General features: G+C 70.1%; 105 protein-coding genes, 4 tRNA genes, 3 pseudogenes and 1 riboswitch (2 of these 113 cut by a window edge). Of the genes and pseudogenes, 60 read left to right on the forward strand and 52 right to left on the reverse strand.

What is annotated here, in order from left to right; genetic code table 11:
• The 5 genes from ACZ4VI_RS28330 to ACZ4VI_RS28350 all read left to right on the forward strand — a co-directional run.
• A protein-coding gene (locus tag ACZ4VI_RS28330) for an amino acid permease (RefSeq protein ID WP_468003726.1) crosses the window boundary here: on the forward strand, positions 1-176 show its 3' end. The gene continues 1276 nt to the left of window position 1, outside the view; 176 of the gene's 1452 nt are visible here — the last part of the coding sequence; its start codon lies off the left edge, out of view; it ends in the stop codon at positions 174-176.
• Positions 177-253: 77 nt separating this feature from the next.
• Positions 254-679, forward strand: a complete 426-nt coding sequence (locus ACZ4VI_RS28335) for a M67 family metallopeptidase (RefSeq protein ID WP_468003728.1) — start codon at positions 254-256, stop codon at positions 677-679.
• 120 nt (positions 680-799) lie between these two features.
• Entirely contained in the window at positions 800-898 is a 99-nt protein-coding gene (locus ACZ4VI_RS28340; RefSeq protein ID WP_374214509.1) for a putative leader peptide, read from the forward strand.
• A gap of 91 nt (positions 899-989) precedes the next feature.
• On the forward strand, positions 990-1277 hold the full coding sequence (locus ACZ4VI_RS28345) for a MoaD/ThiS family protein (RefSeq protein WP_468003730.1): 288 nt from the start codon (positions 990-992) through the stop codon (positions 1275-1277).
• 5 nt (positions 1278-1282) lie between these two features.
• Positions 1283-2233, forward strand: coding sequence for a PLP-dependent cysteine synthase family protein (locus ACZ4VI_RS28350; RefSeq protein WP_468003732.1), 951 nt, complete (start codon positions 1283-1285; stop codon positions 2231-2233).
• A 175-nt stretch (positions 2234-2408) separates the two neighbouring features.
• Here ACZ4VI_RS28350 and ACZ4VI_RS28355 read toward each other — a convergent pair whose 3' ends face one another.
• Positions 2409-2879, reverse strand: coding sequence for a type II toxin-antitoxin system PemK/MazF family toxin (locus ACZ4VI_RS28355; RefSeq protein WP_468003734.1), 471 nt, complete (start codon positions 2877-2879; stop codon positions 2409-2411).
• A 188-nt stretch (positions 2880-3067) separates the two neighbouring features.
• Here ACZ4VI_RS28355 and ACZ4VI_RS28360 point away from each other — a divergent pair, with 188 nt between their 5' ends.
• Positions 3068-3820, forward strand: a complete 753-nt coding sequence (locus ACZ4VI_RS28360) for an MBL fold metallo-hydrolase (protein ID WP_468003736.1) — start codon at positions 3068-3070, stop codon at positions 3818-3820.
• Positions 3821-3880: 60 nt separating this feature from the next.
• Here ACZ4VI_RS28360 and ACZ4VI_RS28365 read toward each other — a convergent pair whose 3' ends face one another.
• Positions 3881-5146, reverse strand: coding sequence for a PTS transporter subunit EIIC (locus ACZ4VI_RS28365; RefSeq protein WP_468003738.1), 1266 nt, complete (start codon positions 5144-5146; stop codon positions 3881-3883).
• Between the two features lie 238 nt (positions 5147-5384).
• Positions 5385-6689: a PTS transporter subunit EIIC gene (locus ACZ4VI_RS28370; RefSeq protein ID WP_468003739.1), complete on the reverse strand. Its 1305-nt coding sequence runs from the start codon at positions 6687-6689 to the stop codon at positions 5385-5387.
• 206 nt (positions 6690-6895) lie between these two features.
• Between ACZ4VI_RS28370 and ACZ4VI_RS28375 the strand changes: the two genes are divergently transcribed.
• The 4 genes from ACZ4VI_RS28375 (at position 6896) to rdgB (ending at position 9040) form a co-directional block, all read left to right on the forward strand.
• Positions 6896-7129, forward strand: a complete 234-nt coding sequence (locus ACZ4VI_RS28375) for a PTS sugar transporter subunit IIB (RefSeq protein ID WP_468003741.1) — start codon at positions 6896-6898, stop codon at positions 7127-7129.
• A gap of 75 nt (positions 7130-7204) precedes the next feature.
• Positions 7205-7936, forward strand: a complete 732-nt coding sequence (gene rph, locus ACZ4VI_RS28380; protein WP_468003743.1) for a ribonuclease PH — start codon at positions 7205-7207, stop codon at positions 7934-7936.
• An 86-nt stretch (positions 7937-8022) separates the two neighbouring features.
• Positions 8023-8406 (forward strand): hypothetical protein, encoded by a 384-nt coding sequence (locus ACZ4VI_RS28385; protein ID WP_468003745.1) that lies wholly within the window; start codon positions 8023-8025, stop codon positions 8404-8406.
• 31 nt (positions 8407-8437) lie between these two features.
• Positions 8438-9040 (forward strand): RdgB/HAM1 family non-canonical purine NTP pyrophosphatase, encoded by a 603-nt coding sequence (gene rdgB, locus ACZ4VI_RS28390; protein WP_468003746.1) that lies wholly within the window; start codon positions 8438-8440, stop codon positions 9038-9040.
• Positions 9041-9094: 54 nt separating this feature from the next.
• On the opposite strand, the gene ACZ4VI_RS28395 is transcribed toward rdgB, so the two are convergent.
• The 4 genes from ACZ4VI_RS28395 to bcp form a co-directional block, all read right to left on the reverse strand.
• Positions 9095-9178 (reverse strand) — tRNA-Leu (locus ACZ4VI_RS28395).
• On the reverse strand, positions 9144-9836 hold the full coding sequence (locus ACZ4VI_RS28400; protein WP_468003748.1) for an HNH endonuclease signature motif containing protein: 693 nt from the start codon (positions 9834-9836) through the stop codon (positions 9144-9146). The genes ACZ4VI_RS28395 and ACZ4VI_RS28400 overlap by 35 nt, the downstream gene beginning before the upstream one ends.
• On the reverse strand, positions 9833-10483 hold the full coding sequence (locus tag ACZ4VI_RS28405; protein ID WP_468003749.1) for an HNH endonuclease: 651 nt from the start codon (positions 10481-10483) through the stop codon (positions 9833-9835). The genes ACZ4VI_RS28400 and ACZ4VI_RS28405 overlap by 4 nt, the downstream gene beginning before the upstream one ends.
• A gap of 135 nt (positions 10484-10618) precedes the next feature.
• Entirely contained in the window at positions 10619-11086 is a 468-nt protein-coding gene (gene bcp / locus ACZ4VI_RS28410; protein WP_468003750.1) for a thioredoxin-dependent thiol peroxidase, read from the reverse strand.
• 121 nt (positions 11087-11207) lie between these two features.
• On the opposite strand from bcp, the gene ACZ4VI_RS28415 reads away from it, so the two are divergent.
• The 3 genes from ACZ4VI_RS28415 (at position 11208) to ACZ4VI_RS28425 (ending at position 12403) form a co-directional block, all read left to right on the forward strand.
• Positions 11208-11528, forward strand: coding sequence for a DUF3618 domain-containing protein (locus ACZ4VI_RS28415; RefSeq protein WP_468003945.1), 321 nt, complete (start codon positions 11208-11210; stop codon positions 11526-11528).
• A 46-nt stretch (positions 11529-11574) separates the two neighbouring features.
• Entirely contained in the window at positions 11575-11913 is a 339-nt protein-coding gene (locus ACZ4VI_RS28420; RefSeq protein WP_468003752.1) for a GroES family chaperonin, read from the forward strand.
• 53 nt (positions 11914-11966) lie between these two features.
• Positions 11967-12047, forward strand: a riboswitch (guanidine-III (ykkC-III) riboswitch).
• 35 nt (positions 12048-12082) lie between these two features.
• Positions 12083-12403 carry a DMT family transporter gene (locus ACZ4VI_RS28425; RefSeq protein ID WP_389170861.1) on the forward strand — a complete coding sequence of 107 codons (321 nt, stop codon included), beginning with the start codon at positions 12083-12085 and terminating at the stop codon, positions 12401-12403.
• On the opposite strand, the gene ACZ4VI_RS28430 is transcribed toward ACZ4VI_RS28425, so the two are convergent.
• Positions 12400-14559 carry a transglycosylase domain-containing protein gene (locus ACZ4VI_RS28430; RefSeq protein ID WP_468003754.1) on the reverse strand — a complete coding sequence of 720 codons (2160 nt, stop codon included), beginning with the start codon at positions 14557-14559 and terminating at the stop codon, positions 12400-12402. The two genes, ACZ4VI_RS28425 and ACZ4VI_RS28430, sit on opposite strands and share 4 nt — an antisense overlap.
• 179 nt (positions 14560-14738) lie before the next feature.
• Here ACZ4VI_RS28430 and ACZ4VI_RS28435 point away from each other — a divergent pair, with 179 nt between their 5' ends.
• The 4 genes from ACZ4VI_RS28435 to ACZ4VI_RS28450 are packed head-to-tail and all read left to right on the forward strand — an operon-like array spanning position 14739 to position 18659.
• The gene (locus ACZ4VI_RS28435; RefSeq protein ID WP_468003947.1) at positions 14739-15539 is read left to right on the forward strand and encodes an ABC transporter permease; all 801 of its coding nucleotides are present in this window, start codon (positions 14739-14741) and stop codon (positions 15537-15539) included.
• A gap of 19 nt (positions 15540-15558) precedes the next feature.
• A complete protein-coding gene (locus ACZ4VI_RS28440) occupies positions 15559-16335 on the forward strand; it encodes an ABC transporter permease (RefSeq protein WP_468003949.1) in 777 nt (258 codons plus the stop codon).
• 3 nt (positions 16336-16338) lie between these two features.
• Positions 16339-17328, forward strand: coding sequence for an ABC transporter ATP-binding protein (locus tag ACZ4VI_RS28445; protein ID WP_468003756.1), 990 nt, complete (start codon positions 16339-16341; stop codon positions 17326-17328).
• A gap of 17 nt (positions 17329-17345) precedes the next feature.
• On the forward strand, positions 17346-18659 hold the full coding sequence (locus tag ACZ4VI_RS28450) for a DUF445 domain-containing protein (RefSeq protein WP_468003757.1): 1314 nt from the start codon (positions 17346-17348) through the stop codon (positions 18657-18659).
• 73 nt (positions 18660-18732) lie between these two features.
• On the opposite strand, the gene ACZ4VI_RS28455 is transcribed toward ACZ4VI_RS28450, so the two are convergent.
• Complete coding sequence (locus ACZ4VI_RS28455) at positions 18733-19065, reverse strand: hypothetical protein (RefSeq protein WP_468003759.1); 333 nt, start codon at positions 19063-19065, stop codon at positions 18733-18735.
• A 361-nt stretch (positions 19066-19426) separates the two neighbouring features.
• Here ACZ4VI_RS28455 and ACZ4VI_RS28460 point away from each other — a divergent pair, with 361 nt between their 5' ends.
• From ACZ4VI_RS28460 to ACZ4VI_RS28470, 3 genes and pseudogenes are all read left to right on the forward strand, one after another.
• The gene (locus tag ACZ4VI_RS28460) at positions 19427-20101 is read left to right on the forward strand and encodes an Lsr2 family DNA-binding protein (protein ID WP_468003760.1); all 675 of its coding nucleotides are present in this window, start codon (positions 19427-19429) and stop codon (positions 20099-20101) included.
• A 59-nt stretch (positions 20102-20160) separates the two neighbouring features.
• A pseudogene (locus ACZ4VI_RS28465) lies at positions 20161-20274 on the forward strand (hypothetical protein); the annotation flags it as partial.
• Positions 20275-20648: 374 nt separating this feature from the next.
• Positions 20649-21077 (forward strand): VOC family protein, encoded by a 429-nt coding sequence (locus ACZ4VI_RS28470; protein ID WP_468003762.1) that lies wholly within the window; start codon positions 20649-20651, stop codon positions 21075-21077.
• A 119-nt stretch (positions 21078-21196) separates the two neighbouring features.
• On the opposite strand, the gene ACZ4VI_RS28475 is transcribed toward ACZ4VI_RS28470, so the two are convergent.
• Both ACZ4VI_RS28475 and ACZ4VI_RS28480 read right to left on the reverse strand, forming a co-directional pair.
• Positions 21197-21610, reverse strand: coding sequence for an NUDIX hydrolase (locus tag ACZ4VI_RS28475; protein WP_468003764.1), 414 nt, complete (start codon positions 21608-21610; stop codon positions 21197-21199).
• Positions 21611-21922: 312 nt separating this feature from the next.
• Positions 21923-22762, reverse strand: coding sequence for a hypothetical protein (locus ACZ4VI_RS28480; RefSeq protein WP_468003766.1), 840 nt, complete (start codon positions 22760-22762; stop codon positions 21923-21925).
• A gap of 432 nt (positions 22763-23194) precedes the next feature.
• Here ACZ4VI_RS28480 and ACZ4VI_RS28485 point away from each other — a divergent pair, with 432 nt between their 5' ends.
• Together ACZ4VI_RS28485 and ACZ4VI_RS28490 are read left to right on the forward strand one after the other, a co-directional pair.
• The gene (locus tag ACZ4VI_RS28485) at positions 23195-23458 is read left to right on the forward strand and encodes an Imm32 family immunity protein (RefSeq protein ID WP_468003767.1); all 264 of its coding nucleotides are present in this window, start codon (positions 23195-23197) and stop codon (positions 23456-23458) included.
• A 79-nt stretch (positions 23459-23537) separates the two neighbouring features.
• Entirely contained in the window at positions 23538-23699 is a 162-nt protein-coding gene (locus ACZ4VI_RS28490) for a hypothetical protein (protein ID WP_468003769.1), read from the forward strand.
• A 34-nt stretch (positions 23700-23733) separates the two neighbouring features.
• Here ACZ4VI_RS28490 and ACZ4VI_RS28495 read toward each other — a convergent pair whose 3' ends face one another.
• Positions 23734-25683 carry a hypothetical protein gene (locus tag ACZ4VI_RS28495; RefSeq protein ID WP_468003771.1) on the reverse strand — a complete coding sequence of 650 codons (1950 nt, stop codon included), beginning with the start codon at positions 25681-25683 and terminating at the stop codon, positions 23734-23736.
• 35 nt (positions 25684-25718) lie between these two features.
• Positions 25719-26192, reverse strand: a complete 474-nt coding sequence (locus ACZ4VI_RS28500) for a hypothetical protein (RefSeq protein WP_468003773.1) — start codon at positions 26190-26192, stop codon at positions 25719-25721.
• 310 nt (positions 26193-26502) lie between these two features.
• Between ACZ4VI_RS28500 and ACZ4VI_RS28505 the strand changes: the two genes are divergently transcribed.
• Positions 26503-26793 carry an Imm32 family immunity protein gene (locus ACZ4VI_RS28505; RefSeq protein WP_468003774.1) on the forward strand — a complete coding sequence of 97 codons (291 nt, stop codon included), beginning with the start codon at positions 26503-26505 and terminating at the stop codon, positions 26791-26793.
• Positions 26794-27410: 617 nt separating this feature from the next.
• On the forward strand, positions 27411-28466 hold the full coding sequence (locus tag ACZ4VI_RS28510; protein ID WP_468003776.1) for an HNH endonuclease: 1056 nt from the start codon (positions 27411-27413) through the stop codon (positions 28464-28466).
• 70 nt (positions 28467-28536) lie between these two features.
• Here ACZ4VI_RS28510 and ACZ4VI_RS28515 read toward each other — a convergent pair whose 3' ends face one another.
• From ACZ4VI_RS28515 to ACZ4VI_RS28555, 9 genes are all read right to left on the reverse strand, one after another.
• Complete coding sequence (locus ACZ4VI_RS28515; RefSeq protein ID WP_468003778.1) at positions 28537-29004, reverse strand: NUDIX hydrolase; 468 nt, start codon at positions 29002-29004, stop codon at positions 28537-28539.
• Entirely contained in the window at positions 28991-29482 is a 492-nt protein-coding gene (locus tag ACZ4VI_RS28520) for a CYTH domain-containing protein (protein ID WP_468003780.1), read from the reverse strand. Before ACZ4VI_RS28520 ends, ACZ4VI_RS28515 begins: the two co-directional genes overlap by 14 nt.
• Positions 29479-30093, reverse strand: coding sequence for a hypothetical protein (locus tag ACZ4VI_RS28525; RefSeq protein ID WP_468003781.1), 615 nt, complete (start codon positions 30091-30093; stop codon positions 29479-29481). Before ACZ4VI_RS28525 ends, ACZ4VI_RS28520 begins: the two co-directional genes overlap by 4 nt.
• 425 nt (positions 30094-30518) lie before the next feature.
• A complete protein-coding gene (locus ACZ4VI_RS28530; protein WP_468003783.1) occupies positions 30519-31541 on the reverse strand; it encodes a glycosyltransferase in 1023 nt (340 codons plus the stop codon).
• A gap of 1 nt (position 31542) precedes the next feature.
• Positions 31543-32835 (reverse strand): serine--tRNA ligase, encoded by a 1293-nt coding sequence (gene serS, locus ACZ4VI_RS28535; protein WP_468003785.1) that lies wholly within the window; start codon positions 32833-32835, stop codon positions 31543-31545.
• A complete protein-coding gene (locus ACZ4VI_RS28540) occupies positions 32828-33541 on the reverse strand; it encodes a histidine phosphatase family protein (RefSeq protein WP_468003787.1) in 714 nt (237 codons plus the stop codon). The genes serS and ACZ4VI_RS28540 overlap by 8 nt, the downstream gene beginning before the upstream one ends.
• Positions 33538-34464 carry an aminoglycoside phosphotransferase family protein gene (locus ACZ4VI_RS28545; protein WP_468003788.1) on the reverse strand — a complete coding sequence of 309 codons (927 nt, stop codon included), beginning with the start codon at positions 34462-34464 and terminating at the stop codon, positions 33538-33540. The genes ACZ4VI_RS28540 and ACZ4VI_RS28545 overlap by 4 nt, the downstream gene beginning before the upstream one ends.
• Complete coding sequence (locus ACZ4VI_RS28550; protein ID WP_468003790.1) at positions 34464-35714, reverse strand: methionine adenosyltransferase; 1251 nt, start codon at positions 35712-35714, stop codon at positions 34464-34466. Before ACZ4VI_RS28550 ends, ACZ4VI_RS28545 begins: the two co-directional genes overlap by 1 nt.
• Before the next feature lie 50 nt (positions 35715-35764).
• On the reverse strand, positions 35765-36658 hold the full coding sequence (locus ACZ4VI_RS28555) for a phosphotransferase family protein (RefSeq protein WP_468003792.1): 894 nt from the start codon (positions 36656-36658) through the stop codon (positions 35765-35767).
• Between the two features lie 208 nt (positions 36659-36866).
• On the opposite strand from ACZ4VI_RS28555, the gene ACZ4VI_RS28560 reads away from it, so the two are divergent.
• Both ACZ4VI_RS28560 and ACZ4VI_RS28565 read left to right on the forward strand, forming a co-directional pair.
• A complete protein-coding gene (locus ACZ4VI_RS28560; RefSeq protein WP_468003794.1) occupies positions 36867-38072 on the forward strand; it encodes a helix-turn-helix domain-containing protein in 1206 nt (401 codons plus the stop codon).
• A gap of 17 nt (positions 38073-38089) precedes the next feature.
• Positions 38090-38803 carry a creatininase family protein gene (locus tag ACZ4VI_RS28565; protein WP_468003795.1) on the forward strand — a complete coding sequence of 238 codons (714 nt, stop codon included), beginning with the start codon at positions 38090-38092 and terminating at the stop codon, positions 38801-38803.
• Between the two features lie 120 nt (positions 38804-38923).
• On the opposite strand, the gene ACZ4VI_RS28570 is transcribed toward ACZ4VI_RS28565, so the two are convergent.
• Both ACZ4VI_RS28570 and ACZ4VI_RS28575 read right to left on the reverse strand, forming a co-directional pair.
• Positions 38924-39121, reverse strand: coding sequence for a DUF397 domain-containing protein (locus ACZ4VI_RS28570; protein WP_468003797.1), 198 nt, complete (start codon positions 39119-39121; stop codon positions 38924-38926).
• Positions 39121-39966: a helix-turn-helix domain-containing protein gene (locus tag ACZ4VI_RS28575; RefSeq protein ID WP_468003799.1), complete on the reverse strand. Its 846-nt coding sequence runs from the start codon at positions 39964-39966 to the stop codon at positions 39121-39123. The genes ACZ4VI_RS28570 and ACZ4VI_RS28575 overlap by 1 nt, the downstream gene beginning before the upstream one ends.
• Positions 39967-40167: 201 nt before the next feature.
• On the opposite strand from ACZ4VI_RS28575, the gene ACZ4VI_RS28580 reads away from it, so the two are divergent.
• A complete protein-coding gene (locus tag ACZ4VI_RS28580) occupies positions 40168-40827 on the forward strand; it encodes an ATP-binding protein (RefSeq protein ID WP_468003801.1) in 660 nt (219 codons plus the stop codon).
• A gap of 138 nt (positions 40828-40965) precedes the next feature.
• Here the strand turns inward: ACZ4VI_RS28580 and drmB are convergent, their stop codons facing one another.
• The 5 genes from drmB to ACZ4VI_RS28605 form a co-directional block, all read right to left on the reverse strand.
• A complete protein-coding gene (gene drmB, locus ACZ4VI_RS28585) occupies positions 40966-42828 on the reverse strand; it encodes a DrmB family protein (protein ID WP_468003803.1) in 1863 nt (620 codons plus the stop codon).
• Entirely contained in the window at positions 42825-46079 is a 3255-nt protein-coding gene (locus ACZ4VI_RS28590) for a helicase-related protein (protein WP_468003805.1), read from the reverse strand. Before ACZ4VI_RS28590 ends, drmB begins: the two co-directional genes overlap by 4 nt.
• Positions 46076-47980, reverse strand: a complete 1905-nt coding sequence (locus tag ACZ4VI_RS28595) for a UvrD-helicase domain-containing protein (RefSeq protein ID WP_468003807.1) — start codon at positions 47978-47980, stop codon at positions 46076-46078. Before ACZ4VI_RS28595 ends, ACZ4VI_RS28590 begins: the two co-directional genes overlap by 4 nt.
• Entirely contained in the window at positions 47977-52749 is a 4773-nt protein-coding gene (locus ACZ4VI_RS28600) for a DEAD/DEAH box helicase (protein WP_468003809.1), read from the reverse strand. The genes ACZ4VI_RS28595 and ACZ4VI_RS28600 overlap by 4 nt, the downstream gene beginning before the upstream one ends.
• A gap of 119 nt (positions 52750-52868) precedes the next feature.
• Entirely contained in the window at positions 52869-53075 is a 207-nt protein-coding gene (locus ACZ4VI_RS28605) for a hypothetical protein (protein ID WP_468003811.1), read from the reverse strand.
• Positions 53076-53568: 493 nt separating this feature from the next.
• Between ACZ4VI_RS28605 and ACZ4VI_RS28610 the strand changes: the two genes are divergently transcribed.
• From ACZ4VI_RS28610 to ACZ4VI_RS28620, 3 genes are read left to right on the forward strand one after another with little or no spacing between them, the layout of a single operon-like run.
• A complete protein-coding gene (locus ACZ4VI_RS28610) occupies positions 53569-55716 on the forward strand; it encodes a helix-turn-helix domain-containing protein (RefSeq protein WP_468003813.1) in 2148 nt (715 codons plus the stop codon).
• 3 nt (positions 55717-55719) lie between these two features.
• Positions 55720-56715 (forward strand): hypothetical protein, encoded by a 996-nt coding sequence (locus tag ACZ4VI_RS28615; RefSeq protein ID WP_468003815.1) that lies wholly within the window; start codon positions 55720-55722, stop codon positions 56713-56715.
• Positions 56712-57590 (forward strand): DUF6339 family protein, encoded by an 879-nt coding sequence (locus ACZ4VI_RS28620; protein WP_468003816.1) that lies wholly within the window; start codon positions 56712-56714, stop codon positions 57588-57590. The genes ACZ4VI_RS28615 and ACZ4VI_RS28620 overlap by 4 nt, the downstream gene beginning before the upstream one ends.
• 16 nt (positions 57591-57606) lie before the next feature.
• Here ACZ4VI_RS28620 and ACZ4VI_RS28625 read toward each other — a convergent pair whose 3' ends face one another.
• The 4 genes from ACZ4VI_RS28625 to ACZ4VI_RS28640 form a co-directional block, all read right to left on the reverse strand.
• Positions 57607-58968, reverse strand: coding sequence for a DNA cytosine methyltransferase (locus ACZ4VI_RS28625; RefSeq protein WP_468003818.1), 1362 nt, complete (start codon positions 58966-58968; stop codon positions 57607-57609).
• A gap of 11 nt (positions 58969-58979) precedes the next feature.
• Positions 58980-59975 carry a DNA cytosine methyltransferase gene (locus tag ACZ4VI_RS28630; RefSeq protein WP_468003820.1) on the reverse strand — a complete coding sequence of 332 codons (996 nt, stop codon included), beginning with the start codon at positions 59973-59975 and terminating at the stop codon, positions 58980-58982.
• A complete protein-coding gene (locus ACZ4VI_RS28635) occupies positions 59972-60373 on the reverse strand; it encodes a very short patch repair endonuclease (protein WP_468003951.1) in 402 nt (133 codons plus the stop codon). The genes ACZ4VI_RS28630 and ACZ4VI_RS28635 overlap by 4 nt, the downstream gene beginning before the upstream one ends.
• Positions 60374-60620: 247 nt before the next feature.
• A complete protein-coding gene (locus ACZ4VI_RS28640; RefSeq protein WP_468003822.1) occupies positions 60621-61634 on the reverse strand; it encodes an SEC-C domain-containing protein in 1014 nt (337 codons plus the stop codon).
• A 63-nt stretch (positions 61635-61697) separates the two neighbouring features.
• Between ACZ4VI_RS28640 and ACZ4VI_RS28645 the strand changes: the two genes are divergently transcribed.
• The 4 genes from ACZ4VI_RS28645 (at position 61698) to ACZ4VI_RS28660 (ending at position 64550) form a co-directional block, all read left to right on the forward strand.
• On the forward strand, positions 61698-62468 hold the full coding sequence (locus ACZ4VI_RS28645; protein ID WP_468003824.1) for a class E sortase: 771 nt from the start codon (positions 61698-61700) through the stop codon (positions 62466-62468).
• A 36-nt stretch (positions 62469-62504) separates the two neighbouring features.
• Positions 62505-62795: a DUF6412 domain-containing protein gene (locus ACZ4VI_RS28650; protein ID WP_468003826.1), complete on the forward strand. Its 291-nt coding sequence runs from the start codon at positions 62505-62507 to the stop codon at positions 62793-62795.
• A gap of 78 nt (positions 62796-62873) precedes the next feature.
• A complete protein-coding gene (locus ACZ4VI_RS28655; protein WP_468003827.1) occupies positions 62874-63533 on the forward strand; it encodes a YidC/Oxa1 family membrane protein insertase in 660 nt (219 codons plus the stop codon).
• Positions 63534-63692: 159 nt separating this feature from the next.
• A complete protein-coding gene (locus ACZ4VI_RS28660; protein ID WP_468003828.1) occupies positions 63693-64550 on the forward strand; it encodes a fumarylacetoacetate hydrolase family protein in 858 nt (285 codons plus the stop codon).
• Here ACZ4VI_RS28660 and ACZ4VI_RS28665 read toward each other — a convergent pair.
• Both ACZ4VI_RS28665 and ACZ4VI_RS28670 read right to left on the reverse strand, forming a co-directional pair.
• Positions 64537-64726, reverse strand: a pseudogene (locus ACZ4VI_RS28665) (heme-binding protein); the annotation flags it as partial. The gene ACZ4VI_RS28660 and the pseudogene ACZ4VI_RS28665 sit on opposite strands and share 14 nt — an antisense overlap.
• Positions 64727-64794: 68 nt before the next feature.
• Positions 64795-65877: a Gfo/Idh/MocA family oxidoreductase gene (locus ACZ4VI_RS28670; RefSeq protein ID WP_468003830.1), complete on the reverse strand. Its 1083-nt coding sequence runs from the start codon at positions 65875-65877 to the stop codon at positions 64795-64797.
• Positions 65878-65930: 53 nt separating this feature from the next.
• Here ACZ4VI_RS28670 and ACZ4VI_RS28675 point away from each other — a divergent pair, with 53 nt between their 5' ends.
• The 13 genes from ACZ4VI_RS28675 (at position 65931) to ACZ4VI_RS28735 (ending at position 78906) form a co-directional block, all read left to right on the forward strand.
• Positions 65931-67190: an ROK family transcriptional regulator gene (locus ACZ4VI_RS28675; protein WP_468003832.1), complete on the forward strand. Its 1260-nt coding sequence runs from the start codon at positions 65931-65933 to the stop codon at positions 67188-67190.
• Positions 67191-67315: 125 nt separating this feature from the next.
• Positions 67316-68137: a hypothetical protein gene (locus tag ACZ4VI_RS28680; RefSeq protein WP_468003834.1), complete on the forward strand. Its 822-nt coding sequence runs from the start codon at positions 67316-67318 to the stop codon at positions 68135-68137.
• Between the two features lie 116 nt (positions 68138-68253).
• The gene (locus ACZ4VI_RS28685) at positions 68254-69018 is read left to right on the forward strand and encodes a GntR family transcriptional regulator (RefSeq protein WP_468003836.1); all 765 of its coding nucleotides are present in this window, start codon (positions 68254-68256) and stop codon (positions 69016-69018) included.
• A gap of 125 nt (positions 69019-69143) precedes the next feature.
• Positions 69144-70280, forward strand: a complete 1137-nt coding sequence (locus ACZ4VI_RS28690) for a TIGR03364 family FAD-dependent oxidoreductase (RefSeq protein ID WP_468003838.1) — start codon at positions 69144-69146, stop codon at positions 70278-70280.
• A 5-nt stretch (positions 70281-70285) separates the two neighbouring features.
• Positions 70286-70969 (forward strand): phosphonatase-like hydrolase, encoded by a 684-nt coding sequence (locus tag ACZ4VI_RS28695; RefSeq protein ID WP_468003840.1) that lies wholly within the window; start codon positions 70286-70288, stop codon positions 70967-70969.
• Entirely contained in the window at positions 70966-72192 is a 1227-nt protein-coding gene (locus ACZ4VI_RS28700; RefSeq protein ID WP_468003842.1) for an ABC transporter ATP-binding protein, read from the forward strand. Before ACZ4VI_RS28695 ends, ACZ4VI_RS28700 begins: the two co-directional genes overlap by 4 nt.
• Positions 72193-72208: 16 nt before the next feature.
• Complete coding sequence (locus ACZ4VI_RS28705) at positions 72209-73117, forward strand: 2-aminoethylphosphonate ABC transporter permease subunit (RefSeq protein WP_468003844.1); 909 nt, start codon at positions 72209-72211, stop codon at positions 73115-73117.
• Positions 73104-73901, forward strand: coding sequence for an ABC transporter permease (locus ACZ4VI_RS28710; RefSeq protein ID WP_468003846.1), 798 nt, complete (start codon positions 73104-73106; stop codon positions 73899-73901). Before ACZ4VI_RS28705 ends, ACZ4VI_RS28710 begins: the two co-directional genes overlap by 14 nt.
• A gap of 23 nt (positions 73902-73924) precedes the next feature.
• Positions 73925-74983 carry a 2-aminoethylphosphonate ABC transporter substrate-binding protein gene (locus tag ACZ4VI_RS28715; protein ID WP_468003848.1) on the forward strand — a complete coding sequence of 353 codons (1059 nt, stop codon included), beginning with the start codon at positions 73925-73927 and terminating at the stop codon, positions 74981-74983.
• A gap of 136 nt (positions 74984-75119) precedes the next feature.
• Positions 75120-76667 (forward strand): alkaline phosphatase family protein, encoded by a 1548-nt coding sequence (locus ACZ4VI_RS28720; protein WP_468003849.1) that lies wholly within the window; start codon positions 75120-75122, stop codon positions 76665-76667.
• Positions 76668-76748: 81 nt separating this feature from the next.
• Entirely contained in the window at positions 76749-77528 is a 780-nt protein-coding gene (locus ACZ4VI_RS28725) for an HAD-IIA family hydrolase (RefSeq protein WP_468003851.1), read from the forward strand.
• A gap of 72 nt (positions 77529-77600) precedes the next feature.
• Complete coding sequence (locus ACZ4VI_RS28730) at positions 77601-78245, forward strand: hypothetical protein (RefSeq protein ID WP_468003853.1); 645 nt, start codon at positions 77601-77603, stop codon at positions 78243-78245.
• Between the two features lie 28 nt (positions 78246-78273).
• Positions 78274-78906, forward strand: a complete 633-nt coding sequence (locus tag ACZ4VI_RS28735; RefSeq protein WP_468003953.1) for a class F sortase — start codon at positions 78274-78276, stop codon at positions 78904-78906.
• Between the two features lie 256 nt (positions 78907-79162).
• Here the strand turns inward: ACZ4VI_RS28735 and ACZ4VI_RS28740 are convergent.
• A tRNA-Lys gene (locus ACZ4VI_RS28740) sits at positions 79163-79236 on the reverse strand.
• A 184-nt stretch (positions 79237-79420) separates the two neighbouring features.
• Between ACZ4VI_RS28740 and ACZ4VI_RS28745 the strand changes: the two genes are divergently transcribed.
• The 4 genes and pseudogenes from ACZ4VI_RS28745 (at position 79421) to ACZ4VI_RS28760 (ending at position 85856) form a co-directional block, all read left to right on the forward strand.
• On the forward strand, positions 79421-80803 hold the full coding sequence (locus tag ACZ4VI_RS28745; RefSeq protein ID WP_468003855.1) for a peptidoglycan-binding protein: 1383 nt from the start codon (positions 79421-79423) through the stop codon (positions 80801-80803).
• Between the two features lie 1311 nt (positions 80804-82114).
• A pseudogene (locus ACZ4VI_RS28750) lies at positions 82115-83452 on the forward strand (SPFH domain-containing protein); the annotation flags it as partial.
• A 138-nt stretch (positions 83453-83590) separates the two neighbouring features.
• On the forward strand, positions 83591-84181 hold the full coding sequence (locus tag ACZ4VI_RS28755) for a lytic polysaccharide monooxygenase auxiliary activity family 9 protein (protein ID WP_468003857.1): 591 nt from the start codon (positions 83591-83593) through the stop codon (positions 84179-84181).
• Between the two features lie 25 nt (positions 84182-84206).
• Positions 84207-85856, forward strand: a complete 1650-nt coding sequence (locus ACZ4VI_RS28760) for an AMP-binding protein (protein WP_468003859.1) — start codon at positions 84207-84209, stop codon at positions 85854-85856.
• Positions 85857-85872: 16 nt separating this feature from the next.
• On the opposite strand, the gene ACZ4VI_RS28765 is transcribed toward ACZ4VI_RS28760, so the two are convergent.
• On the reverse strand, positions 85873-87486 hold the full coding sequence (locus tag ACZ4VI_RS28765; protein WP_468003861.1) for a TROVE domain-containing protein: 1614 nt from the start codon (positions 87484-87486) through the stop codon (positions 85873-85875).
• A 347-nt stretch (positions 87487-87833) separates the two neighbouring features.
• Between ACZ4VI_RS28765 and ACZ4VI_RS28770 the strand changes: the two genes are divergently transcribed.
• Both ACZ4VI_RS28770 and ACZ4VI_RS28775 read left to right on the forward strand, forming a co-directional pair.
• On the forward strand, positions 87834-89132 hold the full coding sequence (locus tag ACZ4VI_RS28770; protein ID WP_468003863.1) for a sensor histidine kinase: 1299 nt from the start codon (positions 87834-87836) through the stop codon (positions 89130-89132).
• On the forward strand, positions 89063-89725 hold the full coding sequence (locus tag ACZ4VI_RS28775) for a response regulator (RefSeq protein ID WP_468003865.1): 663 nt from the start codon (positions 89063-89065) through the stop codon (positions 89723-89725). Before ACZ4VI_RS28770 ends, ACZ4VI_RS28775 begins: the two co-directional genes overlap by 70 nt.
• A gap of 61 nt (positions 89726-89786) precedes the next feature.
• On the opposite strand, the gene ACZ4VI_RS28780 is transcribed toward ACZ4VI_RS28775, so the two are convergent.
• The 6 genes from ACZ4VI_RS28780 to ehuB all read right to left on the reverse strand — a co-directional run bounded on the left by ACZ4VI_RS28780 (position 89787) and on the right by ehuB (position 93775).
• A tRNA-Lys gene (locus tag ACZ4VI_RS28780) sits at positions 89787-89860 on the reverse strand.
• Between the two features lie 86 nt (positions 89861-89946).
• Positions 89947-90705 carry an IclR family transcriptional regulator gene (locus ACZ4VI_RS28785; protein ID WP_385146207.1) on the reverse strand — a complete coding sequence of 253 codons (759 nt, stop codon included), beginning with the start codon at positions 90703-90705 and terminating at the stop codon, positions 89947-89949.
• A gap of 167 nt (positions 90706-90872) precedes the next feature.
• Positions 90873-91616, reverse strand: coding sequence for an ectoine/hydroxyectoine ABC transporter ATP-binding protein EhuA (ehuA, locus tag ACZ4VI_RS28790; protein ID WP_468003867.1), 744 nt, complete (start codon positions 91614-91616; stop codon positions 90873-90875).
• Positions 91606-92256 (reverse strand): ectoine/hydroxyectoine ABC transporter permease subunit EhuD, encoded by a 651-nt coding sequence (gene ehuD / locus ACZ4VI_RS28795; RefSeq protein WP_468003869.1) that lies wholly within the window; start codon positions 92254-92256, stop codon positions 91606-91608. Before ehuD ends, ehuA begins: the two co-directional genes overlap by 11 nt.
• Entirely contained in the window at positions 92253-92912 is a 660-nt protein-coding gene (gene ehuC / locus ACZ4VI_RS28800) for an ectoine/hydroxyectoine ABC transporter permease subunit EhuC (protein WP_468003871.1), read from the reverse strand. Before ehuC ends, ehuD begins: the two co-directional genes overlap by 4 nt.
• A complete protein-coding gene (gene ehuB / locus ACZ4VI_RS28805) occupies positions 92909-93775 on the reverse strand; it encodes an ectoine/hydroxyectoine ABC transporter substrate-binding protein EhuB (RefSeq protein WP_468003873.1) in 867 nt (288 codons plus the stop codon). The genes ehuC and ehuB overlap by 4 nt, the downstream gene beginning before the upstream one ends.
• Before the next feature lie 119 nt (positions 93776-93894).
• On the opposite strand from ehuB, the gene ACZ4VI_RS28810 reads away from it, so the two are divergent.
• Together ACZ4VI_RS28810 and ACZ4VI_RS28815 are read left to right on the forward strand one after the other, a co-directional pair.
• Positions 93895-95001 (forward strand): LLM class flavin-dependent oxidoreductase, encoded by a 1107-nt coding sequence (locus ACZ4VI_RS28810; protein WP_468003875.1) that lies wholly within the window; start codon positions 93895-93897, stop codon positions 94999-95001.
• A gap of 247 nt (positions 95002-95248) precedes the next feature.
• Positions 95249-96946, forward strand: a complete 1698-nt coding sequence (locus ACZ4VI_RS28815; RefSeq protein WP_468003877.1) for a glycosyl hydrolase family 18 protein — start codon at positions 95249-95251, stop codon at positions 96944-96946.
• A gap of 87 nt (positions 96947-97033) precedes the next feature.
• Here the strand turns inward: ACZ4VI_RS28815 and ACZ4VI_RS28820 are convergent, their stop codons facing one another.
• Positions 97034-99001 (reverse strand): putative bifunctional diguanylate cyclase/phosphodiesterase, encoded by a 1968-nt coding sequence (locus ACZ4VI_RS28820; RefSeq protein WP_468003879.1) that lies wholly within the window; start codon positions 98999-99001, stop codon positions 97034-97036.
• A gap of 326 nt (positions 99002-99327) precedes the next feature.
• Here ACZ4VI_RS28820 and ACZ4VI_RS28825 point away from each other — a divergent pair, with 326 nt between their 5' ends.
• Positions 99328-100605: a M6 family metalloprotease domain-containing protein gene (locus tag ACZ4VI_RS28825; protein WP_468003881.1), complete on the forward strand. Its 1278-nt coding sequence runs from the start codon at positions 99328-99330 to the stop codon at positions 100603-100605.
• 104 nt (positions 100606-100709) lie between these two features.
• Here the strand turns inward: ACZ4VI_RS28825 and ACZ4VI_RS28830 are convergent.
• The 4 genes from ACZ4VI_RS28830 to ACZ4VI_RS28845 all read right to left on the reverse strand — a co-directional run bounded on the left by ACZ4VI_RS28830 (position 100710) and on the right by ACZ4VI_RS28845 (position 102979).
• Positions 100710-100783 (reverse strand) — tRNA-Lys (locus tag ACZ4VI_RS28830).
• On the reverse strand, positions 100774-101397 hold the full coding sequence (locus ACZ4VI_RS28835; protein ID WP_468003883.1) for a bifunctional DNA primase/polymerase: 624 nt from the start codon (positions 101395-101397) through the stop codon (positions 100774-100776). Before ACZ4VI_RS28835 ends, ACZ4VI_RS28830 begins: the two co-directional genes overlap by 10 nt.
• A 517-nt stretch (positions 101398-101914) precedes the next feature.
• On the reverse strand, positions 101915-102274 hold the full coding sequence (locus ACZ4VI_RS28840; RefSeq protein WP_468003885.1) for a hypothetical protein: 360 nt from the start codon (positions 102272-102274) through the stop codon (positions 101915-101917).
• Positions 102275-102361: 87 nt separating this feature from the next.
• Positions 102362-102979, reverse strand: a complete 618-nt coding sequence (locus ACZ4VI_RS28845; RefSeq protein ID WP_468003887.1) for a TetR/AcrR family transcriptional regulator — start codon at positions 102977-102979, stop codon at positions 102362-102364.
• Between the two features lie 69 nt (positions 102980-103048).
• Between ACZ4VI_RS28845 and ACZ4VI_RS28850 the strand changes: the two genes are divergently transcribed.
• A complete protein-coding gene (locus ACZ4VI_RS28850) occupies positions 103049-103639 on the forward strand; it encodes a peroxiredoxin-like family protein (protein ID WP_468003889.1) in 591 nt (196 codons plus the stop codon).
• 3 nt (positions 103640-103642) lie between these two features.
• Here the strand turns inward: ACZ4VI_RS28850 and ACZ4VI_RS28855 are convergent, their stop codons facing one another.
• From ACZ4VI_RS28855 to ACZ4VI_RS28865, 3 genes are all read right to left on the reverse strand, one after another.
• A complete protein-coding gene (locus ACZ4VI_RS28855; protein WP_468003891.1) occupies positions 103643-104971 on the reverse strand; it encodes an AAA domain-containing protein in 1329 nt (442 codons plus the stop codon).
• Positions 104968-106557, reverse strand: a complete 1590-nt coding sequence (locus ACZ4VI_RS28860) for a hypothetical protein (protein ID WP_468003893.1) — start codon at positions 106555-106557, stop codon at positions 104968-104970. Before ACZ4VI_RS28860 ends, ACZ4VI_RS28855 begins: the two co-directional genes overlap by 4 nt.
• Positions 106558-106777: 220 nt before the next feature.
• Positions 106778-107938: a hypothetical protein gene (locus ACZ4VI_RS28865; protein ID WP_468003895.1), complete on the reverse strand. Its 1161-nt coding sequence runs from the start codon at positions 107936-107938 to the stop codon at positions 106778-106780.
• 155 nt (positions 107939-108093) lie between these two features.
• Here ACZ4VI_RS28865 and ACZ4VI_RS28870 point away from each other — a divergent pair, with 155 nt between their 5' ends.
• Positions 108094-108687, forward strand: coding sequence for a histidine phosphatase family protein (locus ACZ4VI_RS28870; RefSeq protein ID WP_468003897.1), 594 nt, complete (start codon positions 108094-108096; stop codon positions 108685-108687).
• Positions 108688-108711: 24 nt separating this feature from the next.
• Here ACZ4VI_RS28870 and ACZ4VI_RS28875 read toward each other — a convergent pair whose 3' ends face one another.
• Positions 108712-110001, reverse strand: coding sequence for a tetratricopeptide repeat protein (locus ACZ4VI_RS28875; RefSeq protein ID WP_468003898.1), 1290 nt, complete (start codon positions 109999-110001; stop codon positions 108712-108714).
• 223 nt (positions 110002-110224) lie between these two features.
• Between ACZ4VI_RS28875 and ACZ4VI_RS28880 the strand changes: the two genes are divergently transcribed.
• Together ACZ4VI_RS28880 and ACZ4VI_RS28885 are read left to right on the forward strand one after the other, a co-directional pair.
• Positions 110225-110647 (forward strand): hypothetical protein, encoded by a 423-nt coding sequence (locus ACZ4VI_RS28880; protein WP_468003900.1) that lies wholly within the window; start codon positions 110225-110227, stop codon positions 110645-110647.
• Between the two features lie 71 nt (positions 110648-110718).
• Positions 110719-111165 carry the 5' portion of a spermidine synthase gene (locus ACZ4VI_RS28885; RefSeq protein WP_468003902.1) on the forward strand. 429 nt of this gene lie beyond the right edge of the window, so the window shows 447 of its 876 coding nt (coding positions 1-447); its start codon is at positions 110719-110721; its stop codon lies off the right edge, out of view.

Genomic DNA, 111165 nt, shown 5'->3' on the forward strand with positions numbered 1-111165 from the left:
GGTTCAGCCTCTTCTCGCTCGCCTTCATCGGCATGGTCATCGTGATGATGGGCATCGACAAGGACGCCCGGATCTCGCTGTACTGCGCGCCGCTGTGGGCCCTGATCCTCGGTGTCGCGTACCTGGTCCTGAAGGCACGCAACCCGGAGGGCGCGGCCTTCGCCAAGCGCTCCTGACCTCGGGTATCTCGGCATTCGGGCCGTCCCGTACCACTCCTCGGTACGGGACGGCCCGTCTGCTTATCCTGTCGGACATGCTGACCATCACCCGGGCCCTGTACGACCAGATCGTGGCGCACTCCCGCGCGGACCACCCCGACGAGGCCTGCGGCGTGGTCGCGGGTCCCGCCGGCAGCGGCCGCCCCGAGCGGTTCATCCCGATGCTGAACGCCGCCCGCTCGCCCACGTTCTACGAGTTCGACTCGGCCGACCTGCTGAAGCTCTACCGCGAGATGGACGACCGGAACGAGGAGCCCGTGGTCATCTACCACTCGCACACCGCCACCGAGGCCTACCCGTCCCGTACCGACCTCTCGTACGCGAACGAGCCCGGCGCGCACTACGTCCTGGTCTCCACCGCCGACACCGACGGCGCCGGCCCCTTCCAGTTCCGCTCGTTCAGGATCGTCGAGGGCGTCGTGACCGAGGAGGACGTGCAGGTCGTCGAGGAGTACGTGTGACGGCCTCCTCGGCCCGCATCCGTCCCCGCATCCGCCCCCGCGTCCGGCAGGCGAGCACGATGTGTCCGTCATCTGAGATCACATTCCGGAACCCGGACCGGGAATCGATACGATGACCGCATGGTTCCCCACGACGTGAGCGAAGTGACGACGCCGGGCAGCGCGCTGCTCGTGGCGCGGCTGCACGTCGACCTGTGCCGTCTCGCCAGCGCGATGTGAGCGGGGGCGTACGAGCGCCCCAGGAGCACCACCCCGCGCGGGGGCCCAGAGCCGCGCGCCCTTCACGCCACTCCCGACAGGAGCCCACGCCATGGCCATCGAGGTCCGCATCCCGACCATCCTCCGCACCTACACCGACGGCCAGAAGGCCGTCCAGGGCAGCGGTGAGACGCTCGCCGAGCTCTTCGCCGACCTCGAGACCCGCCACGCGGGCATCCAGGCCCGGCTCATCGACGAGGCCAAGGGCGGCGAGCTGCGCCGCTTCGTCAACGTCTACCTGAACGACGAGGACGTCCGCTTCCTCGACGGCATCAACACCAAGCTGGCCGACGGCGACAGCGTCACGATCCTGCCGGCCGTGGCCGGCGGCATGGTCTGATCCACATGCGCTACGACTCCCCGCTCGCGGCGGTCGGCAACACGCCCCTGGTCCGCCTGCCCCGGCTCTCCCCGTCGGACGACGTCCGCATCTGGGCCAAGCTGGAGGACCGCAACCCCACCGGCTCGGTCAAGGACCGCCCCGCGCTCCACATGATCGAGCAGGCCGAGAAGGACGGCCGGCTCACCCCCGGCTGCACCATCCTCGAGCCGACCAGCGGCAACACCGGTATCTCGCTGGCGATGGCGGCGAAGCTCAAGGGCTACCGCATCGTCTGCGTCATGCCGGAGAACACCAGCGAGGAGCGGCGCCAGCTGCTCGCCATGTGGGGCGCCGAGATCGTCTCGTCCCCGGCGGCGGGCGGGTCGAACACGGCGGTACGGGTCGCCAAGGAGATCGCGGCCGAGAACCCCTCGTGGGTGATGCTCTACCAGTACGGAAACCCGGACAACGCGGGCGCCCACTACGCCACCACGGGCCCGGAGATCCTGACGGACCTCCCCTCCATCACCCACTTCGTGGCGGGCCTGGGCACCACCGGCACCCTGATGGGCGTCGGCCGCTACCTGCGCGAGCACAAGCCCGACGTCAAGATCGTCGCCGCCGAACCGCGGTACGACGACCTGGTGTACGGGCTGCGGAACCTGGACGAGGGCTTCGTCCCCGAGCTGTACGACGCCTCGGTCCTCACCACCCGCTTCTCGGTCGGCTCCGCCGACGCGGTCACCCGCACCCGGGAACTCCTCCAGCAGGAGGGCATCTTCGCCGGCGTCTCGACGGGCGCGGCGCTCCACGCGGCGATCGGCGTCGGGAACAAGGCCGTGAAGGCGGGCGAGAGCGCGGACATCGTCTTCGTGGTGGCGGACGGCGGCTGGAAGTACCTGTCGACGGGCCTGTACACGGCAAAGACGACGGAAGAAGCAATCGAAACGGTGCAAGGCCAGCTCTGGGCGTAGGCCCACGTCGTGGGCTTACGTTCCGCCCACCCACCCCCGTGTGGGCAATCGTCCCGCAGGGCGGGACGGGTGGGCACACGGGACGGCGCCCATGCGGGCGCTTCCGCCCCGTGGACCCCGCCGCCACGGGGCCGCCGCCCGAGCAGGGGCCCGCACCCCGGCCCCACAACGGCCGTCAGGCCAGGTGGCGGACCTGGTCCCATACGACCGGGTCCGCCGTCCCCACACGGCGCCGGAACTCCCACACCGGCACCTCCCGCAGCTCATCCGTCTCCAGGAAGCTAGGCCGCCCCCGCGCGTCCCCCACCGCCCCCGGCGGCAGCGCGATCACACCCGGCCGCTCGTCGTGGTACTTGCTGGTGATCTTCGCGACCAGCGCGCTGTCGCCCCGCAGCACGAGGACCAGGCACGGCCGGTCCTTCGACCCCGGCCCGTCCTCGTAGGGCACATCCGCCCACCAGATCTCGCCCGGCCGGGGGAGCCTCGTCGGGAGCCGCTGCGGCATCCGCCCCGGCGCGTAGGGCCGTGCCGGCGGCCGCGTCCGGCCCCCTGGGCGCCGGCCCGCGCGCTTCATGCCGTCCGCCAGCGCCACGACCAGCGCGATCACCACGACCGCGGCGAGCGCCGGCCACCAGGACGTGTCCATACCCGAAGACGTTACCGGCCGCCCGCCCCTCCCGCTCTCCCGCCCCAGGTCCATCCGAACCGGTGACAGAGCCCGTGAGTTCGCCCACAACGAGCCGCCACGGAGGAGCGACGGACGGGGTGGCGCCTTACGCTCGACGCATCGCACGACCTCCCCCGCCGCTCTCCGCCCTCGGAGGTTCACGCTCCATGAAGCTCACCGTCGTCGGCTGCTCCGGGTCGTTCCCGTCCGCGGACTCGGCCTGTTCGAGCTACCTCGTAGAGGCCGACGGCTTCCGGCTGCTCCTCGACATGGGCAATGGCGCCCTCGGCGAGCTGCAGCGCCACATCGGTCTGTACGACCTCGACGCCATCTTCCTCAGCCACCTCCACGCCGACCACTGCATCGACATGTGCGGATACTTCGTCGCCCGCTACTACCGGCACGAGGGCGGCCGCTGCGACGCGCTCCCGGTCTACGCCCCGGAGGGCGCCGAGCAGCGCCTGACCACGGCGTACGCCGACACCCCCTCGGAGAGGTCGATGAGCGAGGTCTTCGACTTCCGCACCCTGAAGTCCGGCTCCTTCGAGCTCGGCCCGTTCTCCGTCCGTACGGAGAAGGTGTGCCACCCGGTGGAGGCGTACGGCATCAGGATCGAGCACGGCGGCCGTTCGCTCACGTACTCCGGCGACACGGGAGCCTGCGACGCCCTGCACGAACTCGCGGCCGGCACGGACCTGTTCCTCTGCGAGGCGTCCTTCACGCACGGCAAGGAGGACATCCCGGCGCTCCACCTCAACGGCCGCGAGGCGGGCGCGGAGGCGGCCCGCTCCTCGGTGGGCCGGCTGGTGCTGACCCACATCCCGCCGTGGACGGACGGCGAGCGGAACCTGGCGGACGCGCGGGCGCTGTACGACGGGCCGTCGGAGCTGGCGTACGCGGGCGCGGTGTACGAGATCTGAGTACGGGAAAGGCCCCGGAACCGTACGGTTCCGGGGCCTCTCCGTTGTCCAGGGTGAGGCTCACGCCTTGGTGAGGTCCTCGAGCTCCTCCTCGGGCTCGCGGCCCGGGGTCATGATGTTGAACTTGGTGATCGCGAAGCGGAAGACCACGTAGTAGACCGCCGCGAAGGCCAGGCCGATCGGGATGATCATCCAGGGCTTGGTGGCGTAGGTCCAGTTCAGGAAGTAGTCCAGCGCACCGGCGGAGAAGGTGAAGCCGTGGTGCACGCCGAGGGCCGAGGTGATGACCATCGAGGCGGCGGTGAGCACCGCGTGGATCACGTACAGCAGCGGTGCCAGGAACATGAAGGCGAACTCGATGGGCTCTGTGATACCCGTGACGAACGAGGTCAGGGCGAGCGAGAACATCATGCCGCCGACGACCTTGCGGCGCTCGGGGCGGGCGGCGTGGGTGATCGCCAGGGCGACGGCCGGCAGGGCGAACATCATGATCGGGAAGAAGCCGGACATGAACTGACCGGCGGTCGGGTCACCGTGGAAGAAGCGCGGCAGGTCGCCGTGCCAGACGGCGCCGGACGAGTCGGTGAAGGAGCCGATCTCCTGCCAGGCGACGGTGTTCACGAACTGGTGCATGCCGACCGGGAGCAGACCACGGTTGATGGCGCCGAAGACGCCGGAGCCGACGGCGCCGAGGCCGGTCATCCAGTTGCCGAAGTCGGTGATCAGGCCGCCGATGGGCTCCCAGAGCAGACCGAACAGGACACCCATCACGGTGCCGACGAAGGCCATGATGATCGGGACGAGACGGCGGCCGTTGAAGAAGCCGAGCCAGTCGACGAGCTTGGTGCGGTGGTACCGCTGCCATATGACGGCGGCGAGCAGACCCATGACGATGCCGCCGAAGACCTTGGGGTCGTTGTACGTCGCGGCGACGTCGACACCCTTGTTCTTGGTCGTGTTGATGACGGCCTCGGTGACCGGGAACGCCTTCAGGACGTTCTGGTAGACGAGGAAGCCGACGAGGGCGGCGAGAGCGGTGGAGCCGTCGGCCTTCTTGGCGAAGCCGATCGCGATGCCGACGCAGAACAGCAGGGGCATGTTTGCGAAGACGGCGTCGCCGGCGGAGGCGAAGACCGTGGCGACCTTGCCCCAGCCGAGGCCCTCGGCCCCGAACACGTCGGGCTGGCCGAGACGGAGCAAGATACCCGCGGCCGGCAGCACGGCGATCGGCAGCTGCAGGCTGCGACCGACCTTCTGCAGGCCCTGGAACAGGCCGGATCCGCGCTTCTTCGCGGGAGCGGCGGCCTGGGCGGTGGCCGTACTCATCAACTTCCTCCAAGAAGGCAAGGCGCCGCCAGAGGACAGTGAAAAGGGGTGACGGCGGCGTCTCATGAAACGCGGTGGTCTGGACCGCGTGGTCTACACCAATGAGTGGTGTAGACCAGTTTTAGCACGTGAGACTTAGATAAGGAACCTGCAATTCTCTGTTCACCGGCCATCGCTGGGAGTGAACGACGAAAGGCCCCCGGACCATGAGGTCCGAGGGCCTTCCGTGACCGTGCGGCTAGGGCTTGGTCACGTCCTTCTCCATCTGCTCCGCCACTTCCTCCGGCTCGCGGCCCGGCGTCGGGAGGTCGAACTTGGTGATCGCGATCCGGAAGATCACGTAGTAGACGACCGCGAAACAGAGACCGATCGGAATGATCAGCCACGGTTTCGTCGCCAGGTTCCAGTTGATTACGTAGTCGATCAGTCCCGCCGAGAAGCTGAAGCCGTCCTTCACCCCGAGCGCCCACGTCACCGCCATCGAGACGCCCGTGAGGACCGCGTGGATCGCGTACAGGACCGGCGCGATGAAGAGGAACGAGTACTCGATCGGCTCGGTGATGCCGGTGACGAACGAGGTCAGGGCGACCGAGAGCATCAGGCCGCCGACCTCCTTGCGGCGGTTCGGCCGCGCGCAGTGGGTGATCGCCAGGGCCGCCGCCGGGAGGGCGAACATCATGATCGGGAAGAAGCCGGTGAGGAACTGACCCGCCTCCGGGTCGCCCGCGAGGAACATGGTGATGTCGCCGTGGACCACCTTGCCCTCAGGTGTGGTGTACGTGCCGAACTGGAACCAGATCGGCACGTTCAGGAACTGGTGCAGGCCGATGACCAGCAGCGCGCGGTTCGCGACGCCGAAGATGCCTGAGCCCCAGGCGCCGAGCCCCACGAGCCAGTCGCTGAAGTTCTCCAGGCCGTCGCCGATCGGCGGCCAGACCCACAGGCAGAGCGCGGCGAAGGCGATCGCCACGAACGACATGATGATCGGGACCAGGCGCCGGCCGTTGAAGAAGCCCAGCCAGTCGACCAGTTTCACGCGGTGATAGCGCTGCCAGAACCAGGCGGTGAGCAGACCGATGACGATGCCGCCGAAGACGCCGGGGTTCTGGTACGTGTACTCGGCGAAGGCGTTCTCGGCGCCGAGGCAGCCGCCGTCGATGTCCACCGTGCCCTGTGGGCAGTCCTCGGGGAACTGGCGCAGCACGTTGTAGTAGACGAGGAAGCCGACCGTGGCGGCCAGTGCCGTCGAGCCGTCCGCCTTCTTCGCCATGCCGATGGCGACACCGATGCAGAACAGCAGGGGCAGTCCGAGGTTGCCGTCGAGCAGCGCGCCACCCGCGCCGTTCATCACCTTGGCGACGTTGTCCCAGCCCAGGCCGTCGGCGCCGAAGACGTCGGCCTGACCGAGACGGTTGAGGATGCCGGCCGCCGGCAGTACGGCGATGGGCAGCTGGAGGCTGCGGCCCATCTTCTGGAGCCCCTGGAAGAGGCCGCTCCACATCGACCTCTTCGGTGCGGCGGCCCCGGCGCTCTCCGTACTCATCGGCGTCCTCCCTGACACACTGGTGTAGACCAGTTGCGATAGGCTTCCCGAGACCCCCCGCGGGCAGGGCGCCGGTGATCGTCATCCTTCGATAGAACGAGGGCAATCGCTCGCGAAGTTGGGCCAACCGTGGGTTACCGTGACAAAGCGGACCATCGGTGCGCCGAGACTCACGTTTCCTGAATGGAACGGACAGGGAGAAACACATGGCCAGCAAGGCTGAGAAGATCGTCGCCGGGCTCGGCGGCATCGACAACATCGAAGAGGTCGAGGGCTGCATCACCCGCCTCCGCACCGAGGTCCTCGACCCGAGTCTCGTCGACGAGGCCGCCCTCAAGGCCGCCGGCGCCCACGGCGTCGTGAAGATGGGCACCGCGATCCAGGTCGTCATCGGCACCGACGCCGACCCCATCGCCGCCGACATCGAAGACATGATGTGAGCCACTCCCGCACCTGAAAGAGGGCCCGTTCCGACAGGGGAACGGGCCCTCCTTCCGTACGGCTACGCTCGAGGCATGTCTCGTATCGACGGCCGTACCCCCGAACAGCTCCGCCCCGTCACCATCGAACGCGGATGGAGCAAGCACGCCGAGGGCTCCGTCCTCATCTCCTTCGGCGACACCAAGGTCTTCTGCACCGCCTCCGTCACCGAAGGCGTCCCGCGCTGGCGCAAGGGCAGCGGCGAAGGCTGGGTCACCGGCGAGTACTCCATGCTCCCGCGCGCCACCAACACCCGCGGTGACCGCGAATCCGTCCGCGGCAAGATCGGCGGCCGCACGCACGAGATCTCCCGCCTCATCGGCCGCTCCCTGCGCGCCGTCATCGACTACAAGGCCCTCGGCGAGAACACCATCGTCCTCGACTGCGACGTCCTCCAAGCCGACGGCGGCACCCGCACCGCCGCCATCACCGGCGCGTACGTCGCCCTCGCCGACGCAGTCTCCTGGGCGCAGGGCAAGAAGCTGATCAAGGCGGGCAGGAAGCCCCTGACGGGAACCGTGGCCGCGGTGTCGGTCGGCATCGTCGACGGCACCCCGCTCCTCGACCTCTGCTACGAGGAGGACGTCCGCGCCGAGACCGACATGAACGTCGTCTGCACCGGCGACGGCCGCTTCGTCGAGGTCCAGGGCACAGCAGAGGCCGAGCCCTTCGACCGCAAGGAGCTCAACGCCCTCCTCGACCTCGCGTCGGGAGGCTGCGAGGAACTCGCGGAGATCCAGCGCAAGGCGCTCGAAGGAACTCTGTAAGGCGCCACGGCGTCTCCAAGAACACGGGCGTACGGCGGAAGATCCGTACGCCCGTCATCCATACACATACCTGGGGAGGACCAGTCATGGCCTTGAAGCGTCGCCTCGCACTCGCCGTGGCCTCGGCAGCCGTACTCACGACCACCCTGGTCGGCTGCGGAGCACTCGACAAGGCAATGGACTGCGTGGCGACCGCCGACGCGATAGCCACCAGCGTCGACAAGCTCTCGCAGGCCGCCTCCAACGCCTCCAACGACCCGACGCAGCTCAACGAGTCCCTCAACGAGATCTCCACGGAGCTCGACAAGCTCAAGGACACGACCGACAACGCGGACCTGTCCAAGGCCGTCGACGACCTCGCCAAGGGCGTCGAATCCGTGAAGACCGCCGTCAACAACGGCGACACCACCCCGGACATCAAGCCGATCACCGACGCGGCGACGGAGATCGGCAAGGTCTGCACCCCCTAGCCACCCCATAGCCCCGTAGATACTGGGGGGCATGACCCGCCTGATCCTCGCCACCCGCAACGCCGGAAAGATCACCGAACTCCACGCGATCCTCGCCGACGCAGGCCTCACCCACGAGCTCGTCGGCGCGGACGCGTACCCCGAGGTCCCGGACACCAAGGAGACCGGCGTCACCTTCGCCGAGAACGCCCTCCTCAAGGCCCACGCCCTCGCCCAGGCCACCGGCCTCCCGGCCATCGCCGACGACTCCGGCCTCTGCGTCGACGTCCTGAACGGCGCCCCCGGCATCTTCTCGGCCCGCTGGTCCGGCACCCACGGCAACGACCGCGCCAACCTGGACCTCCTCCTGGCCCAACTCGCCGACATCGACGACGCCCACAGAGGCGCCCACTTCGCCTGCGCGGCGGCCCTCGCCCTCCCGGACGGCACGGAGCGGGTAGTCGAAGGCCAACTCCGAGGCACCCTGCGCCACGCCCCGATCGGCACGAACGGCTTCGGCTACGACCCGATCCTCCAGCCGGAGGGCTACGAGGTGACGTGCGCGCAGCTCACGGCGGAGGAGAAGAACGCGATCAGCCACCGGGGCAAGGCCTTCAGGGCGCTGGTACCGGTGGTGCGGGAGCTGCTGGGCTGAGGGCTCGCATGTGAACGGCCTGCGATCGAACCTTCGATTCGCAGGCCGTATGGGTGCGGCGGAAGGGATTCGAACCCTCAAGCCGTTTCACGGGCCACAGATCCTAAGTCTGCTGCGTCGCCGTTGCGCCACCGCCGCTCAATTGTCTGCCATCGTACCGGGTGCCGCCCCGGCACCAGGTGGCGGTGGTCGCATGACAGTTGGGGCACAGTAGGCGCAGATTCTCGCGCCGGTCGTCGCGCCAGTCGCCGTTGATGTGGTCGATCTCCAGGGTCATCGGCCTGCCGAGCCACTCGGGACCGACGCCGCACTCTGCGCACTGCTCCGGCACACCGACCTCATTCAGCGCGCGGCGCAGCCTCTTCGTGGTCGTCCGATGCCTGCTGTCGTGCCGCACCAGAACGTCCTCTGGACGCTTCGCGGTTGGGCTCCGCTTGCCCCGTTGGTGGCCCTGGCCGAGGAAGTGTGCAGTCGACAAGCCCTCCTCGGCGACCCACCGCCGTAGATTCGCGCGCTGCGCCCCGTTGTCCGTCCGGCCCAGACGGCGCAGGGCCTCCCTGACAGAGAACGACCTGGTGACCGCCTCCCGCAGTTCGCGCCCGCTCGGCCGGATGCCCCTGCCGAAGGGCGGGAAATGTGAGACGTCGATGCCGAAGTGGGCGAACCGCCTCATCAGGTAGCGCGGCAGGTTGCCGTACCGCTCGGCGCCAAGGAAGGCGACGACCTCGTCGATGTCGGAACAGCGGGACGCTGCCTCGGCCAGCCGCTCCCGCGTGTATCGCGTGCCGGTCGTCATCGGGCGCGCCCTTTCCCGCGCCCGCGATAGGTGTCCGTCGTCGAGTGGCAGTTCGGGCAGAGCAGCCGCAGGTTCTCGATCCGGTTGTCTCGCCAGTCGCCGTCGATGTGATCGACCTCCAGCGGCAGAGGTCGACCGCGCCATTCCGCCCCGATATCGCATAGCGCGCACCGCTCCTCGACTCCGGCCTCCAGCATCGCGCTCTTGAGCCGGCGGCTCCGGATGCGGCGGGGATGGGGAGACGTGTCCTCGACGAGGACCTCCTCCGAGGGCCGACGGCGCTGGTTGTGCCTCATGCGCTCGGTCCACGTCGGCGGTGGGAAGTGCGAGGTGTCGATGCCGTAGGCCTTGACGCGGCGGCTGATGTGCGTGTGCTGCCCGCCGACGAGTTCGACTCCGAGTCGGCGCAGAACATCCCACATGCTCGTGGACTCGGCCACCGCCTCCGCCAGTACCTCCCGCGTCCACCGCACCCCCTCTCGCTCGAAGTGCGAGGTGTCGATCCCGAGCTTCCGCATCCTTGAGGACACATACGCCCGCGTCGAGCTCCTCGGATCCACCCCCAGCCTCTCCAGCGCCTCCGTCAGCGTCCGCGCCCCGCGTGCTGCAGCTTCGAGGCGGTCCCTCGTGTACGTGCTCGTGCCCATCGAGCCCCCCTTCTGGTCTCGTACGGGCTAACGAACCGAATATCGGACGGTCACGTCATATCGCGTACCGGATGCGGAACGGCCCGCGCCGCTTCCGGGAAGCAGTGCGGGCCGTTCATGCCCGGGAACCGGGTCTCAGATACCCAGGTCCTTGATGATCTTGGCGACATGCCCCGTCGCCTTCACGTTGTACAGGGCCCGCTCGACCTTGCCCTCCTCGTCCACGACGACCGTCGAGCGGATCACGCCCGTCACCGTCTTGCCGTACAGCTTCTTCTCGCCGAACGCGCCGTACGCCGCCAGCGTCTCCTTCGACGGGTCACCGACCAGCGTGACCTTCAGGGACTCCTTGTCGCGGAACTTCGCCAGCTTCTCCGGCTTGTCCGGCGACACGCCGATCACGTCGTAGCCCGCGCCCGCCAGCACGTCCAGGTTGTCCGTGAAGTCGCAGGCCTGCTTGGTGCAGCCGGGGGTGAGCGCCGCCGGGTAGAAGTAGACGATGACCTTGCGGCCCTTGTGGTCCGCGAGCGAGATCTCGTTCCCGTCCGCGTCCGGCAGGGTGAAGGCGGGGGCGGTGTCGCCGGGCTGAAGTCGCTCGCTCATGGCTCTCCTCGGAGTGTGTACGCGTACACGGTCGAGCCTAATGGGGGCCTGAGACAGCCCTCGGGCCGCGAAGCTGAGAGACTGTCCGTCAATGACCGATTACGACTACGGAGGCAGCGCGGTGTCGGACGCCAGGACCCCTGCGCAGATCGAGGCGGACATCGTCCGCCGGCGCGAGCAGCTCGCCGTCACTCTCGACGAGATCGGCATTCGGGTGCACCCGAAGACCATCATCGGCGACGCGAAGGCGAGGGTGGCCTCCACGGTCGACCACACCGCCGGGCGCGCGTTCGCCGCCGTCAACCGGACCGTGTCCGACGTGAAGGCCCGCTTCACGCACGAGGACGGCGCGCCGCGCCTCGAGCGGGTGGTTCCGGTGGCGCTGGTCGCCGTGGCCGTCGTCGGGCTGCTCGCGGTCTCCACGCGCAAGCGCCGGGGATGACCCCTCCCGAGTACGGTCGACACGCCCGGGCAGGTAGGTTCGAGTCGTGAGCGAGAACACCCACGACAAGCTGCCCATCCGGATGCTCCACGACCGTGTGCTGGTCCGGACCGACACTCCAGAGGGGGAGCGGCGCTCGGGCGGCGGCATCCTGATTCCGGCGACAGCCGCGGTCGGCCGCCGGCTGGCCTGGGCCGAGGTCGTCGCGGTCGGCCAGAACGTCCGTACGGTCGAGACCGGTGACCGGGTTCTGTACGACCCCGAGGACCGCGCCGAGGTGGAGGTGCGGGGCGTCGCGTACGTCCTGATGCGCGAGCGCGACCTGCACGCGGTGGCCGCGGACCGTTTCGAGGGGACCAAGGACAACACCGGGCTCTACCTTTAAGCAGCCTGTAAGCAGCGCCCATGAGGCCTGGTGACCATCGTCACCAGGCCTTTTGCCTGCCCCTTGCTACCCTGGACACACCCGACGAGACGCGCCGTACCGGGCTTACGCACCACAGGCAAAGACGACGCACCCCCTGTTGATCCGTCTCGCGGAGGTGTTCGTCGTCATGGCCTGGGTTCTTCTCATCGTCGCCGGTCTGCTCGAGGTCGGCTGGTCGATCGGTATGAAATACACCGACGGCTTCACCCGTCTCTGGCCGAGCGTCTTCACCGGCGCCGGGATCGTCGCCTCCATGATGTTGCTGTCGCACGCCGCCAAGACGCTGCCGATCGGTACGGCGTACGGCGTCTGGGTCGGCATCGGCGCCGCCGGTGCGGCGGTGCTCGGCATGGTGGTGCTCGGTGAGCCGGCGACCGCCGCGCGGATCTTCTTCGTCTGTCTGCTGCTCGTGGCCGTGGTGGGGTTGAAGGCGACCTCGGGTCACTAGCGCCACGGCGATGGTGGCGGCTGACGCTGCGGGCCCTCCCAGCCCTCCCAGTGCTCCCAGTGCTCCCAGCCGTCCTCCTCCTCCGGTACGTCCGGGTGCGGCGGCTCCGGCGGCTCCGGCGGGTCCATGAGCTCCTCCGTCCCTTCCGGCAGCTGGAGTTCGAACTCCCGCGCCTCCGTCCCCGCCAGCGCCTCCCGCGTGAACTGGGCCCAGATCTCCGCCGGCTCCCCGCCCCCGTTGATCCGGGACTGCCCCAGCGCGCCGTAGAGCGGCTTCTGCTCGCCCGTCTCCGGGTCCTGGCCCATGATCGCGACGACCGTCGTGAGGTCCGGGGTGTAGCCCGCGAACCAGGCGGCCTTGTCGTCCTCGGCCGTGCCCGTCTTGCCGGCCGCCGGGCGCCCCGCCGACAGCGCCGCCGTTCCCGTACCGCTCTCCACGACGCTCCGCAGCACCGCGGTCGTCGTGTCGGCGGCCTCCCTGCTCACCGCCTGCCTGCCGCCGGACGTCGGCAGGTTCGGCAGGCGCACGTCCTGGCCGTCCTTGGTGATCCGGTCGACGAGCGTGTACGTGCCGTGGCGGCCGTGGTTGGCGAGGGTGGCGTACGCCTCGGCCATGTCGAGGACGCTCGCGGTGGCGGTCCCCAGGGCGATGGAGGGGGAGGCGTTGAGGTCGGGGGTGCCGGCGGGCAGGCCGAGGGCGACGGCGGTCTCCTTGACCTTCGCGGGCCCGACGTCCACGGCCATCTGCGCGTACACGGTATTGACCGAGTTGTCGGTGGCGGTACGGACGGTGATGTCGCCGTACGAGGCGTCGTCCTCGTTGCCGGGGGCGTAGGTGGCGCCGTTCCAGCCCTGGACGGGGCGCCGGTCGGTGCCGTCGTAGTACGTGTTCGGGGTGATCGGCTCGCCGTCCTGGGTGAGGGAGGCGTTCTCGAGCGCGGCGGCGAGGACGAAGGGCTTGAAGGTGGAGCCGACCTGGTAGTCGTGGCGGGTGGCGTTGTTGACGTACTGCTTGGTGTAGTCGATGCCGCCGTACATCGCGAGGACGCGGCCGGTCGCCGGGTCGATGGCCGCGCCGCCGACCCGTACGTAGCGGTCGGTGGGGTTCCGTGCCGGGTCGAGCCGGGAGATGACCTGGTCGTCGACGGCGGTGACGAGGGCGGATTGCTTGTCCTGCTCCAGGGTGGTGGTGATGCGGTAGCCGCCGCGGGCGAGGGTCTTCTCGTCGACGACGCCGTGGTCGGTGAGGTACTCCTCGACGGCCTGGACGATGTAGCCGCGCTGGCCGGAGAGGCCGGTGGCGGGGCGGGCGGTCTGGGGGGTGGGGAAGGCGGCGGCGGCCCGTTCGGCGCGGGAGAGCCACTTCTCCTTGACCATGCCGTCGAGGACGTACTTCCAGCGGGCGATCGCCTTGGGCCGGTTCTCGGGGTGGGTGGCGACGTCGTAGGCGTTGGGGGCCTTGAGGAGGGAGGCGAGGTACGCGCCTTCGGCGGTGTCGAGGTCGACGGCGTCCTTGCCGTAGTAGGCGCGGGCGGCGGCCTGGATGCCGTAGGCGTTGCGGCCGAAGTAACTGGTGTTCAGGTAGCCCTCGAGGATCTCGTCCTTGCTCTTCTCGCGGTTGAGTTTGATCGCGATGAAGAACTCCTTCACCTTGCGGGTGACGGTCTGTTCCTGGCCCAGGTAGTAGTTCTTGACGTACTGCTGGGTGATGGTGGAGCCGGACTGCCGGCCCTTGCCGGTGAGGGTGTTCCAGGCGGCGCGGAGCATGGCCTTGGGGTCGACGGCGCGCGAGGAGGAGAAGTCGCGGTCCTCGGCGGCGAGTACGGCGTGCTGGACGGTGAGGGGGATGTACGCGAGGCGTACGTTCTCGCGGTTGATCTCGCCGTCGCGGGCGATCTGGGTGCCGTCCCGGTAGAGGTACACGTTGGACTGGGCGGTCGCGGTGGCGTTGGCGGGCGGGATGTCGACGAGCAGGTAGCCGGCGAGGAAGCCGCCGATGAGCAGCAGGGCGCAGAAGAGGAACGTGCCGAGGAGTGCCCGCAGGATGCGCCGGGGGCGGGAGCGCCGCGGGCGCTTGGGGGGAGTCGGGGGGACGGTGGGGTCTCTCGGCGCCCAGCCGGGCCGGTGTGGACGATCTGGCTGGACGTCGTCGCTCATGTCTGGGGCTCCCGTACCGGATGAAGGAGGCATGGCCTCCCCATAGTGCACGTATCGGGACAGAACCTGAGGAATGCGACTCGAAATCCCCTCGCGGTGGCGGCATGCGGACCGCTAACGTCGTGCGCTTTGGTGCGGACAGGCCGGCAGGCCGACAGGGAGGCGGGAGGCGGGTCATGCTGCGGCTCTACGCGACGGTGGCCGCGGGTGGCTTCCGGCGCCATGCCACGTACCGGATGGCGACGGCGGCGGGGGTGTTCACCAACACCGTCTTCGGCTTCATCCTGTCGTACACCTACATCGCCCTGTGGGACGAACGGCCGCTGCTGGGTGGCTACGACATGGCGGACGCGCTCGCGTATGTGTGGATCGGCCAGGGGCTGATCGCGGTGTGCGGGCTGATGGGCGGCGGGTTCGAGGACGAGCTGATCGAGCGGATCCGTACGGGTGACATCGCCGTCGACCTCTACCGGCCGGCGGACCTCCAGGCCTGGTGGTTCTCGGCCAACGCGGGCCGGTGCGCGTACCAGTTGCTCGGTCGCGGGGTGGTGCCGATGGCGGTGGGGGCGCTGGTCTTCGACTTCCGGCTGCCGTCGCGGCCGTCGACCTGGCTCGCGTTCCTGCTCGCGATCGCGCTCGGGGCGACGGTCAGTTTCGCGATCTGGTACCTGGTCGCGATGGCCGCGTTCTGGCTGATGGACGGTCAGGGTGTGGTGCAGGTGGCGTGGCTGGGCGGGCTGTTCTTCTCGGGGATGCTGCTGCCGCTGAACGTCTTCCCGGGCGCGCTGGGGGAGGTGGCGCGGGTGCTGCCGTGGGCGTCGATGCTGCAGATCCCGGCGGATGTGTATCTGGAGAAGTACGAGGGGTGGGGGCTGCTCGGCGCGTACGCGTTCCAGCTCGGCTGGGCGGCGGTGCTGCTGACGGCGGGGCGGCTGGCGCAGGCGCTGGCGACGCGGAAGGTGGTGGTGCAGGGTGGGTGAGTCGTTTCGTACGTACCGGATGGTGGCCGGGATGTGGATCCGGTCGACGATGACGTACCGGACGTCCTTCGCGCTGACGCTTCTGACGAGTTTCACCGTCACGTTCTTCGACTTCGTCGTGATCCTGCTGATGTTCGGTCAGGTGCGGGGGCTGGGCGGCTTCTCGTTCGCCGAGGTCGCGTTCCTGTACGGGACGACGAGTGCGTCCTTCGGCCTGGCGGATCTGACGATGGGCTCGCTCCAGCGGATGGGCCGGCGGGTGCGGGACGGCTCGCTGGACATGTTCCTGATGCGGCCGGCGCCGGTGCTCGCGCAGGTGGCGGCGGACAAGTTCGCGCTGCGGCGGCTGGGGCGGGTGGCGCAGGGCGTGTTCGTCCTGGTCTGGGCGCTGATCCTGCTCGACGTGGAGTGGACGGTGGTGAAGGTGCTGCTCCTGCCGGTGATGGTGGTGTGCGGCGCGCTGATCTTCGCGGCGGTGATGGTGGTGGGCGCGTCGGCGCTGTTCTGGGCGCAGGACGCGGCGGAGGTGACGAGCTCGTTCACGTACGGCGGGAACACGCTGCTCCAGTACCCGCCGTCGATCTTTGCGCAGGACCTGGTGCGGGGCGTCGTGTATGTCGTACCGCTGGCGTTCGTGAACTGGCTGCCGGCGCTGTACGTGCTGGGGCGGCCCGCTCCGGCTGGGGTGCCGTCCTGGTTGGCGTTCGGGTCGCAGGTGGTCGCGGCGGTGTGCTGCGGTCTGGCCGGTCTTGCGTGGCGGGTGGGACTTCGTTCGTACCGGAGTACAGGGAGCTGAGGCATGACCTTCATTGAGCTGGACGGTGTCGAGAAGGTCTTCTCGGTGCGCCGGAAGACGGGACTGGTGCGCCGGGAGCGTCGTGAGGTGCGGGCGGTCGACGGGATCAGCTTCGGTGTGGCGCGGGGCGAGATGGTCGGCTACATCGGCCCGAACGGCGCGGGGAAGTCGACGACGATCAAGATGCTGACGGGCATTCTGACGCCGAGCGGGGGCCGGCTGCGGGTCGCGGGGATCGATCCGTCGCGGGAGCGGAGGCGGCTCGCGCAGCGGATCGGGGTGGTGTTCGGGCAGCGGACGACGCTGTGGTGGGACCTGCCGCTGAGGGACTCGTACCGTCTGATGCACCGGATGTACCGCATCCCGGACGACCGTTACGCGGAGAATCTCGCCCGGTGCGTGGAGCTGCTGGAACTGGCCGACCTGCTGGAGGTCCCGGTCCGGCAGCTGTCGCTGGGTCAGCGGATGCGGGGCGACATCGCGGCGGCGCTGCTGCACGATCCGGAGGTGCTGTACCTGGACGAGCCGACGATCGGGCTCGATGTGGTGTCGAAGGCGCGGGTACGGGAGTTCCTGCGCGAGCTCAACGCCTCGCGGGGCACGACCGTGCTGCTGACCACGCACGATCTGACGGACATCGAGCAGCTGTGCCGGCGGGTGATGGTGATCGACCACGGGCGGCTGATGTACGACGGCGAGCTGGCGGGCCTGCACGAGGCGGGGGACAGCGAGCGCATTCTCGTGGTGGACCTGGAACGGGAAATGGCGCCGATCGACCTGCCGGGGGCGCGTTTCGTCCGCTCGGAGGGCCCGCGGCAGTGGCTGGCGTTCCCCGCGTCCTCGTCGGCGGCACCGTTGGTGGCGGCGGTGGCGGAGCGGTACCCGCTGGTGGACCTGTCGGTGCGGGAGCCGGACATCGAGGCGGTGATCGCGAAGATGTACGGGGAACGAGGCGGGGAACGGGAACTCGGGGTGCGCGCGGAGAGTCCCTGAGGTAGGGAGGTCAGGTGATGAGCGACACGAGGAGCGAGGCGCCGGGCGAAGCGCGACGCCCGTTGGTGGCGTTCTCGTACACGGCGGCGGACGCGGAGCGGCACCGCGGGGTACGCCGTATGAAGACGCTCGCCACGGGCCTGCTGGCTGCCGTCGCTGTCGTGTACGCCCTGGCCACATGGGCGGAGAACGCGGGGTGGGGGGCGTGGGCCGGCTATGTGGCGGCCGCGGCGGAGGCCGGCATGGTGGGCGCGCTGGCGGACTGGTTCGCGGTGACCGCGCTGTTCCGGCGCCCGCTGGGCCTGCCGATCCCGCACACGGCGATCATCCCGACGAAGAAGGACCAGCTGGGGGCCACGCTCGGGTCGTTCGTCGGCGAGAACTTCCTGTCGGCGGATGTCGTACGGGGAAGGCTGCACGCGCTGGGCATCGCGGGCCGCCTGGGGTCGTGGCTGGCGGAGCCGGACCACGCGGACCGGGTGACGCGCGAACTGTCGACCGCTCTCCGGGGCGCCCTGACGGTCCTGCGGGACGCGGACGTCCAGGCGGTGGTCGGCGAGGCGATCACGCGGCGGGCGGAGGCGGCGGAGGTCGCGCCGGGCATCGGAAAGGCGCTGGAGCGGATCGTCGCGGACGGGGCGCACCACCGTGCGGTGGACCTGGTGTGCGCGAAGGCGCACGACTGGCTGGTCTTCCACGCGGACTCGGTGATGGACGCGGTCCAGGGCGGGGCACCGGGCTGGACCCCGCGCTTCGTGGACCGCAAGGTGGGCGAGCGCGTCTACAAGGAGCTCCTGCGCTTCGTCACGGAGATGCGGGACATGCCGGGACACCCGGCGCGCGGCGCGATCGACCGCTTCCTGACGGACTTCGCGGCGGACCTCCAGGCGGACACGGAGACCCGGACGCGGGTGGAACGCCTGAAGGCGGACCTGCTGGCGCGCCCGGAGGTCCAGGACATCATCGCCTCGGCGTGGGCGGCGGTCCGGGGCATGCTCATCGCGGCGGCGGAGGACGACCGCAGCCAGCTCCGCCTGCGGGCGCGGGCGTCCCTGATCTCGCTCGGCGGCCGGCTGGTGACGGACGGGCGCCTGCAGTCGAAGGTCGAGGGCTGGGTGGAGGACGCGGCGGCGTACGTGGTGACGACGTACCGCGCGGAGATCACGTCGCTGATCAGCGACACGGTGGCGGGCTGGGACGCGGACCAGACGTCGAGGAAGATCGAGGCGAACATCGGCCGCGACCTCCAGTTCATCCGCATCAACGGCACGGTGGTGGGCGCGCTGGCGGGCCTGATCATCTACACGGTGAGCCACGCGCTGGGCGGGTAGGGGGTAGGGGGTTCCACCCGCCCAGCGCTCATGGGGAGGGCACTGGGTAGTACGTACGGGAGGGGCGGGGCGTTCAGCCCTTGTTCCGGGTGACGGCGTTCCGGGTGACGGCGTCTCGGGTGACGGCCCAGGAGGTCCCGGCCATGGCCCCGGCGACGGAGAACACGGCGGGCCAGGCCCCGACCTTCTTGGCAAGCGGATGCGCCCCGGCAAAGGCGGCAAGGTACGCAGCACCGAGCCCAGCGGCCACCTTGGGCCCAGCGACCTGCTGCCACTCCCGAGCAGCAACGACCCCGGCCCCGGCCAGGACGACACCCCCGAGGGGCCGCTTCTTGGTCCACCGAGCAATGGCATACCCACCGACAAGCCCGGCAGCGGCGACGGCGGGTGCGGGGATACGGGGCATGGGGGGCGCCTTTCGTCGGGGGCGGTTCTTGAGCCGAGCGTAACGCGGGCACTCGGCCTGCCCGCCGCTCGAGGGCTTCTGGCTCGGCCGGCCGGGGGCGTGGCCACACATACAGGCCGGGCTGCTCGGCGCTTGCGGGGTGGTGCGCGGCAGTGGCATGGGGCGTCCGGGACGGGTTCAGCGGCTGACGGCCGTCGTGCGACGGGGCTTCATGTCCCGCAGGTCACTGCCCGGTGGCGGTGACGCCCCCCGGTCGCCCCACCCGCCCGATGGCGACCATAACCCCGCCACACTCGCGGGAACTCGGCGCGCAGCTACTGCGCACAGCGAACAATTCCCAGAGACGCCGCCAAGGACTTCTGTGACCATCCTCGAGGACCTCACACGACTCGCGCCGCCGCCGGCCACCCCACCTCCGACAGACTGGCGCGCGGTCGAAAACACCCTGGGCATGCCCCTGCCCAGCGACTACAAGCAGCTGGCCGATACCTACGGCCCCGGCGCCTTCTGCGATTTCATCCGCATCTACCACCCCCATGGCGCGACCGAATGGGTCGACCTGACAGGGCCGATGCCCTCCCGGCTCCGTCGCCGGCTGCAGAAGGATCGCGACAGCGGCATGTACCCCATGCCTCACAACCCCGAGGACCTGTTCGCCATCGGAGTGACCGACAACGGCAACAACCTCTTCTGGATCACCGATCCCACAGCAGACCCAGACGCCTGGCGCATCACGGCCAACGAACCGGACGGCCACGACTGGTACACCTACGACGGCAACCTCACCCAGTTCCTCGTCTCAGTGCTGAACGGCCGCGTACAGGTGCCGGTCTTCCCCGACGGGCTCCTCGGCAGCGGCGTGTTCTTCACCGCGTCACAGACAGCCCGCCAGGACCGCCGGCCCGACCCACGCCCCACCGGCGCGAGCATCAGCAGGCAAGCCGTCAGAGAATGGGCCCGCGCCCATGCCTACGACGTACCCGAGCGCGGCCGCATCCCAGCCGACATCATCCGGGCATGGCAGCAAGCCCAATGACGCCGCTGCAGGACTGACCATCACCGACGGATGACGCCCTCTCTGGATGGGTCGCCAAGGTGACCCAGCTGCCCGTCTACACCGACCAGACCCTCGAGGCCTTCACGCCGTACTTCTACCAACTGGGCACCCAGCTCGGGTACGCACAGTTCACCACCCCCCACCTGGAGGGACTGCTGCGCTACCCAGGCATCCAGGAGATCCGCACCTACGTGCCGCGAGACATTCCTTCCGCCCGGGCAAAGGCACCTCCGACTCCTACCTCTTCAACGTGCCCGGCGCCAACCACCACATCTCCATCACCGGCCTGCGTCCGAACGGCGCCGAACAGGGGGCCGCCGCGCTGCGCCGCTGGGCCGGACAGACGGGGACAGGGGTCCGCTAGTGCCATGCGCTGCTCGCCCCGGATCGTGCCGACGGCGAGCAGCGTTCCCACCCCCCCTGCGACCGCACGACACAGCAGCCGTTGGCAGGGACCGTCCTCCCAACAACGTGCGTATCCCTAAAGGGAGATGAGCAACGAAGGCCCCCCTGCTATGGTGCGCCGATGTCATCGATCAAGCAGTTCCAAGTCACCTTCGACTGTGCGGAACCTGAGCGTCTCGCTCGCTTCTGGTGCGAGGTGTTGGGGTACGTCGTACCGCCGCCACCGGCGGGCTTCGCCACTTGGGACGATTTCAACCGCTCCCAGGCTCCCGAGGATCAGGGTTCTTGGTTCGCCTGCAGTGATCCCTCAGGCGTGGGCCCGCGACTGTACTTTCAGCGCGTCCCCGAAGGCAAGGTCGCCAAGAACCGGCTGCATCTCGACGTGAGGGTCGGCACCGGACTCGTGGGCGAAGAGCGCCTGGCCGCGCTCGAGGCCGAATGCGCACGACTGCTCCCGCTCGGCGCGGTACGCGTGCGGCTCCTGTATGACGGCCATGATGCGTGCATCGTGATGCAGGACATCGAGGGCAACGAGTTCTGTCTCGACTGACGATCCTCCGAGCTGCGAGGTGGGGAGCCTCAGGTTCCGCGGTCAGTCCTTGCGTACCGGGTTCGCACCCTCGCGCCGCATCGCGGTAACCGTTACGGGACAACCCTCAGCGCGGCTTCTCATCGGGCCATCGAGAAGTCCAAGTACTGCTGCACCGGCTCGAACAGCCCGTACGGCACGTACTGCGGGATCTCGCCGTGGGCGACCCAAGCGAGCTCGGCCAGCTCCTCGGTGTCCGCGACGTGGGCGGTACCGCCCACTACTTCGCAGGCCGTGTACGACATCAGCCGGCCCGTCTTCGGGTGAACCCGCTCGCCGAGCGGCTTCACAGCAGCCACCTCCAGGCCGGTCTCCTCCTGGGTCTCGCGCAGGGCGGCATCTTCGCGATCCTCGCCGGGCTCGACCTCGCCGGCCGGGAACTGCCACGAGAGCTGTCCCTCGCTGACCCGCCGGCGCACCATCAGGACGCGCCCCTCATGGACCACGATGGCTGCGGCGATGCCCGGTCGCTCCTCCGCGTTCTGCTGCGTCACGTCTGCTCCTCCAAGACGGCCGCGGGGGGCACCACCAGATCCAACGCCTCTGGCCCGCCCCGAGTCCCGTTCCTCACGCACGGGTCATCCGACTCCTACCTCTTCAAGGTGCCCGGCGCCAACCACCGCATCTCCATCACCGGCCTGCGTCGGAACGACGCCGAACAGGCGGCCGCCGCGCTGCGCCGCTGGGCCCGGACAAACAGGGACAGGGGTCCGCTAGTGCCATGCGCGGCTCTCTCCGGATTGCGCCGACGGCGAGCAGCGTTCCCACTTGGTGAGGCCCGCAGGGAGGCATCTGGCCGCAGACTGTCACGCAGCCTCGTTGCTTCGAGGCAGCCGGCGGGTCCGCAACCAATACGAGCGGGCCGCCACAACCAACGCGCACCCGTACACGGCGAATGCGGCCATGCCGATCCAGCCGACGAGGAGTGCGTCGTCCGGAGAGTGGAAATCGCCGCTCCGCATCGTCACCACGTCCATCGTGGCCAGAGCCGTGTAGCCGAGGCCGAGCACGCCGTACGGGGCGAGCGTGGCGGCACCGATCAGGGCCGGGGCCAGAGGGAGCCAGCACGGGACGCGACGACCACGCAGGAACAGCGTCCAGCGTGGGAAGACCTGACCCCAGGGCCGGACGAGGCCCCACAGCAGGAAGACGCCGAGTGCGGCCAGCAGCATGGTGCCGTCCAAGCCCCAGGACTCCAAGGTGAGCCAGATCCCCGAGGCGCCGTTGCGCTCGGAGATCGCGCGCATCTCCGCGCCGGACACGCCGGCGAAGGTGCCGCCGAAGGCCCAGACCTGCTTCATCGCCGCATACGGGAGGAAGGCCACCGTGCCGGCCCAGGCGGTGAGCTGAACCGGCCGGCGTGCGGCAGAGGGCTCCGGGGCGGCGGCCGCGACAGGCACGGGCCGACCAGAGCGGACGGTGGCTGCGAGCAAGAGCGCCCCGGCCGCCGCCAGCGCGTGGTTCGCAGCAGAGGCCCAACTCTCCACGCCCTGGCCGAACATCAGCGTGATCACATCCATGAGCAGGCTGAACGCGGCGAGGCCGGCCAGGCCGCACACCGTCCACAGCAACGCTCGCAGTGCACGCGGCAGCCCGTATCGCAACACCGCCGCACAGGTCAGCGCCGCCAGTGCCCCCACCGCCATGACTGCCCAACCTGATGCGGAAGGCCCCATGTTGCCGCCGGAGCGGAACAGAGGAGTCCCCGTCAACGCACAGACAAGGCCGAACCCGGCGTACGCCATCGCCCAGAACAACGCCGCCCAGCCCAACCGTCGGGGTCCCTGCGGCCCCCGCGTGCGCCAGGATGCCTTCATCAGCCGTGGATCAGTGGTCATGCTCCGAACATCGCATCGGCGGCGTCGGCCTGGCATCGACCGCTTGAACGACCTCCCTCCCTCTACCGGGGGAGCACCGTGAAGACCCAGGTATGCCTCACAGAGCGTGACACCTCAGCTGTCCGTACGTGGGGAACCTGAAGTGGCCGCTGTCATCCACCCCACCGGCCCGCGAGCGCTGAGCAGAGCCCGACCGTGATCCATGCTGCCGCGCCTGGCCCCCACCCCGGGCCCCCTCCCGTGATCGAGGCCAATGCCGCCGGCCTCAAGACGCTCGCCGGGCATCTGCTCGCGCTTGCCGGGGACGGCGTTCCCGATGGAAGTCACCTGCACCTCGAAGGCGGCAACGGTTTGGAGGTCGGGTCCGTCGGCTTGGTCCTGAAAGTAGGACCTCGTGCCTCAGGCACACGTCGATCATGGCGAAGCGGCAGCCACAACAGAGTTCGAGATTCGAATTGGACCGCTAGCCCAACTGTCGGCCAGGCCTCAGATTCCCCGAACTGAAGCCCGCGAGATGCTAAGAGCCCTCGTTGTCGTATGCCTGACATGCTGCGGCATTGGTGGCCCTGTACTCACGCTGTGGATGGCTACCACGATTGGCTTGCCGGTGGCTGGGACGATCGGCATTGCCTTCGCCGAGATGGGACTGGCGGCGTTCATCTGCTGGAAAGTGCTGGCCAACTCCCGCGTTCACACCGGGCCGTTTCTGGGCCGTCCGAGGTCGCTCGGCAGCGGCCAACGATGACGCGCCGGCCGCAGCGTCACACGGTTTCGCCACATCATGTGTGGGCGCGCGGACCAAACCGAGCACCGCCCCTAGTGTGCATTCGTTGTTCTACGTTGACAAGGCCGAGAAGCGCGGCCGAGAGCGCTGTCGGTGTGACCAAATCTTGGACATCATGCCCACCGATGAACTGGGGCTCCCCCTCTTCGGTCTTAGTCAGAGGCACGCCGTTCAGCCGTTGGGCGTGGACTACGTGCGCTACAGCCTCCTCGCCGTAAACCTCTTGAACGAGCTCCTGGACCTTAGTGGCGTCAGCCTTCGGCCAGAGATTAGCCCAATAGGAGAACTCCTGACGGAATACCGGATGCCTCAGGTTGAGGTAGACAACACCGCGATATTCCACGCCATGGTCCTTGAGCCTGTCTTTCTGCTCGTATCGTGCGAGATATTTGTCCTCTTCGGCGTCGAAGGGCTTCCAGATATAGGCGGGATAGCCGCCGCGGACGGGAGTGGATGTGCCAGGGATGCTGCCGCTGGTCGCGGGCGCGAGGACGTGACGGGGCCCTGCCGTACCACCAAGACCTCCATGCGTTCCGCTACCGACACGGGGCCTGCCTCCCCCGGTCCCCGGAGCGCCTGCGGAGGAACCGGCTGGCTCTCCCATGACCTTTCCTACTGTTGAACTGAGTACGCGTGGTGCCTTGAACCTAGGGTTCAGGCGGTCAAGGATTCTGGACAGGTTCTTAGCAAACGAGCCAGTTGGGGAGGATTCCTTCGCCCGGGCAGCATCCAGCGCTTTCTGTAGTTCCTCGGGAAAATGATCGAAGAACGCCTGACTCCACTGCTCCCAGGGCAGTTCGAGGCCGCCCTTGGCGATGAGTATGTGCCGGGATGCCTGGGTGAGCACACCCCACTCCGTCGGATGGGCATCGCTGAAGACCGGAGGGCGAACGATCAGCCAGGTGCGCCGCATGATCTCGTCAGTGATGCCGAACTGGCGGTATCGACTCTTGCCCCTGTCGGCGTGGTAGGCCTCTCCTTGGTAGTCAACGACGACCACCGGACTTTGTTCGATGTAATCCGAGGTAAAGCCCACCGGCGCATCGGGCTCCGGCACGTAGAACCACTCCACCTGGGTCCCATGGTCGTCCACAGTCACGGTGCCGTGCACTGCCCCATCGGGAATGAAGTGCCGGAGGCCGTGGATGCGCCGTGGACGCCACACCCTTGCATCGCCGTCCGGCAGGGTCACTGTCTTGTCCTTTGTCTCCCGCCGGTCACTAGCTCGCTTGCTATAAGAATCGATGACAGTGGTCTCTATCGGCTTGCCGTTACGCTTAGGTATCTCGATCAGCCGGCTGTTGAGGTAGCGGACGAGGCCGTCCACGGTCTCTCGTCTGGAGGGGTCCTGGTCGCCCATCCATGTGTCGTTGCGCGACCCCGACCCGAGCAGGACGATGATGGTTCCCGTCGTCATCCAGTCTGGTCGGATCGTGCTCCAGTCACAGCCGTGTGCATCGTCCTGGAATGGCTGGACCACGTCCCGTATACCCGCAAATTCTCCGTTCTCATTCTCGCTCGCCCACTCTTTCAGAGCGTAATTACCCTTCGCGTCCTGATAGATCCACAACATGTTGCCGTGCGGGTACTCCTTCGTGTAACTGATCACGACGACGCCGTATGGATTCCAGTGCAGAACCGAGGATTTGAACCCTTGTCCGAAGTTCCCGTCGACGCCGATGGGCTTGCCACCTCCTCCGAATGCGGTGAGGAACACTGGCAGATCCTCCTCGCTCATTCCCTTCCCGTTGTCCATGATCGTGCGCCGAAGGACACCCAAGCACTCTGCGGCCTGCTCCTCGATCCCAAACTGAATGATCGTGGCTTCGCTTTCCTCTGAGTTCTTCCATGCCTCCCGGGCCCACTGGTACGGACCGCCAGCCTCGTATGCCTGGCGGATAAGGTGGAGCACCGCCTCAGTAGGCACGTGAACATACGTTGGCATCTGATGTCCTCCTTCCCATCCCTTTCGCGGGACACCTAGCCCGCGACCTTGTGGATATGGCCGTGCACGTACACCGAGACCACGTTAGTCAGCAACTCCGCCTCCACCTCTGACAACTCGGGTGGTATCACCAACTGGGCGTTGCGCCCCGTTGGTAGAGGGATCGGGATCGTGATCATCGGATTTTTTTCTTGAGCATCCAGCGGAGTTCGCCGTCTCGACTGAACCTGCTCGGGGGGAGGTGGAGGCGTCGCAGATCTCCGTGACCTGTTGGGAGGACTCCAGGATGCCGGGTCATCCACATACTCCAGAAACGATGCGACGGCTCGTCGGAAGACCTTTTCGTACGCCTGTCGCGTCGATTCCCTGAGCCCTTCGGCGTCGTTAAGGAACCTACGTACAACATCATCAACGTCGAGATCACGGACGTCTACGCCTTCCGGAGGGCCGAGAGGGGCCAGGAGTCGCCGACACACCACGGCGTACTGGCTGGACGTGGCCTTTGTCATGTGACCGGCTTGACCTGCCCACGACCAAAGTCGAAACAGCGCATCTGCACTTGTCGAACGTGTATTCATACACCTGAGTATGCATATAGCCCATACTGGACACAAGGATTATTTGTGAATAATTCATGGCATCTGATGAGCATGAGGGCATGGAGCCGCTGGCAGCTCGCAATCGAGAGGAAGGCCGGTCCGTGGACTATTCGCGGACGACCGGAGCGTTGGGAGCAAGGCCGGAGCCTCTGACCAGGCAGAAGGGTCACGAGCACAACGGCCTCCGGAGCCGTGTGCGAAGAGCGGCATCATGGTCTCCATGACCTCCGAATACAGCAGCGCTCCCGTTGAGAGCACCCAAGTTACGGCCATGACCGACGGTGTAGCCCAGGTCTTCAAGTGGGAGGCGGACGCACGGATCGAGGTGCGAGACCTCGGGGGAGAGGTCGTCATTGAGGCGAACGCCGCGGGCCTCAGGACGCTCGCTGGGCATCTCCTCGTGTTGGCCGGCGATGGAGTTCCCGATGGAAGTCACCTGCACCTCGAGGACAGCAACGGTCTGGAGGACGGGTCCGTCGACTTGGTCCTGGAGCGCAGCGACGACGAGTGAGAGGGCCCGGCGGCCGTCGTGAGACTGGGTGAGGGGCTGACATCCACGGCTGACATCAACGGCGGTGGATAGCAGCAGTCATGCCCGTCCCCTCACGGCGCGTTCTGCCGTGGCTGCTCAAGCCAGTACAAGTCTCCGGGCGAACTTACAAAGCAGAGTCGGCGGTTCGAAACCGTCCGCGCCCACCAGTAGGAAGCACGACGAAGGCTCAGGTCACCGGCAATGAACCGGGAGCCTGGGCCTTGTTCGTTCCTCAGCCGCGACGGCGTGTCAGTTACGTGTCAGATGCCTCGCCGGGCTCCGCCGGCCGGGCCTTCCTGATCTGCTCGTCGAGGTGGGCGGCGATCGCGTGGTCACGACCGTTCACCAGGTGTTGATAGATCAGCGCGGCCCGCATCCGACGAGTGCCCCATCCGCTGCATCAGCTCACGCGTCTTGGCGCCGCCGGTTCCTCGCCTCCAGGTCGTTCGTACAGTGATGCGCTCCACCTAGACGCAGGGACCATGCCGCTTCACAGTGTGTGGTTCGACGGCAAGCGGGATGGGAGCTGGAGAGGATGGTGGGCTGAGGAGGTGGGCATCTAACAGGCTGTCAGTGGCGACCCTTACTCTTCCATCATGCGTAAAGGTGCGATCAGCCCACAGGATGTCCTCAAAGCCATTGCGGAGTACGACGAGTTAGGCCGTGACCAGTTCTTGTCCAAGTACGGGTACAAGCCAGCGACCGGGTACCTCCTCATTCACGAGAACCGGACATACGACTCGAAGGCCATCGCTGGAGTGGCCCACAAGTTCGGTCAAGGCCGGGCCCTGAGGCCCGATGAGTTGAGTGGAGGGAGATCTCACGCTGCGAGGTGGCTCGCCCAACAGGGGTTCCTAATCCGTGCCACTCGGAGCCCCGACTGGACGCGTGACGAAATCATCCTGGCCTGCGACCTGGCGATGGCCAATGGTTGGAAGCGTCTGGAGTTCGACGACCCACGCGTGGTTGAGTTGTCCGCGCTGCTGCAGGCCATGCCGATCCATCCTGTGGAGCAGCGAAACGAGCTGTTCCGGAACCCCAATGGCGTAGCTCGTAAAACGGTTGACATCACGTGCCGGCACCCGGACTACCCAGGGAAGCCCACGAATGGCAACGCGCTCGATTTCGAAGTCATGAAGGACTTCCTTGCCCGGCCAACTGAGATGGCTGCGGTAGCCGAGCGCATCCGACGCGGCCTCACCACCGGCGAATTCCAGGACCTGCCCTCAGAGGTCGAGGAGGAGGACGACTACAGCGCCCCCGAGGGTCGGCTCCTTCTGCGCCGGCACCGGGCCCGGGAGCGGAACAAGAGCCTGCGCAAGAAGAAGATCGTTTCCGTGCTCCAGCGCGGCGGGCGACTGGCGTGCGAAGCGTGCGGGTTCGACTTCGAGGAGGTCTACGGCGACCGCGGTGCCGGGTACATCGAGTGTCATCACGTGGTGCCGCTGCACGAAACGGGCGAGGGGCGGACCAAGCTCAGCGATCTTGCACTCATCTGCGCCAACTGTCATCGCATGATCCACCGGAAGGCCCCATGGCCCACCCCGGCGGAGCTGCGAGCCTCGATCGAGCAGCTTCGGGGGGCGCCAGGAGGGCCGGCTACGGTCGTGCGTCAGCGTGGCGCGGCAGGCGGTCAGGTCGCGAGGGCCTGATCTGTGGCCATTCTCTCGGCGGCTGTGACGCCCGCTGCGGCCGCGGGACGCTCGCGTACGCCGCCGCCGCTCAGCCGAGATAGGGGTAGGTGCCGGCGAGGTAGTCGCCGATCTGCTGGCGCATGCTGGCGTGGATGTCGTACTGGTCGAGGTCAGCCGGCTGGACGAAGCGGACGCCGTCGGCCTCATCGTTGATCGTGGGCTCGCCGCCGACGGGGCGTCCGATGTAGGTGTTCTCGTACTGCTGGCGGATCTCGCCGTCGGTGTAGGCCACGATGTGCCGGGGGTTGGTGTAGACGCCGAGGAAGCCGGTGATCTCGGCGACGATCCCCGTCTCCTCCAGGCATTCGCGTACCGCGCACTCGGCGGCGGTCTCGCCGATGTCCTGAGCGCCGCTGGGCAGCGCCCACTGGCCGGTGTCACGGCGGCGCTGGAGCAGTATGGCGCCGCTGTCGTCGACGACCAGCAGGTTGCTGGCCGGGATGAGGGTGTTGGCCTTGGGGGCGTCGGGGTCGTTGTAGTACTCAGTCCTGCCCATGTGCGGCGGTCCCCTCCTGGTCGGGTGTCCACGGCCGTGCGTCGGCCCAGACGGCGTCGAAGCTCTGAGCGTAGTTGTCGAACCAGCCGCCTTCGGTGGGAAGGTCGGGCCATGTGTCGAAGTCGAAGGCGCCCTCGCCCAGCCGCCACTCCTCGCGGTAGTTCTCCTGGTAGCGGACCTCGGTGAGGCCGAGGCGGCTGGGGATGTCGGCCATTGCGTGAAGGTCGGTGACCTCGGTCTCGATCTCGGTCGTGCCGTCGATCGTGGTGGCGTCGGTGACCTGCTTGAGCGTGAGCGTCGAGCGAGTGCCCTCGTCCCGCAGGCGGAGCCATGCGCCGCCGTCGAGGACTGCGTTCTCGAAGATCTTGCGGGTAAGGAGGGTACGCGGGAACGCCTGGACGGCGCCGAGGGTGGTGAGCTTGGCCTGAAGGCCGACGACGTCGACGGCCAGGAACTTCGCCTCGTACTCGTGCTTCATGAGTCCTTCTTTCCGTACTGGTGGGGGAGCGACGTACGAGCTGCCAACTCTTCCTCGATCGCCATGACGGCGGAGGGCCACGGCACAGCTGGCTCACTGAACAGCCGCCAATAGTCGTACGACGAACGGACCAACGAGCTGACTCCCAGACTCACCGAGTCGAAGTCCATCGTTCCTATCACCCTGCGGGTGATCCCGCCCGCCCCGCGCGCGGCGGGAGGAATGCCGTGTGAGAGCAGGAGGGCGGCGGTACGGACGGCATCCAATGTTCGAAGGGGCGCCAGAGACGCGAACCTGCCGAAGACAAGCTCATGCCAGTTCGTCCGAGCGCGCGCCCAAGCCAGCCGTTCCAGCCCCGTTCCCAGGTCGACAGCTATACGCGTTGGGTTGTCTGCGTTCCACAGCAGAACGATGTCGCCGAGTGGCAGGTCGATGTGGTCGAAGCGGAGAGTGATGCCTCGGACCTGGCGCCGACTCCATGTCGTCAGCTGGCCGTGAATGCTGAAGTGCCGGGCGTGGAAGCCCAGTCCTGACAGGACATCGAGCCAGCCGTCGAGGATCTCGCCGTACTCGTCGATGTGCCGGATCGGCTCGATACGAGAGATGTTCACGAATGACGTCAGGGAGCCGTCTCGGAGGTTTCCTGCCTCATCGCGCTGCCCGGTGAAGCGTACGACTGGCTGCGGTAGAAAACCCCTGCGGTAAGTCAGTACGCGCCCATCCTTGAGAAGAGGGTCCAGCGCTTGGACGGCTGAGATCGTCAGTTCTGTCTCGCGGCCCCATCGGAGCGGCAGGCAGGCGGCTCGCTCTACACCCTGCGCGGCGAAGCCTGCCTGGAGTCGGTCCAGAAGTTCTGCCCAGTCCGGGGCTTTACGCGGAGGACGGTAAGGGGATCCGCGGTGCGCATGCTCGATCGCGATGCGCCCGCCGGCGATGGTGAATTCCCATCGCGGCCCGAGTGTCTGGCGGAGAACGTCTGCTAAGCAACGAGCTGTCTCCATGGACTGCGTCGCGGAGTGAAGCGCTGTCCGGCCCGTCAGCACGGTCGGGTCGCCATCGCCTTGAAGTGGCGTGAGGGATCGAAGCGTTCCATCCCGATTGCTTGAACCTGCCGGTAATCGAGGCTTTCCGCCTGCTCGATCGCCTCGGCGAGCTTCCGTGCCGCAGTCTCGTCGTCCGCTCCCGGGGCGATGACGGAGACCGTGCCTGTCTCGTCGCACAAGGCCGCCTGGGCGCATGTCCCCTCCCGCCATGTCAGTGCGGCCATGGGGGTCCCAGCGCGGAGAGACTCGCCGAAGACTGCGGCGCCGGCCTCCACGTACGTGCGGGCGTAGGTGTAGACGAAGACCGAGGCGTCGCTGATGGCAGAGGTTTTGGCGGTGCCGCCGATTTCGCCGATCCACTTCACGTGATCGGCGCTGAAGAGGCGTTCGTAGCGTCGCACGTACTCCTCGTCGAAGACAGGGCCGACGATCCGGATCTGACGACCGAGGATCTGTGCCGCGCGTACGGCGATGTGCGGGGCCTTCTCCTCGTCGATACGGCCGAGCCAGACGAGGTCGGTACCTGCGGTGGCCGGAGGTTCCTCCTCGTGGAGGCCGAGGTGGACCGCAAGCTCGGGGATCGGCCGGTGGTCCGCGTACCGCTCGATCATCTCGGGCGAGTAGCAGTAGAGCCGTGATCGCCGGCCGTCGAAGGTTGCGGTGCTGTGCTGGAAGACCGGCGAGTGCTGGAACGTGGCGACGTCGCAGTCCAGTTCGTTCCAAGTGCGCTTCCAGGCCGGAAGCGCGGGGTACTCGTGGCCGACGACCAGGAGGTCGTAACCCGTGTCACGCAGCTCGCGCTCGGCAAGCGATCCGGTGGAGATGTCCTCCAGGCGGACCGGCTTGCGGACCCAGTCGTGTTCCAGGTCCGTGAGCCAGCCCGGCCCGAGGAGGTGTACGTCGGCGCCTGCGGCACGGGCGCCTACGGCGACCGCCCACAGCCATCGTTCGATCCCGCCGTATCCGGCGGGTGGAAAGGCGTAGCTACCAGGGAAGTCGCAGACGCCGACGAGCACGTTATGCCTCCGGTGTTCCGTCCGCCGAGATACGGCGGAAGCCGAGATACGGGAAGAGTGATTCGGGCAGGATGATCGAGCCGTCCTGCTGCTGGCACTGCTCAAGGAGCGCGGCCAGGGTGCGGCCGACAGGCAGACCGGAGCCGTTGAGGGTGGCGACGAGCTTGGGCTTGCCGTCCTCGCCGCGGGTCCGGATGTTCGCCCGGCGGGCCTGGAAGGTTCCGAAGTTGGAGACCGAGGAGATCTCGCGGTACGTGTTCTGGCTCGGGATCCAGACCTCGAGGTCGTACGTGAGCTGGGCGGAGAAGCCTGTGTCGCCGGCGGGCAGCTTGATGACCCGGTAGGCGAGGCCGAGCTCCTTGAGGCACGCCTCGGCGTGGCCGACCATCTCCTCCAGCTCGGCGTCCGCTGTCTCCGGATCGACGATCTTGACCATCTCGACCTTGGCGAACTGGTGCTGGCGGATCAGACCGCGGGTGTCGCGGCCGTACGAGCCGGCCTCGGACCGGAAGCACGGAGTGTGCGCCGTGAACGCGAGCGGCAGCTCCGCGGGCGGGATGATCTCGTCCGCGTAGAGGTTGGTCAGCGGAACCTCGGCCGTCGGGATGAGGAAGAGCTCGCGATCGGCGACACCGGTCTTGAACAGGTCCTCCTCGAACTTCGGGAGCTGGCCGGTGCCGGTCATGGTCTTGCGGGTGACCAGGTAGGGGACCGCGTACTCGGTGTACCCGTGTCGGCGGGTGTGGATGTCGAGGAAGAGCGTGGCCAGGGCCCGCTCCAGAGCGGCGCCGGCGCCGCGGGAGACCGCGAAGCGCGGACCGGACAGCTTCGTCGCGCGGCCGAAGTCGAGGATGCCCGTGGCCTCTCCGAGATCGACGTGATCCTTCGGCTCGAACGAAAACGCGGGAGGCGTGCCGACGCGCCGGATCTCGATGGCGAACTCCTCGGAGTCGCCGTCAGGCGCGGAGTCGTCCGGCAGGTTCGGGATGCTCAGGAGCAGATCACGGAGCTGGGCCTCGATCTCTTCCTGCCCTGCTTCGATGTCGCGGACCTGCTCCTTGATCTCGCGGGCGCGCTCCTTCAGCTTGCTGATGTCGCCGCCCTGCTTGGCCGTCTGCTGAACCTCACTCGCCACCCGCTTGGACTCGGCCCGCAGCTCATCGGCCGAGCGGATGTTCTGGTTGCGACGAGACTGGAGGGACTCCAGCTCGGACAGGTCCAGGGAGTAACCGCGACGAGCGAGCCGACGAACAGCTTCGGCACCCATTTCAATCAGGGCGCGGGCATCATGCATGAGGAAGATCCTTCTGATCCGGCGAGTGGTGGGATACGGGATCGACGGTAGCAACCGCGGCCCCTTCGCCGATCCGCATTACCTCCCTGCCACCTGAGCCGACCGCGTGATCGAGAACGCCAGTTTCAAGATCGTTCATCAGGGCCCCGATGAATTCCGGCAACTCGTCATCGGGGATGGCGACGGGCTCGATGTACGGGGCTTCCGGGAAGAAGAGGGGCATGGCCACGCCAGGAGTCCGTTCGCGGTGCCACAGAAGCACGGAGACCAGCAGGCCGTGGGCCACCAGGACGCGGGGGCCGGGGTGCTCCAGGGCCGCGTGCACCCCGGTGAGCATCCTCCGGATGCCCTCGCGCTGCGACTCGCTGCCGCCGGGCGGCCGCTCGTGGGCGCCGTGCCCGTCGAGCCAGACGGCGTATTCCAGGAACGGGCTTCCCTCGAATTCCCCGTAGCCGAGTTCGTTCAGCCGCGGATCGGTGATCAGTTCCGGTCCAGGAACTCCCATCAGCAGGTTGGCGGTCTGCTGGGCACGGGGAAAATCGCTGGCCAGCCACGTCTTCACGCTGTGGAGGGGAACGCTGCTCCAGCCCTTGCTCAGCGACCGACGGCCGTCCTCGCTCAAGCGGATGGGCTTCGTCGGGTCGCCGTTGACCAGGTAGCGCCGGCTGTAATTCGTCTGTCCGTGACGAAGGACGTAGGTCGTCATGATCGGTTCCTTGGGGTCGGCGCCAACAGCCACGCAAGGACTTCGGCCATCGTCGCTCCGCGCGGATCGCCGGTTTCGAGGTAGAAGAGAAGGCCGTCCAGTGCCAGGGCTCGACACCACGGCGCCAGGACGGGCACAGGGATACGGGAGATCCGGGCGGCAGCGGTCAGGCGGGCATCCGTGCCGTGTCCAAGCTCGTAGTACACGGTCCAGAAGGCCCAGTCGAAGGCCGCATCGCCCACCATCGGGAGGGGGTCGATCAGGCGAGGGTGGCCCAGCCAGTCGAAGAGCACGTTCTCGCGGTAGAGATCCGCGTGCAGGACCGTCGCCCGACCGCCGTCCTCCTCCAGGGTCACGAGGGCCGGGAGAGCCGCGTCGACATGCTCCTGCCACTGGCCGGCATCGACCGATTCCAGACGGCGGCGCACCCTCGGACGTACCTCCTGATGCAGGTACGAGGTCAGGGAAGGAAGCTCACGCGGTCGGCGCTGGCGCCGGCCGATGGTGTGGAGGACCTGGAGGGCGGCGGCCACGGTCTGCAGCTCCCGAGGCGGCCGCTCGTCGCCACCGGGGCGGCCCCCGATCATCTCCAGGGCCGCCACGGCCAGGTCGTCCGCCGCCTCGACGACGCCTGTGGTCGGCCCGCCCGCCCACAGGCGTAAGGCGGTGACCTCGTTGCGGAACCGCGTGGGATCGGCCCACGCCTTGAGGAGCAGCGGACGACCTTCGAGGGTTCCAGCCATGACGACCACGGAGGCATGCCCGGCGTCGTGGTAGCCATCGAGGGTGAGCTTCCAACGATCCGCAGCCTCCTCCAGCAGGGTGGGCACCGCATCGAGCCATCCGGAGACTTCGGGGCCGTAGTGAGTGACCAGCCGACGCCGGCATTCCGGGGAGACCTCGCCGAGCATCCGCTTCTTCATCAGCTCAGCACGATCCCGTCGGAGACCAGCTCGTCGGTGAGCGCCGGAAACTCGCCCAGCGCCTCCGCCACCAGCGCCTGCACCTTGTCCACCTCGGCGTCCGGGGACGACAGACGGACGAGGACACGCCACGGCTGGTCGAGGCGCTGCCCGGTGGTGCTCACCAGGTGGACCTCGGCGTGCCCTACCGTCGCCTCGTGGAGCCGCTGGGCGAGCCGTCGTGCGGCGATGTTGTAGAGCTTGCCCACGTGGTAGACGGGATTCTTCCCGTTGGCGCCCTCCAGGTTCATCGGCCGCAGGGGCGTGATGAGGCCGTTGACGCGGTTGCCGCGGCCGACGACGCCCTCGTCGCCGGACTCGATCGAGCTCCCGGTGTAGGTGAGGTACAGCTCATCCTTCTCCGGCACGTCGCGCGCGTTGAGCCGGAAGCTCGCCTCCGCGCCGGGCAGGTGGAGGCCGGCGAGCCGGTAGCACTCGGCCAGGACGCTCTCGGTGTTCTGCACGTACTCCGCACGGCTCGCGACGAGCCGCGACTTCTGCGGCACACAGAGCACGACATCCGCCCGCTCCCCGTCCCAGTAGCCCATGAGCTTCACGTCCGACCCACACCAGGCGTGGGAGAGGGTGAAGTCGCTCTCCCCGGAGAAGTGGTCGACCAGATCCCGCGCAAAGGACTCGAAGACGTTCTCCGGCGCCCAACCGGTGCCCAGCGACGTGTCGTTGGAGAGCCGCACGCGCCGCTCCCGCAAGTCGTCGATCGACCGCGGGTTGAACCATCGCGTCCGGTCGGGCACCTCGTCGCCCGTGAGGACCGCACCGGGGCTGGAGTTGCTGGTGATGTTGAAGGTGATGTCCAGGTGCTCGGAGACCTCGGGGAGCCGGCGGGCGAAGAACGCCCCCACCTCGGCCTCCACGATCTCCTCGACGGGGATCCGCTCACCGCCGCACATGGGCGCGGCACGGCCGTTGACGAGCACCCGGACCGGGGCGGTCATGCGGCCGGCGCCGTACCGGACCTCACTCGCTCCGCCCAAGAGGGCGAGCTTGTCGAAGTTGTGGTGCAGCACCGCGCCGAAGTGCTGCACGGTGTAGCGGCTGTACGCGCGGGACAGCCGCTCGGCGAGGTGGTCGGCGAGGGTGTCGGGGTGGCCGAGGCCCTTGCGCTCGACGATGGTCGTGGCCGGCGGGTGGGCCACTCCGATGTCGACCACGAGGTGGGTGTTGCCGAGGATCGTGCTCGTTCGGGACATCAGGATCCCTCGTTTCGGGTCGGAAGATGACGGAGCACTGCGGCGGCGTGTCAGCGAGGCACGCCTCGGGCGCGGAGAGACGAGATGGTCTGGGCGAGAAGCGCCCAGGTGGCGACGGGACGGTTCGGCGCCGCGAGCTGACGAATGAGGCCAGGAGGGACCAGCGTGATGTCCTCCGGACGGCGCCGGTCGAGCCAGAGGAGCAGGCGCCACGCCAGGACCGAACCGCTCAGAACGAGTCGGCGAACGATGTCCTCCGGCAGCCGCCGGTAAGGCAGATCCCCATAGATCAGGTCGCGGGCCAAATGGAACGCGACATCGGCGTGATCGGCGACAGCAGGGCCGCGCCCGCTCGCCTCCCAGTCGACGACGTGGAGCCGGTCTCCGTCGACCAGGAGGTGCTCGGGCTTGAGGTCCCCGTGCAGACGGACGACAGGATGGGAGTCGATCGGCGCGAGGAGCTCCGCCAGATCCGCCCACCACGGCAGCAGCCGGCATCGGGGAGACATCTGCCGGAGCAGGAACCCTCGGTGCGTGAACGGATCCCTGTGGTGAGGCACCCAACCCGAACCGGGAGCGAGACCGGGAACCGGCCGGTGCAGCTGGTCGGACAGGGCCAGGATCCGGTCGAGATACTCCCGGACCGCCGGGACGGTCTCGATCGCGCATGAGCGTCCGGGCAGCATCTGGAACACGGTCCACGCAGACGCACCCTCAATGCCGGTGCCCAGGACTGTCGGCACCGACAGCCCCTGGCGACCGCCACCTCGGATCGCTTTCACCTCGCGACGGCGCCGCTCAGCCGGGTCGATACCGACGTAGACCTTGAGCAGTGACCGGCCGTCCAGTGCCTGGAAAACCCGGGAGTACGGCTTGACCGAAGTCCGGCGGAAGGGACCGTGCCGAGACTCGATTGCTCGCAGTACCACAGGGGAGCTCAGCACCTCGTCACCTCCAGCCGTCGATTCCGCATGGGAAGCGCTGCCGGAGGAGGTGGCCCACCACCGCGGCGCTGAGGCAAGTAAGCCGGAGTCGCGGCCAGCGGTCAGTGGACAGGGTTAACGGATTGCGCCGTTAACTGTTAACTCCCCACGTGGGACGGGCTCTTGGCCCATCATTGAGCGGGGCACTGCGAGGGACATCGGGGGAACGATGGGGGCGAAGAGCAGACTCCAGCAGGCCAGGCTGGACAGGGGCTGGACGCAGGGCGAGTTGATCGACGCCTTGATGGCCGCCGCCCAGCGCCTGGGAGCGCCGACGCCGGCATCGACGAGTTGGAAGACGCTCATCTCGATGTACGAGAACGGCCGGCGCCCCGTGAGCCCAGACCACCGGCCGCTCTTCCGGGAGGTGTACGAGGCGACGGACGAGGAGCTGGGCTTCGCATCCGCCACGACGAGCGTGGCCGTCGCCGCAGGGAGAATGCTGCTGCCAACACCGACGCCTGCGGTGAGCCGCACCCCGATGCCGGTGAACCCGGAGATGCTGGGCTACCTCACCTCGGTGCTCCAGCAGCACGCACAGGCCGAACCTTTCGTCGGCCCACAGTTCCTCCTGGCCCCGGTGGGCAGCCAGATGCCCCTCATCGAGCAGATGTGTCGGGAGGCATACGGTCCGCTGCGGCAGGAGGTCCTGCGCGTCGGGGCACGGTACGCAGAGTTCCTCGGATGGCTTCACCAGGACACCGGCCGCACCGACGACGCCATGCGCTGGACCAGGCTGGCGATGGAGTACGCCCAAGAGCTGGGCGATCCGATGGTGATCGCGTACATGCTCCAGCGCCGCAGCAACATCGCCACGGAAGCGGGCCACGCCGGCCACGGCGCCGGCCTCGCTCTCGCTGCCCTCCGGTACGCCTCCGACCTCTCGCCTCGCGTCCACGCCGTCGTTCTCCGCCAGCTCGCGAACAGCAAGGCGAGCCTCGGAGAGGCCGTCGAGTCCGAGCGGGCCATCGAACAGGCCCTCGCCGCGGCAGACAGAGGCGACGATGACGACCTGGCCTTCTACTGCACGGTCTCGTACATCGAGATGGAGGCGGCCAACTGCCAGGTACGCCTGGAGCGCCCCGAGCAAGCCGTCGTCACGTACGAGAAGAGCCTGCGGCACTGGCCTGCCGTGCAGGAGCGGGACCGAGGGCTGTGTCTCGCCCGGCTCGCCACAGCCAACGCGATCCTGGAAGACGTGGAAGGCGCCCACCGGGCCGCAGAACAGGCCCTCGGCATCGCCCACCGGACAGGCTCCACGCGGATCCTCGGCGAGTTGTACCGGCTTCAACCGCGTCTTGCGCGCTGGCACAAACTGGTGGAAGTTTCGGAACTCAACAGGGAGTTAGACCTGGCGAAGCAGGTCACCCCCTAGCCGACCGAGGGAGAGCCGTGAACTTGCTGCCGACCGCCACGAGCACCGATGTCCAGGAGCTGCGGCCCCGCGTCGCCGTGCTCCCAGTCGGCTCCTTCGAGCAGCACGGCAAGTACCTCCCGCTGATCACCGACACAGCGATCGCCTGCATCATCGCCCAGGAGATCGCCGATGCCTACCCCGTGCACCTGCTCCCGCCCATCACCATGTCGTGCAGCCACGAGCACGCGGCATTCCCTGGCACGGTCAGCATCAGCGCCAGGACCTTGTACGCGATGATCGACGACATCCGCGCCTCCCTCGCCCGCTCCGGCATCCACAAACTGGTGATCGTCAACGGCCACGGTGGGAACTACGTCCTGTCGAACGTGGTCCAGGAAGCCAACGTCGACGGACCAGCGGTCTCCCTCTTCCCCCTCGGCCCCGACTGGGACCGTGCCCGCGAGTACGGCGGCCTGGAATCCGACAGGCACGCGGACATGCATGCCGGCGAGATCGAAACGTCGATCCTGCTCCACGCCGCTCCCGAGCTTGTCCGCGAGGGATATGACGACGCGGACCACGACAGCAGGCAGCGGCCATTCCTCCTGGTCCAGGGAATGACCGAGTACACCAAGTCGGGAGTGATCGGCTTTCCCTCGCTCGCCACCGCCGAGAAGGGGAAGGCCATCGTGGAAAGCCTGCGATCGAGTTTCTCAGCGCATTTCGACGTGCTCTGCCGACTGGGCTGATCTGGCAGGCGCAGCGCACGCCCTGCAGCATGGTGGTCTGAGCTGCCCGAGTTCGCTGGAGTCCGGCGGAGTGCCCCAGGGGAGACCACGGAGGTCAGCACGCGACGTGCCGCAACACGGTCACCTGACCAGACGCCCAATACGAACAGCGCCGAGGAACTCCCCCCAAGCGCCGGCGGAGAACGACAGCCGTGCCCGGTACGGATGCTTGCTGTCCCGGACGGCGGCGCCGGCCATCAGTTGCGCCGCCTCCACGCACTCGGTACCGCTGCCCCCGCTGTATGAGGACTTGAACCACTGGAGGTCGTCGCGATCCATCACAGCTCCTTGCAGGCCCGGTTGATGAGCGCGATCGACGAGGGCATGTCCAACGCCTGTGCGCGCAAGTAGTCGAACGCCAACTTATAGCGCTCCAGTTCCTCGGGCTTCTCCATGAACAGGCCCCCGCCGATGATGTCCACGTACACGACATCGAGTTCAGGTGAAGGACCGCCGAGCACGACAAAGCTGCCTACAGCCGCCGCATGCGCGCCAGTTGCAAAGGGAAGAATCTGAACGGTGACGTTGGGTGAGTCCGAGAGGGCGACGAGCGTCGTCAACTGCTCCCGCATCGTGTCCCGTCCGCCGACCACACGCCTGATCACCGCCTCGTCGACGACGGCCCAGATGTGGGGCGGGTCCTCGCGGGTGAGCAGCTCCTGTCGCTTCATGCGAATGTCGACCATGTGCGTGATCTCCGACTCGCCGCACCTCATCTCGGAAGCCCGATGCACGGCCTCGGCGTACGCGCGTGTCTGCAGCAATCCGGGGACGTACATGCAGGCGTAGTGATCCTCCCGTACGACCTCGTCCTCAAGGGTCAGCATGAGGTTCATGGACTCGGGGATCGGGTCTGCGAGGGATCGCCACCAGCCCTGGATCTTTGCGCCTTTGGCGAGCCCGACGAGTGTCAGCCGCTCCTCGTCGGTGGCCCCGTACTCGCGGCACAGGGCGTCCACGGCAGGCCACTTGACCGTGCCTTCCTTCCGCTCGTAGCGGCTGAGCGTTGCCTTCGAGATGCCGACTCGCGCTCCGGCCTCCTCAAGGGTCAGCCCAGTGCGCTCCCGCAGACGTCGAAGGTCCGCCCCCAATTGCCGCCTGCGGGTGGTCGGTCCAACTGTCATGGTCAAGCCTCCGTGTCGGTCTGTGAGAGAGCTTGCATGTGACGCGACATGCCGGACAACCCGGCGTGCGCCCCAGGCGCGCGGACGATCCCCATGCTCCCAGTGGAGCCTTCTGAGAGTTCCATTTTGAGAGTTTCACTGTCACTCTCGGTGTCGAGGCGACTACGGATGAAGTGGTCGCACGTCTCATCAGGAGGCTTCATGAGCAAAGGTGCGTGCCGAGTGGAAGTGATGCGCAAGCCGTGGGAACTCCCGTTCCTGGCTGAAGCGGCTGAAGTGGCGAGACTCCGCAGGGTCCTGCAACACCGCTTGAACCTGTGGGGCCTCCCGAGCGTCGTCGAGACGGCACAGCTCTGTGTGTCGGAGTTGGTCGCCAATGTGATCCGCCACGTCGGCGACGGAACCCCGACCACGCTCGCGGTGTCCATGAGCGGTCCTCGCCTGCGCATCGAGCTGTGTGATCCCGACAGCCGGGCGCTTCCTACCCTGCTCCGTGCCCAGGAGCACGACGAGTCGGGCCGCGGCATGGCTCTGGTGGACGCGATGGCCGAGCGATGGGGTGTCGTTCTCCGAGGCGACTCGAAAGTCACCTGGTGTGAACTGGAGACCGGCCTCGCGTCGACCGACGGGCACCTCGGTGGTGACAGTGTGGAGCGGGCCGAGGTCCTGCTCGGGCTCTGCGGCCTCACCCGCGGTCTGCACGGCTGCGCCGGTGGCCGGCTCGGTGTGGCGTCAGCCGAGGAGGTCGCGATCGACGTGATCGCCGACCTCCTGCTGTGGCTGCGTGCGCACGGGTGCGATCCGGACGAGGCTCTCGACCGGGCGCAGATGCACTTCGAGGCGGAGGCGTACGCGGCCTAGATGCATTGCCCGGTGAAACTGGCCGCCGAAGCGACGGGGCTGGAGACGAAGCGTCAGCTGACGTGCCAGTCCCCGCCGCCGGCGCATCGGTGGTGTCGGTCTGGCGATCGTTGCTGGTGTCCGACCACCAACCGGATCTCAGCGAGCCAGAATGCCCGAGAAGAAGCCCAGGTGGGGATCTTCCGGGGTGCCCACGAGCAACGCGCGGTCGAGCAGGATGTTGTTGTGCTCGCAGCTCGTCTCCGGGAGCATCACGCAGGCGTGACAGGCGGCGAGGTTGGTTCCGCCGGTGCCGGACGCCTCGGACTCGACGCAGAGCGGGTCGGAGGAGCACCACTCGGCACGGTGGATCGCCGAACGGATCGCTGTGTCGAGGCGATCCGGTTCGCCTTGGGCGACGAGCCCTCCGAGGCTGCCCGCCGAATCGCTCGTAGCGGTGTAGACGAGTACACCCGCCATGTCGTCCGCGGCGTACAGACGCTCACGCAGAGCGGCGGCCGGATACCCGGCTTCCAGGCTCCATTCGCTGATGAGGACGTGGGCCAGCGTGTGCAGCAGCACCATGCGGGGGGTGGCGGGGGAAGGAGCGACCCGACTCGGATCCGTCGCCCGCTGCTCCAGCGCCCTCTGGTGAGCGGTGCGCATCCTCTCGACCCGAGCCGCTACAGCGGGGGCTTTCTCCCAGGACCCGAGTCGGTTCTCGTCCAGGCGGAGGAAGACCCCCTCGCCGCGGACTTCCATGGCGGGGAGCCACTGAGGATCGGAGTCGGAGAGCGGGACCTCATGGGGCTCGGTCGTCGAGTCGGGGTCGGCGAGGCGGGTGAACGCCTTGAGGGCGCGTACCTCGCGGAGCTTCTTCACCAGCATCGGGTCCGTGACCCCGAGCGGGCGGAGCACGCTGGCGTCGCCCAGCGGGGTCTCGCAGATGAACTGCTCCTCGCGAGAGCGCTCGCGCTCGTCGTTGCCCGAGCGGAGCCGCTCGTACTCCTTGTTGCGCAGAGCGCGATAGCGATGGTCGAAGATGGGGGCGTCCTCGCCGTTCGGGTCCTCCTCGCGTTCTGCGTCGAGGAGCGCCATCACCTCGTCGACCGGGACCGGACTCTCACCCTTGAAAGCGAACTTGAGGCACATCTCGACCTCCGTCCGGCCATTCAACTTGCGGAGTTCTTCCCAGTGCTCGGCGAGCGGATCGGCACGGCCGTCGCTCCACGGCGGGATGGAGAGCGCCGACTTCAACACCGGCTGCCACACGGCCGACGAACCGCGCTGGAGGGTTCGCGGAGTCAGGCCGCAGGTCTGGGCAGGGGCGGACGTGCCGAGCCACGGGCGGGTGCCACGGCAGCGAAGGCCCAGATCCTTGAGGGCGCTCCTGCGGAAGGAGCCCTCCATCGAGACCTCGGGCACCCCGCAGGTACAGGAGACGACGATCGAGCGGAGCGAGGAACTGCGCCCGGAGGTACGCAGTTTGAGGGTTCCACCGCACTGACCGGCGGTCGTGGCTCCGCGGCCGGTGGCGCGATGGACCCATTGCCAGTACGGGAACTCATCGAGGTGTCCGGCCTCGCAGGCGATCACGAAACGGGAGGGGACGAGGTCGGCTTCACACGTGCCGCAGATGCTGCGGCCGGGAGGCGGGGTGAAGTCACGGTGCCGGCGCAGGTCGTTGCACTCCGGGCAGGAGTGCATGAGGGGGAAACGTCGGACCCGGAGGCCGTCCTTGCTGGTGTCGTCTGACGCGGGCGGCAGCCGGAAGTGCTGGACGCCCAGGATGCGGGCGAGGCGCCGCTCGTGGATCCGTGGAGCCTCGTCGCTGTTCCAGTGCTCGTCGGCGCCGTCCAGTCCGGAGACGATGAAGGACTCGTGGTCGACGGCCACGAGCGAGCCGACACCGTACGTGGTGATCGCCTGGGCACGACGAACCGCACCACGACGGAGCAGATTGCGGGCGGGCGCGGCGCTGTCCGTGCCGGTCCGGCGGCGGCGTGCGGGGGGCGGGGTCATCGGGATGCCTCCATGAACAGGGCGGACTCGGCGTCGACATCGCGCAGGCTCCACAGTGTGGGCCATGCCTCGGCGTCCTCGGACTCGTCGTCGTACGACTTCAGGAGCGAGGGGATACGGCTGCCCCTCTGGGGTTCGAAGAGCAGCCCGCCGTGCGTGTCGGCCTCGTCGCACCACCAGTCGACGAACTCGTCGAAGGCTCGGGCCACCGCGTCGGCCTCCTCGGGAGTGACCTCCTGGACGCGTTTCAGTAGATCGCGCTTGATGTCTTCCCGGAGCAGGTGCTCGTAGGAGTCCACGCGGCCGGCCGCGTCGTTGGGGCGGGCCGCCGGAATGAGGATGCGCGCCAGGGCGACGATCACCGCGTGCAGGCCCCGCTCCCGGGCACGGGCGGAGAAGGGGGTGACGGAGGTTGACTCGACCTCTCGATAGAGGGCGGAGTGGAAGTGCAGGAAGTTCTCGTAGTGGGAGCGGTCGCGGGAGCGGGTCGCGTTGAGCATGACGGCGACCAGTCCGGGGTGGGCGCGGCCGACACGGCTGGTGGCCTGGATGTATTCGGCGGTGGTCTGCGGCTGGCCCATCACGGCCATCAGACCGAGACGGTCCACGTCGACGCCCACGGCGATCATGTTGGTGGCGAGGAGGACGTCCACGGTGTCGTCGTCCGGGTGCTTCTTCTCGATGCGCTTGAGGCGGGTGGGGATCTCGCTGGCGTCGATCCGGCTCGTCAGCTCCGAGTAGTTGGGGATGTCGCGGACAGCCACACCCTCACGCTCGGCGAGCAGTTCCAGGTAGGCCACGACGTCGTCGTGGACCTGGAGTTCCGCGGCGGACAGCAGCCGGAGGCTGTTGAAGTAGCCGACGAGGCTCCAGTACGCGTCGCGCACCTCGGCCTCGGTCCCTGCGTGCTTGGCCCGGTGCAGCAAGGTCGCGTACGTACGGATCAACAGGGTGGACTGGCTGGTACCGGGAGCGAGGAGGCCGACGTATCGGCGGCTCGCCTTCTCCTCGCGGGGGGTCTCCACCGCGAACCACGAGTCGCGGGAGTCCAGGCCGGCGGGTGGGAACTGGCGTACTTCGCGGGCGAAGAGGTGGCGGCCCTGGTCGGCGGCGCGACGGATCGTCGCCGTGGACGCGATCACCTTGGGGCGATCGGCGAGTGCGTCCACAGCGGTCTCGTAGAGGCCGGTGAGCGTCCCCAACGGGCCGGAGATCAAGTGGAGTTCGTCCTGGACGATCAGCTCCGGAGGCGGGGTACCGTCGCTCGGGTCGTCGCGGTTGAAGAGGGCGGCGGTGGCCGGACGCCACGGCATCGAGGCGAACTTGTCGACCGTGGCGATCACCAATGTCGGGCGAGCGTCGTAGACCGCCTCGTCGATCAGGTGGACCGGCAGGCCGTCGGCGAAGGCGCAGTCGGTCCCGGGGCAACGGACGTACATCCGCTTGGCGTCCTCGTCGACCTCATAGGCGCGGGCATCGAGGCGGGTGCCGCACCAGGGGCAGGCATGCAGCTGAACGGGGTTCTCGGTGGCGAGACGCTTGTCGAGGTCGCCGCGGAGCTCGGTGAGCCTCCCGGCAGCTTCCTTCAGGGTGTTGGGTGTGGCCGAACGCCCCACCCACATGCCGATGGAGAACTCCTCGTCGCCCAACTCGGGCTGGCCTCGGCGCATGTGTTCCATGGCGCAGAGCAGGATCGCGGCACGCTCGAACTGCTGGAGCGTGAGCAGCCGCAGCGTGTACCGCATGAGCACCGTGACGCCGCCCCCGTCCGCGCCCCTCCGGATGCGACGCAGGAACGAGGTGAGGGCGATCAGACCGAGGTACGCCTCGGTCTTGCCACCACCGGTGGGGAACCACAGCAGGTCGGAGACGGCGCGGTCGCGGTGCTTGGGGTCGTCGACGCCGGCCAGGCAGAGCAGTACGAACGCGATCTGGAACGGACGCCAGCGGCCCGCGGCCAGGTCGGGCGAACCCTCTCGGCCGCCCTTCACCCACGCGCTGCGAGCACGCTGCTCGGCCATGGCCTGGTTGGCGAGCTGGAACGCCCGCATCAAGTCGGGCTTGGATCCCAGCAGTTCGATGCCCTCGCGAATGCGGCCGAGCGCCTCACGGCAGGCCTCCACCTGATCCCGCGCGGGCTTCTCGTACGTGCCACCGGCCAGGGCTTCGGTCTCGATCTCCTTGCGATCGATCCAGCGCTCGTAGCCTGTGGCAAGCTCCTTCAGAGCGCCCAGGACCTCGGCGTCGGAGCTCTTCGCCAGGCCGAGCATGGACAGAGCGGAGCTGTCGATCTCAGGATTGGAGTCTGTGAGCAGCACCTCGACGCTGGGGACGAACTCGCTCCGTACTTCGGTGACAGCGGCCCGGACGGTGTCGGTCATGCCGATCGGCGGTGGCGTCCAGTCCCATTCGGCGGCACAGCCGTGACCGACGGCGAACGTCGGGGCGTGGCGGTGCAGCAGCCGGCTGGTGGCGACCTCGGGGTCATGAGCGGCAGCCGGGGCGGGGCGCTCGACGAAGGCGGTGGAGCCGTTGGCGGCGCGGATCGTGAGACCGCACTGGAACAGGGAAAACGCGTCCTGGAGTTCCCGCTCGCCGACCCGGTGGGTGTTGACCAGGGTGACCGTGATCGTGACCGTACCGGTGGTCGGGTCGGAGCGGCGGACGTTGACGCGCAGCGCCGCCCCGGCACCGAGGTCGACCTTCTTGTCGGGGTCGGGTGCGGTCACGTCCACCAGGGTGTCCGGAAGCTCGAGCTCCTTGCGCCGCCACTGTTCCCGTTGGTCGGAAGTGGTGCGAGCTTCGGCACGGCGGGCCGGGATCGGGTTGCCCTCCGCATCGGTGGGCTCGTAGACGGCGGCACGCGCCGAGACAACGATCTCATCGCTTATACCCGGGTCGATCGCGAAGGTCAGACCCATCGAGGAGGGACGGCGGGACCCCGCAGCGCCGACCTCCTGCGCGGTGCCTGATTCCTCGATGTTGTCACGGGTGCGCAGCGGAGCGCTGTCCAAACCCTCCTGCTCGGCGTCGTCCTCAAGGATCCGTTCCTCCGCAGCAGCGTTCGCCGACCTCGGGTAGAGGACGCCCGCCAGGTAGCGGTCGATCGGAGCGTCCTGGGTGAGGACTTCGTCCCGATCCTCCGACGCGGCGTCCGGAGCCGGGCCGTGGAGCTCGCGGCGGAGTCCCACCAGGAGTTCTTCGTCCCTGACCCGATAGTGCTCGGAGTGCCGACCTGCCACGTCCGTCATGCGCGCTGCTCCTCGCTATTGTCAGCCCGTCGATACTTTCCGATGCCGGTGATCCGGGGGACTATCCACACGCCTCGGTCGCCGAGGCCGACGTTGGCGCCGGCGGCGGTGCTGCCCGTCACGGTCTCCAGCGTGTCGATGCGCATGCCGTGGATCTCGTCGGGCCACCAGGGGTCCCAGGTCCTGTTCACTTTCTGCACCTGGAACAGCTCTTCGCGGAACCGCTCCGACGCCTCGCCGATCTGCCGCCCGTCGTGCACCAGGGCGTACGGCGGGCTCTGGTACTCGCCCATCGGAAGGTCGTGGCGCTTGCACAGCACCACTCCATGCCCCGGGCCCACGTGCTTCACGAGATACGCCTGAGTCGCCACGGCGTCGGTCTCGTGGCCGGGCGGATTGTCCTGGCAGACGTCGCCCGCCTCGGCGACGATCCCGAACCTGTCGTACGACCGCCACCCGCCGACGTACCGGCGGCCGTTCCTCCGCCCCCCTGCTCTCTTGATGATCGGCAACTCGGGGGGCTGTACGTGGTAGAGGTCCTGGCGGACGCGGGTCATCGCCACGTACAGGGCTCGGGCCTCGGCGGGCAGGTCCAGATCGTCCTTGTACTGCTTGTGGAGCTCTGCGACGGTCGGCGGGGTCAGGACGATCACCCGGTCGAACTCTAGGCCCTTCGCCCTGTGCACGGTGGAGACGACGATCCGTGTGGTCTCTCGGTCGGCCGCCTCGTCGGGGAACCTGCCGTCGGCGACCAGGCGGCGCAGTCGCTCCAGATCGAGCACATTGCGCCCGGCCGTGCGCGTGGCCCGACGCAGCACCGTCCACAGAGCAGCCGCATTCGGCTCGTACGGCAGAGGGATCTCCGCGAGGAGCGAGCGGAACCGGTCCTCGTTGACGCCGGTCGCCTCGGTACTGCGCAACAACTCGGCCACCCAGTACGGCACCGGCCGCTCCTCGAGGGGGCGCCGCAGCCGGTGCTCGACGCCATGCTCGTGGAGCAGGCCGGACATCACCAGGGCCTGGCGGTTGTCGCGGGTGAGGATCGCACAGGTGTCGGAGAGATTCCGTAGCCCGTCCACGGTGAATTGATCGGTGAGGTCGCCCATCCCGTTCGCCGGATCCAGGAGCAGATCGCGCAGTTCGTCGTAGAGCGTCGCTGCCTCGTCCGTGTCGCTCACTTCCTGGAGCCGGGGACCGTGCGCGAGCGCGACCCGGGCCTCGGGAGTGACAGCCCGGAAGTTCTCAGTGAGGCGCAGCTCCACCAGATCGTCGGGGTACGAACAACGCAGCCACTCGAAGAACCGGCCGGTCTCGTCGGCGCGTTCGGCCAGGTTCTCGATCTGGAAGCCGTAGACGGACTGGGCGGCGTCGCCGACCACGGTGAACCCACAGCTGTCCTGGTAGCGGTCGAGGAGAGCCTCCACCAGTTCCCGGCGGTCGGCCAACAGGTCCTGCACCTCGTCGATCACCACATGGGAGGGCGGGACGGCGTCGCCGGCCTCCAGCGCGCCCTTCTCGATCGCCCCGACCGCGGCCTTGATCCGCTCGTCGAAGGAGGCCGCACCCCACTCCCGGTCCGGGAACGCCTGGAGGAGCACCCCGTACGCCCAGGCGTCGAAGGTCTGGGCGCGCACCCGGCGGGCCTGATCCCCGTGCCGGGCGATGCGCTCGCGCAACTCGCGAGCGGCGGCTCGGGAGAAGGCGAGCACCAGGATCTCGGCGGCCTCCAGCGCTTCGTCCGGGTCCTCATGACCGCACAGCGCATCGAGCCGGCGCACCAACGTGTGTGTCTTGCCCGCCCCGGCACCGGCGGTGACGAGGACTCGCGCGTCCCAGGGCTGCTCGACCACGGCCCGCTGCTCGGCGGTGAGCGGAGGGCTGTCGAGGTAGGCGTCGGTCACTTACGGCTCCACAGGTGCTCGAACTGGGTGAACGCAAGCTGGGTGTCGAAGTTGGCGATGTTGTCGCTGACGTTGAGGATCAGGCAGGTGTCCTTGCCGCCGTTCCTGGGGCCGCGCAGACCACGACCGATCATCTGCTGGTAGACGTTGGTGCTGTACACCGGCCTGGCCACGACCACGGCACGGGTGGCCGGCGCGTCGAAGCCTTGGGTGAGGACACCGTAATTGGTGAGCACCCGGATGCGGCCGTTTCGGAAGTTCTCGACGCGAGTACGACGATCCTGCGCACTCGTCGTCGAGTCCACGGCGGCGGACGGGATGCCTTGGTCGTTGAACATGGCAGCCAGGTACTTGGCGTGGTCGACAGAGGTGGCGAAGAGCAACGTCGGCCAGTCGTCCGGCAGTTCGGCCACCGAGTCGACGATGCGTCGACTGCGTGCATGGTCGTCGGCGAGCCGCTGCTCCGCGGCACGGGAGAGCATCGCCATGCGATCGGCGTGCGTCTTCTCCTCCTGGCTCAGCTCGAGCCGGCCGCCCTCGAGCGTGCGGTGCTCGACCTGGGCGAGCATGCCCCAGTCCTGGAGGTCGCGATACGGGTCGCCCGATGGGAAGATCCCTTGGTCGAGACGCCTGTTGCCGAAGCGGTTGATCAGGCGGCGGGTCTCGTCCTCGTTGGTGTTGCGGAACGGGGTGGCGGTCAGACCGAGCAGATGCCGGCCGGTCTCGTACTGGGTGAGCCCCAACCGGCCCAGGATCTCGGTGTACCGCTTGGAGATGGCGGTGTGCGCCTCGTCCACGATCACAAGCGCGGCCTGGCGCAGCCACGTGTACTGATCGGTGCCCAGACAGCGCTCCAGCTTGGCGTCGATGGCGACCACCAGATGCGGGTGGTCGACGACATCCCCGACCTCGTTGCTGCCCCAGAGTCGGCTGATGGTGAGCGGGCGTTCCGCACCCACCTTGCTCCAGACGAACTTCCAGCTCTGAACGGCCTGTTCGCACAGCTCTTCGGTCTGAGCGACCCACAGCAGAGGGCCCTTGAGATCGCCGACCCGCTTGACCCAGCGGATCACGGCCTCGGCGGTGACCCGGGTCTTGCCGGCGCCGGTGGGCAGCGAGAGCATGCCGCGCTGGGGGGCCAGCCGGTCGAGCATGGTGGAGATGTTACGGACCAGGTCCTCCTGGTAGTCGTGGAGGCTCGGGAAGTCCCGAGGGCCCTCGACGGTTTCGAACGGAGGCGGTGACGGAGTCCTTGAACCGGCGAAAGATACTGGCAGTTTCAGGTCCGAGACGAAGGCGACGGCGGCCGACGAACCCGTGTAACCGACCGGCGCGTCGGGGAACCGTGCCTGGATGTCGCGGGCGTGCTGCTGGAGCACCCCGTCACCGTGCGCGTTGAACGCCATCTGCGCGATCCGGCGCCCTATCGGCTCCGCGCCGTCGGCCGCCTGCACCTCGGCCTCCATCAGCCCTTCGGGAAGCCCGGCGCGGAGCGCCTCCGCACCCACCAGCAGCTCGATCTTGGCTACCACGTCCTCGGCATCGCGTACGGCCTTCTTCGCAGCCTGCATCGCGCTGTCCCGTGCCATGCGGTCCTGTTGCTCCAGCACGGCCCGGCAGCCGGCCGCACCGAGCCCGAGCCCCAGCTCGAGATCGATCAGGCGCAACATAGGCTCAGGATCCAGCGGAATACGGACCTTGACCGTGCCGTCCTGACGGACGGCCTTCAGAGGATAGGCATGCGTTCCGTTGGGGGTCCGCATGACCTCCTCGAGCTCGGTGCACCGCTGCACCATGCTGTTCCGGTTGGTGCTGCTCAGGCGTTGACGCAGGGCGGGGTACAGCTCGACCAGCGGAACAGGGTCGCCCTCCGGAACCTCACGGGTCTCCTTGCTGATCACGTCGGAGTAGCGGAGCATGCCCCACTTCTCGACCATCAGCTCGGCGTCCTCGGCGGTCGGCACGAGCAGCGCGGGCAGCTGTTCGGCACGGAGCGCCCGGTACTCGGCGGCACCGACGGCGAGGGTGATCTCGTCGTCGGCACGGGTCCCCCAGGTGTCGCCGATGCGGCAGCGCGTCAGCGAGTCCTCTGGGAAGTCCGCGCCGAACCGCGTCAGCATCACGTAGGTGGCGCCGACGAAGGAATCGTCCTCGCTTCGCGACACCTTGTCGAGGAGCGTGTCCCAATGGTCGGAGGGCACGTCGTCGACCGTGGTCGGGAGGCGCAGCTTGCGGGCCTTCTCGGGGGAGAGATCGGCGACCGGCAGTACGTCACGATAGGCGGCGAGCTGCGGTCCGACGGCCTCCTTCAGCGGCTTGATCCCCTGGGAAGTGGCGACCGTCCCGTACTTCCGCAGCATCCAGCGGATCGGAGAGGGAACGGCCTGCCGGATGCCGGTCTGCGCGCCGACCTGACGGGTCCAGTTGTCCACCACGGCGTCGTCCGGCAGTGCATTCAGGAAGGCGGCGCGGGACTCCTCGGAGAGTGCGCGGAAGAGGTGGAGCGGGCCACCGATCGCGGCTCCCTCGACCTTCATGCGATTCAGCGTGGGACGGGGGGCACGGCTGTCCAGACTGCGCAGGTAGGCGCCGTGGACGGCCTCACGGTATTCCTCGAACCAGGCCTCCTCCGTCGTGGGCTGTACGCCGGTGGTCGGCCGTTCCCGCAGGCCGACCTGGGAGAAGAAGAGCTTGTCGTCGGAGTGGAACGCCATGTCGACTGCGACACTCGGGTCGCGCTTGGCGTCGACCACGACGCCCGGCAGCATGCAGTCCTCGATCGGCCGGAATCTCCCGTCGGCGGTTCGTGCACGCAGAGTCGAGCGCGGAGTGGGCACCCGCTCCAGGACCTTGTGAGCCAGTCGTCCCACCCCGGCCTGGCGGAAGAGCTCCCAGAACCGCTGCCAGTCGGACTCGCTGTAGTGCTCGAAGCCCTGGTCGAGAACGCTGGTGAACCGGCCCTCGACGTCGGCCTCCCGGATACCCAGGGCGTTGAGCGCGTGTGCCAGCGACGGTTCCTGGGCGATCTTGTCGGCCACGTACACCAGGGACTCGCGCAGTCCGCCCTGGTCGGCGCGGCGGAACACCTTGCCGTGCACGGGGGCGACGAGACCGTGCTCCTCGGTGAGGACGATGTGGGCTTTGCGGGCCTCCTCGGCGAACGGGGATTTGGCCTCGATCATGTCGGCGAGGATGCGGATCGCCGTCGCGGACGCTTCAGCGGTGCCGCTCTCCACGAGGGCCTCCAGCCATTCGCGGACGCTCGATCGCTGGTGCTTGGCTGCGCTGAGGATGTGTTCGACCTTGCCGGAGCGCAGAGAGTCGACCTCGACGCTCGGGTGCAGCCAGTCCGACGGGCGGTCCGGGCACTCGTGCCACATCCGCAGCCAACGGGCGAGGGCCTTCAGTTCCTTCTTGGGGTCCTTGGGACGAGGATGTACCCGCAGGTCGGTCGGCACACGCAGCACGCCGTTCTGGTCAGGTAGCGACGGATGGAGTGCGGCGCGAATCCAGATCTCGTCGGTCAGGAACTCGTCCGCCCAACTGATTGCCTCCTTGACGCGCCCGGGTAGCAGCGGGAGGTAGGCGGCAGGGTCCTCGGCGGGCGCCAGGGCGGGGAGCGAGTCGACGACCAGTTGCGCCGCCACCCGGATCATCTCCTGGTTGAAGGGGGAGGAGTCGAGAAGATTCTGCCGGTCCTCGTTCGTCTTCCAGGCGCCGTTGAGGATGCCGCTCAGCGACATCTCGTACTTGGTCGGGAAGAAGGACCAGAACCTGCCGCGACCGCGCGACCGCGGGCTGACGTACAGACCGCTCTCCTGGTCCTTCTCCAGGGTGGGGACGCCCCAGGCAAGGTCGAGCGTGAGCCTGTCGTGCAGCTCTCCGGCGTCCGCGCGGGCCGCGGATCCCGGTGCGTGGGTGGTGGTGAACACTCGCCACCGCTCGCCGGCGACGGCCTTCCCGGTCCGCTCCTCGACCACGGTGTGCAGGCCGTCGGCCTGCTGGGTGGTCAGCGTCCGACGGGCCACAGGCCGGTGCCGGCGGTCCTCCAGTACGACCTTCGCAACGTGCGGCGAGAAGAGCTGGAAGCCGACCGGGAACTCCTCGCGGGGCTCGCCGTGGTCCTTGGCGCGACCGCCGTGCATGTCTCGGCCCAGCCGGTCGTCCGCCTTCGGGAGCAGAGGGAGGCGGACGACGGTGGTCGCCCAGGTCAACAGCTCGTTCAGGACGGGGTCGGCAGCGCGCTCGGCCTGCACGTCGAGCGGACGGGCCATCCGCAGGACGGGGGCGTCGAACTCCGGGCCGTAGCGCGCCGTTACGCCGGGAACGGCCTTGATCTGCTCGTACGACCAGGCGCGGTCGAATCCGAAGCTTCCCGTACGGCTGAAGAATTCCGGTGCGTCCGTCACCACGAGCACCGATTTCACGCCGACCCCGAATCGACCGATCTGCCCTCCGCGCTTCCTCGACATACTCATGCGAAGAATTGTTTCCGCGCCTTCCGGGGTCACCGGATTTCCCTCGTTCGCGCAGTACAAATGGTTCTCTGTGAGGACGACATGGATTCGTCCACCCGGCTCTTCGGCGATTTCGTCGGCCGCGTTCTGGACGAGCTCAAAAAGCTGACGGTCGCCATATCCACCCTGAGTGATACGGCGCTCACCATTGGCGTGTTCGGCAACGAGGCCGGGGTCCACGGCGTAAGTCTGCAGGACACGAGAGGACTGTTCGAGAACGGTTTGAACCACCGAAGGGGATGAAGACGGCAATGCTCTGCACTCCTGAGGTGTCAAGGTCCGGGCGAAAGCGTGAATGACGGGCCGACCGCCGGCCCGTGTGATGGCATGCGTGTTCTGGGAAGGACCTGAGGTCCGCGGCGTGCTGCGAGTCAGGCCGAGGGGGAGGTCTCGTCCGGCAGTTCCTGAACGGCCTTCGCCAAGTCGGGGAATCTGTGGGCGAAATTCTCTTCGGACAGGTTGTGCTGGTGCAGAATTTCTGCCACCTCGATCTTGCTTTGCGCTGTCTGGATCCTCAATTCAAATGAGTCTAATTCCCGGAGCGAGTCCAGGAAGTCGCCGCAATCCATTTCATCCATGGAGTGGTCCGCCCCTGTTGCGTCGTGTCTTGTAGTCGCACAGGGGTGTATTCAGATACACGCCCCCCGTGAAACGGATGGGTATTTCTTGGGTGAGATACTTCTTCCCACCGATCACGCTAGCGGGTGAATGTCTTGCGCCGCCACCCCTTTCGGGAAGGTTTCTCTCCGCACGGTGCTCAGGTGCGGATTCGGGCGCACTTCTCCCCTAGCCGCCCGTTCTCCCTAATTTCGGGTTCCCCTGAGCGGGATGGCTTTTCCATCGTCACCGAAGCTAGCGGCAGTCACTCGATCGTGCAAGCTCAACTTCCTTTGTATTGCCGTGAGTTGACTACTCCGCTTACAGAAATGCTCATAGAGTGACAAGTTCCGGCAAGTTGGGCATCTGTGTCGAGTGGCGAGGTGATCGGTTTGTGGTCAACTGCTGATTGACGTCGCGGTAGTTGTCAAATTAGCCTGCTCGGACGACTCCGAGGAAAGAGACAGGTGGCGCGTGGAGACAGGTGAGGAGTTCGGGCCGTGGCTGGCCCGTCAGCTCAAGCTCTCGGGGAGGACGCAGGCCGAACTGGCCGAGGAGCTCGGACTGACTCGAGCCGCGGTCTCCGCCTGGATCACCGGAAGGTCGACTCCCCGTCCGACCGTCATGCAGGACATCGCCAAGGCACTCGGCACGGACCTCGGTACCGTGCACACCCGCACCACCGACACACAGGCCGGCCTCCCGCTCTCCTGGTACCACCGCCCTGGATACCTCGACGGTGGTCGGGACCTGGGCAATGCCGCCGCCTTCGCGTTCGATGCCGATGTGCAGGTCCTCGCGCGCGAGACGTGCCAGAACAGCCTCGACGAGCGGCTGACGGAGAACGGACGCCCGGTCCGCGTTCGCTACACCCTCCACGAGCTGACCGGCGAAGCCCTGGACGCCTTCCGCGAGGCGATTCTCTGGAACGACCTCTTCCCGCACTACTCAGCCGTCTCGGAGATCGCCGGCAACCAGAAAGTCGGGCGGGTCGTGGACGCCGGGGTTCGCGACATGTACGAGAAGGGCCGCCTGGTCCTGCTACGGGTCGACGACTACAACGCTTCCGGGCTCACCGGCGACGACTACGCGGACGGCAAGTTCGCCGCCGTGGTCAGGCGCCAGCTGGAGAGCCTCAAGTCCGGCCCGGGCGCAGGTGGTTCGTACGGCCTGGGCAAGGCGACGTTGTGGGCCACCAGTGCTCTGGGGCTCGTGTTCATCAACTCCACTCTGTCCGAGCCTCATGAGGGGCGTACCGAGCGACGGGTCATCGGCCGTCTCGAACTGCCCTGGCGTGAGGTCCACGGCAAACCGTGCGCGGGCCCCGCCTGGTTCGGGCGCCCCGATCCCGATTCGCCGGGTGCCGAGGTCGCCCGTTCCTGGTGGGCGGACGAGGAGACCGTGTCCCGTCTGCACCTGAGCCGGGACAGCGACGAACCCGGTACTTCCTTCCTCATCGTCGGCGCGCACGACGTGGCCAGTCTCGAAGGGAGTTCGTCCGACCTCGAGGACGACACCCTCGACGAGGAGGGCAGCGAGGACACGCGCGACATCCGCAGGATGCACCGCCGTTTGGTCGAGGCGCTGGGGCGGGACTTCTGGGCCGCGATGACCGGCGGGGGCGGCAGACTTCCTCTCCTGGAGGTTTCTGTCCGTGCCCTGCGCAACAACGGCGAGGTCGTCGTACCGGAAACGCAGGTGGACCCGTCGGCCCTGCAGCCCTCCCGGACCCGCGCGCTGCGGGCACACTACGAGGGCACCACAGTGGATCGGCTCACCGAAGCCGGGCAGGTGGCGGCACGGAGTATTCCGCTGAAGCTGCCGCTGTCAGGAGTCGTCCCCGGGACGCTCGGGACGCACCAGGCGGTCCTGTTGGTCACCGAAGCCGCCAATGACGCGGACACACCGAAGAACCAGGTGCATTCGCTGCGCGGCAACCGCATGACCGTCAAGAAGGCCGGGGTCCCGAACCTGCCTCTGGGGACCAACCCGTTCCAGGCTGTTCTCCTGGTGGGAGAGGCCGCGGGGGAGTCGGCGCCCTTCGCGAAGGAAGCCGAGGAGTTCCTGCGCGCGGCGGAACCCCCTGAGCACGACCGCTGGGGGCAGACGGAGGAGCTGACCCTGCGCTGGTCGCCCTCCGCGTACCGGCGGATCAACAAGCTGACCACAGAGGTCAACAGCGCGGTCAGGGAAATCGTCGCGAGGCCGAAGCGCGGCAGCAGCGAAGGCGGCGAGGCCCTGCGCAAGGCGCTGACCGTGAGGAACCGGCCCAAGGCCAAGGTGCCCACCGGTCCTGTGGTCCCGGTGCTGGACGGGCTGGAGGCGACGATCGGCGATGAAGGGGAGTGGCGGATCACCGCGGAAGTGAGCATCCCGCGCGGCGACGAGATCGTCCCGATGGTGCCGGTCGCCCAGCTGGACGTGCGCTCCGGGGGCCGCCCGAAGCTGGACTGGGCAGAACTCGTGGCCGTCGAGGGCTGTGAGGTCGAGGACGGGACCCTGCGCTTCACGCCCGGCGTGCGTCGCGCGAAGTTCCGAGGAGCCACTGATGTCACCAGCCACCCGGTCAGGACCACGCTCACCCGCCTCGTCGTCGAACTGCGTGCCGGCAAGGGGGAGTGACGCGTGAAGATCTACCCGTACAAGCGACTCAACCGGCCGATCACGCTGAGGGTGACGTCGGTCTCCCTCAAGCTCTCCGACGGCACCCGCGACCAACTGGAGACCAGCGCGTACTCGACTCAGCACCAAGCCGTCGCACTCGGCATCGCCGGCCACACCGACTGGGTGAGCGCCACGATCGGCCTCTCGGCGACGCTGCCGCCCGGGGCGAATGCGCCGGACGCGGCGTGGTCCGACCTGTGCGTTCTCGCCGTGCTGACGGACGGCGAGACCAATGTCCGCACCTCGACGGACCTCACGCGTGACGCGGAGGACAGCCGTGACTGGTCGGGCTCCCTGGAGGTGCTCCGCGACGACCACTTGGGGCGGGCCTCGCTCGCCGTGCACGCCGTCGGGACGGTCGACGAAGTGCAGGGACGGTCGATCGCCGAGACCGACCGGAGCTGGATCGTCGACACGGTCTCCGACGAGCCCGTCAGCGGGCTCCAACTGGAGGTCCAGAAAGCCTCGTTCGGCAAGAGCTCCAGGGAGCGGCTGCGGGCCTACGCCGACGCGCCCTGGATCGTGGACACCTCGGCCAGGGTCCCCACCGTGTTCGTGAACACCGACGTCGAGGGGATCGTCGGGCTGCTGGACAGCAGCGGCTCCGGTGTGGACAGCAAGGTGCGTGACCTCCTCGTCGCCCAGATGGCCACGGACGTCTGGACCGCGGTGTTCCACGGTGCCATCGGCGATCTGGAGGTGGAACCCGGCGGCGGCCCGGTCTTTCCGACCGACTGGCAGGGCGAGGTGCTGCGGGAGATGCTCCCGGACGTCGTACCCGGCGTGCATGTCGAGGAGGCTCTGCGGCAAGTCCACCGCCGGCGCACCGGCGACTCGGGCTGGGTGGAGCTCCAGACCCGCATCCACTACGCGGCGGTCCGGCGTGCCGATGCCGCCAAGGCGCTGGCCTATGCCATCCGCAGTCTGGAACAGACGAACCGGGAGAGCGAGACGTGATCACCCAGCCCAACCACGTACCGGAGCGCCTGGCCCTGCTCGCCGCCTCGGCCGTCGACACGTTCCTCACCGAGGAGCTGCTCAAGGGCGAACAGGTCCACGGTGGCATCGACCTCGCCAAGGTCGTCGAGCCGCTTCCCGAGGACGACGCCAGGTGGTCGGTCGAGCCGATTCGCAGCCTGGTGGAAGACGCCATGTTCGAGTTCCGCGAGGACCGTACCCGGGCCGACGCCTGGCTCGCGCCACGGCTTCATGCCACGCTGCGCCTGACGCGGCGAGAGGCGGCGGACAAGCGTTTGTGGAACCACCTCGCCCTGGCTGTGGCACCTGACTACGTGGCCTGGCGTCACCTGTCGGAGCCGACGGCGGCGAGGCCGGAGAGGCGCATCGCCGCGGAGCGTTTCCGGGGCCCCGCGGATCGTCAGTGCTTCTCCCGCCTGTGGTGGGCGGCCGAGCTCTTCCGGAACGGGCCTGACTATGAGCCGGCCGCGGTCGCTTGTGGCAACCAGGACCTCATCCACACGGTTCTCCGGATGGAACTGATCGATCACCGCCCCACCGCCCAGGCCCTGGTCCGCCTGCTGAAGAGCGGACAGGTCACCACTGGGCGGGAGATCTTCGGTCTCAGCGTTGCGATCAATGCGGCCGGAGCGACTTTGACCTATGACGTCCTCGCATCGGACGAGCCCAGGGATCCCGCCCGATTGCGAGACTGGATCGCGGAGGCGGGATCGGCACCTCCTGTCGGGCGGTACGAACTCCCGAAGGGGCCCGACGAGGATCCCGTTCCGGAGGAGTCCGTGGCCACGCTCACCGACTACTTCGCGGAGCTGTTCGAGACGGCGCCCGTCAGAGGCAGGAAGAGCGGGGACTGATCCGTTGGCCCCGGAGCTACTGCGCCGATGCCTTCTTGTTCTTGCGCGGGCGCGAGGTCGAGCGGGGCGGCGCCTGATCCTCGGGGCGCGGGCACTGGGCGGTGCAGGCGTCCGGGGCCCCGCAGCCATGGCTCCGCAGCTTGGCCCGCTGTTCCTCCGTGGCAGCCGTCCACGGCTCCCTCAAGGTCTCCGGGTCCGGCGCGGGAAGACCGAGCGCGGCGCTCAGGAGATGCGCACCGAACAGGGGCGGCACGGCATTGCCCACCTGCTGGGCCTGCGCCGTACCGGACCACGGATAGTCCGGCGGGAAACTCTGCAGCATCCCTGCCTCGTTCATGCTGAACCGCCGGCCCTCGTAGACGATGTTCTCGTCGAGGTGCTCGAAGACCACGAAGCGGGAGATGCGACCGGTGACAGTGGCGGCGGGCTGTCGGTCGGTCCGTACTCCGCGTCGCCCCGGGATTCCGGAGCTGCCGTAGTTCGAGCGGACGAGGAAGGGAGTCTTGCGCCCTGGATGCGTGCCCACCGCCCTGGCCAGGACCTTGCCCATCGACGTCCAGTGCTCCAGATCGTCGCCCTTGTCCCGGCGCTCCTCCGGCTCCGGAGCGTTCGACTCGTCGAGGGTCGGCTGATGGACCTGGGCCGAGGCCTTGTCGCTCCTGCGATTCCATTCCTTCGCTTCGTAGGCGTGGTGGGTCGGCTTGGGCAGCGAGGGCTCACCGAGCTCCTTGCGCCGTGCGATCAGTACGGCCCTGGATCGTGTCTGCGGTACCCCGTAGGTTTCGGTGTCGAGGACCTTGACGACGACCTCGTACTCGGTGCCGTCGGGGAGGCCGGTCTCACCCAGCACCTGGGCATAGTGCTTCCAGAGCTCCTCGACCTCACGGACCTGTTCCAGGACGATGACGTCGTACGGGCGATGTTCCCGGCTCGGGCTCCTGGTCGCTTGAATTGCATAGCGGAGGGGCTCGAGGACCATCCCCGTGCGCGGGTCACTGAGGTTCTTCAGGTCCTTGTCGATCGCCTCGTCGGAGTCGCCCGCCATCAGTCGTTCGATGTACTTCTTGACGTCGTCCAGGGCCTTGCGGCCGGCGCCCTTCCCGGCCACCGAATAGGTCTGGCACGGGGGGCCGCCGGCGAGCACGTTGATCTCCGGCGGCAGCGACTCGAAGGCCTCCCTGCGGACCTCGCTCACATCGGCGTGGAGGGTGTCCAGCCCGGCCGCGTATCGCGTCAGACACGCGCTCTTGTCCCACTCGATGCCGAGACTCGGGATGCCGAGCGCGTCAGCGGCGACGTCCAGCCCGCCGGGCCCTGCGAAGAGGTCCAGGACAAAGGGCTTTTCGATGATGGACTGGTGTGGCGCCGCGCTGGTCATGTGGCGGAATTCTAGCCGGCCGCGGAGCCTGCCGGATCCCCGTCCAGCGCTTCGGCGATGGCCCGCCCCAGCGCCCTTCCGACCGGCGGAGGTGTCGCGTGCCCGATCTGGCGGTACCGAGCGGTCTTGAGTCCCGCGATCTCCCAAGATTCGGGAAAGCCCTGCAGCAGTGCCGCCTGCTCGGCTGTGATTTTCACCATGTTGTCCCTGCCGAGCTCGGGATCCCATACGAAGTCCGGTCCGGGAACCCTGTCGCCCACCGTGTGAGCGTTGACGCCCATGGTCGCCCACTTCCGCTTCGCTCCGGTCGGCCCCAGGTCGGCGCCGCCCCGGTTCTTCGAGCCTCCGACCAACGTCGGAGCCGGCTGATCCGCTTGGGCGGCCCAGCGGGCGGCGTCCTGCCAACCGCGTGAGGCCATGGATGGCCCCAGAACGACTCCGACCGTCGTCGGCTCCTGCACGATGGGCTCTGGCGGTCGGAATGCCTTGGCCCCATGCCGTTCGACAGCCACCAGGACTCCCTGCTTGCGATTCTGCGGTACGCCGAAGTCGACGGCGTTCACGACGAACCAACTGAACTCGTATCCCAAGTGGGCCAGTTCAGCCCGGGCGAAGTCGCGGAACTGCTGGTACCTGTCCGAATGGGCGAGATCGGGAACGTTTTCGATGAGCACCGCCCGAGGCCTGATCGCATGGACGAGATAGACGGTGGCCTCCAACAGCCGCTCTTCCACGCGCGAATCCGTCCGCCCGGCGGTCGCACTCGACTTCACCCGTGGCAGGCCCGCCGCGAGGAGATCGACGTCATGGCTCACGGGGTGCTCGGCCGGGTCGAACTCCAGCAGGTCGGTGTGAACCACGTTCCACTGCGGCCGATTGGTCCGCAGAGTCGTGACGGCGACTTCGTCGTCGTCCAGCAGCAGGCGTGGCTCGAAGCCGGCCCGCTCCAACCCCAGAGCGAGCCCACCCGCCCCGGAGCACACGTCGACAAACGTCAGCCTGCTCAACTATTTCTCCCCTGCCCCCGTTGGGCCTTCCGCCGCTGGACCGCAGTCGCGACGCGCAGCGCCACATCTTCCGGCGCCTCATGCTCCCAGAAGCGCAGCACTTCCCACCCGGCCGAGGTCAGGTGCTCGGTCGTCTCCGCATCGCGGGCCATGTTGCGGTCGAGCTTCTGCCGCCACCACTCGGCGTTCGACTTCGGCTGCGTGGCGTGCTGCGGGCAGCCGTGCCAGAAGCAGCCGTCGATCAGGACGGCCACCTTGACCGAGGTGAAGGCCACGTCGATCCGGCGTCGGGCCATTCCCGGCACCGGGTACTCGACTCGGTAGCGCAGTCCGGCTGCGTGGAGCAGACGCCGGACCGCGAGCTCGGAGGCTGTGTCCTTGCTGGCCTGCCGGCTCATGCGTGCCGAGACAGCGGGCGAGAGCGGCTTCATCGTGCTCAAGGCGGCTGTCCCTCACGATCGTGGCTCGGTCCGTCTGCTGGGCGCCGAGTCGTCACGACCCGAGTCGATCGCGCCACCGGGTGGCCAGGCGAAGGCCGAACATCATCATCAGCGCGATCGATCGAGCCGTTGCGCCACGGCTCCTGCATCAATTCCATCATGGGCGTGGGCCCGGCCCATCGGGAACGTCCGACCGGGCCGGCCCTCAGGCCTCCGGACTGCCGTGGCACTCCCCGTACGTTCGCCCCGACCCGCACCAGCAAGCCGCGCCCCGCGCCGGCGGCCACGCCGTTGCGCGGCCCCTGGCCGCCAGGGTCGTGGCGTATTGGGGGAGGAGGTCGGCGTTGGCGGGGGAGGAGGATTCGGAGGCTGCGAAGGCTTCGTACGACGGGACCGTGGCTCGGACGATGCCCAGGTTGGGGGTGCCGGCGACTGCCAGTTCGCGGAGGGAGGCTTCGATGTCTGTGAGGTGGGCGCGGTAGGTGGGGTATTCGGATTCGAGCTCCGGGTACGACGTCAGGAGTTCGTCGAGTTCCGCCTCCGGCCAGTGGAGGACCGCCACCGGGAAGGGGCGGGAGAGGGCCGTGCGGTAGGAGCCCAGTTCGCTGCGGAGGCGGGTGATCTCCGCCTGGAGTTCCGCCGGGTCCGAGGAGCCCAGGGACCACAGGCGCTTCGGGTCGTGCAGCTCGTCCAGGGGGACCGCCGCCGTGTGGAGGGTGTCCGCCAGCGTGTCCCAGGCGTCGTGCGGGAGCGCCAGCATCCTCCGGATCCTGTGGCGGGTCACCAGGAGCGATTGGGTGGGGTGGGGGAGGTCCGGCCCTGATCCCTCGGGTGCCAGGTGCGCTGCTGCCTCCGTCGCCACCGTTTCCGCCAGCTCCAGCTCGTCGTGCGCCTCCAGCGTCTCCGCGATGATCTCCCAGGGGGACGCCTGCGCCGGCCGCTCCGTACGGACGCCCTCTATGATCGCCCTCGCCTCCGCCTCGTGGCCGTACTCCCACAGGTTCGCCGCCTTCAGTGCCCTGATCAGGTGCGGATTGGACAGGGAGGAAGAGGACAGGAGCCTGTCGTACAGCGTCGTCGCCTGCGCGCGGTCGCCCGCCAGTTCCAGGTGGGCCGCCGCCTGGAGCAGCAGGGCCTCCTGGTCCTCCGGGTACCGCGCGGCGGTGCGCAGGAGGCGCTCGGCTTCGGTGACGTGGTCGGCAGGCGTGTCGGGGCGCATGCTGACCACCGTACTGCTGTACGGCCCTGGAGAGTTGGCCCCTCAGCACCTATCGTGCCCCGCGTGCGCGACAGGGTGCGGGGCCGGGTGCCGGTGGTCGTCCAGACACGCGGGGTGCGGAGCGCGCCCGCGCGTGTGCTGTGGGTGTGCGCCGAGGCCGTCGTCACCTGCGGGGTTGTCCTGATGCTCCTCGTCGTCCACCAGCTCTGGTGGACCAACCGGCAGGCCCGCGCCCAGGCCGTCGAGCAGGTGCGGGTCCTCGAGCGGGAGTGGGAGGGATCACCACCCGTCGCGACCGATCCACCTGCGCCTGTGCCGGTGCCGGTGCCGACGTCGGTGCCTGTTCAGGTGCCGACGCCCACGCCGACGCCGGTTCCGGAGCCCGCCGGCGAGGCCGAGAGCCCCGCCTACGCCATCCTCCACATCCCCCGTATCGGCCTCACCGCCCCCATCGCCCAAGGCGTCTCCAAGCGCTCCGTCCTCGACCGGGGGTACGTCGGGCACTACCCGAACACCGCCGGGCCCGGCCGGCCCGGCAACTTCGCCCTCGCCGGCCACCGCAACACCCACGGCGAGCCCTTCCGGTACATCAACCGGCTCACGAAGGGCGACCGGATCCGGGTGCAGACCAGGGAGCGGGAGTACGAGTACGTCGTCGATCAAGTTCTCGCGCAGACCGCGCCCCGTGATACCGGTGTCATCCAGCCCGTACCCCGCTCCCTCGTCAAGCCCTCCTACGGCTACTCCGAACCCGGCTCCTACCTGACCCTCACCACCTGCACCCCCGAGTTCAGTTCCGCCTACCGGCTCGTCGTCTGGGCCAAGCGTGTATAACGGCTGGAGGCCAGGAGTAAGGGGAGGAGGGTGGTCGTGAGGGAACTTGGGTTGCGCCTGCTCGCTCCCGTCTTCTTCCTGCTCGCCCTCGCCGATCTGCTGCTCTCCGACGGGTCGAGCCTCTCCGCCGCTGTCGCCCTCGCCGCGACCACCGTCGTCTGCGCCCTCATCGGCGCCCCCGCGCCCGCGCCCGTACCCCACACGCGGGTACGCACCGCCCTGCGCGACCGCCAGCGACGCACCGCCTTCCTGCCCCAGCGCGACCCCGACGCCTCCGGGCGCCCTAGGCCCCGGGCACCCGGACGGGCCCTCCCGGCGGCCGCGTAGGAGCGAAGCAAAACCCTGCGCGGATCCGTCATGCCGACGTTCTCCCTTCCGGCACGACGAGACCCTCGGAGGGTCCCCATGTCCGTTTTCGCCACCCTGGTCGAGCAGCTCGCCGACCTGCTCCAGCCCCTCTTCGCCACCACCGCCACCGCCGCCGCGATCGTTCTCTTCACGACCCTCGTCCGGCTCGCCGTCCATCCCCTCTCGCGAGCCGCCGCCCGCGGGCAGCAGGCCCGTACCCGCATCGCCCCGCAACTCGCCGAGCTGCGCACCCAGCACGCCAAGAACCCCGAGCGGCTCAAGCAGGCGGTCACCGAGCTGCACGCCAAGGAGAAGGTCTCGCCCTTCGCCGGCTGTCTGCCGAGCCTCCTCCAGGCGCCCGCGTTCCTGCTCATGTACCACCTGTTCTCCGGTGACCGCATGGCCGGGCACAGCCTCTTCGCCGCCCCGCTCGGCGACCACTACGCCGACGCGCTCGCGGGGGGTGGGGTCTTCGGGCCGGCCGGGCTCGTGTACCTCGTGCTCTTCTTGATCGTCGCCGCCGTGGCCACTTTCAACTACCGGCGTACGAAGCGGCAGCTCGCTGCCCAGCCGCTGGGCGCGGACACCATCAACAAGGTGATGCCGCTGCTCTCCTTCGCCACCCTCATCACGGTCGCCGTCGTTCCGCTCGCCGCCGCCCTCTACGTCGTCACCAGCACCACCTGGACCGTCTTCGAGCGGGCCCTCCTCTACTGAAGCTGAAGCTACCGCCGCGTAAGGGTCCAGTCCGTGAACGGGGTCTTGCAGAGTGGTCCGAACTCTTGGAGGATCGACCAACCTCCGATGGCCGCAACCCATCGGCCGGGGATCAGTAGGGCCCGCCCCCGGGCCCACCTCGACCACAGGGAGAAGACCATGAAGCTGCTGCGAGTCGGTCCGGCGGGTGCCGAGCGTCCCGCCCTGCTCGACCAGGACGGGACGCTCCGCGACCTGTCCGCCCTGGTCGGCGACGTCGACGGCAGCCTGCTCGCCGACGAGTCCGCCCTCGACCGGATCCGGGCCGCCCTCGGCGCCGGCGTGCTGCCCGCGCTCGACGCGACCGGGCTTCGGATCGGCCCGCCGGTCGGCCGGATCGGCAAGGTCGTGTGCATCGGGCTGAACTACCACGGCCACGCCGCCGAGACCGGCGCCGCGACCCCCGCCGAGCCGGTCGTCTTCCTCAAGGCCCCCGACACCGTCGTCGGCCCTGACGACACCGTGCTCGTACCGCGCCGCAGCACCAAGACGGACTGGGAGGTCGAGCTCGCCATCGTCATCGGCCGCACGGCCCGCTACCTGGAGACCGACGAGCAGGCCCTGGCGCACGTCGCCGGCTACGCGATCGCGCACGACGTCTCCGAGCGCGAGTTCCAGATCGAGCGCGGCGGCACGTGGGACAAGGGCAAGAACTGCGAGACCTTCAACCCGCTCGGCCCGTGGCTGGTCACCGCCGACGAGGTGCCGGACCCGCAGGCGCTGTCGCTCAAGCTGTGGGTCAACGGCGAGCTGAAGCAGGACGGCAACACCTCGGACCAGATCTTCGGCGTCGCGGAGGTCGTACGGTACGTCAGCCAGTTCATGACCCTGTACCCCGGCGACATCATCAACACCGGCACCCCGGCCGGCGTCGCGATGGGGCAGCCCGAGCCGAAGCCGTACCTGCGGGCCGGTGACGTGGTGGAGCTGGAGATCGACGGGCTCGGGCGTCAGCGGCAGGTCCTCAAGGACGCGTAGGCGCCATAGCCTCGCGCAGCCGGCCCAGCGCCTCCACCACCAGCGCGTGGTCGTCCGCCTGCGGCCGGCCCGACACCGTCACCCGAGCCGATCACCCCCGCGCCCTCGACCGTGGCCGGGAACGAACCGCCGTGCGCGGCGTACCGGTCGGGGTCGAGGCGCGAGCCGTACGTGAAGTGGGGGAGGACCGGGTTCCGTTCCTGCGCCTCCAGTGCGCCGACCTCGCTCACCTCGCTCACCTCGCTCACAGGGACACGACGACGCCCTCGCGGGCCGAGCGGCGTGCCGCCTCCAGGACGCCGAGGGCGGCGGCGGCCTCGTGGGCGGTGACCGGGTTCGTGCCGGTGCCGCGTACGGCGGCGGCGACGGCCGCGTAGTACGCCGGGTAGTCGCCCGGCACCGTCTCGACCGGCACGCCGCCGCCCGTCGCCGGGGACTCCCCGGCGCCGAGGCGGCCCCACAGCGACTCCGGCTCCACGCCCCACGGAGCGCCGGGTGTCGGCCGCAGGCCTTCGCGCAGGTCGGCCTCCTGGGGGTCGAGGCCGTACTTCACGAATCCGGCGCTCGAACCCAGGACCCGGAAGCGGGGGCCGAGCTGGGCGGTGGTGGCGCTCACGTACAGATGGGAGCGCACGCCGTTCGCGTGCGTGATCGCGATGAACGTGTCGTCGTCGGCCTCGGCGCCGGGGCGGCGGACGTCGGACTCCGCGTACACGCGCACGGCCGGGCCGAAGAGGACCAGCGCCTGGTCGACGACATGGCTGCCCAGGTCGAAGAGGAGTCCGCCGATCTCCTCCGGGGCGCCGGACTCGCGCCAGCCGCCCTTGAGCTGCGGGCGCCAGCGCTCGAACCGGGACTCGAAGCGCTGGACGCGGCCGAGCGAGCCCTCGCCGATGAGGCGGCGGAGGGTGAGGAAGTCGTTGTCCCAGCGGCGGTTCTGAAAGACGGACAGGAGCAGACCCCGCTCCTCGGCGAGCGCGGCGAGCGCGCGTGCCTCGGCGGCCGTGCCCGCCACCGGCTTGTCCACGACGACCGGGAGGCCGGCGGTGAGGGCGGCGGTGGCGAACGGCACGTGCGTCTTGTTGGGGGAGGCGACGACGATCAGATCGAGCTCGTCCGCCCGCGCCCACAGCTCCTCGGGCGAGTCCGCGACCCGTACGCCGGGATGCGCGGCGCGCGCCTGCGCCTGGCGCTCCGGGTTGCCGGTCGTGACCGTGTCGAGGACGAGGCCCTCGGTGGCGGCGATCAGCGGGGCGTGGAAGACGGAGCCCGCGAGGCCGTAGCCGACGAGTCCGACGCGGAGGGGGGCGGGGCCGGTGCCAGTCATGAAGCTTACTTAAGCAACGCTGTTGCCGAAGTGCAAGCGAGGGGCAGAATGGGGTGGTGAACAGGAGTGTCAGGCCCGCGACGGGCGCGAATCTGCCGGTGGTACGCAGCCATAACGCCGCGCTCGTCCTCGATCTGCTGCGGACGGCGGGGGATGCGGGGATCAGCCGCCTGGAGCTGGCCGAGCGGACCGGGCTCACCCCGCAGGCGGTCAGCAAGATCACGGCGCGGCTGCGGGCGGAGGGCCTGGTGCGGGAGGCCGGTCACCGCGCCTCGACCGGCGGGAAGCCGCGTACCGTCCTGCGACTGGTGCCGTCGGCGGCGTACGCGGTGGGGGTGCACCTGGACCGCGACGAGCTGACGGTCGTTCTGGTGGACCTGGCGGGGGTACGGGTCGCGGTACGGCGGACCCCGCTGGACCTGGGCGCGGGGGCGGACGCGGTGTTGGGGGTCGTGGAGCGGGAGGTCGGTGCCGTCGGGAGCGAGGTCCGGGCGGTGGGGCGGGAGGTCGGCGCCCTCATGGACGATGGCCGGGCGCCAGGGGGTGGGGAGGCGGCAGGATCGGTTGCCGCCGGCGAGGATCCTGGGACCGTTCCCGGGGCCGAGCCCCCGAGGAGCCTTGAGGCCCCGCCCGCCCCCGAAACCCCCGAAACCCCCGAAACCCCCGCCACCCCCGCCGTCCTCGGTGTCGGCGTCGCCATGCCCGGGCCGCTCGATCACCTCGCCGGGACGCCCGGGCGGGTCACCGGCTATCCCGACTGGGAAGGCGTTCCGCTGCGCGACGAGCTCGCGCGGCGGCTCCGGCTGCCCGTCGTCCTCGACAAGGACACCAACGCCGCCGCCCTCGGCCTCGCCCTCCGCGCCACGGCCCCCGCCGCCGACTCGTTCGCGTACCTCCATCTCGGTACCGGACTCGGCTCCGGGCTCGTCCTCGGCGGCGCCCTCCACCGGGGGGCCAGGACCGGGGCCGGGGAGTTCGGGCACCAGACCGTCCTGCTCGACGGGCCGCCCTGCGGCTGCGGCGGGCGCGGCTGTCTGGAGGTCCTGTGCCTGGCGGCCGTCGCGCGCGGCGACCTCCCCGAGGCGGCGCGCGTCCTCGGTACCGGCGCCGCGAATCTCGTACGGCTCCTGGACATCGACCGCGTCGTCCTCGGCGGCCGGGTCGTGGCCGCCCACCCCGAGGCCTTCGTGGGCGGCGTCGGCGCGGTCCTCGCCGGGGCGGGCCTGGGTACGCCGGTCACGAGCACCGCCACCCCGTACGCCGTCGCCGAGGGCGCGGCGCAGCTGATCCTCGCGCCGATCTTCGGAAAATAGGCTGATCGGATGGAATGGGCGGACCGTCCGGGCGCACGCGCCGCGTCGCTCCCAGGACCCGCCGCGCCCACCTGGCAGCGTCGCGGCCGTCCCGTACGCCCGCGAGCAGCAAAGGCACCTGTCCCATGCGACTGCGCAACGCCCTCGCCCTCGGTGTGACCGCGGCGACGACCGGAACCGCCGTCCTCGCGCTCGCCGTCGCCCCCTCCTCGGCGGAGCCCCCCACGTGCGGCAAGGTGACCGACCCCGACTTCCCGATCGACACCCGGATCCACGGCGGCCCCACCGCGTACGTCCCCGGCGACGGCTTCCGTACCTTCGAGGTCGAGCTCACCAACACCACCACCGAGCCCTGCCACAGCATCCACCCGGTCCTGGCCCTCACCGACCGCGACCGGGTGCTCCAACCCGCCCAGATCCGGCTGGACTTCTACGACTCCGAGGCGGGCCGCTGGCGCCCGGTCGCGTTCGAGGGGACCGAGGAGGACGAGAACATCGGCGTGTTCACCGGCGATTCCGGCGATTCCAGCGTCTCGGGCGCCTCCGGCCTCTCCGGCGTCCCCGGATTCTCCGGCTTCTCCGTCCCCGCCGGCCGCACGGTCACCGTCGGCGTCCGGCTCGCGTTCCGCGAGGACACCGCCCCCAACGAGGTGGTGGCCAACGCGGCGATCGTGCAGCGCCAGGGGAACGACGGCGACTGGGTCGGCGAGTCCGACGACTACCGGCTGACCATCGCGGCCGAGGGCACGGAAGAGGACCCGGAGTCCGCCCCCGCGGAGGCCACCCCGCCGCGCGGCGACACCGGCATCCCGCCCGTGCCCGCCTGGCCCGAACTCGCCCACACCGGCCCCGAGCCGGCCGTCGCCCTGGCCCCGGCCTCCGGTGCGCTGCTTGTCACGGGCGCGGCCCTGCTCGTCGCCGCCCGGCGCGGGCGCAAGGGCGCCTGACGCCGGCCCTGCTTGTCGGCCGCCCGACGCCGGTGCAAGCACGCCTGACGCCCCCGCACCCGCCGCGTCACTCTCCGTACATCCTCCCGTTCACTCCCATCTGCGAGCATCCCCCAGTGGACTACCCGAACGACCAGGCACCTGGCGCACCCATCCGCTCCGGCATCCCCGAGCACGGCCGCATCCCCAAGTACTACGCGGTGAAGGCGAAAGTCGCCTCGCTGATAGACGAGTTGGGCGAAGGCGGGCTGCTGCCCACCGAGCGGGATCTCGCCGTCCGGTACGAGGTCTCCCGCGAGACCGTCCGGCAGGCCCTGCGCGAGCTGCTCCTCGAAGGGCGGCTGCGCCGCCAGGGGCGCGGGACCGTGGTCGCCGGGCCGAAGCTGGAGCAGCCGCTCTCGCTCGCGAGCTACACCGAAGGCGTACGGCGGCAGGGGCGCCGGCCCGGCCGTACCCTCATCTCGCTCGACCGCTTCCCCTGCTCCGACGCCCTCGCGCCCGAGATCGGCGTCCAAAGCGGCGAGCCCGTCTGGCATATGGAGCGTGTGCTGCTCGCCGACGACGAGCGGGTCGGGCTCGAGAGTACATACGTCCCGGTGGCCCGCGTCCCGCGCCTGGACAGCGAGTTCGACCCCGACTCCTCCTTCTACCGCTACCTCCACGAGAACCTCGGGATCACCTTCGGCGACGCCGACGAGCGGATCGAGACCGTGCTCGCCACGCCCCGCGAGGCCCTGCTCATCGGCACGCCGCCCGCGCTCCCGATGCTGCTGATCCACCGGATCTCGCGGGACACGTCCGGCAGCCCGCTGGAACGGGTCCGCACGCTCTACCGGGGCGATCGCTTCAGCTTCACCGCGCACCTGGGGCAGCAGGGCTGACCCGACGCCCCTGTGGGCGTAGATAACGGTAACGTAACGGGTCTAGGCCAAGCTTGTCGGCCCGTTCACCGTCCCGTTGCCATCCGGATCGTTCACGGTCACCCGTCGCCAGGACTGTGAACGGCATGAAGGTGATCGTCGTAGGAGCCGGCGTGGTGGGAACCATGCACGCCTGGCACGCAGTGGAACGCGGCCACGAGGTCGTACACATCGAGCGCGAGGCCGAGGCGCGCGGCGCCTCGCTCCGCAACTTCGGCCAGATATGGGTGAGCGGCCGCGCAGGCGGGGAGGAGCTGGACACCGCGCTGCGCGCCCGCGAACTCTGGGAGGGCATCGGCACCCGCGTCCCCGAGCTCGGCTTCCGGGCCATCGGCTCGCTCACCCCCGTGCGCAACGACCTGGAACTGGCCGTCGCCGAGGCCGCCCTCGCCCGCCCCGACGCGGCCGCCCGCGGCTACAAGCTGCTCACCGCCGACGAGGCGCGCCAGATCAACCCGGCCCTCCGGGGGGACTTCCAGGCCGCCCTGTTCTGTGAGCGGGACGCGGCCGTCGAGCCCCGCATCGCCCAACTCGCCCTGCGCAAGGCCCTCCTTGCCACCGGGAAGTACACCTTCCTGCCGAACCGTGAGGTCCGTGACGTCTCCGGCGCCGAAGGCATGCGGAACGCCGCCGTCCGCGACGACCGCGGCGAGGTCCACACCGGCGACGCCGTCGTCCTGTGCACCGGCGCCGCGCTCAGCGGCCTCGTCCGCGAGATCGCGGGCGACATTCCGGTCCGCCGGGTCCGGCTGCAGATGATGCAGACCGACCCGCTCGGCGAGCCGCTGACCACCTCCGTCGCCGACGCCGACTCCTTCCGCTACTACCCGGCGTACCAGTCCGATGCCCTGGACGCCCTCAACGCGGGCCAGACGCAGGACCCGACCGCCGCCGCGCACAAGATGCAGTTGCTCATGGTGCAGCGCCTCGACGGCGGACTGACCATCGGCGACACCCACGAGTACGAGCACCCCTTCGCCTTCGACACCCTCGAAGACCCCTACGAGCACCTGGTCCGCGTCGTCGAGTCCTTCCTCGGCCGCCCGCTGCCGAAGATCCGGCGCCGCTGGGCGGGCGTGTACGCGCAGTGCACCGACACCAGCCGCGTCGTGCACCGCCAGCAGGTCCGCGAAGGTGTGTGGCTGGTGACCGGACCCGGCGGACGCGGCATGACCTGCTCGCCCGCCATCGCCGAGACGACCGCGAACGAACTGGGCTGGTGACGGAGATGACGCAGTACGACCTTGTTGTTCTCGACATGGCCGGGACCACCGTCGCCGACGGCGGGCTCGTCGAGCGGGCGTTCAGTGCCGCCGCCGAGCGGCTCGGCGAAGACCCGGCCACGATGATCGACTACGTCCGCGCCACCATGGGCGAGTCCAAGATCTCCGTCTTCCGCCACCTCTTCGGCGGCGACGAGACCCGCGCCCAGCAGGCCAACCTCGCCTTCGAGGAGGCGTACGGAGAGCTGGTCACCGGCGGCCTGATTGCACCGGTCCCCGGCGCGCCCGAGGCCATCGCCGAGCTGAAGGGCCAGGGCCGGACGGTCGTCCTGACCACCGGGTTCGCCCGGGTCACGCAGGACGCCATCCTCGACGCGCTCGGCTGGCGGGACCTGGTCGAGCTGACCCTCTGCCCGGCGGACGCCGGTGGCCGCGGACGCCCGTACCCGGACATGGTCCTCGGAGCTTTCCTCCGTACGGGAGCCGTGGACGACGTCCGGGAGGTGGTGGTCGCGGGCGACACCTCGTACGACATGCTCAGCGGCGTCCGGGCGGGGGCCGGGATCGTGGCGGGCGTGCTGACGGGGGCGCACGACGAGGCCGCGCTCAAGGAGCACGGCGCCACGCACGTCCTCGCGTCGGTGGCCGAGCTGCCGGGGGCGATAGCGCGGGCGGAGGCGGACCGGTGACGGGGCGCGACGCGGGCGTGGTGGCGGGGGGCGAGGCGGGGCCGGCCGCCATGGGGTCGGCCCGAACGGGTGCGGGCCCGGCGTTCGGCGCCGTGACGGGTGCGGGCCCCGCGGCCGCCGCTGTGACGGGTGCGGGCCCCGCGGCCAGCGCCGTGACCCGCGCGACCGGCGCCCGTAGCGGTATCCGCTTCGACGCCGTCACCGTGACGTACGGGAACAACACCGTCCTCGACTCCCTCGACCTGACCGTCGAGCCCGGTGAGGTCATGGCCCTCCTCGGGCCCTCCGGCTCCGGCAAGACGACCGCCCTGCGCGCCGTCGCCGGGTTCGTGCGGCCCGCCTCCGGGCGGGTGTTCATCGGCGACCGCGACGTCACCGGCCTCCCGCCGCACAAGCGGGGGATCGGGATGGTCGTCCAGCAGTACGCCCTCTTCCCGCACATGCGGGTCGAGGACAACGTGGCCTTCGGCCTGAAGGCGCAGAAGGCGCCGAAGGCCGAGATCCCCGGGCGGGTCGCCGAGGCCCTGGAGATGACCGGGATGGCGGCCTACGCCAAGCGCTACCCGCGCGAGCTGTCCGGCGGACAGCAGCAGCGCGTCGCGATCGCCCGCGCCCTCGCCATCCGGCCGAACGTCCTGCTCCTCGACGAGCCGCTGTCCGCGCTCGACGCGCAGCTGCGCTCGGGGATGCTTGCCGAACTGGCGCGGCTGCACCGGGAGTTGCCGGACGTCTCCATCCTGTACGTCACCCACGACCAGGTCGAGGCGCTGACCCTGGCGGACCGGATCGCGGTCATGGACAAGGCCCGGCTCCAGGACTGCGGCACGCCGCAGGACCTGTACCGCCGTCCTCGTACGGAGTTCACGGCGTCGTTCGTCGGCAACGCGAATCTGCTGCCGGTGAGGGTGGGGGTGGGCGGGGTCGCCTTCGGCGGCGCCGAGCTGAAGGTCGCCACGGACGACGTGGCGCCGGGCGCCGCGGCCACCCTCTGCGTACGGCCGCACCTCGTCGGCCTCGGAGAGGGGCCGAACGCGCTGCGGGGGCGGATCGCCGAGGTGCAGTGGCGGGGCTCCACGCACCGGCTGTACGTGGACGTCGACGGGCACCGCGTCAAGGCGGACGTCCGGGAACTCCGCGAGACGCCCGCTCTTGGTGACGAGGTCACGCTGCACTTCGCGCCCGAGGACGGGGTGCTGCTGGGGGCCGGGGTGTCCGATGGGTGACCCGTCCGCGCCGGTCATGACAGCTGAGCGCCGTCGTGGCGGGGCACCCGAGGCGGACGCGCCCGCAGAGGCGCCGTCCGTTGTGCCCACCCGTTCCGCCCCAGCGGAACGTATGCCCACAACGGTCTCCAGGGGTCTCTGGGCGCTTCCCCCCGTCCTCGCGCTTGCCGTCGTCTTTCTCTATCCCCTCGCCCTCGTCGTCCAGGAGTCCCTCGCCCCCGGGGCCTACGCCGGCGTCTTCGGGTCCGAGGCGTTTCGGGAGGCGCTTGTCACCACCGTGTGGCTGGCCGTCGGGGCCACCGTCGGGTGTCTGGTCCTCGGGTTCGTGCTCGCGCTCGTCATCGCGTTCGTACCGTTCCCCGGCGGGAAGGCGGTGTCGAAGTTCATCGACGTCTTCCTCTCCTTCCCGTCCTTCCTGATCACGCTCGCCCTGCTCTTCCTCTACGGCACGGTCGGCATGGCCAACGGCCTGTGGACGGACCTCACCGGCGCCGACCCAGGAACCGGTCCCTTCCAGTTCCTGACCACGCCCTGGGGTGTCCTCCTCGCCGAGATCACGTACTTCACGCCGTTCGTGATGCGCCCCCTCCTCGCCGCGTTCTCGCAGATGGAGACCGCGCAGCTGGAGGTCGCCTCCTCGCTCGGCGCGAGGCCGTTGCGCATCATCCGGCAGGTGATCCTGCCCGAGGCGCTGCCCGCGCTCGCCGCCGGCGGAAGCCTCGTCCTGGTCATGTGCCTCAACGAGTTCGGGATCGTCCTCTTCACCGGCGCCAAGGGCGTCACGACCCTCCCGATGCTCGTCTACGGCAAGGCCATCCTCGAGTCCGACTACGCCGCCGCGTGCGTCGTCGCCGTCGTCAACGTCGCGATCTCCGTGGGCCTCTACGGCCTCTACCGGGTGGTGAGCAAGCGTGTTGGTGCATAGCCGTACGGGCAAGTGGACGGCCTGGGCCCTCTTCGCGGTCCTCTTCGTCCCGCTCTTCGCCCTCCCGCTCCTCGTGATCCTCGCCGCCTCGTTCTCCACCCACTGGTCCGGGGCCTTCCCCTCCGGGCCGACCGCGGAGCACTACACGGCCGCCGTGCGCGGCGAGTCCCTGCAGGCGCTCACGACCAGCCTGGTCACCGCCGTCACCGCGAGCCTGCTCGCGCTGACCGTCGGCACCTGGGCGGCGCTCGCCGCGGGCTCTCTCCGGAAGAACGGCCGTCGGGTTCTCGACGCGCTGTTCATGCTGCCCGTCGCCGTCCCGTCGGTCGTCGTCGGTCTGGCCGTCCTGGTCGCCTTCTCGCAGCCGCCCGTGCTCCTGAACGGCACGCGCTGGATCGTGATCCTCGCGCACACCATTCTTGTCACGGCGTTTGCCTATCAGTCGGTTTCGGCGGCCATCCTCCGTCTCGACCCGATGTACGAGCAGGCGGCGGCCAGCCTCGGCGCCCGCCCCGCGTACGTCCTGCTCCGGGTGAAGCTGCCGCTCCTGCTGCCGTCGCTCAACGCGGCCGCCGGGCTCTGCTTCGCCCTGTCCATGGGTGAGCTGAGCGCCACGATGATGCTCTACCCGCCGGACTGGCTGCCGCTGCCGGTGCTGATCTTCACCGCCACCGACCGCGGCTCGCTCTTCACCGGCTCGGCGCTCGCCGTGGTCCTCATGGCCACGACCCTGCTCGTCCTGCTCGCCGTCTCCCGTATCCGTACCAAAGCGTCCTACCGCTGACCTGCCTAGGAGAGAACGACGTTATGCGCACGTACACCAAGTCGATCGCCGCCGTCACCGGCAGCCTCGCCCTCGCCGCCGCCCTCACCGCCTGCGGCGGCTCCTCCGCCGCCTCCGACGAGAAGGTCGTCACCGTCTACAGCGCGGACGGCCTCAAGGGTGAGAAGGGCGACGGCTGGTACGACAAGGTCTTCGCCGACTTCGAGAAGCAGACCGGTATCAAGGTCAAGTACGTCGAGGGCGGTTCCGGCGAGATGGTGCAGCGCGCCGTCCGCGAGAAGAACAACACGCAGGCCGATGTCATCGTGACCCTGCCGCCGTTCATCCAGCAGGCCGACTCCAAGGGGCTGCTCCAGGCGTACACCCCGAAGGGCGCCGAGCAGGTCGACGGCGCCGACAAGGCCGCCGACGGCAAGTGGACCTCCGTCGTCAACAACTACTTCGGCTTCATCTACAACAAGCAGCAGCTGAAGGAGGCCCCCAAGACCTGGGAGGAGCTCCTCGACCCGAAGTACAAGAACAAGCTGCAGTACTCCACCCCCGGTGTCGCGGGCGACGGCACGGCCGTCGTCATCAAGGCGATGAACGACTTCGGCGGCCAGGAGCCGGCGATGGAGTACCTGAAGAAGCTCCAGGCCAACAACGTCGGCCCGTCCTCCTCCACCTCCAAGCTCGCCCCCAAGGTCGACAAGGGCGAGATCCTCGTCGCCAACGGCGACGTCCAGATGAACTTCGCCCAGTCCAAGTCCATGCCGAACCTCGCCATCTGGTTCCCGGCCAAGGACGGCGGCAAGCCGACCACCTTCGCCCTGCCGTACGCCGCCGGCCTGATGAGCAAGGCCCCGCACACCGAGAACGGCAAGAAGCTCCTCGACTTCATGCTGGCTGAGCAGGCCCAGCGCGAGGTCAGCGCGATCGGCGGCGGCTTCCCGGCCCGCAAGGACATCAAGGCGACCGACGCCAACGCGATCGAGCTGGCCAAGCTGATCGAGGGCGTCGAGATCTTCGAGCCGGACTGGGCCGACATCGACAAGAACCTGACGACGTACGTCGACGCGTGGAAGACGGCCACCGGCAGCTAACCACCGGCTTCCAAGAGTTCACCGTACGGCTCTGGTATCCGTCCGCACATCGCGGAAAGATAACGGGTACGGACCAACGCCCCCGAGGAATCGGGGGCGTTGGCGTGTCCTCACCCCCTTCTACGGAGGATTCGACATGCCGATCACCGGCATATCCACCGGCATATCCCGCCGCACCGTGCTCGCCGCCGCGGGCGCCACCGCCGCCCTCGCCGGCACCGGAATGGCCACCGCCCCCGCCGCCCACGCCGCCGCCCCCACGCTCCCGAACGGCACCAGCCAGGACAAGGTGCTCGTCGTCGGCATGGACGGGCTGCGCCACGACCGGATCGACGCGGCCAACGCGCCGACGATGAAGTCCCTGATGGCGAACGGCACGTACGGCCTCTCGCTGCTCTACGCCAACCCGATGGCCGCCACCTTGTCCGGCCCCGGCTGGTCGACCATCTCCACCGGCGTCTGGCCCGACAAGCACGGCGTGAAGGACAACACCTTCACCGGCAAGAACTACGCCAAGTACCCGGGATTCCTCGCCCGGTTGAACCAGATCCGCCCCGAGCTCTCGCTCTTCGCGGCCGTCGACTGGCCCGAGCTCGACACGCACGGCACGGTCACCCCCGGCGCCGACGCCAAGCTCGTCTACAACAACAACTACGCCGTCAACGACAAGGTGATCACCGACATCACCGAGGACATCCTCCGGAACCAGAACCCGGACGTCCTCTTCGTCTACTTCGGCGAGACCGACGAGGTCGGCCACAACTCCGGCGCCAAGAGCCAGGCGTACCTCGACGCCATCGCCGTCCAGGACGGCTACCTCGGCCGCCTCCTCACCGCGATCAAGGCCCGCCCCTCCTACGCCACCGAGCGCTGGACGGTCATCGTCACCACCGACCACGGCCATGTCGACGCCGGCGGCCACGGTGGCTCCGCCATCGAGGAGCGCCGTACGTTCGTCCTCGCCCAGGGCCCCGGTATCGCCGCCGGCGCCCGCCCGATCGACACCCGGCTCGTCGACGTCGCCCCCACCGTCTTCCGCCAGCTCGGCATCACCCCGGACCCCTCCTGGGGCCTGGACGGCAAGCCGATCCAAGACCGCTCCACCGACCCGTTCGACGCGCTGCACTCCTCCCTCTCGGGACGCGTCGACGAGACCGGCATCCCGGCCGGTGTCCTCGGCTTCACCCACACCGCGCCCAGCGGCTGGTCCGTCATCAACAACGCCATGGGCACCGGCGGCATGACCGAGTGGCGCGGCTGGGCCTTCGCCACCGACGAGTTCTGGTCCCGCACCCAGCGCGACCAGTCCCGCGAGCTCAACGTCCGCGCCCGGGGCGTCTTCGCCGTCGCCGACTCCGACGAGTGGGCCGACAAGACCTTCTCCGGTACGTACGACTCGACGCTGGTCACCCCCGCGTACAGCGTCTCCGGCGCGACCCGCGTCACCCTCGACTTCACCACCTTCTACCGCCAGGAGGGCAGCCAGACCGCCCAGGTCCAGGCGGTCTTCAACGGCGGTACGCCGACGGTCGTCAGGAGCTACACCGCCGACGTGATCTCCCAGCCCCAGTCGCTCACCGTGAACGTCCCCGCCGGGGCGTCCAGCGTGAGCTTCCGCTTCCGCTACACCGGGTCCAACAACTGGTACTGGGTGATCGACGGGGTCAAGGTCACGGCTTCCTGATTAGGCTGGGGGCGTCGCCACAGCGCTGTCGCGGCGCCCCCAGCACACCGCACGATTTCTGTACGGCAGGAGTCCCCGCACATGGCAGAGCGCAAGCCGATCGAATCCTGGCTCACGGACATGGACGGAGTCCTCATCCACGAGGGCGTCCCGATCCCCGGCGCCGACGCGTTCATCAAGAAGCTGCGGGAGACCGGGAAGCCGTTCCTGGTCCTCACGAACAACTCGATCTACACGGCCCGCGACCTGCACGCCCGCCTGGCCCGCATGGGCCTGGACGTGCCCGTGGAGAACATCTGGACCTCGGCGCTCGCCACCGCCCGGTTCCTCGACGACCAGCGCCCCGGCGGCACCGCCTACGTCATCGGCGAGGCCGGCCTGACCACCGCGCTGCACGACATCGGCTACGTCCTCACCGACCACGACCCCGACTACGTGGTGCTCGGCGAGACCCGGACGTACTCCTTCGAGGCCATGACCAAGGCGGTCCGGCTCATCAACGCGGGCGCCCGCTTCATCTGCACCAACCCCGACGAGACCGGCCCCTCCCTCGAAGGCCCGCTCCCGGCCACCGGCTCGGTCGCCGCGCTGATCACCAAGGCCACAGGCAAGGACCCGTACTTCGCGGGCAAGCCCAACCCGCTGATGATGCGCACCGGCCTCAACGCGATCGGCGCCCACTCCGAGTCCAGCGCCATGATCGGCGACCGGATGGACACCGACATCCTGGCCGGTCTGGAGGCGGGCATGCAGACCTTCCTGGTCCTGACCGGTCTGACGACGGAGGCGGAGATCGACCGCTTCCCGTACCGCCCCTCCAAGGTCGTCGACTCGATCGCCGACCTGGTGGAGCGCGTCTAGAACCCCTGGTCGGACCCCTGCGGATGCGAGAAGACCCGAACCGGGTGACCCTGCCACTATCAGGAGGTCACGATGCGTTCAGGTCCCATTGCTCTCCGTGCCGCAGGGGCGGCCACCATCCTGGTACTGGCGCCCACGGCCGGTACCGCGTTCGCCGGTGACAACGCCAAGGTCAGCGCCACGGTGACGCCGTCCACCGCCCGGCCCGGCGCGGACGTCGACATCCGCGTCCAGGGCTGCAAGGGCACCACCGGCGCCGCCAAGTCCGAGGCGTTCGTCGCCGACGCCGAGCTCACCGGCCGCGACGGGGGCGACTACCCCCTCTTCGGCGACACCACGATCAAGTCGGGCCTGGAGCGGGGTACGTACAAGGTCAGCGTGACCTGTGACGGCCGCGAGCACCGTGACGTCGGCGTGGTCCACGTCGAGAAGCACAAGCCCGAGCCCACGCACGACCCCACTCACCAGCCGACGCATCAGCCGACGCATCAGCCCACCCACCATCCGAGTCCGCACGCCCCGGTCCGGGCCGGGGGCGGCGGCGCGGCCCTGGCGGTCCCGGCCGCCCCGGCGGCGCCCGTCGCGCCGGGTGTCGCCCAGACCACGAGCGAGAACGGCCTCGGCACCCCGTACACCCTGGTCGGCCTGGGCATGGCCGCGATCGCCGCGGTGGCCGTCGCCGTCCGCAGCACGCGCCGCCGCCGGCCGGGCGACTGAGGTGTCCGCCGGGGCCGGCAACGGGCGGATGCTGACCGGCGTGGCCTGGGCGGTCCTGCTCCTGGGGCTCTGGCTCTGGGGCCGTGAGATCACCGACGGCCCCGGGGGCGCCTCGGCCCCCACGACAGGCGACATCGCCGCCGTCGGCCGCCCGTTCGCCGGCGTCCTGCCCCCGGCGCACCACCCCATCCGGCCTGCCGAGCCGCGCCGGGTCGAGATCCCCTCGCTGGGCATCGCGGCGCCGGTCGTCGGACGCGGCCTGGACGGTACGGGGGCGGTGGACCCGCCGCCGTACGAGATGGCCCACTCGGTCGGCTGGTTCCGTACGGGCACCCAGCCGGGCGCGGAGGGCGCGGCCCTCTTCGTCGGCCACGTCGACACCACGACCAGGCCCGCCGTCTTCTACGGCCTGAGCGCCGCCCGGGCGGGCGCCACGGTGAAGGTGACCCGCACGGACGGCTCGGTCGCCGAGTTCACGATCGACGACGTCCAGGTCGTCCCCCGGGAGCGCTTCGACGCCCGGAAGGTGTACGGCCAGCGCCAGGCCGACCGGGCGGAGCTGCGCCTGATCACCTGCGGCGGGACGTTCGACCGGGCGTCCGGTGCGTACACGGCGAACGTGGTGGTCTCGGCGTACCTCACGGGAGCGAAGGGAGCGTGACGACCGGGCGGGACCATCACGCGGGGCCACCGGGCCCGGCCGGCGGGCGTCTGATCGCCGGGGCCGGCCGGCGGACCGCGCGCCCGACGGCCGGGCCGGTCCTCGACCGCGGGCGCGCGGGCTGCGGGAGAAGCCCGGCGCCGCCGCGGGAGGTTCGGGTTCCGCAACTGTAGAACGGGTGTCCGGCCCCGGCCCAGACCGACTCCCCCAACGATCGAGGCCCCCTCACCGATGGTGAGGGGGCCTCGACTCTGCGTGCGCCGCCAGGGACTCGAACCCCGGACCCGCTGATTAAGAGTCAGCTGCTCTAACCAACTGAGCTAGCGGCGCGTGCTGACCTGCATAACTTTACCCGACGTCCAGGGGTGCTCCTGACCAATACCGGCCGCTTCCGGCCTGTCGGATGGTCGTATCAGGCCTTCGATCCGTCAAAATGCGATATGTCCAGACAGTTGAGACACTGACGCCCGTGCACCAGCGCCAAAAGATCTTGACGAGTGTGGAGGGGAATCGCATGAGTGTGCCGGTCTTCGAGGAGTTCGAGCCCGCGGCCGACTGCGGCTGCTCGGGCTGCGCCCAGCAGCGGCGCGATCATGCCCTTGGCCTGCCCGTACGGGCGGGCGGTCACCCGGCGGCGCATGGGGCGCGCCGTGCGCTGGTCCTGGTGACGGCGGCGGGAGTGGCCCTCGGCGGCGGGGGAGCGGGCGCGCTCGCCCAGCAGCCGGGCGCGATGAAGCCCGTCACTCCGGCGGACCTGATGGCGGATCAGAGTGCGAGGTCTTCTGTGGCGGCGGAGGCGGCTTCGGGCCCCGGGCCCGACACCCCGCAGGGCGGCACGGCGCCGCTGCACGGAGCCTCCGGCCCCGGCTCGCAGCCGTCCCCCGTCGCCACCCCGACGACCAGTCACATCTCCACCCAGTCCCTGCGGAAGACCACCCGCACCGAGATCATCAACCGCGCCAAGCGGTGGGTGAGCGCCCAGGTCCCGTACTCGATGGAGCGGTTCTGGTCCGACGGCTACCGCCAGGACTGCTCGGGCTACATCTCGATGGCCTGGAACCTGCGCGCCAACGAGTGGACCGGCAGCCTGGACCGCTTCGGCGAGCGGATCGACCGCAGCGAGCTCAAGCCCGGCGACATCCTGCTCTTCCACAACCCGGCCGACCCGACGAAGGGCTCGCACGTCACGATCTTCGGCGGCTGGACGGACTACACCCACACCTCGTACATCGCGTACGAGCAGACCAAGCCGCGCACGCGCCGGCAGGCGACGCCGCTGGCGTACTGGAACCACTCCGCCCGCTACGTCGCCTACCGCTACAGGGGTGTGGTCAGCGGGGGCAGCGGAGGGGGCTCGTCCACGGCGACGGCGCCGTACCCGGGTTCGGAGATGTTCGGGCCCGGCGCGAACAACGCGTACGTCACCCAGCTCGGGCGGATGCTCGTCCAGCGCGGCGGCAAGAAGTACTACAGCCAGGAGCCGGGCCCCCGCTGGGACGAGGCGGACCGGCAGGCGACGGCGGCGTTCCAGCGGGCGCAGGGCTGGAAGGGCAAGGAGGCGGACGGGTTGCCCGGGCCGCACACCTGGCGGCTGCTGGTGGCGGGCCAGGGGCGGAGCATCGGCGGTTCGAGTGGTTCGGGGGGTTCGAACGCGCATGTGCCGGGGTTCCCCGGGCGTGGCTACTTCCGTCCGGGCCAATCCAGCGCATATGTGGAGAAGCTGGGCAAACAGCTGGTGAAGCGGGGCTACGGCAAGCACTACGTGTCGGGTCCCGGTCCGCGCTGGAGCGAGGCGGACCGCCGCAATGTCGAGGCGTTCCAGCGGGCGCAGGGGTGGCGTGGCCGCGAGGCCGACGGCTACCCCGGCCCGGAGACCTGGCGGCGCCTGTTCCGATGACCCCGAGAGCATGAGGTGGACCCGATGACCGCAACGACCCCAACGCCCGACTCGGGCGCGGCGGCCAGCCGCGACGCGGCCCGCACGGCCCGCCGCCTGACGTCGGAGCCGCGCGCCCCGAGACCGTCGGCGCCTACGGGGGACGGCGGGGCGTCTGCACCGGGGACCCCGGCGGACCCGGCCCGCTCCGACGGAACGCCAACCACCGGCCGGGAGCCGGGCCCGCCCCCGCCGACCGCGGCGGACGGTCCGGTCACGGCAGGCGCCGCCTCGGCCCCGGCGCCCACGCCGAACGCGCCGGGCGCGGGCCCCGACGGTTCCCCGACCGGGCCCACCACGCCGGTTGCCTCCGGCACCCCGGTTGCGGGTGTGACGGCCGGTCCGCCCGGCGGCGTGGCCCCCGGCACTTCGGCGCCCGGGCTGGTCACGCCGGAGGGGCCGTCGGTCCGTCCGACCGCGCTGAGCGATTCGGGCGCTTTCGCCCCGGCGACCGGTCCGGTCACGCCGGTTGCCTCCGGCACCGTGGGTGCTGTGGGTGGGGCGGCCGGTCCGTCCGGCGCCATGGGTGCTGCCGGTCCGGCGGCCGGGCCCAGCACGCCGGTTGCCTCTGGCACCGTGGGTGCTGTGGGTGGGGCGGCCGGGCCGCCCGGTGGCGTGGCCCCCGGCAGTTCGGCGACCGGGCTGGTCGCGCCGGAGGGGCCGTCGGTCCGTCCGACCGCGCCGAGCGATTCGGGCGCTTTCGCCCCGGCGACCGGGCCCGGCACGCCGGTTGCCTCCGGCACCCGGACCTCGGATGGCCTGCCGTCCGGCCCGGCCGCGTCCAGCGCTGTGGCCGGTGCCGCCCCGGTTGGTCCGGCGAGCGGCCCGAATGCGCCTGGTGCCCTCGGCGCCACGGCTGGTCCGGCAGGTACGTCGGGCGCCGCAGGGCCCGGTGCTGTCGGCGATTCGGGGACCGGGCCCCGTACGCCCGGCGCGTCGGCTCCTGAGGGTTCCGCAGTCCCCCTGACGATGCCGGGTGCGGTGAGCGGCGCAGCCGCCCCGGCCACCGGCCCCCGTACGCCCGGCGCCCTCGGTGCCACGGCTCCTGAGCCTTCCGCAGTCCACCCGGCGGCGCCGGGTGCGGCTGGGCCGGCAGGTACGTCGGGCGGTGCGGGGCCCAGTGCCGCCGGCGGTTCGGCGACTGCCTCCCGTACGCCCGGCGCGTCGGCTCCCGAGCGTTCCGCAGTTCAGCCGGCCGTGCTGGGTGCGGTGAGCGGCGCGGCTGGTTCGGCTGCGCCGGCGACCGCCCCCCATACGCCTGGCGCCACGGCCCCCGAGGGTTCCGCAGGTGCCCAGGCCCGTGCTGCGAGCGGCGCCGCAGGTCCGGCCGCTGCGTCGAGCGGCGTGGGCGCGCCGGCGACCGGCCCCCGTATGCCCGGCGCACCCGGCGGCACCGCCCCCGTCGCGGCCCGTCCGGACGTGGTCGATCTGCGGCGGATCGTTCAGGGGGACGTCGGTGTCGTCGCCGTGCCCGTCGTCGCCGAGGCGCATGCAGGCGGACGACCCGGCGTGGCGCGGCGGAAGAACGTGATCGGGGCCGAGACGACCGGGTCGATCCCCGTGCACCTGCTCTTCCGGGGCGACGCCGACACCGACACCGACGTGGACGCCACCGTCGCCATGGCCGCACCCGTCGCCACCGCGACCAAGGCCGTCATCCCTTCCCCCACCCGCCCCAAGAACACCCGCCCCGCCCCCACCGCCGACCCCAAGCTCGTCGAGCGGGACGGTCCCGTGCTGCCCGGGTGGATCGGGGTCGTCGGCGGACTGCTCGCGCTCACCGGGTGCGCCGCCGTCGTGTGGTGGACAGGCGCCGTGCCCGAGCAGTTCGCCCGCATGCTCCGGCTGCCCCCGCGTCCGTACCACGGCATCCACCTCGGCCAGTGGGCCCTGCTCACCCTCGGCGTCCTGGCCACCCTCTTCTCCCTCGGAGGCCTCGGCCGCGGCCGCGTCGGCTACGCCTGGGTCCTCACCCTCTTCGGCGACTACCGCGGCACCGTCCGCCGCACCGGCCTCGTCTGGACCAGCCCCCTCCTCCTCCGCCGCCGCGTCGACATCCGCCTGCGCCACTGGCGCAGCGAGCCGCTCTCCGCGGTCGACGCCAAGGGCACCGCCCTCCGCGTCGTCGTCCTCGTCGTCTGGCGCATCCGGGACACCGTCCGCGCCGCCCTCGGCGTCGACGGCCACGAGGAGTACCTGCGCGAGCAGGTCGAGGCGGCGATGGCCCGGGTCCTCTCCCAGCTCCCGGCCGACGCGTTCCACGAGGACGCCCCGACCCTGCGCGACGCGGAGGCCGTCGGCGAGGCCCTGACCCGGATGCTCTCCGCGGAGTGCGCCCCGGTCGGGATCGACGTGTTCTCGGCGCAGCCGACCCGTATCGAGTACGCCCCCGAGATCGCGGCGGCGATGCAGCGCCGCCGGATCGCCGCGATCGACGCCAAACACCGCGACAGCGTGCTGACCTCCGTCGTGGACGCCGTGGACGACGTGGTCCACCGGCTGACCACGCGTGGTCTCGTCGAGCTGGACGACTACGAGCGCAAGGCGCTGGTCAAGGACCTGACGGTGGCCTTCTACACCGGCCGCACCGGCCCCGTGGAAGGCGCGTGACCGGCCGCGTGGCTGGTATGGACATGCTCAACTTCCCGCCATACCTTGGTACTTGGTCTAGACCTGAATAGGCACTACCGCACGCGTGCGGCACGGCTCAGCTCATCGAACTCCCCCACGTTCACCAGGAGCGACAGCATGCGCAAAAAGATAGGCGTGGCGGCGGTGGCGCTCGGCGTCGCCGGCGCCTCCCTCTTCGCCACGAGCACCGCCAGCAGCCACGGCTACACCGACTCCCCGATCAGCCGCCAGAAGCTCTGCGCCAACGGCACCGTGACGAACTGCGGACCCATCCAGTGGGAGCCGCAGTCCGTCGAGGGCCCCAAGGGCTTCCCCGCCGCCGGACCCGCCGACGGGAAGATCTGTTCCGCCGGTCTCACGCAGTTCGCCCAGCTCGACGACCCCCGGGGCGGCGCCTGGCCCACCACGAGGGTCACGGCGGGTCAGAGCTACAGCTTCCGCTGGCAGTTCACCGCCCGTCACCGCACCACCGACTTCAGGTACTACATCACCAAGAACGGCTGGAACGGCACCCAGAAGCTCACGCGGGCCGCCCTCGACCCGCAGCCGTTCCTCACCGTCCCGTACAACAACCAGCAGCCGCCCGCCACGCTCTCGCACTCCGGGACCATCCCGGCGGGCAAGACCGGCCGGCATCTGATCCTGGCGGTCTGGACGATCGCGGACACCGCGAACGCCTTCTACGCCTGCTCGGATGTTCAGTTCTGACATAGCGTCAGTTATCGTCCGGCGTATGACCGTGGCGGAGCTCGTGCAGCGTCAGTGGGGCGATCACAGGGTCGGGCTGAGGAGCCACGAGGCGGTCCTCACCCATCACCAGGTCGCCGCCGGCGCCGCCGCACGGGCCGCACTCCTCGTCGATCTGCTGCCCCGTGGTGCCGAGCCGCACCTCGGGGTACTCCTCGACAACACACCGGAATTCCCGCTCTGGCTGAGCGCGGCGGCCCTCGCCGGGGCCGCCGTCGCCGGCATCAACCCCACCCGGCGCGGCGCCGAACTGGCCCGCGACATCGTCCACACCGACTGCCGGGTCCTGGTCACCCAGCGCGCGTACCTTCCCCTGCTCGACGGGCTTCCCCTCCCGGGCATACGCGTCCTGGTGACCGACACGGACGCCTACCGCGACCTGCTCGCCCCGTACGACGGCGCGAAGCCGGGCGAGGCCGTGGCCCGCCCGGTCCGCCCCGACAGCCGGATGCTGCTCTACTTCACCTCCGGCTCGACCGGCGCGCCCAAGGCGGCGATCTGCAGCCAGGGCAGGCTCGCGGCGGCCGGCCGTTCGCTCGTCGCCCACTTCGGCGTACGGCCCGACGACGTCCACTACATCTGCATGCCGATGTTCCACGGCAACGCGGTCATCGCGGACTGGGCCCCGGCGCTCGCCGCCGGAGCGGGCGTGGCGCTGCGGGCCCGGTTCTCGGCCTCCCGCTTCCTGCCGGACGTACGGGAGTTCGGCGCGACCTACTTCACGTACGTCGGCCGGGCGATCCAGTACGTCCTCGCCACCCCGCCCGGCCCCGACGACCGCGCGCACGGACTCCGCCTCGGCTTCGGTACGGAGGCGGGGGCGGTGGACGCGGCCCGGTTCGAGGCGCGGTTCGGGGCCCGGCTCGTGGAGGGCTACGGCTCGTCGGAGGGCGGCGCGGCGATCCAGCGGACCCCGGACACGCCGGCCGGCGCGATCGGGCGGGCGGCGCCGGGGGACGACCTGGCGGTGATCGACGCGGCAACCGGTGAGGAGTGCGAGCCCGCAGTCCTCTCGCCCTCCGGCCGGCTCCTCAACGCCTCGTCGGCGATCGGCGAACTGGTCAACCGCGGCCGGAATCCCTTCGAGGGCTACTGGCGCAACCCCGAGGCGGAGGCCGCCCGGCTGCGCCGCGGCTGGTATTGGACCGGCGACCTCTTCTACCGGGACGCCGACGGCTTCCTCTACTTCGCGGGCCGCACGGACGACCGGCTGCGCGTGGACAGCGAGAACCTCGCGGCGGCGGTGATCGAACAGATCCTCTCCCGCTGGGAGCGGGCGGCGGGCGTCGCCGTCTACGCGATCCCCGACCCGGTCGCCGGCGACCAGGTGATGACGGCGATCGCCCTGCGCGAGGGCGTGACGTTCGACCCGGCCGCGTTCGAGGAGTTCCTCGCCGCCCAGCCGGACCTGGGCACGAAGATGCCCCCGCGTTTCGTACGTATCGTGCCGACGCTCCCCCTGACCGCCACGAACAAGATCCACCGCGTGGCCCTGCGCCGGGACTCCTTCCTCTGCGAGGACCCGGTGTGGTGGCGCCCGGCGCCGGGGGAACCGTACGAGCGTCTGACGCCCTCGGCCGTCGCGGACCTCCGCACCCGGTACGCCGCCCAGGGCCGCCCGCTGCCCTCACCGTAAGACCGAGTCCTTCGGATCAAGCCGGATCAGCGCTCCACGGCCAAGCCGCCTCACGCCCGGCCTCGATGAGGCCGACCATCCGGAACGCGGCGTCCGTGAGGCCGCCGAAGGTGTGCCGGTGGGGGCCCGTGGGGCTGTGGGCGGGCCGGTACCCCGCCAGGTTCCACGTGTAGACCGGGATGTCGGCCGGGACCGGTTCGGTCGGGTCGCCGGGGCCGTAGGGGGCGGCCTGCTCGTCGGTGACGATCAGGACCCGGTCGTGCTCCCGGTAATGCCTCTGCACCGCCTTCGCGGTGTACGTGCCTCCGAGGCCGCGGAACCGTTTCAACACCTCGAGCACCGGCTCGCCCGGTGAGAACGGCACCTCCGCGCTGCCCCAGCCGAACTCCACCAGATCCGCCTGCTCGGCACGCATGGCCAGCGCGCTGCCGAACACGGCCGCCGCGTCCGCCCGGGTCAGCTTGGACCGCTCGGAGACGGTGTCCCAGAACATGGAGTCGGACCGGTCCACCAGGATCAGCGTCCGGCCGGGCAGGGACGGCACGTTGGCCAGGGAGTGGCCCAGTGCCCGTTCCAGCGCGGCTGTCCAGCGCGGCGACGGCGCGTGCCGGTGGGCGGCCAGGTAGCGGAAGGGGAACTGCCGGGACCGGGCGACCTCGGAGGCGTCCGAGAGCCGTGCGGCGACCCGGGCCGCGACGTCGTCCGAGACCCCCGCCTCGTCGAAGTTCCGCAGGTTCCGCAGGAGCGCCATCGGCGCCATCGTGGGGATGATGGCTTCCCAGGCGGCGGCGTCCATCGGTCCGTGGAGCCAGCCCGCCAGGGCCTCCCACGTCATGCCCGCCGCGGCCAGCCGCTCGGAGCCGCCCGGCCCGGTCACCACCGCCCGCCGCTCGTCCGCCGCCGACTCCATCAGCGCCCGGTGGGCGGTCAGCAGGTGGTCGGAGGCCGGCGGAACCGCCTGCTCCGGGTGGTGGCGGCGGTCCAGGGCGTACTGGAAGAGCGCGCCCTGCCAGGGCTTGTCCGGGTCGGGGGAGGCGTGCACCAGGTTGAGTACGTCGCCGAAGCGAAAACGCCGGGAACCCTTCGTCGCGGTGTCGTACTTGAGCAGGGCCCGGGACGTGTACAGCCGGCGTACGGCGTCGGCGACGCCCCGCTTCACGGGCTGCGGCAGGTTCCGCCCGTACGCCGAGTGCCAGCGGGCGAGCAGTTCGCCGGGCTCGTCGGCGCGTTGGAGCACCGAGTCGATCACGGAACGGTTGGACGGGCCTTCGGACGCCCCGGCCTCGAGCCGGGCCCGCACGTACGCGGCGGCGCCCACCAGGGACGCCGTGCGCATGTTGCCCTCGCCGCGAAGCCAGCGCAGCAGACCGGCCGTCCATGTGGGGTCCTCGACGGCGAGTTCACCGACGAGCCGGGCGTACCGGTCGTCCCGCGCCTCACCGCTCTCGTAGAAGGTTTGCTGGGAGACGAAGTTGCCGACGGCGAGGAGGAAGAGCTCCTCGCGGGGCTCCCGGACGAAGGCCGTGCCGCCCTCGTGGGTGCGGAAGTCCGGCGCGGCGGGCTGGTGGTGGTGGAGCCGTGGTGGGGTCAGGGAGCGGGCGGCAGCCGCGACGTGCGGGGCCACGAGCATCTCGGACCACATCTTGGAGACGCGTCGGGTGTAACGAGGCAGCGAATCCCCCCGGATTCAAAGGATGGGACGGCCCCCGGCCGAAAGGTCCAAAGGTCCAAAGGCCCGCCGGGGCGAAGACGCCCGCGCCTGCCGAGATCAAAGGGGCGGCGGCGTCACTTGGTTGTCAGAAGAAGTAGCCGCAGCCGAGCGCATCGTCAGGCGCGGTCGCGATGCCAACCTACCGAGGCCACCGGGCGGCACACCAGCGATTAACGACACGCCTCACTGGGGTAGGGCCGGCCATACTCCCGTACACCCACCAGACCGATGGTCCGGTGCGCCGACCGGCCCCTACCGTGGGGGCCATGGAGCCCCGAACCCCCTGGCAGGCCCTCACCCTGCGCCGATACGTACGGACCGAGTGGCCCTGGCGGGCCGCCGGGTATCTGGCGACCGGGGTGGTGACCGGCGTACCCGCGCTGATCGTTCTGCTGGTGCTCGTCGTCTTCTCCTTCGTCCTCGTCGGGCTCCCGCTCCTCCTCCTCGCCGGAGTCGCCCTCGGCGGGATCGAGCGCCGCCGGCTCCGCCTCGTCGACCTCGACCCGGCCGCCGATCCGCACCGGGTCCCCGACGCTCCCGGCCTCGCGGCCTGGCTCCGCGTGCGGGTCGGGGAGCAGGCCACCTGGCGGGAGTTCGCGTACGCCGTCCTGCACGCCACCCTCCTGTGGCCGCTCGACCTGCTCGTCCTCGCCGTCGCCCTCGGCCTGCCCGCCGCCCTGATCAGCACGCCCCTCCGCCTCGCCCTCGACGGGCACGAGGCCAAGGTCGTCAAGACCGTCCTGGTCACCACCTATCCGCAGGCCTTCGCCGCCGCGCTCCTCGGGGCCGTGCTCCTCGTCGCCCTGCTCTACCCGCTCGCCGCGCTCGCCGGGGCCCGGGCCGCCCTCAGCCGGGCCCTGCTCGCGCCCCGCGAGGCCGAGCTGCGCGAGCGGATCGGCGAGGTCACCGCCTCCCGCGCCCGGCTCGTCGACGCCTTCGAGGCCGAGCGGCGGCGGATCGAACGCGATCTCCACGACGGCGCCCAGCAGCGCCTGGTCGCCCTCACCATGACCCTGGGGCTCGCCCGGCTCGACGCCCCGCCCGGACCGCTCGCCGACCGGCTCACCCAGGCCCACGAGGAGGCGGGCCGGGTCCTGACCGAGCTGCGCGAGCTCATCCACGGCATCCACCCGCAGGTCCTCGCCGACTACGGCCTCGGCGCCGCCCTCACCGACGCCGCCGACCGCTCGGCCGTCCCCGTGACGACCGACATCGACCTGCCCCGGCTGCCCACGGCCGTGGAGAGCGCCGGCTACTTCGCCGTCTGCGAGGCCCTGGCCAACATCGGCAGGCACAGCGGCGCCACCGAGGCCCGGATCACCGCCCGGTACGGAGGCTCCCTGACGATCGACGTCGAGGACGACGGGTGCGGTGGCGCTGACCCTTCCCGCGGCAGCGGTCTGACCGGACTCGCCGACCGGCTCGCCGTCCTCGATGGCACACTGACGATCATGAGCCCGCCGGGCGGGCCGACCGTCCTACGAGTGGAGATCCCGTGCCGACCGCTGCCCGACCGCTCCGCGTCGTCCTCGCCGAGGACAGCGTCCTCCTCCGCGAAGGGCTGATCGGTCTCCTCGCCCGCTTCGGCCACGAGGTCGTCGCCGCCGTCGGCGACGCGGACGGCCTGCGGGCGGCGGTCACCGAGCACGACCCGGACATCGTCGTCACCGACGTCCGGATGCCCCCGACCCACACGGACGAGGGGCTGCGCGCCGCGGTCGCCCTGCGGGCCGAGCGCCCGGGCCTGCCGGTCCTCGTCCTGAGCCAGTACGTGCAGCGGACCTACGCCGCCGATCTCCTGGACGCGGGCGACGGCACCGGCGTCGGCTATCTCCTCAAGGACCGGGTCGGCCAGGTCGAGGAGTTCCTGGACGCCCTCACCCGGGTCGCCGACGGCGGCACGGTCGTCGACCCCGAGGTCGTACGGCAGCTGCTGCGCCGCCGCCGCGATCCGCTGGAGGCGCTGACCCCGCGCGAGCGCGAGGTTCTCGGCCTGGTCGCCGAGGGGCACTCGAACGGGGAGATCGCCCGCCGGCTCGTCGTCACGGAGGCGGCCGTCGGCAAGCACATCGGCAACATCCTGGCGAAGCTGGACCTGCCGCCCGCCGAGGAGACCCACCGCCGGGTCCTGGCCGTACTGACGTACCTCAGAGCCTGACGTACCTCAGAGCGTGAACACGAAGAAGCCCCCCGCCTGCGCGAGGGGCTTCTTCCGTCTGTGCGCCGCCAGGGACTCGAACCCCGGACCCGCTGATTAAGAGTCAGCTGCTCTAACCAACTGAGCTAGCGGCGCCTGCTGACAAGAAAATACTACCTGGTCCTCGGGGGTGGTTCTGACCACCACCCCCTGAGGACCAGGTCACATCTCTCCCGATCTCGTCAGATCGCCAGCGACAGCACCACCGGAGCCGCCCTGCGGTTCAGCGTGTCCGCCGCCGAGCGCAGCCGGTGCGCGTGCTCGATCGGCAGCGAGAGCGCCAGGCAGCCCACGGCCGCCCCGGCCGTCAGCGGCACCGCCGCGCAGACCGTGCCCACCGCGTACTCCTGGAGATCGAGCACCGGGACCGTCGGCGGCTGGCTGTCCAGCTTGGAGAAGAGGACCTTCTCGTTGGTGATCGTCCGGGACGTCAGCCGGGCGATCTTGTGGCGCGAGAGGTGGTCGCGGCGGCCGTTCTGGTCCAGCTGGGTCAGCAGACACTTGCCGACCGCGCTGGCGTGCGCGGCCGAGCGGAAGTCCACCCACTCGTTGACCTTGGGCGTGCGCGGGCCGTCGGCGAACTGGGTGATCTTCACCTCGCCGTCGATGTACCGGCTGATGTAGACCGCCGCGCCGACGGAGTCGCGCAGCTCGGTCAGCGTCTCCTGGAGTTTCTGCTCCAGCGCTTCGCGGCGGGTCAGACCGGAACCGAGGAGGACCAGGGAGTCGCCGATCACATAGGCGCCGTCGGCGACCTGCTCGACGTACCCCTCGCGGCGGAGCATCAGCAGCAGGGACGACAGATGGGCGACGGGCAGACCGGTCTCACGAGCGATCTGGACGTCCGTCACCCCGCCACCGTGCCGTGAGACCGTCTCAAGGACGCGCAGGGCGTATTGCACCGAGTGGAACGGCGCAGTGGGCTCGGGCTTCAGCGCCACGGTTTCCCCCTACCAGGTTGTGACCGCAAGCTTCCGTACCACGATAGCCGTCAAGCTCCGTTTTCGGGGCGGCTGTTGGCGAGATTGATGTGGCGCCCCAGCGCCGTACGCTGGGGCGCACCACTCTGGCATATGCCATGGTCAAAGCCCTGAACGAGAGTCTGAGGTCAGAGCACCGCGCCGAGGAACTCGCGGGTGCGCGCGTGCTCCGGAGCCGAGAAGATTTTTTCCGGAGAACCGGACTCGATCACCCGTCCCGCGTCGAACATCAGGACCTCGTCGGAGATGTCCCGGGCGAAATTCATCTCGTGCGTCACACAGATCATCGTGATATCCGTCGTCGCGGCGATCTCCCGGAGAAGATCCAGCACACCCGCGACGAGCTCCGGGTCGAGCGCGGAGGTCACCTCGTCGAGCAGGAGCACCTTCGGCTCCATCGCGAGCGCCCGCGCGATCGCGACCCGCTGCTGCTGCCCACCGGACAACTGCGCGGGCCTGGCCTCGCACTTGTCCGCCAGACCGACCATGTCGAGCAGCTCGCGGCCACGCGCCTCGGCCTCCTCCCGGCTCCTCCCCAGCGTCCGGACCGGGGCCTCGGTGATGTTGCGCAGCACGGACATGTGGGGGAAGAGGTTGAAGTGCTGGAAGACCATCCCGATCTTCTTACGGACCTCCCGCCGCTCCTTCTCGCCGGCCGGGTGGAGGAGCCCGCCGTTGACCCGGATGGTTCCGGCGTCGGGCTTCTCCAAGGTCATCAGGAGCCGCAGGATCGTCGTCTTGCCGGAACCGGAGGGTCCGATCAGGGTCACGTGCCGCCCCGGGCGGACCGAGAAACAGAGATCGTCGAGGACCGTCTGGTCCCCGAAGCGCTTGGTGACGTTCTGGAATTGGATCAGCTCTTCAGTGGGCAAGGCGGCGCTCCAGAGTGCGGACGAGGAGGGAAGCGGGATACGCGATCAGGACAAAGGCCACACCGACCACCGTGAGCGGCTCGGTGTACTGGAAGGTGGCCGCGGACTCCAGACGCGACTGCTGGAGGAGTTCGAGCACACCGATTCCGGCCAGGATCGGGGTGTCCTTCAGCATCGCGATGACGTAGTTGCCCAGCGCGGGCGTGATCCGGCGCAGGGCCTGCGGCAGGATCACCGTCAGCCAGGTCCGGTGACGCGGCAGGCTGAGCGCCGTCGCCGCCTCCCACTGCCCGGCCGGTACGGCGTCGATACCGGCCCGGTAGACCTGCGCGGTGTACGTCGAGTAGTGCAGGCCGATCGCGAGCGTGCCGGTGGTCAGGGCGGAGAACTGCACGCCCCACTCCGGCAGCACGAAGAAGAGGAAGAAGAGCTGCACGAGCAGCGGAGTCGTACGGACGAACTCCGTGACGGTGTGCACCGGCCAGCGCACGAGCCGGCTGCGGGCCCGGAAGCCGAGCGCCCAGACCAGGCCGAGCGTGAACGAGATCAGCGAGCCGAGCACGAGCACCTGCAGCGTGAGGAGCACGCCGTCCCAGAAGCGCGGCATGAAGTCCGCCACCGCGGACCAGTCCCAGTTCACTTCGCCACCACCCCCAGGTTCGCCTTGGTGCGCCGTTCCAGCGCCTTCATCGAGCGGGTGATCACCAGCGCGATCACGAAGTACACGACCAGGGTGACCGTGTAGATCCCGCCGCTCTCCTGGGTCGCGAGCCGCACCAGATACGCGGCGAAGGAGACGTCCCCGACGCCGAGCAGCGAGACCAGGGCGGTGCCCTTGAGCAGCTCGACCAGCAGGTTGCAGAAGCTGGGGATCATCTCGGGCACGGCCTGCGGGAGCAGGACGAGCCGCAGCCGCTGCCAGGGCGTGAAGCTGAGCGCGACCCCCGCCTCGTGCTGCGCCTGCGGTACGGAGTTCAGGGCGCCCCGCACGATCTCGGCGCCGTACGCCCCGTAGGAGAGGCCGAGCGCGAGGATCGCCGCCCACATCGGGACGAGCTGCCAGCCGGCCAGCGGCGGCAGCACGAAGAACAGCCAGAACATGAGGATCAGGGCGGACGTGCCGCGGAAGACCTCGGTGTAGAGCCCGGCCAGGAAGCGGACGGTACGGGAGCGGTGGGTGCGGGCGGTGCCGACGGCGAAGGCGACCAGCGCGGCGAGCGCGGCGGAGGCGATCAGGAGCTGGAGGGTGATCCAGATGCCGGGCAGGACCCAGTTCTGCCAGAGTCCCGCGGTCATCGGCACAGCTCCTCGGCGGTCAGGGTGGTCATCTCGGCCTCGGTGAAGCCGAAGCGCCGCATGATCCGGAAGAGTTCGCCGCTCTTCTTCATCGCATGCAGTTCGGTGTTGAAGGCGTCGCGGAGGGCGGAGTCGGTGGGGCGGAACGCGAAGCCGCCGCCGTCGATCTTCCGCTTGCCGTCGACGACGGCGGCGAACGGCTCGGTGGCCTCGGCCCTGGTGGACTTGCGGACCACCGAGCGGGCGGTCAGGGCTGTGCCGGCGAAGACGTCGACCCGGCCGGACTCGACCGCGTTGAGCCCGGCGACCTGGTCCTGGAGGATCACGATGTCCCGCTCCGGGTAGCCGGCGGCGACGGCGTAGGCGATCTCGGCGTATCCGCTGCCGGTCGCGAAACGCGCCTTCGCGCGCACCACGTCCTCGTACGAGCGGAGGTTCTTCGGGTTGCCCTTGCGGACGATGAAGGAGTCGAGCATCTGGTACTCGGGGTCGGCGAAGAGCACCTGTGCGCAGCGGTCCTTGTTGATGTACATCCCGGCGGAGACGACGTCGAACTGCTGGGAGTTGAGGCCGGGGATGAGCGAGGCGAAGTCGGTGGCCACGGGCTGGACGTCGGTAATGCCGAGCCGTCCGAAGATCACCCGGGCGAGCTCGGGAGCCTCGCCGGTGAAGGCGCCCTGTTCGTCGACGTAGCCGTACGGCACCTCGCCCGCGATGCCGAGGCGGACGGTGCCCTGGGATCTGAGCCGGCCGAGGGTGTCGCCGGAGGCGACCCGTGCGCAGCCGGCGGCGGCGGTCGTCGCGGCGGCCGCTGTCCCCCACAGCACCGTCCGCCGTCGTATCTGTTCCGTTGATCGAGGCATGGGCGCGCGGCTACCCGAAGCTGAACCGGTCATTCCTGCGGACCTCGCGGAATAACCGGAGACAGCCTCCTGTTCTCTTCCCTCGTACGTACGTCCGAGGGCAGAAGGGTCGACCAACGGTGAGCGACGCGATTCGGGGCACGGCACACGGGGACTCGCCCGTACCGCTGTCCGTACTGGACCTGGTGACCGTCGGCAGCGGGCGGACCGCGAGCCAGGCGCTGGCCACCAGCGTCGAGATCAGCAAGCTCGCCGAGCGGCGCGGCTACCACCGCCACTGGATCGCCGAGCACCACTCCATGCCCGGCGTCGCCTCCTCCTCGCCGGCCGTGATCCTGGCCCATCTCGCCGCCCACACCCGCCGCATCCGGCTCGGCTCGGGCGGTGTCATGCTGCCCAACCACGCCCCGCTGGTGATCGCCGAGCAGTTCGGCACGCTGGAGGCCCTCGCCCCCGGCCGGGTCGACCTCGGCCTCGGCCGCGCCCCCGGCACGGACGGCGCCACGGCCGCCGCCCTGCGCCGCACGGACCGCTTGGGCGAGGGGGCATTGGGGTCTCCCCTGCTCGAGCGAAGCCGAGAGCTTGGGGAAGGCTTCCCGCAGCAGCTCGCCGAGTTGACCCGGTTCCTCGACGACGACTTCCCGGACGGGCATCCGTACGCCCGGATCCACGCCGTGCCCGGCCCGGTGCAGGGGCCCTCCGGGCGCCCGCCGGTCTGGCTGCTCGGCTCCTCCGGCTTCAGCGCGCGCCTCGCCGGGACGCTCGGCCTGCCGTTCGCCTTCGCCCATCACTTCTCGGCGCGGAACACGATCCCCGCCCTCGACCTCTACCGGGACTCCTTCCGCCCCTCGGCGGTCCTCGACGCGCCCTACGCGCTCATCAGCGTCGCCGCGCTCGCCCATGACGACCCGAAGGAGGCCCGCCGCCAGGTCCTCACGGGCGCGCTGTCGATGCTGCGGCTGCGCACCGGCCGCCCGGGACTGATCCCGACGCCGGAGGAGGCGGAGGCGTATCCCTTCAGCCCGACGGAGCGGGAGTTCGTGGACAGCTGGCTCGTGAACGTCGTCCACGGCACACCGGACGAGGTCCGGACGGGCCTGGACGATCTGCGCAAGCGCACCGGCGCCGACGAGCTGATGATCACGGCCAACGCGCACGGCGGCGATGTCCGGCTGCGCAGCTACGAGTTGATCGCGGACGCGTACGGCATGCCGGAACTCGGCTGACTCCTGGGCCGGTTGGTCCACCCCGGAACGGCCGGCTCCGCAACCCCTAAGTGAACCTTAAACCGCTCGTCACCTGTGGTGGCGGGCGGTCCGCTTTTGTGCTGCACCGCTCTGACAAGGGCTTTCTCGCGCGAATTGGTCTAGTCCTCAATCTGGTTCAGACCATTGACGTGCCGTTCGCGCAGGGGCTATCTCTTCTCCCACTGCTGTACCGCGTACCCCTCATATCCCCCTCGGAGGCCCGCTCGTGCACCCCCGCAAGCCCTTGATCGCCGCGCTCGTGAGCACGGCCCTCGCCGCAGGCGCGCTCGCCGCGACCGTCGGCCTCGGGTCCGCCCAGGCGGCCGGCACCGCCACCACCGCAGCCGCCGCCGACGGCAAAGTCCGCATCGCGTACTACGACCAGTGGAGCGTGTACGGGAACGCCTTCTACCCCAAGCACCTCGACACGCGGGGCATCGCGGGCAAACTGGACGTCATCAACTACTCGTTCGGGAACATCCACCCGACCGAGCTCACCTGCTTCGAGGCCAACAAGGCGGCCGGCGACGACGCGAACCCGAACGCCGGTGACGGCGCGGGCGACTCGTACGCCGACTACCAGCGCTCCTTCGCGGCCGCGGACAGCGTCGACGGCGTCGCCGACAAGTGGGACCAGCCGATCGTGGGCGTCTTCAACCAGTTCAAGGAACTGAAGGCGAAGTACCCCCACCTGAAGATCAACATCTCGCTCGGCGGCTGGACGTACTCCAAGTACTTCCACGACGCGGCGAAGACGGACGCGAGCCGCAAGAAGCTCGTGGCCTCCTGCATCAAGCAGTACATCCAGGGCGACCTGCCGGTCGAGGGCGGCTACGGCGGCCCCGGCACCGCCGCCGGGATCTTCGACGGCATCGACATCGACTGGGAGTACCCCGGCTCGCCCGACGGCCACCTCGGCAACCACTACGGCCCTGAGGACAAGGCCAACTTCACGCTGCTCCTCGCCGAGTTCCGCAAGCAGCTCGACGAGTACGGCGCGGCCCACGGCGGCAAGAAGTACCTGCTGACCGCGGCCCTCCCGGCCGGCCAGGACAAGATCAAGAACATCGAGACGGACAAGATCGGCGCGTACCTCGACTACGCGAACATCATGACGTACGACATGCACGGAGCCTGGGACGGCGACGGGCCGACGTACCACCAGTCCCCGCTGTACTCCGGCTCGAACGACCCGACCGACCCCATCGCGCCGGGCACCGAGAAGTACTCGATCGACAACGCGATCGACTCCTGGATCGACGGCAAGCCGGCCTACGGCATCGCCGGCGGCTTCCCGGCCAACAAGCTGACGCTCGGCTACGAGTTCTACTACCGCGGCTGGAAGGGCGTCCCGGCGGGCTCCGCCAACGGCCTCGCGCAGCCGGCCACCGGCGCCTCGACGGCCCGCCCGCTCAGCCAGCAGGCCGGCATCGCCCACTACAAGGAGCTCGGCGGCGTCGTCGACAACGCGGCGACCACCTTCTGGGACGACCAGGCCAAGGCCTCGTACTTCTACAAGGACGGCGAGTTCTTCACCGGCCTGAACCAGCGCTCCATCCAGGCCCGGGTGGACTACGGCAAGCAGCGCGGCCTGGCCGGCGCGATGATGTACTCGCTCCTCGGCCTGGACACCAACATCACGCTGCTCAACCAGATCAGCGACGCCCTCGGCGGCACCACCGTCCCGCCGACCACGCCGCCCACCACCCCGCCGACCACGGCCCCCACGCCGACCCCGACCCAGACCACCACTCCGCCCACCGGCTGCGGCTCGGTCCCCGCGTACGTGGCCGGCACGGTCTACACCGGCGGCACGGTCGTCTCCCACAACGGCCGCAAGTGGCTCGCCCAGTGGTGGACGCAGAACGAGACGCCGGGCACGACCGGCGAGTGGGGCGTCTGGAAGGACCAGGGCGCCTGCTGATGCCCCGCTGCCTGCTGGTTCCCCACTGAAATGACCACTGCCCCCGCCCGGATGTCCCTCCGGCCGGGGGCAGTTCCATGCCCGCACTCAGACGGGGAGAGCCGACGCCCCGATCAACTCCGCGATACGGTCCGGGGCCACCGCCCGCGAGTACAGCCAGCCCTGCCCCGTGTCGCAGCCGATGCGCCGCAGCCGGGTCGCCTGCCCCGAGGTCTCCACGCACTCGGCGGTGACCGTCAGGCCCAGCCGGTGGGCGAGCTGGACCAGGGCCTCCACGATCAGCTCGTCCGCCGGGTTGGCGTGCGCCTCGTCCTGGAAGCCGCGGACGAACGATCCGTCGAGCTTCAGGACCGAGACCGGGAGCCGGCTCAGATACGCCAGGTTCGAGTAGCCCGTCCCGAAGTCGTCGATGGCGATCCGTACGCCCATGTCGCTCAGCGCCTGGAGCGCCTGGAGCGGGCGGCCCGCCGAGCCCATCACCGCGGACTCGGTCAGCTCCAGCTGGAGCAGATGCGGCGGGAGACCGGTCTCCGCCAGGATGCCCGCCACGTCCGCCACCAGGTCGGAGTCCCAGACCTGCCGTACGGCCACGTTGACGCTCACGAACAGCGGACGCTCGCGCGGATGGCCCTGCTGCCACTGCCGGGCCTGGCGGCACGCGGTGCGCAGCACCCACCGCCCCAGCTCGACGATCGAGCCGTCCTCCTCGGCGATCCCGACGAACCGATTCGGCGCGAGCGTGCCGAACTGCGGGTGGTTCCAGCGCACCAGCGCCTCCACACCGTGGACCGCTCCGTCCGCGAGCCCGACCAGCGGCTGGTACTCCAGCGCGAACTCCCCACGCTCCACGGCCGGTCGGAGGGTGGAGGAGAGCGCCTGCCGGGTCATCCGGTGGGCGTTGCGCTCGGGGTCGAAGAGGGTCCAGCGCGCCTTGCCGTCGGCCTTCGCCCAGTACAGCGTCGTGTCGGCGGCCTGCATCAGGCCCGTCGCGGTCGTCCCGCGGGCGCCCCGCTCCACCACGCCGATCGAGGCGGAGACGGAGAGCCGCTGCCCGGCGAGGTCGAAGGGCCGCTGGAGCGCGCAGAGCACGGACTGCGCCAGATCCGCGACCTGTTCGGTGCCGGTGGAGTCCTCGACGAGGATGGCGAACTCGTCGCCGCCGAGCCGGGCGACCAGGTGTCCGCCGCTCCTGGTGTACCCGTCGTTGTCCGCACACTCCGTCAGCCGGGCGGCCACGGCGGCGAGCAGCCGGTCGCCGACCCGGTGCCCGAGGGTGTCGTTGACGGCCTTGAAGCCGTCGAGGTCGAGGTAGCAGATGCCGATCCGCCCTGTTCCGCCATGCCTGTACGACTCGTAGGACTCGTACGAGTCGTAGGACTGGTACGACGGGTGTGAGGGCGGGCAGTCGGCGGACTCCTCGTCCTGGGCGGCCGCCGTCTCCAGGGCGACGGAGAGGCGCTCGAAGAACAGCGTCCGGTTCGGCAGCCGGGTCACCGGGTCGTGCATCTGGAGGTGACGCAGCCGGGCCTGGAGCTCGCGCCGGTCGCTGATGTCCGCGATGGAGAGCAGGACGCGGGGGCTGTCGGGCACGGGGGCGACGGTGACCTCGGCCCAGAGCGAGCGCCCGTCGGGGTGCTTGAGCCGGCGCGTGCAGCGGAAGCGGGAGCGGCGGCCGCGCAGCACCTCGCGGTACGCGTGCCAGGTGCGGCCGTCGGAGGCGAGGTCGACGAGGTCGGCGGCGGCCTGCTCGCGCAGCGCGCCGGACTCGGTGCCGAAGAGGGTGCCGAGGGCGTCGTTGGCGGCGACGACGAGGCCGTCCTGGTCGACGACGGCCATGGCGAGCTGCGCGGCCCGGAAGGCGGCGCGGTAGTCGCGGAGTTCCGCGTCGGGCGGGCGGACGTGATCGGGCGGGCGCACGTTGTCGGGCTGGCAGGCGTTGTCGGGCGGGCGGACATTGTCGGGCGGGCGGAAATGATCACGCTCCGTGATCATAGGCATCGGCTCCCGTGCGGGCGAGAGCCGGGTGTGCACCGGTCCTTCGGGGGTTCCGCTCACCGCTCGCTCCCGTAGTGCAGTTGGGCCGTTCAGATGTGGTCGGGATGGGGTCGGCCAAGGAAAGTGTGCCGATCATAGGGGCAGTCCCCGGGGTCATTCCAGCTTCATGGGTGCCCTCCGGCCCGACGGAGGCCGTGAGGCTCCCCCCGACGCGGCCCGGCCGATCGTTTCTGCGCGGGTCTGACGCGGGTCGGCGGGGGCCTGACCGATTGTGACGTTCCGTGAGCCGATGAAGGCGCGTGTCGCGTCGACGCCATGTCGCCCGCTCACCCGACTGGGGCAGCGGAAAAGTGCGAAACACCGCAAACCGTCACAAGGTGGGTGAGGTGTCCCGCATTCCGCAGCCGGAGGTCCACGTGAGGGGTCAGCAGCCACCCGGGGGAGTGGAACGAGCGCGGCTGCGTGCCTCCGCCGCGGCCTTCACCTCCCTCGTGGCGCTCGCCGCGACGGGACTCGTGGCGGGCCCCGCCGTGGGCGCCCCCTCGGCCGGTCCGTGCGCCCTGCCCCGTACCGCCGCGCACCACTCCCTCGGCCTGGACACCTGGAACGGCGCCTATCCGAAGCCCGCCCGCTCCCTCGACGCGGTCATGATCTTCCTGTCGTTCCCGGACTCCGCCCCGCTGACCACCCCCGGCGAACTGGCCGCCGACCACTTCCCCGGCACGAGCGACTTCTTCCGCCGCGCCTCGTACGGACGCTTCGCGCTGCGCGCGCACACCCGGCCGGAGTGGACCGTGATGCCGAAGGACTCGACGGCGTACGCCATACGGCGCGACTGGGACGCGGCGAAGCGGACGGCGTATCTGCGCGACGCGCTCGGGGCGGCGAACCAGAAGGTCGACTTCTCGCGGTACGACATCGTCTATCTGGTCGCCGACCCCGACGCGCCGGGCGTGGACTCCGACGCCACGAAGGTCGTCAACCTGGAGCACCCGGTCACGGTGGACGGCAAGGAGATCAAGCGGGTCGTCACCGTCTTCGAGCGGCACCCACCGGACCGCAACGTGCTGGCACACGAGACCGGGCACGTCTTCGACCTGCCGGACCTCTACCACCGGCCCATGGACGGCAAGGGCGACTGGGACACCCATGTGGGGGACTGGGACGTCATGGGCAGCCAGTTCGGGCTCGCCCCGGAACTCTTCGGCTGGCACAAGTGGAAGCTGGGCTGGCTGGAGCGGCGCCAGGTGACCTGCGTGGAGGGGCCGGGCAGCCGTCTGCTCAGCCTGGAGCCGCTGGCGGCGGCGCCGGTGGCCGGCGGCTCGGTCGGCAACCGGCTCGCGGTCGTACGGACGGGGACGGGCACGGCGCTCGCGATCGAGGCGCGCGGGGCGACGGGCAACGACCAGGACACCTGTACGGAGGGCGTGCTGATCTACCGCGTACGGAACGAGGCGGCGTCCGGGGACGGGCCGATCGAGGTCGTGGACACCCATCCGCGGACCGAGGCCTGCTGGGACCGCTCGGTGTACCCGCCACTGGCTGACGCGCCGCTGCGGGTGGGCGAGACGTTCACGGTGCCGGGGGAGGGCACGCGGGTGGAGGTGGCGGACCGGACGCCGGCGGGGGCGTGGACGGTGAAGGTGACGGTGCCGTCAGTGTGAGGGCGTATGCGGCGTATGCGGCGTATGCGGCGTATGCGGCGTATGCGGCGTATGCGGCGTATGCAAGAAGGCCCCTCGCTTGCGCGAGGGGCCTTCTTCGTCTGTGCGCCGCCAGGGACTCGAACCCCGGACCCGCTGATTAAGAGTCAGCTGCTCTAACCAACTGAGCTAGCGGCGCCTGCTGACGTCGTAGACCTTAGCACCCTGATCGGCGGGAGGAAAAATCGATATCCGCACGTCCACGGCCGAGGCGGCGCGAACCGCCCGGACGCAGGCCCAGAGCATGACCTCGGGGCCCGGCAGCCAGGGGTGGCGGGTGTCGGGGGCGACGACCCAGCGGGGGCCGGGGCGCTGGAGGGGCGTGAGCGGGGGGATCGTCACGGCGTCCCCGGTGCCGTGGCAGAGCGGGGGCGGGACGGCGTCGCCCCACTCCTCCCAGCGCAGGAGCGCCGGTAACCGCTGGGCGGTACCGGGCGCGGCGAAGAGCAGCATCCGCCCCCGGTGGAGAGCGACGGGCCCGGAGCCCGGGCCCTCCGCCCAGAGCCGCTCGAGCATCCGCCGCCCGAAGATCGCGTCCACGCTCACGACGTCGAAGGCCGTGCCGCAGGGGAGCACGGCGGGGGCGGCGGGCCTGTCCTCCCAGAGCGCGAGCGTGGAACGCGGATACGCGGCGGCGGACGCGAGCCACTCGGCGCCGTCGGCGGTGACGTGCGCGGACTGATGACACCGCTCGTCCTCGGCGTCGCTCCGGGCGGGGCTCAGGGGCGTGTTGTCTCGCAGCCATGCGCTCATGGGTCAAGATCTACCGCCAGTGACGACCCGGTTTCCGAGTGTTGCCGGAAACCCGGACAGGGGTGGGGCGGGGGGAGTATCTTTCGCCCCGGCATATGCCAGGCGACGGTGGCGCCACAAGCTGCGGCGCCTCGGCCGCCGCCGACCGGCACGCGCCATGCGCCGCCGGGGCCGGCCGCGGGCCGGTGCGGGGGTCGGCCGGACTGGCGGTCGGCCGGGTCCTCTGCCGGCATCGGTCGCTCGTCGGGGCCGGCCGTCCCGCCGGACCAGCCGTGCGCCGGGCCGGTCGCCCGCCGGGGCCAGCCGTGTCGCCGGACCAGCCGTCTCGCCGGACCAGCCGTCTCGCCGGACCAGCCGTCTCGCCGGACCAGCCGTGCGCCGGCCCGGTCCCCCGCCGGGGCCGGCCGTCCCGCCGGACCAGCCGTGCGCCGGCCCGGGTCCCCCGCCGGGGCCGGCCGTCCCGCCGGACCAGCTGTCCGCCGGGCCGGTCCTCCGCCCGCATCCGTCGCCCGCCGGGCTAGTCGTCCTTTGGGGTGTCCGTCGTCGTGCGGAGGAGGTCGCGGCCGAAGGCGATCATGCGGCGGGCGTAGTCCTCCGTCCATTCCGCTCGTTCCGCTACGTCCGCCGCCGTCAGGCGGTCGAAGCGGCGGGGGTCGGCGAGCTGGGCCGCCGCCATCGCCTGGTACTCGATCGCGCGGTCCGTCGCCGCGCGGAACGCGAGCGTCAGCTCGGTCGCGCGCGCCAGCAGCTCGCGCGGATCCTCTATCGACTCCAGGTCGAAGAAGTGCTCCGGGTCGGCGGTCGCCTCGGCGGGCTCGAAGATCAGCGGGGCGGGCCGGAGCCGCCGTTGTACGTTCCGCTCCGCGGATTCCGCCATCGTCCTTCTCCTCCTCGCACGCACGCGGCCCGGAAACCCGGGCCTCCGTTCCATTGTCCCGCCTCGCGCAAGGGGGCGGGCCGGTGATCAGTCGCCGAGGCCGCGCAGATACACCGCGAGCCCGCCGAAGAACTCCCGTTCGGCGTCGACGCCCGGGGCGTGCCGGGCCGCGTCCGTCATGTACGGGAAACGGTCCTCCGGCAGCTCCGCGATGGCCGTCGTCCCCGCCCCGGCGAGGGACCCGAGGTGTTCGAGCTGGATCGCCCCGACGACGTAACCGATCAGGCCGCGCAGCGCGACGACCCGCTCCTCGCCCTCGATCCCGGCCTCGGCCAGGAGCCCGAGCACCGACTCCGACCAGCGCAGCAGTCCGGGCAGCCGGTGCCGGTGGGTGAGCGTCAGCGGCACGGCGGCGGGGTGCGCGCCGACGCTGTCGCGCAGCCGCCGGACCATGACCTCGATCCGCTCCCGCCAGGGCGCGCCGGCGGCCGGCGGCGGAGTCGGGTCGACGGAGCTCAGGACGCGCTCGGCGACGAGCCCTTCGAGTTCGTCGCGGTCGGCCACGTACCGGTAGAGCCCCATGGTGCTCATCCCGAGCTCCTTGGCGACGGTGCGCATCGACAGGCCGGCGAGTCCGTCGCGGTCGATGACGGCGAGGGCGGCGGCGGCCAGCTGGTCCTGGGTGAGGGAGCGCGGGCGGGGCATGGGTTGACAGCGTACGCCATACGCCTACGCTCTTAGGGGTACGCCGTACGCCTACGTGGAGGTTGTTCCATGCTCATGCCCGGCGCGCCCGCCCCCGCCCGCACGCTCGACCCGGTCCTCGGCCCGCCGGTCGCCGTGCCGGACCCCGAACGCCTCGTCCACCTCCAGTTCCGCCGCTTCGCCGGCTGCCCGATCTGCCACCTCCACCTGCGGTCGTTCGTCCGCAGGCACGCGGAGATCGAGGCGGCCGGCATCCGGGAGGTCGTGGTCTTCCACTCACCGCCGGAGGAACTCCACCCGCACCTGGACGGCCTGCCGTTCCCGGTCGTCGCCGACCCCGAGAAGCGGCTCTACGCGGCGTACGGCGTCGAGACCTCGCCCCGCTCGTTGTTCTCCCCGCGCGCCTGGTGGCCCGTGGCCCGGGCCGTACTCCTCGGCACCTGGGAGATGGTGCGCGGCCGCGAACGCCCGCCGGTGCTCAACCCGCGGGGCGGCCGGTTCGGCCTGCCCGCCGACTTCCTGATCGCCCCCGACGGCCGCGTCGCCGCCGTGAAGTACGGCGAACACGCCGACGACCAGTGGCCGGTGGACGAACTCCTCACCCACGCGGCCGCGACCCGCGCCACCGACCTCGACGGCCTCACCCCGACGACGGGCTGACCCTCAGGGGCGCCAGGTCACGCGGTGTTCTGCCAAGTGCGAGAGCACCGCGTGGTTCGCCTCCCAGCCGTCCGGGAACTTGATCGTGACGCCGAGCTGGACCGGCTCCGTCGAGGGGTGGTCGTCCAGGAGGTCCGTCACGCCCGCGCGGCAGACGACGATGCAGGCGTGGCGGTGGCGGGAGGCCAGGACGCACAGGCGGCCCGTCTCCAGGTGGAAGGCCGTGGCGTCGGGGCGGCCCGACAGCGGGTGGAGGACCACCGTCACGTCGTACTCCCGGCCCTGGAGCCGATTCGCCGTGTCCACGGTCACGCCCGAGACGCCCAGCTCCGCAAGGGCCGCCCGCACCGCCGCCGCCTGGTCGCGGTGGGCCGTGCCGACCGCGATCCGGTCCGGGGTCAGGGGCGTGGGGTGGGGAGACCGTTCCGAAACCGCCGCGCCGCCCCGGTCAAGCAGCCGGCGGACCACCAGCGCCACCGCCCCGACCGCCTCGGGGTCCGTGCGCGGAGTGTGCCGCGCCGGGAGTTCCAGCAGGCCCCAGCCCGACTCCGCCGCCTCGTCCAGGACCCGGTCGGGACCCGAGCCGTCCGACGCCACCCCGAACGTGAGCCGCCGGTCACCGGGCCCCGTACCGCTGCGGAACCGCGTGTACGGATAGAACGCGTCGGACACCAGCGGCGCCGCCGACGCCGGCAGCCGCCACGACACCGGCAGCCGGTGCTGCGGCAGATCCGGATTGTGCGCGAGGAGCGTGGAGACGGCGGACGCCGACGGGTCGTACGACAGTCCCGCCCACTGCTCCGCGCCGACCACCGAGAACGGATCCAACTGCCCGGGGTCGCCCACGAACAGCGCCCGCTCGAAGAGCCCCGCCACCGCCAGCAGCGCGTCCGAGCGCATCTGGTACGCCTCGTCCACGATCGCGTGCGCCCACGGCTCCACGTTCTTCACATGCGCCCACTTCGCGGCCGTCGAGATCGTCACCGGAAGCCCGGTCAGATCCCCCGCCTTCGCCGACTTCCGTACGTTCTCCAGGTCGTCGAGCGCCTTGTCGTACGGATCACTGTCGTTGGAGTGCAGCCGCCCCACCGGCAGGTCCGGCTGCTTCTCCGCGAGCCGCAGCACCAGATCGTCCACCTGGGCGTTCGTCTGCGCGACGACCATCAACGGCCGCCCCGCCTCCGCCAGTTCGAGCGCCGCGCGGACCACGAGCGTCGACTTGCCGGCCCCCGGCGGGGAGTCCACGACCACGCCGCGGGCGTCGCCGTGCAGCGTGTCGGCCAGGATGTCGGCGGTCGCCCGCGCGGCCGCCGACGAGGGATCGAGGGTCACAGCAGGTCCTCCGGCGTGACGGTGTCGGGCAGTTCGGCGACGTCGGACCGCGGCGGCCCGCCGTGCGTCCAGGGCGTCTCCTCCGGGTCCGGCAGCTTCGCGCCCACCCGCTGGTCATGCTCGAAGAGCGTCCAGGCGATCCGCTCGCCCTTCTCGGGCACCGACCCCTCGGCGGGCTCCTTCGACCGGCCCATCCGGTCCATGACCCGCAGCACGAGCGAGCCGTCCTCCTCGTACCGTACGAACTCGGCCGTCTGCGGCTTGCCTTCGAGCGAGCGGTACACCTTGACCCCCACGCCCAGGTGCGGGCGGTCGTCCGTACGGACCGCGAGCAGCGGGCGCGGCGAGGGGCGCTTCGACTCCGACCAGGCCATCGTCACCTCCACCACCTCCGTGACGAACGCCTCGCCCGCGAACCGCCGCCCGGCGAGGACAAGGGGATCGTCCAGGGCCTCCTGCGCCTCCAGCTGGCCCTGCGCGGACTCGCGCGCGGCCAGCTTCTGCGCCGCCGTCACCGCGTCGTCGCGGCGCGGCTGCGGCGGCTCGCCCGCCGTGACCCGGTCGCGGTGGCCGGTGAACGACCAGCGGTCGCGGGTCCAGCGGTCCGCCACCCGCGCTCCCTCCGGCAGCTCCCGCAGCAGGTCGAGTGCCCGCCACACCGCGTCCCAGGTGGGCGTGAGCTGGGAGACGATGAGCCGGCGGATCTCCCGCTCGGCGCGGTGCAGTTCGGCAAGGCGCGCGTCGGCACTCTCGCCGTCCTCGGCGGAGGCCAGCGCCTGCCGGGCCCGGTCGAAGCGCTCGATCGCGGGCGCGAGCAGCCGGTTGTCGAAGGCCGGGTCGGTCGCGGGACCGGCGGGCGGGCACAGCAACTGACCGTCCCTGTCCCGGCCGAGCTCGGCCCGCAGCGCCGCCTCGGCCCCGGACTGCCCGTCGTCGGGGTCGATCCAGGCGAGCAGGGCGCCGAGGTGCTGGTCCTCCAGGGAGGACTGGCCCGTCGCCCAGTGCCGGTTCAGCAGGTCCGTCGCCGAGAGCAGCAGCGAGGAGCCCGGCACCCGCGCCCGCTCGCCGAGGTGCGTCAGCCAGCGGCCGAGGAGCGGCACGCGCGGCGGGGCCGGGAACGGCGTCTCCGGGTCCTGCTCGGCCGTCCGCCGGAACCGCATCGACCGCCCGAGCAGCCGTACGTACTCGATGCCCGCCCGGCTCGGCACGATCAACTGCGGCGCGTCCGCGCAGAGAGCGACCTCGACCTTGACCTTCTTCCCGGTCTCGGGATCGGTTTCGTTGCGCTCGGCGGGCTCCACGATGTCGGTGAACGCATCGATGTACGGCAGGACCTCCTCGGCCAGGTCAGCGAGGAACGCGAACCGCAGGTCCCGGTCGCGCGGTTGCGCGACGACCAGGAGCCGGGGCTCCTCGCGGTCGGTCCCGACGAGCGCCCCGAGCGGCGCGCCCGCCTCACCGGCCGTCGTCAGCGGTACGAGGACGAGCGGCCGCCCCGACACATGCCGGTGCCGCACCGTGGCCAACGGCTGCGCCCGCCCGGACTCGACGGCCTCGAGCCGGGCGAGGGTGGAGATCAACGACATGAGCAGCCTCCACGGGGGCGTGCGGTGCCAGGGTGGTCGGTGATCCGGCCGGGGCGTGCCGTGCCGGGGCGGTCGGTGATCCGGCTGGGGCTTGGCGTACCTGGGTGGTCGGTGGTCTGGCCGAGGCGCGTCGTGCCCGGGTGGTCGGTGATCCCGAGGGATCCTGTGCGCGCGTCCTGCGCGTGGTGACCGGCGCGCCGCGCCGGGGCCGGGGGGCGGGTCAGCATGCGAGCGCCTCCTGCCCGGGGATCCGCGCGGGCGCGGCCGCCCGGGCCTGCGCCAGCGCCTCGTCGCGCAGTGCCCGCGCCCGGCGGAGCGCCTCGACCGTGGGGTCGGCCGCGTCGCCCTCCTCGCCGCGGGCCGCCGCCAGGACCGCCCCGATCGTGGTCAGGCCGCCCAACTCGCCCCGTACCGAACGGCCCAGCGCCTCGACCGCGCCCGCGAGCCGGGCCCGCTCCCGGCAGTGGAAGGCCAGTTCGCACGCGGACAGGCACTCCGGCGCGTACGCATGCGGAACCGACTCCACCGCCGCCGCCAGCTCCTCCGCCGAGCAGGCCTCGACATCGAACGTGACGCCCTCCGGCAGCGCGGCGGCGATGTCCTCGATCCGGGTGAGCCGGCCCAGCTGACGGCGGGTCACCGCCAGCTGCTTGCGTACGTCGACGACCGAGGCCGTCGGCAGGTTGGAGAAGTCCTTCGGGCAGACGAGGAGCACGCTGTGCGCCACCTCGGCGCCTTCCGTCAGCGCCGCGACCCGCTCCAGGGCCAGGACGTACACCGCCGCCTGGCGGGCCGCCGCGCCCACCTTGGAGGCGTCCGCCGAACCATCGATCATCGGGAACGACTTGATCTCCACGACCGTCCACCGGCCGTCGGGATGCACCACCACCGCGTCGGGCTCCAGATAGGCGGGGGAGCCCGCCACCTCCAGCGCCAGCATCGGGTGGTCGAGCAGCGCCCACCGCCCCGCGGCGGTCGCCTCGCGCAGCGCGAGGGCGGTGCGGGCAGCGCGGCCCTCGGGTCCGGCCGCCGTGAGGTCCGGGACCGCGACCGCCCCGGGCTCCTCGATGCCCAGCAGCCGCAGCAGCTCGCGCCCGCCGTCCGCCTTGACCTTCGCCTCGAAGGCGTTGCCCCGCATGAACGCGAACTGCGACTGCCCGAAGGCGGCCGGCGAGCCGAGCTTCGCCGCGAGCACGGTCTTGTCCACCCCGGCGCCGTCGAGCAGCGCACGCCGCCGGCAGCCGGGGTTGGCGGCCAGCGCCGCCAACGCCCGCGCGTCCAGCGGATGCGGCACCACGGCCGGTCCACGCAGCTCGGCCAGCCGGTGGCGCAGTGTCGTGTGCGGAGGTCGAGGAGCTCCGCTGCCCAGGGATTCGCTCACCCGCGGAAGTCTCCCATCCGCCACTGACAAGCGGGGCCCCACGCGCGTACCGACCGGGCGAGCGTCGCCGCGAATTCACGTGGGTGATGATGGAACGACACCCCCTACGACACCCCCTACGCCACACCCGATACGTGAACCCCTGGAGAGCCTTCATGGCACCGCGCATCCTGCTCGCCCGGCACGGCCAGACCGAATGGTCGCTGCTCGGCCGCCACACCGGCAGGACCGACATCCCGCTGCTCGACGAGGGCCGACGCGGCGCGAAGCTGCTCGGCGAGCGGCTGCACCGGGGGGCGTGGAACGGGCTGCCCAACCTGGAGATCCGTACCAGCCCGCTGGTACGCGCGCGGGAGACCTGCGAGATCGCGGGCTTCGGCGAGCGGGCCCGGGACTGGGACGCGCTGATGGAGTGGGACTACGGGGCGTACGAGGGGCTGACCCCGGCGCAGATCCAGGAGATCCAGCCCGGCTGGCTGCTGTGGCGCGACGGCGTGCCGGAGGGCGAGAGCCTCGCGGACGTCTCGGCGCGGGCCGACGAGGTCGTGGAGTGGGCGCGCTCGGAGGACCGGGACGTTCTGGTCTTCGCGCACGGGCACATCCTGCGCACGCTCGGGGCGCGCTGGCTGGGCGAGGACATCTCGTTCGGCGCGCGGATCCGCCTCGACCCGACGAGCCTGTCGGTCCTGGGCTGGGCGTACGGCATGCCGGCCCTGGAGCGCTGGAACGACACGGGGCACCTGGAGTAGACGCGGGGCACCTGGAGTAGTCGTTCAGCGGGCGGTCGCCAGGACCCGGCTCGTCTCCGTCAGGATGCGGCGGATACGGGAGGACTGGACGTCGCCCAGCGAGTCCACCACCCGCCGCGCCTCCGCCGCCGCCTCGTCCGGGCGGCCCGCGTGGGCCAGGTCGCACGCCAGCTGGGCCCGATAGAGGGCGAGGTTGCGGGCGAAGTGGGGGTTCTGGAGGACGGTCGCGCGGTGGGCGTGGCGGGCGGCCCGGCCCCAGTCGCCGAGCGCCGCCCAGCACCCGGCCTCCAGCGCCTCCAGCTCCGGCTCCCCGAAGAACGACATCCACTCCGGGTCGCTGTCGCCCTGGCCCCGCGCGAAGTGGGTGTGGGCCCGGCCGAGGGCCTGCTCGCAGGCGGCCCGGTCGCCGAGTCCGGCCCAGGCCCCCGCCTCCCGAAGGGAGAGCAGGGAGAGCAGCCGGGCGGAGGAGAGCGGCTGTGCGGCCCGCAGGCCGGCCTGGGCGGCGCGGACCGCCTCCCGGTACCGTCCCGCGTCCCTGGCCAGGAACGACGTGTTGCAGAAGGCGTGCGCCTCCAGGGCGGGATCGCCCGCCACGCGCGCGGTGGCGAGGGCCTCCGCGTAGTGCGAGCGGGCGTCGTCGAGGCGGCCGGAGTCGTGGGCCAGCCAGCCGACGGAGATCGCGAGCTCGCCCGCGCCGGCGTGCAGCCGGTCCTCGGTGGAGCGGCGGGCCGACGTGCCCGCGTCGAGCAGGGCGTACGCCGCCCGCAGCGGCTGAGCGGCTGACTTGTACAGACCGTCGGCGCCGTGCCGGTCGTCGAGCAGCCGGATCTGCCGTACGGCGTCCTCGACGGCGCGGACCTCGGCCTCGCCGATCCTGTGGGCCCCGCGGGGGGCGGGGATCGCGACGGCGGTGCCGCCGAATCCCAGCGAGGCGGCCGCCACGGTGGCGGTGCCGCTCGTCATGAATGCGCGACGCAGCACGTCGCTCTCCTCATCGTTCCGGGTCGTGATGGCGGGTGGGGGCAGTGCCCCGGCCGAGGCGGTCGGCCGTCGGCCGCGTACCGCCTCCCGCGCCGAGAAGCCCAGGTCCGCCAGGGAGAGACCGGGGAACATGTGCAGGAACACCCGCTCGTACGCGTAGTTGGGGCAGCGGATCTCGCCCGCCTCCACGCGCCCGATGTAGCGGGCGTCGCACGCGACCTGCTCGCCGATCTCCCGCGCCGCCCGGCGGACGGCCGCGGCGAACTCCGCCGGCGAGTGCTGTCCGCGGAGCCGGCGGAAGGCGAGATTGGGAACTGCCCCTGACACCGCCATGGCCGAGCCCTCTCCTGTGCTGCCGGTGTTCCGGCGGGCAAGAACGTACCTGCTGTGACCGGACGCGCACGCAGGGTTTAGCAACAAATCGGATATCTCGCTCGCGATCTGCCATGAACTGCCATCCTTTGCGGCGGCGTGCCGCCGTAGCCGTTGACGCGCACGGACGTTGAACCATGCGGAGAGACGGAACGTGTCTTCTCATGAGTGAGGAGGGGTCCCCTTGTTGGAGATCGGATCGCAGTCGACCGCGCGGCATGCGCCCACCCCGGACGCCAGCGCCCCGCACGCCGAGCCCTGTGACCTGGTGACCGTGCCGGTCCGCCAGGGCCTGGAAGCCGTGGACATCCTCCGCCGGGGCGGGACCCCGGTCGTCGGCCCGGTGCTGCACGACGGGGCCTGCGACACCCTCGGCTTCCTGGTACCGCCCGGCACGGCGGCGGGCTGGGACATGCCGGGCAGCGCCTGTACGCAGACCTCGGGGCGGGGCCTGCGGATCCCCGAGCTGCCGGAGCTGCCCGAGCCCGCCGGTGCCGGCTGGCTCCTGCCGCCCGGTGACACCGGCGAGGTCACCGACCCGGCGGTCCTCCGCGAGGCCCTCGGCCAGGCGGCCCGCCTGATCGAGGCGGCCGACGGCTGCCACTAGCCCTCCCGGGCGGGCTCTGGCCTGCGGCCCCGGCCTCCTCGTGGGGCGGGCCGGGTGCGCGGGCGCCGATAATGGGGCATGTGGCCAGGAACAAGCAGCGTGAAAAGGCGGCAGGCGCCGTCGTCGAGACCGTCGACGGGGGGCTCGCGGAGCTCATACCCGACCGGGAGCGGCCCCGCGGGTGGACGCTGCTGATCGACGGCGCCCCGCAGTCGCACGTCGACCTCGACGACCCGGGCCATCTCTCCTTCGAGTACCAGCGGCGCCTCGGCCACATCGCCGACCTCGCCGCACCGCCGAACCGGCCCCTCCAGGTCGTGCACCTCGGCGGCGGAGCCTTCACGCTCGCCCGTTACATCGCCGCCACCCGGCCCCGCTCCACCCAGCAGATCGTGGAGCTCGACGGGCCGCTGGTCCAGCTCGTCCGCCGCGAGCTGCCCCTCGACACGGCCGCCCGGATCCGGGTCCGCTCCACCGACGCCCGGGCCGGGCTCGCCAAGGTGCAGGACGGCTGGGCG

The sequence above is a fragment of the Streptomyces sp. NPDC029169 genome (assembly GCF_055563935.1).

What these genes read in the sequence shown, in the direction of transcription:
- ACZ4VI_RS28335 (WP_468003728.1), top strand. Translation starts at nt 254, where the DNA reads ATGCTGACCATCACCCGGGCCCTGTACGACCAGATCGTGGCGCACTCC.
- ACZ4VI_RS28340 (WP_374214509.1), top strand. Translation starts at nt 800, where the DNA reads ATGGTTCCCCACGACGTGAGCGAAGTGACGACGCCGGGCAGCGCGCTG.
- ACZ4VI_RS28345 (WP_468003730.1), top strand. Translation starts at nt 990, where the DNA reads ATGGCCATCGAGGTCCGCATCCCGACCATCCTCCGCACCTACACCGAC.
- ACZ4VI_RS28350 (WP_468003732.1), top strand. Translation starts at nt 1,283, where the DNA reads ATGCGCTACGACTCCCCGCTCGCGGCGGTCGGCAACACGCCCCTGGTC.
- ACZ4VI_RS28355 (WP_468003734.1), bottom strand. Translation starts at nt 2,879, where the DNA reads ATGGACACGTCCTGGTGGCCGGCGCTCGCCGCGGTCGTGGTGATCGCG.
- ACZ4VI_RS28360 (WP_468003736.1), top strand. Translation starts at nt 3,068, where the DNA reads ATGAAGCTCACCGTCGTCGGCTGCTCCGGGTCGTTCCCGTCCGCGGAC.
- ACZ4VI_RS28365 (WP_468003738.1), bottom strand. Translation starts at nt 5,146, where the DNA reads ATGAGTACGGCCACCGCCCAGGCCGCCGCTCCCGCGAAGAAGCGCGGA.
- ACZ4VI_RS28370 (WP_468003739.1), bottom strand. Translation starts at nt 6,689, where the DNA reads ATGAGTACGGAGAGCGCCGGGGCCGCCGCACCGAAGAGGTCGATGTGG.
- ACZ4VI_RS28375 (WP_468003741.1), top strand. Translation starts at nt 6,896, where the DNA reads ATGGCCAGCAAGGCTGAGAAGATCGTCGCCGGGCTCGGCGGCATCGAC.
- rph (WP_468003743.1), top strand. Translation starts at nt 7,205, where the DNA reads ATGTCTCGTATCGACGGCCGTACCCCCGAACAGCTCCGCCCCGTCACC.
- ACZ4VI_RS28385 (WP_468003745.1), top strand. Translation starts at nt 8,023, where the DNA reads ATGGCCTTGAAGCGTCGCCTCGCACTCGCCGTGGCCTCGGCAGCCGTA.
- rdgB (WP_468003746.1), top strand. Translation starts at nt 8,438, where the DNA reads ATGACCCGCCTGATCCTCGCCACCCGCAACGCCGGAAAGATCACCGAA.
- ACZ4VI_RS28400 (WP_468003748.1), bottom strand. Translation starts at nt 9,836, where the DNA reads ATGACGACCGGCACGCGATACACGCGGGAGCGGCTGGCCGAGGCAGCG.
- ACZ4VI_RS28405 (WP_468003749.1), bottom strand. Translation starts at nt 10,483, where the DNA reads ATGGGCACGAGCACGTACACGAGGGACCGCCTCGAAGCTGCAGCACGC.
- bcp (WP_468003750.1), bottom strand. Translation starts at nt 11,086, where the DNA reads ATGAGCGAGCGACTTCAGCCCGGCGACACCGCCCCCGCCTTCACCCTG.
- ACZ4VI_RS28425 (WP_389170861.1), top strand. Translation starts at nt 12,083, where the DNA reads ATGGCCTGGGTTCTTCTCATCGTCGCCGGTCTGCTCGAGGTCGGCTGG.
- ACZ4VI_RS28430 (WP_468003754.1), bottom strand. Translation starts at nt 14,559, where the DNA reads ATGAGCGACGACGTCCAGCCAGATCGTCCACACCGGCCCGGCTGGGCG.
- ACZ4VI_RS28440 (WP_468003949.1), top strand. Translation starts at nt 15,559, where the DNA reads ATGGTGGCCGGGATGTGGATCCGGTCGACGATGACGTACCGGACGTCC.
- ACZ4VI_RS28445 (WP_468003756.1), top strand. Translation starts at nt 16,339, where the DNA reads ATGACCTTCATTGAGCTGGACGGTGTCGAGAAGGTCTTCTCGGTGCGC.
- ACZ4VI_RS28450 (WP_468003757.1), top strand. Translation starts at nt 17,346, where the DNA reads ATGAGCGACACGAGGAGCGAGGCGCCGGGCGAAGCGCGACGCCCGTTG.
- ACZ4VI_RS28455 (WP_468003759.1), bottom strand. Translation starts at nt 19,065, where the DNA reads ATGCCCCGTATCCCCGCACCCGCCGTCGCCGCTGCCGGGCTTGTCGGT.
- ACZ4VI_RS28470 (WP_468003762.1), top strand. Translation starts at nt 20,649, where the DNA reads ATGTCATCGATCAAGCAGTTCCAAGTCACCTTCGACTGTGCGGAACCT.
- ACZ4VI_RS28480 (WP_468003766.1), bottom strand. Translation starts at nt 22,762, where the DNA reads ATGGCGGTGGGGGCACTGGCGGCGCTGACCTGTGCGGCGGTGTTGCGA.
- ACZ4VI_RS28490 (WP_468003769.1), top strand. Translation starts at nt 23,538, where the DNA reads ATGGCTACCACGATTGGCTTGCCGGTGGCTGGGACGATCGGCATTGCC.
- ACZ4VI_RS28495 (WP_468003771.1), bottom strand. Translation starts at nt 25,683, where the DNA reads ATGCCAACGTATGTTCACGTGCCTACTGAGGCGGTGCTCCACCTTATC.
- ACZ4VI_RS28500 (WP_468003773.1), bottom strand. Translation starts at nt 26,192, where the DNA reads ATGACAAAGGCCACGTCCAGCCAGTACGCCGTGGTGTGTCGGCGACTC.
- ACZ4VI_RS28505 (WP_468003774.1), top strand. Translation starts at nt 26,503, where the DNA reads ATGACCTCCGAATACAGCAGCGCTCCCGTTGAGAGCACCCAAGTTACG.
- ACZ4VI_RS28510 (WP_468003776.1), top strand. Translation starts at nt 27,411, where the DNA reads ATGCGTAAAGGTGCGATCAGCCCACAGGATGTCCTCAAAGCCATTGCG.
- ACZ4VI_RS28515 (WP_468003778.1), bottom strand. Translation starts at nt 29,004, where the DNA reads ATGGGCAGGACTGAGTACTACAACGACCCCGACGCCCCCAAGGCCAAC.
- ACZ4VI_RS28520 (WP_468003780.1), bottom strand. Translation starts at nt 29,482, where the DNA reads ATGAAGCACGAGTACGAGGCGAAGTTCCTGGCCGTCGACGTCGTCGGC.
- serS (WP_468003785.1), bottom strand. Translation starts at nt 32,835, where the DNA reads ATGCATGATGCCCGCGCCCTGATTGAAATGGGTGCCGAAGCTGTTCGT.
- ACZ4VI_RS28540 (WP_468003787.1), bottom strand. Translation starts at nt 33,541, where the DNA reads ATGACGACCTACGTCCTTCGTCACGGACAGACGAATTACAGCCGGCGC.
- ACZ4VI_RS28545 (WP_468003788.1), bottom strand. Translation starts at nt 34,464, where the DNA reads ATGAAGAAGCGGATGCTCGGCGAGGTCTCCCCGGAATGCCGGCGTCGG.
- ACZ4VI_RS28550 (WP_468003790.1), bottom strand. Translation starts at nt 35,714, where the DNA reads ATGTCCCGAACGAGCACGATCCTCGGCAACACCCACCTCGTGGTCGAC.
- ACZ4VI_RS28560 (WP_468003794.1), top strand. Translation starts at nt 36,867, where the DNA reads ATGGGGGCGAAGAGCAGACTCCAGCAGGCCAGGCTGGACAGGGGCTGG.
- ACZ4VI_RS28570 (WP_468003797.1), bottom strand. Translation starts at nt 39,121, where the DNA reads ATGGATCGCGACGACCTCCAGTGGTTCAAGTCCTCATACAGCGGGGGC.
- ACZ4VI_RS28575 (WP_468003799.1), bottom strand. Translation starts at nt 39,966, where the DNA reads ATGACAGTTGGACCGACCACCCGCAGGCGGCAATTGGGGGCGGACCTT.
- ACZ4VI_RS28580 (WP_468003801.1), top strand. Translation starts at nt 40,168, where the DNA reads ATGAGCAAAGGTGCGTGCCGAGTGGAAGTGATGCGCAAGCCGTGGGAA.
- drmB (WP_468003803.1), bottom strand. Translation starts at nt 42,828, where the DNA reads ATGACCCCGCCCCCCGCACGCCGCCGCCGGACCGGCACGGACAGCGCC.
- ACZ4VI_RS28590 (WP_468003805.1), bottom strand. Translation starts at nt 46,079, where the DNA reads ATGACGGACGTGGCAGGTCGGCACTCCGAGCACTATCGGGTCAGGGAC.
- ACZ4VI_RS28605 (WP_468003811.1), bottom strand. Translation starts at nt 53,075, where the DNA reads ATGGATGAAATGGATTGCGGCGACTTCCTGGACTCGCTCCGGGAATTA.
- ACZ4VI_RS28625 (WP_468003818.1), bottom strand. Translation starts at nt 58,968, where the DNA reads ATGACCAGCGCGGCGCCACACCAGTCCATCATCGAAAAGCCCTTTGTC.
- ACZ4VI_RS28635 (WP_468003951.1), bottom strand. Translation starts at nt 60,373, where the DNA reads ATGAGCCGGCAGGCCAGCAAGGACACAGCCTCCGAGCTCGCGGTCCGG.
- ACZ4VI_RS28640 (WP_468003822.1), bottom strand. Translation starts at nt 61,634, where the DNA reads ATGCGCCCCGACACGCCTGCCGACCACGTCACCGAAGCCGAGCGCCTC.
- ACZ4VI_RS28655 (WP_468003827.1), top strand. Translation starts at nt 62,874, where the DNA reads ATGTCCGTTTTCGCCACCCTGGTCGAGCAGCTCGCCGACCTGCTCCAG.
- ACZ4VI_RS28660 (WP_468003828.1), top strand. Translation starts at nt 63,693, where the DNA reads ATGAAGCTGCTGCGAGTCGGTCCGGCGGGTGCCGAGCGTCCCGCCCTG.
- ACZ4VI_RS28670 (WP_468003830.1), bottom strand. Translation starts at nt 65,877, where the DNA reads ATGACTGGCACCGGCCCCGCCCCCCTCCGCGTCGGACTCGTCGGCTAC.
- ACZ4VI_RS28680 (WP_468003834.1), top strand. Translation starts at nt 67,316, where the DNA reads ATGCGACTGCGCAACGCCCTCGCCCTCGGTGTGACCGCGGCGACGACC.
- ACZ4VI_RS28690 (WP_468003838.1), top strand. Translation starts at nt 69,144, where the DNA reads ATGAAGGTGATCGTCGTAGGAGCCGGCGTGGTGGGAACCATGCACGCC.
- ACZ4VI_RS28695 (WP_468003840.1), top strand. Translation starts at nt 70,286, where the DNA reads ATGACGCAGTACGACCTTGTTGTTCTCGACATGGCCGGGACCACCGTC.
- ACZ4VI_RS28705 (WP_468003844.1), top strand. Translation starts at nt 72,209, where the DNA reads ATGACAGCTGAGCGCCGTCGTGGCGGGGCACCCGAGGCGGACGCGCCC.
- ACZ4VI_RS28715 (WP_468003848.1), top strand. Translation starts at nt 73,925, where the DNA reads ATGCGCACGTACACCAAGTCGATCGCCGCCGTCACCGGCAGCCTCGCC.
- ACZ4VI_RS28720 (WP_468003849.1), top strand. Translation starts at nt 75,120, where the DNA reads ATGCCGATCACCGGCATATCCACCGGCATATCCCGCCGCACCGTGCTC.
- ACZ4VI_RS28725 (WP_468003851.1), top strand. Translation starts at nt 76,749, where the DNA reads ATGGCAGAGCGCAAGCCGATCGAATCCTGGCTCACGGACATGGACGGA.
- ACZ4VI_RS28730 (WP_468003853.1), top strand. Translation starts at nt 77,601, where the DNA reads ATGCGTTCAGGTCCCATTGCTCTCCGTGCCGCAGGGGCGGCCACCATC.
- ACZ4VI_RS28735 (WP_468003953.1), top strand. Translation starts at nt 78,274, where the DNA reads ATGCTGACCGGCGTGGCCTGGGCGGTCCTGCTCCTGGGGCTCTGGCTC.
- ACZ4VI_RS28745 (WP_468003855.1), top strand. Translation starts at nt 79,421, where the DNA reads ATGAGTGTGCCGGTCTTCGAGGAGTTCGAGCCCGCGGCCGACTGCGGC.
- ACZ4VI_RS28755 (WP_468003857.1), top strand. Translation starts at nt 83,591, where the DNA reads ATGCGCAAAAAGATAGGCGTGGCGGCGGTGGCGCTCGGCGTCGCCGGC.
- ACZ4VI_RS28760 (WP_468003859.1), top strand. Translation starts at nt 84,207, where the DNA reads ATGACCGTGGCGGAGCTCGTGCAGCGTCAGTGGGGCGATCACAGGGTC.
- ACZ4VI_RS28765 (WP_468003861.1), bottom strand. Translation starts at nt 87,486, where the DNA reads ATGCTCGTGGCCCCGCACGTCGCGGCTGCCGCCCGCTCCCTGACCCCA.
- ACZ4VI_RS28770 (WP_468003863.1), top strand. Translation starts at nt 87,834, where the DNA reads ATGGAGCCCCGAACCCCCTGGCAGGCCCTCACCCTGCGCCGATACGTA.
- ehuC (WP_468003871.1), bottom strand. Translation starts at nt 92,912, where the DNA reads ATGACCGCGGGACTCTGGCAGAACTGGGTCCTGCCCGGCATCTGGATC.
- ehuB (WP_468003873.1), bottom strand. Translation starts at nt 93,775, where the DNA reads ATGCCTCGATCAACGGAACAGATACGACGGCGGACGGTGCTGTGGGGG.
- ACZ4VI_RS28835 (WP_468003883.1), bottom strand. Translation starts at nt 101,397, where the DNA reads ATGAGCGCATGGCTGCGAGACAACACGCCCCTGAGCCCCGCCCGGAGC.
- ACZ4VI_RS28840 (WP_468003885.1), bottom strand. Translation starts at nt 102,274, where the DNA reads ATGGCGGAATCCGCGGAGCGGAACGTACAACGGCGGCTCCGGCCCGCC.
- ACZ4VI_RS28845 (WP_468003887.1), bottom strand. Translation starts at nt 102,979, where the DNA reads ATGCCCCGCCCGCGCTCCCTCACCCAGGACCAGCTGGCCGCCGCCGCC.
- ACZ4VI_RS28850 (WP_468003889.1), top strand. Translation starts at nt 103,049, where the DNA reads ATGCTCATGCCCGGCGCGCCCGCCCCCGCCCGCACGCTCGACCCGGTC.
- ACZ4VI_RS28860 (WP_468003893.1), bottom strand. Translation starts at nt 106,557, where the DNA reads ATGTCGTTGATCTCCACCCTCGCCCGGCTCGAGGCCGTCGAGTCCGGG.
- ACZ4VI_RS28870 (WP_468003897.1), top strand. Translation starts at nt 108,094, where the DNA reads ATGGCACCGCGCATCCTGCTCGCCCGGCACGGCCAGACCGAATGGTCG.
- ACZ4VI_RS28875 (WP_468003898.1), bottom strand. Translation starts at nt 110,001, where the DNA reads ATGGCGGTGTCAGGGGCAGTTCCCAATCTCGCCTTCCGCCGGCTCCGC.